The sequence below is a fragment of the Kitasatospora sp. NPDC101157 genome (assembly GCF_044768255.1).
Taxonomy (GTDB): domain Bacteria; phylum Actinomycetota; class Actinomycetes; order Streptomycetales; family Streptomycetaceae; genus Kitasatospora.
The window spans coordinates 57,490-168,143 of the sequence record NZ_JBIWPL010000011.1 but is presented as its reverse complement, the minus strand read 5'-3'; the positions used below and the strand labels follow the sequence as shown (position 1 = coordinate 168,143).

108 protein-coding genes and 3 pseudogenes (1 of these 111 running past the window's edge) are annotated in these 110,654 nt (G+C 71.8%); 49 read left to right on the top strand and 62 right to left on the bottom strand.

What is annotated here, in order from left to right; genetic code table 11:
• The 5 genes from ACIRVF_RS22870 to ACIRVF_RS22850 all read right to left on the bottom strand — a co-directional run.
• On the bottom strand, positions 1 to 540 hold the 5' portion of the coding sequence (locus ACIRVF_RS22870; RefSeq protein WP_402820669.1) for a thioesterase II family protein. It extends 210 nt beyond the left edge of the window; the window shows 540 of its 750 coding nt (coding positions 1-540); its start codon is at positions 538 to 540; the stop codon falls past the left edge of the window.
• 26 nt (positions 541 to 566) lie between these two features.
• Positions 567 to 761, bottom strand: a complete 195-nt coding sequence (locus ACIRVF_RS22865; protein ID WP_402820666.1) for a ferredoxin — start codon at positions 759 to 761, stop codon at positions 567 to 569.
• 125 nt (positions 762 to 886) lie between these two features.
• Positions 887 to 2,065, bottom strand: a complete 1,179-nt coding sequence (locus tag ACIRVF_RS22860) for a cytochrome P450 (RefSeq protein WP_402820663.1) — start codon at positions 2,063 to 2,065, stop codon at positions 887 to 889.
• A gap of 66 nt (positions 2,066 to 2,131) precedes the next feature.
• The gene (locus ACIRVF_RS22855) at positions 2,132 to 3,190 is read right to left on the bottom strand and encodes a DegT/DnrJ/EryC1/StrS family aminotransferase (RefSeq protein WP_402820660.1); all 1,059 of its coding nucleotides are present in this window, start codon (positions 3,188 to 3,190) and stop codon (positions 2,132 to 2,134) included.
• Positions 3,191 to 3,296: 106 nt separating this feature from the next.
• Complete coding sequence (locus ACIRVF_RS22850; RefSeq protein WP_402820657.1) at positions 3,297 to 4,700, bottom strand: glycosyltransferase; 1,404 nt, start codon at positions 4,698 to 4,700, stop codon at positions 3,297 to 3,299.
• Positions 4,701 to 5,629: 929 nt separating this feature from the next.
• Here ACIRVF_RS22850 and ACIRVF_RS22845 point away from each other — a divergent pair.
• Together ACIRVF_RS22845 and ACIRVF_RS22840 are read left to right on the top strand one after the other, a co-directional pair.
• Positions 5,630 to 6,208, top strand: a complete 579-nt coding sequence (locus ACIRVF_RS22845) for a LuxR C-terminal-related transcriptional regulator (protein ID WP_030557713.1) — start codon at positions 5,630 to 5,632, stop codon at positions 6,206 to 6,208.
• Positions 6,209 to 6,436: 228 nt separating this feature from the next.
• Complete coding sequence (locus tag ACIRVF_RS22840; RefSeq protein WP_402820655.1) at positions 6,437 to 7,309, top strand: nucleoside hydrolase; 873 nt, start codon at positions 6,437 to 6,439, stop codon at positions 7,307 to 7,309.
• A gap of 137 nt (positions 7,310 to 7,446) precedes the next feature.
• Here the strand turns inward: ACIRVF_RS22840 and ACIRVF_RS22835 are convergent, their stop codons facing one another.
• From ACIRVF_RS22835 to ACIRVF_RS22825, 3 genes are all read right to left on the bottom strand, one after another.
• Positions 7,447 to 8,946 carry a bifunctional phosphatase PAP2/diacylglycerol kinase family protein gene (locus ACIRVF_RS22835; protein ID WP_402820652.1) on the bottom strand — a complete coding sequence of 500 codons (1,500 nt, stop codon included), beginning with the start codon at positions 8,944 to 8,946 and terminating at the stop codon, positions 7,447 to 7,449.
• 111 nt (positions 8,947 to 9,057) lie between these two features.
• Complete coding sequence (locus ACIRVF_RS22830) at positions 9,058 to 10,158, bottom strand: YihY/virulence factor BrkB family protein (protein ID WP_402820649.1); 1,101 nt, start codon at positions 10,156 to 10,158, stop codon at positions 9,058 to 9,060.
• A 136-nt stretch (positions 10,159 to 10,294) separates the two neighbouring features.
• Positions 10,295 to 10,465: a hydrophobic protein gene (locus ACIRVF_RS22825; protein ID WP_329927064.1), complete on the bottom strand. Its 171-nt coding sequence runs from the start codon at positions 10,463 to 10,465 to the stop codon at positions 10,295 to 10,297.
• A 733-nt stretch (positions 10,466 to 11,198) separates the two neighbouring features.
• Between ACIRVF_RS22825 and ACIRVF_RS22820 the strand changes: the two genes are divergently transcribed.
• On the top strand, positions 11,199 to 12,377 hold the full coding sequence (locus ACIRVF_RS22820) for an AI-2E family transporter (protein WP_402820645.1): 1,179 nt from the start codon (positions 11,199 to 11,201) through the stop codon (positions 12,375 to 12,377).
• A gap of 251 nt (positions 12,378 to 12,628) precedes the next feature.
• Here the strand turns inward: ACIRVF_RS22820 and ACIRVF_RS22815 are convergent, their stop codons facing one another.
• The 24 genes from ACIRVF_RS22815 to ACIRVF_RS22700 all read right to left on the bottom strand — a co-directional run bounded on the left by ACIRVF_RS22815 (position 12,629) and on the right by ACIRVF_RS22700 (position 37,197).
• Positions 12,629 to 13,702: a polyprenyl synthetase family protein gene (locus ACIRVF_RS22815; protein ID WP_402820642.1), complete on the bottom strand. Its 1,074-nt coding sequence runs from the start codon at positions 13,700 to 13,702 to the stop codon at positions 12,629 to 12,631.
• Positions 13,699 to 15,072: a cytochrome P450 gene (locus ACIRVF_RS22810; RefSeq protein WP_402820639.1), complete on the bottom strand. Its 1,374-nt coding sequence runs from the start codon at positions 15,070 to 15,072 to the stop codon at positions 13,699 to 13,701. The genes ACIRVF_RS22815 and ACIRVF_RS22810 overlap by 4 nt, the downstream gene beginning before the upstream one ends.
• An 8-nt stretch (positions 15,073 to 15,080) precedes the next feature.
• The gene (locus ACIRVF_RS22805) at positions 15,081 to 16,145 is read right to left on the bottom strand and encodes a hypothetical protein (protein ID WP_402820636.1); all 1,065 of its coding nucleotides are present in this window, start codon (positions 16,143 to 16,145) and stop codon (positions 15,081 to 15,083) included.
• Positions 16,146 to 16,148: 3 nt separating this feature from the next.
• Positions 16,149 to 16,442, bottom strand: a complete 294-nt coding sequence (locus ACIRVF_RS22800) for a Dabb family protein (protein WP_363428773.1) — start codon at positions 16,440 to 16,442, stop codon at positions 16,149 to 16,151.
• 85 nt (positions 16,443 to 16,527) lie between these two features.
• Complete coding sequence (locus ACIRVF_RS22795) at positions 16,528 to 16,821, bottom strand: chorismate mutase (protein ID WP_402820631.1); 294 nt, start codon at positions 16,819 to 16,821, stop codon at positions 16,528 to 16,530.
• Positions 16,822 to 16,973: 152 nt separating this feature from the next.
• The gene (locus ACIRVF_RS22790) at positions 16,974 to 18,143 is read right to left on the bottom strand and encodes an aminotransferase class I/II-fold pyridoxal phosphate-dependent enzyme (protein ID WP_402820628.1); all 1,170 of its coding nucleotides are present in this window, start codon (positions 18,141 to 18,143) and stop codon (positions 16,974 to 16,976) included.
• Positions 18,133 to 19,374 (bottom strand): MFS transporter, encoded by a 1,242-nt coding sequence (locus ACIRVF_RS22785; RefSeq protein ID WP_402820625.1) that lies wholly within the window; start codon positions 19,372 to 19,374, stop codon positions 18,133 to 18,135. The genes ACIRVF_RS22790 and ACIRVF_RS22785 overlap by 11 nt, the downstream gene beginning before the upstream one ends.
• A gap of 83 nt (positions 19,375 to 19,457) precedes the next feature.
• Complete coding sequence (locus ACIRVF_RS22780) at positions 19,458 to 20,207, bottom strand: SDR family NAD(P)-dependent oxidoreductase (protein WP_402820622.1); 750 nt, start codon at positions 20,205 to 20,207, stop codon at positions 19,458 to 19,460.
• A gap of 14 nt (positions 20,208 to 20,221) precedes the next feature.
• Positions 20,222 to 20,986, bottom strand: a complete 765-nt coding sequence (locus ACIRVF_RS22775) for an SDR family oxidoreductase (protein WP_402820619.1) — start codon at positions 20,984 to 20,986, stop codon at positions 20,222 to 20,224.
• Entirely contained in the window at positions 20,983 to 21,672 is a 690-nt protein-coding gene (locus tag ACIRVF_RS22770) for a cupin domain-containing protein (RefSeq protein ID WP_402820616.1), read from the bottom strand. Before ACIRVF_RS22770 ends, ACIRVF_RS22775 begins: the two co-directional genes overlap by 4 nt.
• Positions 21,653 to 22,288 carry a hypothetical protein gene (locus tag ACIRVF_RS22765; protein ID WP_402820613.1) on the bottom strand — a complete coding sequence of 212 codons (636 nt, stop codon included), beginning with the start codon at positions 22,286 to 22,288 and terminating at the stop codon, positions 21,653 to 21,655. Before ACIRVF_RS22765 ends, ACIRVF_RS22770 begins: the two co-directional genes overlap by 20 nt.
• A 26-nt stretch (positions 22,289 to 22,314) precedes the next feature.
• Positions 22,315 to 23,607, bottom strand: coding sequence for an MFS transporter (locus tag ACIRVF_RS22760; protein ID WP_402820610.1), 1,293 nt, complete (start codon positions 23,605 to 23,607; stop codon positions 22,315 to 22,317).
• Entirely contained in the window at positions 23,600 to 26,158 is a 2,559-nt protein-coding gene (locus ACIRVF_RS22755) for an ATP-grasp domain-containing protein (protein WP_402820607.1), read from the bottom strand. Before ACIRVF_RS22755 ends, ACIRVF_RS22760 begins: the two co-directional genes overlap by 8 nt.
• Positions 26,159 to 26,248: 90 nt before the next feature.
• Positions 26,249 to 27,646, bottom strand: a complete 1,398-nt coding sequence (locus ACIRVF_RS22750) for a hypothetical protein (RefSeq protein WP_402820604.1) — start codon at positions 27,644 to 27,646, stop codon at positions 26,249 to 26,251.
• Positions 27,647 to 27,691: 45 nt separating this feature from the next.
• Positions 27,692 to 28,834 carry a phosphonoacetaldehyde reductase gene (locus ACIRVF_RS22745; RefSeq protein WP_402820601.1) on the bottom strand — a complete coding sequence of 381 codons (1,143 nt, stop codon included), beginning with the start codon at positions 28,832 to 28,834 and terminating at the stop codon, positions 27,692 to 27,694.
• Positions 28,831 to 29,940: a phosphonopyruvate decarboxylase gene (aepY, locus tag ACIRVF_RS22740; protein ID WP_402820598.1), complete on the bottom strand. Its 1,110-nt coding sequence runs from the start codon at positions 29,938 to 29,940 to the stop codon at positions 28,831 to 28,833. The genes ACIRVF_RS22745 and aepY overlap by 4 nt, the downstream gene beginning before the upstream one ends.
• Positions 29,937 to 30,800 (bottom strand): isocitrate lyase/phosphoenolpyruvate mutase family protein, encoded by an 864-nt coding sequence (locus ACIRVF_RS22735; RefSeq protein WP_402820595.1) that lies wholly within the window; start codon positions 30,798 to 30,800, stop codon positions 29,937 to 29,939. The genes aepY and ACIRVF_RS22735 overlap by 4 nt, the downstream gene beginning before the upstream one ends.
• A gap of 39 nt (positions 30,801 to 30,839) precedes the next feature.
• The gene (locus ACIRVF_RS22730; protein ID WP_402820592.1) at positions 30,840 to 31,955 is read right to left on the bottom strand and encodes an SIS domain-containing protein; all 1,116 of its coding nucleotides are present in this window, start codon (positions 31,953 to 31,955) and stop codon (positions 30,840 to 30,842) included.
• Entirely contained in the window at positions 31,952 to 32,395 is a 444-nt protein-coding gene (locus tag ACIRVF_RS22725; RefSeq protein WP_402820589.1) for a GNAT family N-acetyltransferase, read from the bottom strand. The genes ACIRVF_RS22730 and ACIRVF_RS22725 overlap by 4 nt, the downstream gene beginning before the upstream one ends.
• Positions 32,396 to 32,454: 59 nt before the next feature.
• Positions 32,455 to 33,645, bottom strand: a complete 1,191-nt coding sequence (locus ACIRVF_RS22720) for a glycosyltransferase family 4 protein (protein WP_402820586.1) — start codon at positions 33,643 to 33,645, stop codon at positions 32,455 to 32,457.
• Positions 33,646 to 33,684: 39 nt separating this feature from the next.
• Complete coding sequence (locus ACIRVF_RS22715; RefSeq protein WP_402820583.1) at positions 33,685 to 34,380, bottom strand: TauD/TfdA family dioxygenase; 696 nt, start codon at positions 34,378 to 34,380, stop codon at positions 33,685 to 33,687.
• Positions 34,381 to 34,505: 125 nt separating this feature from the next.
• Positions 34,506 to 35,732 (bottom strand): aspartate aminotransferase family protein, encoded by a 1,227-nt coding sequence (locus tag ACIRVF_RS22710; protein ID WP_402820580.1) that lies wholly within the window; start codon positions 35,730 to 35,732, stop codon positions 34,506 to 34,508.
• 914 nt (positions 35,733 to 36,646) lie between these two features.
• The gene (locus ACIRVF_RS22705; protein WP_402820577.1) at positions 36,647 to 37,012 is read right to left on the bottom strand and encodes a hypothetical protein; all 366 of its coding nucleotides are present in this window, start codon (positions 37,010 to 37,012) and stop codon (positions 36,647 to 36,649) included.
• Complete coding sequence (locus ACIRVF_RS22700; protein ID WP_402820727.1) at positions 37,009 to 37,197, bottom strand: DUF6098 family protein; 189 nt, start codon at positions 37,195 to 37,197, stop codon at positions 37,009 to 37,011. Before ACIRVF_RS22700 ends, ACIRVF_RS22705 begins: the two co-directional genes overlap by 4 nt.
• 340 nt (positions 37,198 to 37,537) lie before the next feature.
• On the opposite strand from ACIRVF_RS22700, the gene ACIRVF_RS22695 reads away from it, so the two are divergent.
• The 7 genes from ACIRVF_RS22695 to ACIRVF_RS22665 all read left to right on the top strand — a co-directional run bounded on the left by ACIRVF_RS22695 (position 37,538) and on the right by ACIRVF_RS22665 (position 41,663).
• Complete coding sequence (locus ACIRVF_RS22695) at positions 37,538 to 37,942, top strand: hypothetical protein (protein ID WP_402820574.1); 405 nt, start codon at positions 37,538 to 37,540, stop codon at positions 37,940 to 37,942.
• Positions 37,939 to 38,391, top strand: coding sequence for a protease inhibitor I42 family protein (locus ACIRVF_RS22690; RefSeq protein ID WP_402820571.1), 453 nt, complete (start codon positions 37,939 to 37,941; stop codon positions 38,389 to 38,391). The genes ACIRVF_RS22695 and ACIRVF_RS22690 overlap by 4 nt, the downstream gene beginning before the upstream one ends.
• Positions 38,392 to 38,419: 28 nt before the next feature.
• Positions 38,420 to 38,890 carry a GNAT family N-acetyltransferase gene (locus tag ACIRVF_RS22685; protein ID WP_402820724.1) on the top strand — a complete coding sequence of 157 codons (471 nt, stop codon included), beginning with the start codon at positions 38,420 to 38,422 and terminating at the stop codon, positions 38,888 to 38,890.
• A gap of 142 nt (positions 38,891 to 39,032) precedes the next feature.
• Positions 39,033 to 39,506, top strand: coding sequence for a hypothetical protein (locus tag ACIRVF_RS22680; protein WP_402820568.1), 474 nt, complete (start codon positions 39,033 to 39,035; stop codon positions 39,504 to 39,506).
• 1,034 nt (positions 39,507 to 40,540) lie between these two features.
• On the top strand, positions 40,541 to 40,909 hold the full coding sequence (locus tag ACIRVF_RS22675) for a phage holin family protein (protein WP_402820721.1): 369 nt from the start codon (positions 40,541 to 40,543) through the stop codon (positions 40,907 to 40,909).
• A complete protein-coding gene (locus ACIRVF_RS22670) occupies positions 40,909 to 41,391 on the top strand; it encodes a DUF3618 domain-containing protein (RefSeq protein WP_402820565.1) in 483 nt (160 codons plus the stop codon). Before ACIRVF_RS22675 ends, ACIRVF_RS22670 begins: the two co-directional genes overlap by 1 nt.
• 5 nt (positions 41,392 to 41,396) lie before the next feature.
• The gene (locus ACIRVF_RS22665) at positions 41,397 to 41,663 is read left to right on the top strand and encodes a DUF4235 domain-containing protein (RefSeq protein ID WP_402820562.1); all 267 of its coding nucleotides are present in this window, start codon (positions 41,397 to 41,399) and stop codon (positions 41,661 to 41,663) included.
• A 240-nt stretch (positions 41,664 to 41,903) separates the two neighbouring features.
• Here the strand turns inward: ACIRVF_RS22665 and ACIRVF_RS22660 are convergent, their stop codons facing one another.
• The gene (locus ACIRVF_RS22660; protein WP_402820559.1) at positions 41,904 to 42,188 is read right to left on the bottom strand and encodes a hypothetical protein; all 285 of its coding nucleotides are present in this window, start codon (positions 42,186 to 42,188) and stop codon (positions 41,904 to 41,906) included.
• Positions 42,189 to 42,492: 304 nt separating this feature from the next.
• Here ACIRVF_RS22660 and ACIRVF_RS22655 point away from each other — a divergent pair, with 304 nt between their 5' ends.
• Together ACIRVF_RS22655 and ACIRVF_RS22650 are read left to right on the top strand one after the other, a co-directional pair.
• Positions 42,493 to 42,960, top strand: coding sequence for a hypothetical protein (locus ACIRVF_RS22655; RefSeq protein ID WP_402820556.1), 468 nt, complete (start codon positions 42,493 to 42,495; stop codon positions 42,958 to 42,960).
• 364 nt (positions 42,961 to 43,324) lie between these two features.
• Positions 43,325 to 44,098 carry a type IV toxin-antitoxin system AbiEi family antitoxin domain-containing protein gene (locus ACIRVF_RS22650; protein WP_402820553.1) on the top strand — a complete coding sequence of 258 codons (774 nt, stop codon included), beginning with the start codon at positions 43,325 to 43,327 and terminating at the stop codon, positions 44,096 to 44,098.
• Positions 44,099 to 44,343: 245 nt separating this feature from the next.
• On the opposite strand, the gene ACIRVF_RS22645 is transcribed toward ACIRVF_RS22650, so the two are convergent.
• Positions 44,344 to 44,907: a TetR/AcrR family transcriptional regulator gene (locus ACIRVF_RS22645; protein ID WP_402820550.1), complete on the bottom strand. Its 564-nt coding sequence runs from the start codon at positions 44,905 to 44,907 to the stop codon at positions 44,344 to 44,346.
• 83 nt (positions 44,908 to 44,990) lie between these two features.
• Here ACIRVF_RS22645 and ACIRVF_RS22640 point away from each other — a divergent pair, with 83 nt between their 5' ends.
• Entirely contained in the window at positions 44,991 to 45,875 is an 885-nt protein-coding gene (locus tag ACIRVF_RS22640; RefSeq protein WP_402820547.1) for an NAD(P)H-binding protein, read from the top strand.
• Positions 45,876 to 46,416: 541 nt separating this feature from the next.
• On the opposite strand, the gene ACIRVF_RS22635 is transcribed toward ACIRVF_RS22640, so the two are convergent.
• Both ACIRVF_RS22635 and ACIRVF_RS22630 read right to left on the bottom strand, forming a co-directional pair.
• A complete protein-coding gene (locus ACIRVF_RS22635; RefSeq protein WP_402820544.1) occupies positions 46,417 to 46,794 on the bottom strand; it encodes an STAS domain-containing protein in 378 nt (125 codons plus the stop codon).
• Positions 46,795 to 47,131: 337 nt separating this feature from the next.
• Positions 47,132 to 47,860, bottom strand: coding sequence for a TetR/AcrR family transcriptional regulator (locus ACIRVF_RS22630; protein ID WP_402820541.1), 729 nt, complete (start codon positions 47,858 to 47,860; stop codon positions 47,132 to 47,134).
• Between the two features lie 89 nt (positions 47,861 to 47,949).
• Here ACIRVF_RS22630 and ACIRVF_RS22625 point away from each other — a divergent pair, with 89 nt between their 5' ends.
• From ACIRVF_RS22625 to ACIRVF_RS22610, 4 genes are all read left to right on the top strand, one after another.
• On the top strand, positions 47,950 to 48,810 hold the full coding sequence (locus ACIRVF_RS22625) for an SDR family oxidoreductase (protein WP_402820538.1): 861 nt from the start codon (positions 47,950 to 47,952) through the stop codon (positions 48,808 to 48,810).
• A gap of 1,371 nt (positions 48,811 to 50,181) precedes the next feature.
• The gene (locus tag ACIRVF_RS22620) at positions 50,182 to 50,376 is read left to right on the top strand and encodes a hypothetical protein (protein ID WP_402820535.1); all 195 of its coding nucleotides are present in this window, start codon (positions 50,182 to 50,184) and stop codon (positions 50,374 to 50,376) included.
• Between the two features lie 652 nt (positions 50,377 to 51,028).
• Positions 51,029 to 51,814 carry a hypothetical protein gene (locus tag ACIRVF_RS22615; protein WP_402820532.1) on the top strand — a complete coding sequence of 262 codons (786 nt, stop codon included), beginning with the start codon at positions 51,029 to 51,031 and terminating at the stop codon, positions 51,812 to 51,814.
• Positions 51,815 to 52,144: 330 nt separating this feature from the next.
• Positions 52,145 to 52,804, top strand: a complete 660-nt coding sequence (locus tag ACIRVF_RS22610) for a hypothetical protein (RefSeq protein ID WP_402820529.1) — start codon at positions 52,145 to 52,147, stop codon at positions 52,802 to 52,804.
• Positions 52,805 to 54,025: 1,221 nt separating this feature from the next.
• Here ACIRVF_RS22610 and ACIRVF_RS22605 read toward each other — a convergent pair.
• A complete protein-coding gene (locus tag ACIRVF_RS22605) occupies positions 54,026 to 54,487 on the bottom strand; it encodes a hypothetical protein (protein ID WP_402820526.1) in 462 nt (153 codons plus the stop codon).
• 632 nt (positions 54,488 to 55,119) lie between these two features.
• Complete coding sequence (locus tag ACIRVF_RS22600) at positions 55,120 to 55,956, bottom strand: helix-turn-helix domain-containing protein (RefSeq protein WP_402820524.1); 837 nt, start codon at positions 55,954 to 55,956, stop codon at positions 55,120 to 55,122.
• Between the two features lie 117 nt (positions 55,957 to 56,073).
• On the opposite strand from ACIRVF_RS22600, the gene ACIRVF_RS22595 reads away from it, so the two are divergent.
• Both ACIRVF_RS22595 and ACIRVF_RS22590 read left to right on the top strand, forming a co-directional pair.
• A complete protein-coding gene (locus tag ACIRVF_RS22595; protein ID WP_402820521.1) occupies positions 56,074 to 57,138 on the top strand; it encodes an aldo/keto reductase in 1,065 nt (354 codons plus the stop codon).
• A 306-nt stretch (positions 57,139 to 57,444) separates the two neighbouring features.
• Positions 57,445 to 58,059 carry a hypothetical protein gene (locus ACIRVF_RS22590; protein ID WP_402820518.1) on the top strand — a complete coding sequence of 205 codons (615 nt, stop codon included), beginning with the start codon at positions 57,445 to 57,447 and terminating at the stop codon, positions 58,057 to 58,059.
• A gap of 346 nt (positions 58,060 to 58,405) precedes the next feature.
• On the opposite strand, the gene ACIRVF_RS22585 is transcribed toward ACIRVF_RS22590, so the two are convergent.
• Together ACIRVF_RS22585 and ACIRVF_RS22580 are read right to left on the bottom strand one after the other, a co-directional pair.
• The gene (locus tag ACIRVF_RS22585; protein ID WP_033352399.1) at positions 58,406 to 58,681 is read right to left on the bottom strand and encodes an HU family DNA-binding protein; all 276 of its coding nucleotides are present in this window, start codon (positions 58,679 to 58,681) and stop codon (positions 58,406 to 58,408) included.
• Between the two features lie 564 nt (positions 58,682 to 59,245).
• The gene (locus tag ACIRVF_RS22580; RefSeq protein WP_402820514.1) at positions 59,246 to 59,956 is read right to left on the bottom strand and encodes a TetR/AcrR family transcriptional regulator; all 711 of its coding nucleotides are present in this window, start codon (positions 59,954 to 59,956) and stop codon (positions 59,246 to 59,248) included.
• Positions 59,957 to 60,089: 133 nt separating this feature from the next.
• On the opposite strand from ACIRVF_RS22580, the gene ACIRVF_RS22575 reads away from it, so the two are divergent.
• Positions 60,090 to 60,809 carry a DUF4386 domain-containing protein gene (locus ACIRVF_RS22575; protein WP_402820511.1) on the top strand — a complete coding sequence of 240 codons (720 nt, stop codon included), beginning with the start codon at positions 60,090 to 60,092 and terminating at the stop codon, positions 60,807 to 60,809.
• A gap of 212 nt (positions 60,810 to 61,021) precedes the next feature.
• Here the strand turns inward: ACIRVF_RS22575 and ACIRVF_RS22570 are convergent, their stop codons facing one another.
• Positions 61,022 to 61,579: a hypothetical protein gene (locus tag ACIRVF_RS22570; RefSeq protein ID WP_402820508.1), complete on the bottom strand. Its 558-nt coding sequence runs from the start codon at positions 61,577 to 61,579 to the stop codon at positions 61,022 to 61,024.
• Between the two features lie 165 nt (positions 61,580 to 61,744).
• Between ACIRVF_RS22570 and ACIRVF_RS22565 the strand changes: the two genes are divergently transcribed.
• Complete coding sequence (locus ACIRVF_RS22565; protein WP_402820505.1) at positions 61,745 to 62,080, top strand: hypothetical protein; 336 nt, start codon at positions 61,745 to 61,747, stop codon at positions 62,078 to 62,080.
• A 107-nt stretch (positions 62,081 to 62,187) separates the two neighbouring features.
• Here ACIRVF_RS22565 and ACIRVF_RS22560 read toward each other — a convergent pair whose 3' ends face one another.
• The gene (locus ACIRVF_RS22560) at positions 62,188 to 63,054 is read right to left on the bottom strand and encodes an alpha/beta fold hydrolase (protein ID WP_402820502.1); all 867 of its coding nucleotides are present in this window, start codon (positions 63,052 to 63,054) and stop codon (positions 62,188 to 62,190) included.
• A gap of 6 nt (positions 63,055 to 63,060) precedes the next feature.
• On the opposite strand from ACIRVF_RS22560, the gene ACIRVF_RS22555 reads away from it, so the two are divergent.
• On the top strand, positions 63,061 to 63,327 hold the full coding sequence (locus ACIRVF_RS22555; RefSeq protein WP_402820499.1) for a hypothetical protein: 267 nt from the start codon (positions 63,061 to 63,063) through the stop codon (positions 63,325 to 63,327).
• Positions 63,328 to 63,433: 106 nt separating this feature from the next.
• On the opposite strand, the gene ACIRVF_RS22550 is transcribed toward ACIRVF_RS22555, so the two are convergent.
• Positions 63,434 to 63,880, bottom strand: coding sequence for a tetratricopeptide repeat protein (locus ACIRVF_RS22550; RefSeq protein WP_402820496.1), 447 nt, complete (start codon positions 63,878 to 63,880; stop codon positions 63,434 to 63,436).
• Positions 63,881 to 64,396: 516 nt separating this feature from the next.
• The gene (locus ACIRVF_RS22545; RefSeq protein WP_402820493.1) at positions 64,397 to 65,317 is read right to left on the bottom strand and encodes a LysR family transcriptional regulator; all 921 of its coding nucleotides are present in this window, start codon (positions 65,315 to 65,317) and stop codon (positions 64,397 to 64,399) included.
• 133 nt (positions 65,318 to 65,450) lie between these two features.
• On the opposite strand from ACIRVF_RS22545, the gene ACIRVF_RS22540 reads away from it, so the two are divergent.
• On the top strand, positions 65,451 to 65,813 hold the full coding sequence (locus tag ACIRVF_RS22540) for a carboxymuconolactone decarboxylase family protein (RefSeq protein WP_402820490.1): 363 nt from the start codon (positions 65,451 to 65,453) through the stop codon (positions 65,811 to 65,813).
• Between the two features lie 427 nt (positions 65,814 to 66,240).
• Here the strand turns inward: ACIRVF_RS22540 and ACIRVF_RS22535 are convergent, their stop codons facing one another.
• From ACIRVF_RS22535 to ACIRVF_RS22520, 4 genes are all read right to left on the bottom strand, one after another.
• Entirely contained in the window at positions 66,241 to 67,953 is a 1,713-nt protein-coding gene (locus ACIRVF_RS22535; protein WP_402820487.1) for a glycerol-3-phosphate dehydrogenase/oxidase, read from the bottom strand.
• Between the two features lie 88 nt (positions 67,954 to 68,041).
• A complete protein-coding gene (gene glpK, locus ACIRVF_RS22530; protein WP_402820484.1) occupies positions 68,042 to 69,559 on the bottom strand; it encodes a glycerol kinase GlpK in 1,518 nt (505 codons plus the stop codon).
• Positions 69,560 to 69,640: 81 nt separating this feature from the next.
• Positions 69,641 to 70,537, bottom strand: coding sequence for an MIP/aquaporin family protein (locus ACIRVF_RS22525; RefSeq protein ID WP_402820481.1), 897 nt, complete (start codon positions 70,535 to 70,537; stop codon positions 69,641 to 69,643).
• 202 nt (positions 70,538 to 70,739) lie between these two features.
• Complete coding sequence (locus tag ACIRVF_RS22520) at positions 70,740 to 71,417, bottom strand: helix-turn-helix domain-containing protein (protein ID WP_402820479.1); 678 nt, start codon at positions 71,415 to 71,417, stop codon at positions 70,740 to 70,742.
• A 179-nt stretch (positions 71,418 to 71,596) separates the two neighbouring features.
• Here ACIRVF_RS22520 and ACIRVF_RS22515 point away from each other — a divergent pair, with 179 nt between their 5' ends.
• A complete protein-coding gene (locus ACIRVF_RS22515; RefSeq protein WP_402820476.1) occupies positions 71,597 to 72,586 on the top strand; it encodes an alpha/beta fold hydrolase in 990 nt (329 codons plus the stop codon).
• Positions 72,587 to 72,914: 328 nt separating this feature from the next.
• On the opposite strand, the gene ACIRVF_RS22510 is transcribed toward ACIRVF_RS22515, so the two are convergent.
• Together ACIRVF_RS22510 and ACIRVF_RS22505 are read right to left on the bottom strand one after the other, a co-directional pair.
• Positions 72,915 to 73,622, bottom strand: a complete 708-nt coding sequence (locus tag ACIRVF_RS22510) for a hypothetical protein (RefSeq protein WP_402820474.1) — start codon at positions 73,620 to 73,622, stop codon at positions 72,915 to 72,917.
• A gap of 364 nt (positions 73,623 to 73,986) precedes the next feature.
• Positions 73,987 to 74,385: a nuclear transport factor 2 family protein gene (locus ACIRVF_RS22505; RefSeq protein WP_402820471.1), complete on the bottom strand. Its 399-nt coding sequence runs from the start codon at positions 74,383 to 74,385 to the stop codon at positions 73,987 to 73,989.
• A gap of 230 nt (positions 74,386 to 74,615) precedes the next feature.
• On the opposite strand from ACIRVF_RS22505, the gene ACIRVF_RS22500 reads away from it, so the two are divergent.
• From ACIRVF_RS22500 to tkt, 7 genes and pseudogenes are all read left to right on the top strand, one after another.
• Positions 74,616 to 74,753, top strand: coding sequence for a hypothetical protein (locus tag ACIRVF_RS22500; protein WP_402820468.1), 138 nt, complete (start codon positions 74,616 to 74,618; stop codon positions 74,751 to 74,753).
• 209 nt (positions 74,754 to 74,962) lie between these two features.
• Positions 74,963 to 75,616, top strand: coding sequence for an ankyrin repeat domain-containing protein (locus ACIRVF_RS22495; RefSeq protein ID WP_402820465.1), 654 nt, complete (start codon positions 74,963 to 74,965; stop codon positions 75,614 to 75,616).
• A 139-nt stretch (positions 75,617 to 75,755) separates the two neighbouring features.
• Complete coding sequence (locus ACIRVF_RS22490; RefSeq protein ID WP_402820462.1) at positions 75,756 to 75,917, top strand: hypothetical protein; 162 nt, start codon at positions 75,756 to 75,758, stop codon at positions 75,915 to 75,917.
• A gap of 267 nt (positions 75,918 to 76,184) precedes the next feature.
• The gene (locus ACIRVF_RS22485) at positions 76,185 to 76,811 is read left to right on the top strand and encodes a hypothetical protein (RefSeq protein WP_402820459.1); all 627 of its coding nucleotides are present in this window, start codon (positions 76,185 to 76,187) and stop codon (positions 76,809 to 76,811) included.
• Between the two features lie 568 nt (positions 76,812 to 77,379).
• A complete protein-coding gene (locus ACIRVF_RS22480) occupies positions 77,380 to 77,580 on the top strand; it encodes a DUF1059 domain-containing protein (RefSeq protein ID WP_402820456.1) in 201 nt (66 codons plus the stop codon).
• 745 nt (positions 77,581 to 78,325) lie between these two features.
• Positions 78,326 to 79,441, top strand: a pseudogene (gene tal / locus ACIRVF_RS22475) (transaldolase); the annotation flags it as partial.
• 698 nt (positions 79,442 to 80,139) lie between these two features.
• Positions 80,140 to 82,371, top strand: coding sequence for a transketolase (gene tkt / locus ACIRVF_RS22470; protein WP_402820453.1), 2,232 nt, complete (start codon positions 80,140 to 80,142; stop codon positions 82,369 to 82,371).
• A 345-nt stretch (positions 82,372 to 82,716) separates the two neighbouring features.
• Here tkt and ACIRVF_RS22465 read toward each other — a convergent pair whose 3' ends face one another.
• Both ACIRVF_RS22465 and ACIRVF_RS22460 read right to left on the bottom strand, forming a co-directional pair.
• On the bottom strand, positions 82,717 to 82,926 hold the full coding sequence (locus tag ACIRVF_RS22465) for a tautomerase family protein (RefSeq protein ID WP_402820450.1): 210 nt from the start codon (positions 82,924 to 82,926) through the stop codon (positions 82,717 to 82,719).
• An 86-nt stretch (positions 82,927 to 83,012) separates the two neighbouring features.
• Complete coding sequence (locus ACIRVF_RS22460; RefSeq protein WP_402820447.1) at positions 83,013 to 83,780, bottom strand: SDR family oxidoreductase; 768 nt, start codon at positions 83,778 to 83,780, stop codon at positions 83,013 to 83,015.
• 78 nt (positions 83,781 to 83,858) lie between these two features.
• Between ACIRVF_RS22460 and ACIRVF_RS22455 the strand changes: the two genes are divergently transcribed.
• From ACIRVF_RS22455 to ACIRVF_RS22445, 3 genes are all read left to right on the top strand, one after another.
• Positions 83,859 to 84,728: a helix-turn-helix transcriptional regulator gene (locus ACIRVF_RS22455; protein WP_402820444.1), complete on the top strand. Its 870-nt coding sequence runs from the start codon at positions 83,859 to 83,861 to the stop codon at positions 84,726 to 84,728.
• A 215-nt stretch (positions 84,729 to 84,943) separates the two neighbouring features.
• Complete coding sequence (locus ACIRVF_RS22450) at positions 84,944 to 85,501, top strand: TetR/AcrR family transcriptional regulator (protein WP_402820441.1); 558 nt, start codon at positions 84,944 to 84,946, stop codon at positions 85,499 to 85,501.
• A complete protein-coding gene (locus ACIRVF_RS22445; protein WP_402820438.1) occupies positions 85,498 to 86,391 on the top strand; it encodes an aldo/keto reductase in 894 nt (297 codons plus the stop codon). The genes ACIRVF_RS22450 and ACIRVF_RS22445 overlap by 4 nt, the downstream gene beginning before the upstream one ends.
• A gap of 734 nt (positions 86,392 to 87,125) precedes the next feature.
• On the opposite strand, the gene ACIRVF_RS22440 is transcribed toward ACIRVF_RS22445, so the two are convergent.
• Entirely contained in the window at positions 87,126 to 87,506 is a 381-nt protein-coding gene (locus tag ACIRVF_RS22440) for a winged helix-turn-helix transcriptional regulator (RefSeq protein ID WP_402820435.1), read from the bottom strand.
• A gap of 95 nt (positions 87,507 to 87,601) precedes the next feature.
• On the opposite strand from ACIRVF_RS22440, the gene ACIRVF_RS22435 reads away from it, so the two are divergent.
• Together ACIRVF_RS22435 and ACIRVF_RS22430 are read left to right on the top strand one after the other, a co-directional pair.
• Positions 87,602 to 88,531: an NADP-dependent oxidoreductase gene (locus ACIRVF_RS22435; RefSeq protein ID WP_402820432.1), complete on the top strand. Its 930-nt coding sequence runs from the start codon at positions 87,602 to 87,604 to the stop codon at positions 88,529 to 88,531.
• Positions 88,532 to 88,817: 286 nt separating this feature from the next.
• A complete protein-coding gene (locus tag ACIRVF_RS22430) occupies positions 88,818 to 89,699 on the top strand; it encodes a hypothetical protein (RefSeq protein ID WP_402820429.1) in 882 nt (293 codons plus the stop codon).
• A gap of 188 nt (positions 89,700 to 89,887) precedes the next feature.
• On the opposite strand, the gene ACIRVF_RS22425 is transcribed toward ACIRVF_RS22430, so the two are convergent.
• A complete protein-coding gene (locus ACIRVF_RS22425; protein WP_402820426.1) occupies positions 89,888 to 90,382 on the bottom strand; it encodes a hypothetical protein in 495 nt (164 codons plus the stop codon).
• A gap of 533 nt (positions 90,383 to 90,915) precedes the next feature.
• Between ACIRVF_RS22425 and ACIRVF_RS22420 the strand changes: the two genes are divergently transcribed.
• The 8 genes and pseudogenes from ACIRVF_RS22420 (at position 90,916) to ACIRVF_RS22385 (ending at position 96,974) form a co-directional block, all read left to right on the top strand.
• Positions 90,916 to 91,248 carry a metalloregulator ArsR/SmtB family transcription factor gene (locus ACIRVF_RS22420; protein WP_399867651.1) on the top strand — a complete coding sequence of 111 codons (333 nt, stop codon included), beginning with the start codon at positions 90,916 to 90,918 and terminating at the stop codon, positions 91,246 to 91,248.
• Complete coding sequence (locus tag ACIRVF_RS22415; protein ID WP_402820423.1) at positions 91,245 to 91,991, top strand: DUF2071 domain-containing protein; 747 nt, start codon at positions 91,245 to 91,247, stop codon at positions 91,989 to 91,991. The genes ACIRVF_RS22420 and ACIRVF_RS22415 overlap by 4 nt, the downstream gene beginning before the upstream one ends.
• Before the next feature lie 217 nt (positions 91,992 to 92,208).
• Positions 92,209 to 93,000 (top strand): maleylpyruvate isomerase family mycothiol-dependent enzyme, encoded by a 792-nt coding sequence (locus ACIRVF_RS22410; RefSeq protein ID WP_402820420.1) that lies wholly within the window; start codon positions 92,209 to 92,211, stop codon positions 92,998 to 93,000.
• An 89-nt stretch (positions 93,001 to 93,089) separates the two neighbouring features.
• Positions 93,090 to 93,434: pseudogene (locus ACIRVF_RS22405) on the top strand (Mpo1-like protein); the annotation flags it as partial.
• Positions 93,435 to 93,570: 136 nt separating this feature from the next.
• Positions 93,571 to 93,858 (top strand): hypothetical protein, encoded by a 288-nt coding sequence (locus tag ACIRVF_RS22400; protein WP_402820417.1) that lies wholly within the window; start codon positions 93,571 to 93,573, stop codon positions 93,856 to 93,858.
• Positions 93,859 to 94,406: 548 nt separating this feature from the next.
• Entirely contained in the window at positions 94,407 to 94,745 is a 339-nt protein-coding gene (locus tag ACIRVF_RS22395; protein ID WP_402820718.1) for a thioredoxin family protein, read from the top strand.
• A 208-nt stretch (positions 94,746 to 94,953) separates the two neighbouring features.
• Entirely contained in the window at positions 94,954 to 95,760 is an 807-nt protein-coding gene (locus tag ACIRVF_RS22390) for a hypothetical protein (protein WP_402820414.1), read from the top strand.
• A 476-nt stretch (positions 95,761 to 96,236) separates the two neighbouring features.
• Positions 96,237 to 96,974 carry a VOC family protein gene (locus ACIRVF_RS22385; protein WP_402820412.1) on the top strand — a complete coding sequence of 246 codons (738 nt, stop codon included), beginning with the start codon at positions 96,237 to 96,239 and terminating at the stop codon, positions 96,972 to 96,974.
• A 175-nt stretch (positions 96,975 to 97,149) separates the two neighbouring features.
• Here the strand turns inward: ACIRVF_RS22385 and ACIRVF_RS22380 are convergent, their stop codons facing one another.
• Together ACIRVF_RS22380 and ACIRVF_RS22375 are read right to left on the bottom strand one after the other, a co-directional pair.
• Positions 97,150 to 97,437, bottom strand: a complete 288-nt coding sequence (locus tag ACIRVF_RS22380; RefSeq protein ID WP_402820409.1) for a hypothetical protein — start codon at positions 97,435 to 97,437, stop codon at positions 97,150 to 97,152.
• Positions 97,438 to 97,974: 537 nt separating this feature from the next.
• Positions 97,975 to 98,288, bottom strand: a pseudogene (locus ACIRVF_RS22375) (helix-turn-helix domain-containing protein); the annotation flags it as partial.
• Positions 98,289 to 98,540: 252 nt separating this feature from the next.
• On the opposite strand from ACIRVF_RS22375, the gene ACIRVF_RS22370 reads away from it, so the two are divergent.
• Positions 98,541 to 98,663 carry a hypothetical protein gene (locus ACIRVF_RS22370; RefSeq protein WP_402820407.1) on the top strand — a complete coding sequence of 41 codons (123 nt, stop codon included), beginning with the start codon at positions 98,541 to 98,543 and terminating at the stop codon, positions 98,661 to 98,663.
• Positions 98,664 to 99,064: 401 nt separating this feature from the next.
• The gene (locus ACIRVF_RS22365; protein WP_402820405.1) at positions 99,065 to 99,265 is read left to right on the top strand and encodes a hypothetical protein; all 201 of its coding nucleotides are present in this window, start codon (positions 99,065 to 99,067) and stop codon (positions 99,263 to 99,265) included.
• A gap of 192 nt (positions 99,266 to 99,457) precedes the next feature.
• Here the strand turns inward: ACIRVF_RS22365 and ACIRVF_RS22360 are convergent, their stop codons facing one another.
• Entirely contained in the window at positions 99,458 to 99,898 is a 441-nt protein-coding gene (locus tag ACIRVF_RS22360; protein ID WP_402820402.1) for a hypothetical protein, read from the bottom strand.
• Between the two features lie 296 nt (positions 99,899 to 100,194).
• Between ACIRVF_RS22360 and ACIRVF_RS22355 the strand changes: the two genes are divergently transcribed.
• Complete coding sequence (locus ACIRVF_RS22355; protein ID WP_402820399.1) at positions 100,195 to 100,413, top strand: signal peptidase II; 219 nt, start codon at positions 100,195 to 100,197, stop codon at positions 100,411 to 100,413.
• Positions 100,414 to 101,115: 702 nt separating this feature from the next.
• On the opposite strand, the gene ACIRVF_RS22350 is transcribed toward ACIRVF_RS22355, so the two are convergent.
• A complete protein-coding gene (locus tag ACIRVF_RS22350; protein ID WP_402820396.1) occupies positions 101,116 to 101,508 on the bottom strand; it encodes a hypothetical protein in 393 nt (130 codons plus the stop codon).
• A gap of 170 nt (positions 101,509 to 101,678) precedes the next feature.
• Between ACIRVF_RS22350 and ACIRVF_RS22345 the strand changes: the two genes are divergently transcribed.
• On the top strand, positions 101,679 to 101,909 hold the full coding sequence (locus tag ACIRVF_RS22345) for a Tn3 family transposase (protein ID WP_402820393.1): 231 nt from the start codon (positions 101,679 to 101,681) through the stop codon (positions 101,907 to 101,909).
• 275 nt (positions 101,910 to 102,184) lie between these two features.
• On the opposite strand, the gene ACIRVF_RS22340 is transcribed toward ACIRVF_RS22345, so the two are convergent.
• Positions 102,185 to 103,738 (bottom strand): FAD-dependent monooxygenase, encoded by a 1,554-nt coding sequence (locus tag ACIRVF_RS22340; protein ID WP_402820390.1) that lies wholly within the window; start codon positions 103,736 to 103,738, stop codon positions 102,185 to 102,187.
• Entirely contained in the window at positions 103,735 to 104,349 is a 615-nt protein-coding gene (locus tag ACIRVF_RS22335) for a PadR family transcriptional regulator (protein ID WP_402820388.1), read from the bottom strand. The genes ACIRVF_RS22340 and ACIRVF_RS22335 overlap by 4 nt, the downstream gene beginning before the upstream one ends.
• 212 nt (positions 104,350 to 104,561) lie before the next feature.
• On the opposite strand from ACIRVF_RS22335, the gene ACIRVF_RS22330 reads away from it, so the two are divergent.
• A complete protein-coding gene (locus tag ACIRVF_RS22330) occupies positions 104,562 to 104,942 on the top strand; it encodes a hypothetical protein (RefSeq protein WP_402820386.1) in 381 nt (126 codons plus the stop codon).
• A gap of 312 nt (positions 104,943 to 105,254) precedes the next feature.
• Here the strand turns inward: ACIRVF_RS22330 and ACIRVF_RS22325 are convergent, their stop codons facing one another.
• Together ACIRVF_RS22325 and ACIRVF_RS22320 are read right to left on the bottom strand one after the other, a co-directional pair.
• Entirely contained in the window at positions 105,255 to 105,647 is a 393-nt protein-coding gene (locus ACIRVF_RS22325) for a hypothetical protein (protein WP_402820383.1), read from the bottom strand.
• A 552-nt stretch (positions 105,648 to 106,199) separates the two neighbouring features.
• Positions 106,200 to 109,817: a WD40 repeat domain-containing serine/threonine protein kinase gene (locus tag ACIRVF_RS22320; protein WP_402820381.1), complete on the bottom strand. Its 3,618-nt coding sequence runs from the start codon at positions 109,815 to 109,817 to the stop codon at positions 106,200 to 106,202.
• Positions 109,818 to 110,654: the final 837 nt, after the last annotated feature.

Here is a 110,654-nt window from a genome sequence, read left to right as displayed (position 1 = left end):
GGTGTAGCGTTCGACGGCGCGGTAGTCGGCGCGGATCGCGGGCATCGACATCCGCAGGATCTCCTCGTTCTCCAGGGCCCGGGCGTCGCTGCCGTCGAGCAGCCGGAGTTCGGCCAGGATGCCCGCGTCGTCGCGCTGGTGGACGGTCTCGGTCCGGCTGGTGGAGGGCGCCCGGCGACCGGAGGCGATGATGCCGCGGGGGGCGGGGCCGTCCTTCTGCTCCAGTCGCCAGGCGGTCTCGAAGGCGAGGACGGCGCCCATGCTGTGGCCGAAGTACAGGGTCGGCCGGTCCTCCAGGGTCAGCAGTTCGTCGGTGATCCGGTCGGCCAGGGCGTCGATGGAGTCGAGGCAGGGTTCGGAGCGGCGGTCCTGGCGGCCGGGGTACTGCAGCGCGACCACCTCGGTGTCGGCGGACAGCGCCGCGGACACCGGGTGGTAGTAGCTGGCGGAGCCGCCGGCGTGCGGGAAGCAGACGAGGCGTACCGGCCGGCCGTCCGCCGGATGGAAGCGGCGCAGCCACAGGGTGCTGGGACTGGTCATCGGGTCGGTCCTCTCAAGGGCGCGGATCAGTCCCGGTGGACGGTGATCGCGGCGGACGGGCAGAGCGTGGCGGCCAGGGCGACGGCTTCCGGGTCGGCCGCGGCGGCCCCGGGGTCGTGGACCTCGACCACGCCGTCGTGGTCCTGGTCGAACACCGCGGGGGCGTTCAGCACGCACTGGCCCGCGCCGACGCAGCGGCCGGTGTCGACGGTGATGCGCATGATCGGTTCTCCTGGGACGGGACGGGACGGGGCGGGACGGGGCGGGGCGGGGTCGCGAGCGCGGGTGGTGGCGTGACGGGCGTGCCGGGGGCGGGTCCGTCACGGTCCGGCGGCGGCTGCCGCGGTCACCAGCGGACCGGCAGCGCGTGCAGCCCGCACAGCACGCCGTCGTACTTGTACGGGAGTTCCTCGGCCGGCACCGCCAGGCGCAGGCCCGGGATGCGTTCGAAGAGCCTGCGGTAGGCGATCTCCATCTCGACCCGGACGAGGTTCTGGCCCAGGCACTGGTGGACGCCGTAGCCGAAGGCCACGTGGTGGCGTTCGGTGCGGGCCGGGTCGAAGGCGTGCGGGCAGGCGAAGGCCCGCTCGTCGTGGTTGGCGGCGGCGACCAGGGCCACGATGCCCTCGCCGGCCCGGACCTGCTGGCCGGCGATCTCGACGTCCTCGACGGCGACCCGCAGCGAGACCAGGTCCGCCACCGAGTGGAAGCGCAGGGTCTCCTCGACCACCCGGGGGTCGCCGATCCACTCCGGGTGGGCGAGCAGCGTCACCACGCCGAGCGCGATGTTGTTGGCGGTGGTCTCGTGGCCGGCGATGAGCAGCAGCATCAGCACCCCGGACATCTCCCGGGGGTCGATCGCGCCGGTCGCCAGCAGCCGGCTGATCAGGTCGTCGCCCGGCCACTTCTGCTTGATGGCGACCAGGCGGTTGATGTAGCGCAGCAGTTCGCGCGAGGCGGTGTCGCGCTGCTGGTCGGTGGAGGAGCGGATGGCGACCAGCGTGCGGGTGCGGGACTCGAAGAAGTCCCGGTCCACCGGGGGGACGCCGAGGAGCGCGGAGATCACCAGGGAGGGGACGGGCAGGGCGAAGTCGGCGACCAGGTCGGCCTCGGTGCCCGCCGCCAGCAGGCCGTCGATGCACCGGTCCACGGTCTGCTCGACCGCGGGCCGCAACTCGCGGACCCGGCGGACGGTGAACTCGGGGATCAGCGCCTTGCGGAAGCGGTCGTGCTCGGGCGAGTCCAGGCCGACGAACCAGCCGGGGATCTGCTCCTGGCGGGGCACGCCCATGGTCTGGCTGATGTTGGGGAATCCCGGGTGGTCGGGGTTGGAGCTGATCCGGCGGTCGGTCAGGACGGCCCGGACGTCCTCGTGCCGGGTGACCAGCCAGACCCGGTTGCCGTTGGGCAGGTGGCACACCACCAGGCCGCGCTCCCCGCGGTAGTCCTGGTAGTGGGGCGGTGGAAAGGCCTCGCCGGGCCGGCGCAGCGGGAAGTCGACCACCCGCGGTCCGGTGCTCGTCATGTCGTCGGGTCTCCCTCGGGGGCGGTGCGGATCCGGTGGCCCCGTGCGGGGGCCGGGGCGTACGAATCAGGACGCGCCGTGGAAGGCGCGGACCCGGTCGATGACCCGGTCCTGGTCGGCCGGGGTCAGCGCGGTGTAGGTGGGCAGGTAGAGGCCGTCGGCGGCGAACCGGGTGGCGTTGAGGCCGGGCCAGGCCGGGTCGAGGTAGCCGGGCTGGCGGCTCATCGGCTGGAAGAACAGCCGGGTCTCGATGCCTTCGGCGGCGAGGAACTCGCGCAGCTCGTCGCGGCGTTCGGTCCGCAGGTCGTACATCCACAGCACGTCCCGGGGCGGCATCAGGGTGAGGCCGGGGACGTCCTTGAGGCCTTGGTCGTAGCGGCGCTCGACCTCCCGGCGGGCCGCGAGGATCTCGTCCAGCCGCTCGGTCTGGGCGAGCGCGACGGCGGCCTGCATCGCCGTCATCCGGAAGTTGTAGGCGAGCTTCTTGTGCAGGAAGCTGTGGTCGGTGGTGAACGCCATGGCCCGCAGGTGGGCCAGTTGACCGGCCAGGCGGGGGTCGTCGGTGAGGCAGACGCCGCCCTCCCCGGCCGTGATGATCTTGTTGGCGAACAGCGAGAAACAGGCGATGTCGCCGGTCGGGCGGACGCCGTGGGCCTCGGCGGAATCCTCGACCACCTGCAGGTTGTACTGGTGGGCGAGGTCCATGACCGCGGCCATGTCGCAGCGGCGGCCGTAGACGTGCACCGGCATGATCACCTTGGTGCGCGGGGTGATCCGCTCCTCGATCCGGGCGACGTCGATGTTCAGGTCGTCCGCGCAGTCGACGAAGACCGGGGTGGCGCCGGTGTAGGTGACCGCCCAGGCGGAGGCGATCATGGTGAACTCCGGCACGATCACCTCGTCCCCGGGGCCCACGCCGAGCGCGCGCAGCGCCAGGGTGAGCGCGGCCGTGCCCGAGGAGCAGGCGACGCCGTGGGCGGACCCGTTGTACTCGGCGAAGGCCTCCTCGAAGCGGCGGACGTACGGGCCCTGGGACGAGATCCAGCCGTCGCCGATCGTGCGGGTGACGTACTCCAGTTCCCGCCCGTCGAGGCTGGGGCGGGACACGGGGATGGTGAAGGGCATGGGTCCTCACTCTGGGACGTGACGGGGCGGGCCCCCGACGTCGTTCGCGGGCGGGGGCGGGCCCCCGACGTCGTTCGCGGCCGGGGGCGCCGGGCGGGCGGGGCGGTCAGGCGAGGGCGGGCAGGCCCAGCAGCAGGTCGGCCGCGGCGGCCCGGCCGCCCGCCGTGCGCTGCGCGCTGCCGATGCTCTCGGCCCGGTCCCGGAAGGAGCGGTCGCCGAGCACCCGGGTGAGCTTGTCCACGACGTCGGCGGGGTCGAAGTCGCGCGGCCGGTCCAGGGTCAGGCTGATCCCGAAGTCCCGCCCGCGCACGGCCTGGTCGTAGCAGTCCACCCACAGCGGCCGGACCACCAGCGGCTTCCCGAAGTACACGCCCTCGTGGAAGCCGTTGCCGCCGCCGTGGGTGAAGAACACGTCGACCTTGGGGTGGGCCAGCACGTCCAGCTGGGACGGCAGCCAGCTCTCCACCCGGAGGTTGCCGGGCAGTTCGGCGGTCGGCGGCAGCAGGTGCTGCTGTTCGGCGGGCAGCCGCCACAGCACCTGGTGGCGGCCGTCCAGCCGGCGGGCCACCTCCACCAGGTCCCGCACCTGTGGCGCGGTCAGCCGGGTGATGGTGCCGAAGCCCATGTAGACCACGGAGGACTGGGCGTCCAGCCAGTCCATCACGCCGCTGCCGTCGTCGGCCGGCGAGGACTCCGGCAGGGGCGGCACCATCGCCCCGACCAGCCGTACCTTCGTGGGCAGTTCGAACGGGTAGTCCAGCTCCGGAACGGAGTTGCAGAGCACCAGCTCCGCGCGGTCGATCCGGGTCATCGGGCTGGGCTTGGGCAGGCCCAGCTCCTTGCGCAGCCGGGCGTCCTCGGAGAGCACCTTGCCCATCGCCGGGTTGAGGAAGAGCGCGAGCGTGCGGAGCTTGAAGAGCCGGTTGCGCAGCCGCTGACCGGCGGACATCGGGTAGGGCAGGCCCGAGTGCGGGACGGGGAAGTCCTTCGGCGTGTAGGACGGCCCGAACGGGCTGTGCGAGGTCAGCACGTTGCTCGGCAGGAACGGGACGCTCAGCACGAAGGGGATTCCCCGGGCCAGCGCCAGGTCCACGGCGAAGGAGCTGACGCAGTCGATCACCATCAGGGCCGGGTCGCACTTGTCCACCACGGCGGCGAGCCGGCGGAACTTCTCGGCCTGGAGGTCGGGCCGGTAGGACTGGCGGATCACCGCGCGGTGCGCCTTGAACCGCGATTCCTGGGTCACCTGGCGGTACACGTCGTCGCTCCAGCTGACCGCCGACAGCTCGGAGAACACGTCGCCGAGGGAGGCGAACTCCACCGCCGACCGGTCGGCGAGGGCCGTCACCTCGGCACGCCGTGGTTCGTCCGTGGCGAACCAGAGGTCGGGCACGCCCCGCCGGGCCAGCTCACCGGCCAGCACCAGCAGGGGGTTGAGCAGGCCGCTCTCCGGAAGGCTGACAAACAGGATCGGCCGGCGCGCGGCGCTCGGCCGGGGCGGGGTGCTCATCGGACTCCCTCGGGGCGGGGTGGCGGCTGGATCTGCACCCCACCTTGGTCCCATGTCCGGTTCCGGGAATTCCTTAGTCCTGACCGGGTCCGGCAGGGAGATGGGGTTGATCATCCGCTTCTGTCCGGTTTTGGGCGACGGGAGAGAATCGGAGACTCCGGTGCCCGCTACGAGCAATTCGCCTGACAGGTTCAATGGTTCGAACGCAGATGCGACTGCTGGCTGGATCGCCTCCGTTGCGGACCGGGATCGTTCGGTTACTTGCTCACTTCTTGACGTGTCCCATATATTCTTGCTCAGAACTGGCCGGGTACGCTGATGCCCGGTCAGCCGCTTTTGTGGTTCGCTCTCCGGGGCCGCCTCGGAATATCGGGTCCGTCTGCGCTTCGGAGGTGCAGGAGTACGTGTCGTCCGCATGGGGAATTCCCGTACCAACCGTCGGTCCGGCGTCCGGGGGGACGGTGCCGGGGGGCCGGCGGGCACACTCCGGGAGATCCGGTGGGCGGCGCTCCCCTGTCGTGAAGCCGGTCCGCCGGGACTGACGACACCCCTACCGGGCAGCCCTGAGCTGCGGAGAAACCGACTTCACCGACCATCGGCCGCCCTGTGGAGGGGCGGCGGTCCGTCCCAGCCCGCCCTGTTCCAGGCCGGGGCCCGACCGGCGTCGCGCCTGTCGTGGCCGGCCGGTAATCCGGCCGATTCCTGGATTTCATGCACAGTTCCATGTGCGGATGTGGGTCGCCCGTGCGAAGACCCAGGTAGTTCGAACACTTATCCATCCGCACTTTCACCTCGAAGGGAACGGACTTTCCGTGGTGATTTCCCAGTCTGTCCAGCCGAATTCCGCCCGGACCGTCACGCTTGAGCGGGATCAAGTCGGCGGCGCGGCGGCGCGGCACCAGCAGTCGGCCGGCCAGGCCGGCCTGACCATGGCCCAGCTCGACCGGGCCCTCACCATCCGCCAGGCCAACGAGGCCTTCTTCTGGCAGTTCGGCCGCTCCTCGGCCGACCTCTGCGGCCGGACCTTCAGCGAGCTCGTCCACCCGAGCGTCCAGCAGCCACTGCTGCGCCAGTTCTCCGGGCTGATCGAGGGCCGGCGCGACCGCTTCGCCACCGACGTCATCGCGGTCGGCCCGGGGGACGAGACCTTCACGGTGCCCCTCACCGCCGTCATGGTGCGCGGCGGCCTGCCCGACGAGTCCTCGATCCTGGTCATGATGCCGGACGGTCGTCCGGAGCAGGGCGGGTCCGAGGTGGTGGCGGGCCGGAAGAAGCTGCTGAGCGACGTCGACGCCAGGATCCTGGAGGGCATAGCGGCCGGGATATCCACCGTCCCGCTGGCCGCCCGGCTCTACCTGAGCCGCCAGGGGGTCGAGTACCACGTCACCTGCCTGCTGCGGAAGTTGCGGGTCCCGAACCGCGCCGCCCTGGTCTCCCGGGCGTACTCCATGGGCGTCCTCAAGGTCGGGGTCTGGCCGCCCAAGGTGGTCGAGAGCTTCGTGAAGTAGCCGCGGCCGCCGTCCGCAGGGCGCGTGCCCGCAAGGCCTCGGACCACCTCGGACCACCGGTGGCCCCGGGCCGCTGCCGGACGAAGGGCGGTCGGAGGTGGCGGCTGTGACGGGGAAGGCGCCGGCGGACGAGCAGGGGGCGGCCGGTGTGCCGAGGACCGGTCGAGGCGGGCCGGGTTCGCCGAAATCCCGTTGGTGACGCTGCGTCGGATCGGTACGGTCGCGGGCATGGCGATCCCGATCGTGTTCGACATGGAGACCGGCGACCCCGACGACGTCTTCACCCTGTGTGCCCTCGCGACCCATCCGTGGGCACGCCTGGTCGCCGTCACGGTCATGCCCGGGTCGGACGAGCAGGTCGGCATCGTCAAACACCTCCTCGGGCGCCTCGGGGTGAGCGCGCCGGTCGGCGCGTACCGCCCCGGCGCCGACGCGAGGCCGGTGTCGGGCTTCCACCGTCGATGGCTCGGGAACGTTCCGGCCCGCGAACCCGACGCCGAGGCCTGGCAGTTGCTGCGGGACACCCTCGCCGGCGGGGACGCGACGCTGCTCACGGGGGCGCCGCCGAAGAATCCCGGCATGCTCCTGGAGCGGGAACCGGACGTGCGCATCGCCCGCTGGGTCGCGCAGGGCGGCTTCGCCGGCGACTGCGTCGTCCCGCCCGAACACCGTCTCCCCAAGTTCGAGGGACGCGAGACCTGCCCGACGTTCAACTTCAACGGCGCTCCGGACGCCGCGTCGAGGCTGCTGGAATCGCCCCACGTCGGTGAACGGGTGCTCGTCTCGAAGAACGTCTGCCACGGCGTCGTCTACGACGGTGCGATGCACGCCGCCCTGTCGGCGCGGCGGCTCACACCCGGGATGGCGCTCGTGCGGGCGGGCATGGCGGTCTACCTGGCCAAGCGCCGCGCCGGCAAGGCCTTCCACGACCCGCTCGCGGCGGCCGTGGCGCTCGACGAATCCGTCTGCGCGTTCCGCGAGGTCGAGGTGTACCGCGAGCGCGGCGCCTGGGGTGCGCGTCCGGCGGCCGGCACCCGGACGCGGATCTCGGTCTCGGTCGACCGCGCGCGGTTCCTGGACGTTCTCACGGCCACCGGGTGACGGCCCGCGGTCCGAGTGACCGCACGGAGCCCGCCGCCATCCAGGGGCGAGCCTGCCGGGTGCCCCGGCCGGACGCCGCGCACACCTGCCGGGGGCCGAACGGGGGGCCGCGCCGGGCGGGGCCGCTGTCGGAGCGCTCAGGGGATGGCGGGGCGTTCGGGCCGGTAGACGGTCAGAGCGGAGGTGGTCGTGGACAGGCGCAGCCGATCGGGGGCGGGGAGGGCCTCGCCGTCGACGGCGAGGTGCCGGACCTCGCGGAGGTCGGTGAGGTCGAGCGCGGCCAGGCGGGCCTCGCGGTAGACGCGCGAGGTGGCGAGGGTGCCGGTGAGGAAGGCGAGCAGGAGGCGGGTGCGGGCGAAGGGGTGGCTGCCGTCGACGGCGCGGATGTCGAGCCGGCCGCTGTCCAGTGAGGTGCGGTGGGTGGGGGCGAAGCCGGACGGGTCGTAGGTGCCGTTGCCGGCGAAGAGCATCCAGAGCGTCCGCGGGACGCCGGAGACGGTCAGCCGTACGGGCTCGGCGCCGGCCAGGACCCGGACGAGGGAGACGGCGAGGGCGGGCCACTTGCCCAGGCGCTTCTCCAGGCGTTCGCGGGCCCGGACGAGTTCGGGGTATATCCCGATGCTGAAGGTGTTGAGGAACAGTTGCTGGTCGCCGCGATCGCCGGTGGCCAGTGCGACGTCGACGGCACAGGCGCTGCCGGCCTTGACGGCTTCGGCGGTGGCGCGCAGGGTGTGAGCGCCCAGGTCGACGGCGAAGTGGTTCAGCGTGCCGCCGGGAAAGACCGCCAGCGGCAGGCCTTCCCGGGCGGCGACGGCCGCGGCCAGGTTGACGCTGCCGTCTCCGCCGCAGATGCCCAGCGCCCCGCCCGACGTGACGGCGAGTGCCGCGGCCTGGTCCAGCAGCGCGGCCAGGTCGCCGCTGTCCGCGCACAGCCGGATGTGGGCCTCGGGCAGTTCCCGGCGCAGTTCCTCGACGGACCGCTCCGGGCCGTCGGCCCCGGTGAGGGCTCCGGAGCCCGAGGCGCCGTTGACCACGACGTACAGGCCCGCGCCGGTGGGCAGGGCGGGCGCTTTCACCACGGGAGCGGCCGTGCTGGCCGGGTGGTCACTGCGACGGGGCCACCAGCGCAGGGTGAGCGCGGCGGTCCCCGCTCCCAGAGCGGCCCCGGCCAGGACGTCGCCGGGGTAGTGGACGCCGACGTAGACGCGCGAGGCCATGACCGCGGCGGCCACGGGAGCGGCGACGGCGCCCAGCAGCGGCGATTCGATGGCGAGGGCGGTGGCGAAGGCCGCGGCCGAGGCGGAGTGCCCGGAGGGGAAGGAACTGGTGACGGGCTGCTTGAGCAGCCGCCGTACGACGGGCACCGGGTCGAGAGCGGGGCGGGGCCGGCGGGTGAGGCCCTTGGCGGCGACGTTGGCGAGCAGGGAGGCGAGCATCAGGGAACCGGCTCCGCGCAGGGCGGCGCGCCGGGCGGTCCGGTTGCCGGTGGCGCCCAGCAGCGCCGCGCCGGTCATCCACAGCTTGCCGTGGTCGGCGGCGCGGGTCAGGCGGGACAGCCACGGGTCGCTGCCGCGCAGGCGACGGGAGGCCACCCTGACGAACAGCCGGGCGTCGAGATCGTTCAGGGCTTTCCTCATGTGGAGCGGTCCTTCTGGTCGTGCGGGTGGTGGGTGGCAGGTGGCGGGAGGGGGGATCGCTGGAGTCCGCCCGGCGGTGGGTGAGGGACTGCCGGGTGCGCCCGGGGCACCTCAGGGATCGCTGGGTCCGCCCGGCGGCACGTCGGGAGCGGGCGCCGCCGTGGGGTCCGTCGCCTCGTGCGGCGCGGCGCGGGGGGCCGGCGTTCCTCCGGTAGGGCCGCCGTCACCCCGCTGCGCTCCGGGCGCCGGGAAGCGCACGCGGATTTCCTCGCCCGGTTTGTAGGCGGCGGCGGTGGCGTAGGAGGTGTAGGCCTGCCGGTCCGCGCGGGTCAGCGGGGCGTGATCGGCGAAGGGCGTCGTGATCCCGCGGGGCCACAGCCGGCGGGTGCGCACCGCCGCGCTCTCCGCGCAGACGACGAGGGTGAGCGCGCCGAGGTAGATCCACGCCATCAGGCCGAGCACGATGCCGAACAGCCCGTACGTGGCCGTCGCCCCGCGCAGTTGGTGCCCCACGTAGTAGGTGCCGACCAGCAGCAGTGCCTGCCAGGTCAGCGAAGCCGCCAGGGCTTCGGGCCACAGCAGGCGCACCCGGAGCCGGCTGTTGGTCAGGAGCTTGAACCCGGCCAGCAGCAGGGCGGTGTCGACCGCCACCGACAGCGGTACGGCCGCGAGCGGCACGAACCGGTCGATCCAGGCGGGCCAGCCGTGCGCGGTGGCGGTGAGGGCGGCCAGACCCGCGGAAGCCATGACCGCCGCGGCGAGAACGCCCAGCAGGGCCAGTCCGCGCAGCCGGGCGGTCAGCGCGTTCGGGCGGCTGTGCTGAGGAACGGCCCACACCGTGTTGAAGGCGTTCTGGAGCGCCTGCGCCACTCCCAGCGCGCCGTAGAGACTGCCGGCGATGCCGACCGCGAGCGCGAAGCCGCTGCCCTGGAACGAACGGACGTTGTGCTCGATCTGGTCGCCGATCACCGGGAACTGGCTGAGCGCGGAATGCAGCACCTGCTGCTGCAACTGGGCATCGCCGTGCAGCGCGAATCCCAGCACGGCGAGGAGGAGCAGCAGCATGGGGAAGAGCGACAGGAAGCCGTAGTAGGTGATCAGGGCGGCCATGTAGGTGCCCTGATCGTCGATGAACTTGTACACCACCGCGATCGCGAGACCCGCCCAGCGGTGGCGCCGCTGGTAGTCGTCGAGTCCGTCGAGCACGCTCATGGACCACCTGTTTCGGACGGAGTGCGGGTGCACGGGGAACGTGCACCCGGGGAACGGACACCGGGGAACCGCGAGCCCCGGGCGTCGTCACCGACGCCCGGGGCCGCGGCGTTCCTCCTCGCCGACGGTGGTGACGTCACCACCGGTACCAGCGGCGTCGGCCGCCGGCACCGTCGACGGTGCGGACCACGAAGCCCAGGAGCCACACCGCCAGGACGAACAGCGCCACCCACCACAACACCTTCACTGCGAACCCGAGGCCGAAGAGCACCAGGGCGAGCAGCAGTACCAGCAGAAGAGCACCCATGGGTCCGTCATCTCCTTCGTCTGTCTACGGGGACGCTCCTCTGGTGACCCGATCGGTGAGATGCATGCCTGCGAATCGGTGGCCGAATAGCGGTGGGCGGATGCGGACGGCTGCCGGCCCCCTCGCCCGCCGGCTCCCGCGGCGCCGGGCTCCACCGCCCGAAAGACCACCACCCGTCCTGGCCACGGGCCCCGTTCGAAGGCGGCGCGAGGCGAGCCGCGGTGACCGGCGTACGGGCGTGGGCCTTCAGCACCGGGTGGCGCCTCGCAGCGGGGGCTCGGGTTGCGCTCGCCCTTCGGCAGGGGCGTGCATGACGGCGGCCTGCCCGGGCAGGCGATGGCCGGCGCCGACAGGGCGCGGCGGGCGGCCCGGGAGTTGCCGGCAGCCGGCGGTGCGGGACCCCGTGCAAGGGGCCGTCAGCCGGCTCCGCCGGTCCCCGCCGCTCCCCGCCGGCCCGATCGCAGGCGTGGTGAATCGCGGACGTGGTGAGGGTGGAAGGGCGGCGAGTGCGGTGGAGGGTGCCGTGAGCACCGGGGGTGGAAGGCCGGGCCCGGGCAAGTGGCGGGCGTTGGGCGGCTTCGGGTCGCTTCGGACCGGGCGCCGTTCGTCGGGCCGGCCGACGTTGCGGCCGACGGGCCGGCCGGCGTTGCGGCCGACGGGCCGGCCGGCGTTGCGGCCGAACAGGCCCGGGCTCCAGCGCCGACCCCCGCTCCGTCACCGCGCCCGAACAGCCGTGGGACGGGTCGCACGGCCGGAGCCGGGAGTCCCCGCGGGCCTGCGGGTCTCCGCAGGGTGGGCGTGGCGCCTGCTGGTGCTCGGCGTCGTCGCCTACGCCGCGTTCACCCTGCTGGACCGCTTCAAGCCGGTCGTCATCGCCGTCTTCGTGGGCCTGGTGGTCGCGGCACTGCTACGGCCGGTGGCCGACGGCCTGGGGAAGGTACTGCCCCGGGCGCTCGCCGTGGCGGGAGCCTACCTCCTGGCCCTGTCGGCCGTTGCGGGAGTGCTGACCGGGCTCGGCGTCCTGGTCGCGCATCAGGCTCCGCAGGTGGCAGCGCAGTTCTACACGGGCATCGCCCGGCTGGAGCGCTTCCTGGAGGGAGCCCCGTTCCATGTCCGGCCGGGCGCCCTGACCGGTCTGCAGCACGAGATCGGGTCCTTCGTGGCGACCCACCGGGCCAGCCTGGTGCACAGTGCCGTCGACGGTGCCGCCCAGGTGGTGGAGATCCTCACCATCACGGCCCTGGGGCTGTTCTGCTCGGTGTTCTTCGTCCACTCCGGCGAGCGCATGTGGGCCTTCGTCGGTCACCTGCTGCCGGGGCCGCGGCAGGCGGACTGGGAGCGCGCCGGGCGTGCCGCGTGGCGGGCCCTGTCCGGATACATCCGCGGCATCGTTCTCGTGGCGGCCACCAATGCGGTCCTGGTCGGCATCGCACTGTTCGTGCTGCGCGTGCCGCTCGCGGCGCCGCTGGCGGTGCTGGAGTTCGTGGCCGCGTTCGTCCCGTTCGTCGGCTCGCCCGTGGCCCTCGCGGTGGCCGGCGCCGTCGCACTGGCCGCTCGCGGGCCGGTGATCGCGGTTGTGGTCCTCTCGCTGATCGTCGTGATCGGCCAGCTCGAAGGACATCTGCTCCATCCGATGATCATGAGCTGGGCGGTGCGGCTGCACCCCGTCGTCGTCGCCGTGTCGGTGATCGCCGGCAGCATCGCGCTCGGCATCATCGGTGCCGTCCTCGCGGTGCCCGCCGTCTCCGTCGTCTGGGCCGTCGTCCAGGCGCTCCACCCCGTGGACCCCCGCCGGGCTCCTCGACCGGACCGCGCCGCCGGGTCCGGCACGCCCGACCGGCCGTCACCGGCCCGGCCCGCACGGGGAGAACCCGCCGGGGAGGAAGAGGTGACGGCGGAGCGTGTCGGGTGAGCGCACCGAGCGCACCGAGCGCACCGGCCGTCGTGACGAAGGCCCCGGATTCCTCGCCGTCGACGTACGTCACGCGCGAGCAGCGGCCGTGGCCGGCCTGTCACGTGCGCGACGAGGAGGTGCCGGCGGTCCGTGCCCCCACCTCGTACCGGAACGTCCGCCCCCGGCTTCCCCGTGCGGTGAGGTGCACGGGGAAGCCAGGGGCGGACGTCCAGGCGCCGGAGGTCCGGGCGGCGACGCCGTGACGAGCATCAGGAGGGCGTCGACAGTTCCTCGCGGGGCCGGGCGATGACGGTGGCGAGGGCGGCCAGGTGCTCGCGCCAGGGCGATGTGAGGTTCGCGGTGGCCACGGCCGCGTGGGCCTCCGCGAGCAGGCGGTCGATCCGGGCTTCCACCAGGTCGCGGGCGCCGCTGCTCTCCAGCCGGGCGACCAGTGCCTCCACCTGCCCGACGCGGGCCAGGTCACGGATGCGCTCGTCCTGCTGCACCGCGATCGACAGCAGCAGGGTCATCTTCGGCCGGCGCAGGTCCTGTTGGCCCGGTTTCCCGCTGAGCGAGCGGTCGCCGAAGACGTCGATCAGGTCGTCCCGCAGCTGGAAGGCCTCGCCGAGCGCTTCGCCGTAGACCTGGAACGGCCGGTGCAGGTCCGCGCGGCCCGCCAGCGCCGCGCCCAGCCGGAGCGGGCGCAGCACGGTGTATCGTCCGCTCTTCAACACCGCCACTTTGGAGGCGAGTTGTACGTCGGGGCGGAGTTCGGTCGCGGCCGAGACGTCGAGCATCTGACCGGCCACCAGTTCGGTGCGCAGGTCGTACCACTCCTGCCGGACCGCGGCGGGCAGGTCCGCCATCAGGTGGTCGGCGTACACCCACGCCAGGTCGCCGGCGAGGATGGCGACGGACTCGCCGTAGCGGTCCGGGTCCCCCTGCCAGCGCATCGCCCGGTGGATCGAGGAGTGCTGGGTCCGGACCGTCGGCAGGCCACGGCGCTCGTCCGCCTCGTCCATGACGTCGTCGTGGATCAGTGCCGACGCGTGCAGCAGTTCCAGCGCGGTCGCGGCCCGGACCGCGTACTCGCCGTCCTCGGGCCGGCCGCCGCCGGCGAGGAAACCGGCGAGGCAGAACACCGGGCGCAGCCGCTTGCCGCCCGCTGCCACCAGGTCCGCCACCGCCTGGACGGGGACGGCGGCTCGGCGGTCGACCTCCGACCAGCGGGCGAGCTGATCGGCCAGGAGGTCGCCGAGCGCGCTCTCGACCCGGCCGGTCAGCAGCCGCAGGTCCTCGGCGGGGACTTCGTCCGGCCGCGGTCCGGCCAGTGGTCGGCTCATCGGTCACCGCCCCGGTCAGGTGCCGGTTGCCGTTCCCGGAGGACCATGCGGGGCTCCTTGGGCCTGAGCGTGGATGCGGCGGCCGGTTCCAGCGCGTTCGCGGTGACCGGGCGGAACTCCCACCGGGTCAGCAGTGTGGCCAGGATGACCATGACTTCGACATGGGCGAACGACTCGCCGATGCACTTCCGCACGCCCGTGCCGAACGGGATGTAGGCCTCCCGCGGAACGGGGTGTGGCGGGGCCGGCGACCACCGGTCGGGGTCGAAGGCGCCGGGGTCGGGGAAGGACGCCGGGTCCCGGTGCAGCCCGTAGGGGCTGAAGAAGACGTCCGCCCCGGCCGGGATCACGTGGTCGCCGAGCTGCACCCGGGCGACCGCGCGCCGGGTCAGCAGCCAGCCGACCGGATACATCCGCAGGGTCTCCTGAACGACCCGGCCGAGGTACTCCAGCCGCGGGAGGTCCTGGTAGGTGGCGGCGCGTCCGGCCAGCACCTCGTCCACCTCCGAGCGCACCCTTCGTTCGACGTCGGGGTGCCGGCTGAGGACGATCAGCGCCCAGTGCAGGACGGTGGCGGAGGTCTCGGTGCCGGCGACCATCATCGAGCGGATCTCGTCGTGGATCTGCCGGTCGTCCATGGCGGCGCCGGTCTCCGGATCACGGGCGAACATGAACCGGGAGAGCAGGTCGCCGTGATCGGTTCCGTCCTCCCGGTAGGAGCGGATCAGACCGTCCACGAGGCCGAACAGTCGTCGCAGCGCGTCCCGTTCCCTGCGGTTGACCGGCAGCGGGAGCTTGTGCACGAACCCGATCGGGACGAAGGCGCGTCGTGCGACTCCGGCGATCAGCTCCGGCAGCGACCGCCGGATGTCCTCGGCCCGCTCCGGGCTGAGCCCCCGGAAGAGCGTGCCGGCCAGGATGTCCATGGTCAGGTCGTGCAGTTCCCGCGAGAGGTCGACCGTCAGGCCGTTCCGCCAGCTGTCCCGTCGCTGGGCGGCCAGCCGTGAGACGGCCTCGGCGTAGCGGGCCACCTCCGCGTGGTGGAAGGCCGGCTGGGCCAGCCTCCGTTGTCTTCGGTGCAGGGCGCCGTTCGACGCGGCGAGCCCGTTGCCGAGGAGCGTGCCGGACTGCCGGAACAGCGGTCCGCCCTTCTCGAACTGCCGTTGCTTCCCGACCAGGACCTCCCTGACCAGCAGCGGGTCGTTCACCATGTAGGCCGACCGCGTGCCGAGCCGGAAGACGACGATCCGGCCCTGCCCCCGGAGCTCTTCGACGAACTCCAGCGGTCGCCGGACCAGATCGAGGCTGTGTCCGATCAGCGGCCAGCCCCCGGTCATCCGGGGGACGGTCGCACCTGCCTGCTGCGACATGCTCCTGCTCATCTCCCTCGTCCGCCGGGTACGGCGGGTACGGCGGGCTGCGCGAACGCCAGGTACGGCGGCCGGGTGGCTTCGGCGGCGGCCGTCACCGGCGCGGGAGCGGTGTACCGGGCCGTGGCCCGGCTCCAGTCGTAGGTCACCCGCATCTGGTGCGTCATCGTGGTGACGTGGGCCTCGGCTGCCGCCCTTTCGGCCGGTGTCAGTCCGAGCGCGGCCCACAGCCGGGGCAGGCCGGCCCGGACGGCCAGGAACCGCTCCGACCTCTCGTGCACCCAGCCGCGGATCCGCTCGATCGCGTCGTCCCGGCTCAGACCCTCGCGCCGCTCCAGCACGAGGACCAGGTTGTGGGTGTCCCCCCGCGCCTCCTCGTGTTCCACGGAGTGCACGTCGTTGCAGCACGCCAGGATCTCGATCTCCAGCGCGAGGAGTTCCCGTACGGCCTCACTGGAGAGGACCGCTTCGGGGACCTCGCGGTGGTCCGACCGTTCGGCGGCGTCCAGGTAGACGTACATCGCCATGGTCTCCTGGCGGAGTCGGAAGTACTCGGTCACCGTGGGGATCCGGCGGGCTCGGCGGGCGTCCGCCTCGGCCAGGAAGGAGAGCAGGAAGCGCCGCCAGTTCCGACCGGCGCGGAGGCGCCAGCGGTCGGACATCGGTTCCGCCATGCGTGCCCACAGGTCCGCGGTGGCGGAGACCAGCGGGTTCCCCGGGTGTGCCGCGGTGGCTCCCGCGGCGCCCGTCGTGACCCGGGCCAACTCGGTGACCGCGGCCATCGCTCGGGCCGGGTCGTCACCGACCGGGCCGTCGAAGAAGTCGTCGCAGACCGCGGTCCACGTGATCAGGTCCGTCATCACGTCGAGGTCGGCGCCGCGCGCGTCCGGGCTGAAGCCGGTGGCCACGTCGGCCAGCCGCATGCTCAGGAAGTAGCGGACCGATTCGTCCGTCGGCTTGAGCAGGCCGTGCTCGCGGGCCCAGTCCACGGTCCGCAGCCGGGCGCGTTCGACCTCGGACGGGCGGGTGACGGGTGCCTGGAAGGGGAGATGGAAATCGACCCGTGTCGGCATGGGTCATTCCTCGACGTCGGCGATGACCCAGTCGCTGATCTCGCGCCACTGGCGGATCGCGTCCTGGTGGAACGGGTGGACGAGGTAGCGCTCGACGGCCTCCATGTCGTCCAGCAGCCCTTCGACGAGGAAGTCGTAGGCGATCTCCCGGGGGGAGACGTTGCGCCCCCAGCGCCACTCCCGGAGGTCGGGCACCTCCTTGCCCACCAGCGAGGCGGTGTGCTCCGCCGCCCCGGCGCGAGGGTCGTTCCAGTCGATTCCCGGCTTGAACTTGAACAGCACTACGTGACGTATCACAGCGGATCTCCTGAGGTGGTCGGGGGACGGTTGGTCCGGAGGAAGGAGGGGGCGGGCGGGGAAGGAAGGAGCGGGGAGCGGGGAGCTACGCCGTCGCCCGGGGCCCCGCCGGGCCGACCGGGCCGGCGCCGCGGCACAGTTCGAAGACGCTCATCGCGATCTGCGTGCCCGACGCGCCGAGCTCGTCCCGGTAGCGGGCCAGGATGTCCATCTCGCGCCCGAACACGGTGCGCGGACCCCCGGCGCCGATGCGGCGCTCCTGGATGCCGCGGGATATCAGGGCCCGCTGGGCGAGCAGTTCGATGATGCGGGTGTCGAGCTCGTCGATCTTCAGGCGGTCTGCCGCGATCTGGGCTTCGACGTCGATCTCTACGGTCATGGTCGTGTTCGAACCTTCTGTTTTCGGCATGGACGGACCCCGGCCCCGCCGGCCCGGGGCAACGACGGCCCGGGGTCGGCGGCGGATCAGGGAAGAACGGTGGACGAAGGGGCCGGAAGCGGCGCTACGGCTGCGGCGCTACGGCTGCGGCGCTACGGCTGCGGCACGCGGGCGTCGGTCAGTCGGGCGACGGCCTCCCGGAGGCGCTCCTCCGGTGCCAGCAGGCTGACCCGGACGAATCCCTCGCCGTGCGCCCCGAACCAGCGGCCGGGTGCCACCGCCACCTTGCTGCGCTCCAGCAGCTCCTCGGCGAAGGCGACGGAGTCGCCGCCGGGAACCGGGAGCCAGGCGAAGATCGAGCGCGGGACGTCGATGTCCCATCCCGCCTGCCGCACCCCGTCCACGAAGAGGTCGCGCCGGCGCTCGTAGATCGAGGTGAGCTCCCTGACGCAGTCCTGCGGACCGGTCAGAGCGGTGATCGCCGCCCGCTGGATGAACGGTGGGAGCGAAACGTAGTAGTGCTCCTGGAGCAGGTTGATCGCGGCGATGACCTCCGGGTTGCCGACGACGGCACCGATCCGCCAGCCGGCCATGTTGAACATCTTCGACAGCGAGATGAACTCGACGCCCACGTCCTTGGCGCCGTCCGCCTGCAGGAAGGAGACCGGGACCTCTCCGTCGAAACCCAGGGCCCCGTACGCGAAGTCGGAGGCCACGACCACCCGGTGCTCGGCCGCGAACCGGACGGTGTCCTGGTAGAACTCCAGCGGCGCCGTCGCCGAGACCGGGTTGTTGGGGTAGTTCAGGAACATCAGCCTGGCACGCTCGCACACGTCCGGGCCGAGCGCGGAGTAGTCGGGCAGATAGCCGTTGCTCCGCAGGAGCGGGAGCGGGTGCATGTGCGCCTTGGCGAGGACGACCCCCGCCCAGTAGTCGGGGAACGCCGGGTCCGGCATCAGGCAGACGTCCCCCGGGTTCAGCAGGCACTGGCTGATCTCCACCAGGCCGGCCTTCGCGCCGAACAGGATCGCGACCTCGGATCCGGGGTCCAGCTCGACCCGGTAGTGGGCCGCGTACCACCGGGCGACGGCGTCCTTGAGTTCCAGCAGACCGGAGAACGACGGGTACCGGTGGTTGGCCGGGTCGAGCGCCTGACTGCGCAAGGACTCGACGATGTGCGGCGGAGTGGGCAGATCGGGGTTGCCCTGGCACAGGTTGACGACGTCCTCCCCGGCCGCCACCAACTGGTCGATCCGGCCGATGGTGGTCGCGAAGGAGCTCCTCGGCAGTTCCAGGAGCCGTCGGGCGATCTCAATCCTCATGCGCGGTGACCTCCACCGGACTCGTCTGCTGCTGGGGAGCCCCGTCGCCGACCGGCAGCACTTCACCCGTGCGCCGGTAGACCCACACGACGAGGAGGAACGCGACGAGGGTGATCGCGGAACATGCCAGACCCACGGCTCCGAAGCCGTGCGCCGTGAACAGCGGGCCCAGCGCGGCCGCTCCCAGGGCCACCCCGAGGTTGGTCGCGAGACTGTAGAAGGCGAGGATCGTCCCGCGGTTGTGCTCCGAGCACTCGCTCAGGAGCGTGCTCAGCAGTGTGACGACCAGGCTCTGCATGGCGCCCCACAGGAAGAGGCAGACGACCAGCGGCACCGTCAGGTGGAACATCCGCGGGAGGACCGTCAGCGTGGGGACCAGCCCCGCCAGCAGGACGAGCAGCACCCGCTCCTTGCCGAACCTGTCCGCCCACCTCCCGGTGACGAAGCTGGTCGAGAAGCCGAGCCCGTAGAGGAGGATCATGACCCCCGTCAGCGGGCTGCCGGAACCGAAGCGGTACTGCAGGGCGCTGCCGACGAAGGTGTACATCCCGTAGAAGCCCAGCATGTTGAGGAACGTGGCCAGCACGTACAGGGACACCTTCGGGAGCCGGAAGACACCCACCACCGATCGGCTCGGGCCCTGCTGCGCCCGCTCCGAGCGCGCCGGTCGCGGGCTTTCCCCCGCCTCGGAACGACTGGACCGGCCGTCCAGGAGCAGCAGGCCGGCCACCACGGCGCCGAGTACGGCGAGCAGCCCGAAGGCCGCCCGCCAACCCGACCACTGTCCGACGAAGGACCCCATCGGCACGCCCACGACGAGCGAGAACGACCAGCTCGACACGATGATGCCCATCGCCTTGGCGCGGTGCTCGTAGCGGACGCGGTCACCGACGAAGGCGTACGCCGTCGGCACGAAGGCGCCCGTGGCCAGCCCGGCCAGCGCCCGGCCCGCGAAGAACACCTCCAGCGCCCCCGCGAAGGCGCACAGGACGGTCCCCACCAGGAAGGTCGCCATTCCGACCGTCAGGGCCAGGCGCCGTGACACCCTGTCCCCGAGCGGGGCGAACAGCAAGGCGCCCGCCGCGGTGGCGATGCCGTAGATGCTCACCGACAGTGCCGTCACCGACACCGACGTGTCGAACGACCGGGCCACGTCCACGAGTAGTGGCGAGACCACCAGTTCTTCCGAACCGACGGCGAAGATCCCCGCCATCAGCGTGAGTACCGTCAAGAGCGGGAACCCGGTCCCGCCCGCCCTGCTGCCCACGTGCTCCCGCACCCCGGCCCACCTTTCCCCTTGCTGGCTTCTGCCGCCTAGACGGCCGTGTATCCACCGTCGACGGTGAGCGCGGCACCGGTCACGAACGACGACTTGTCCGAGGCGAGGAACAGGATCGCGTTGGCGACGTCCTCCGGCGTGCCGAGACGGCCGATCGGATTCAGCTTCGCCTTCTGCTCCTTGACCGCCGCGTCATGGCCGATCGACGTGTCCGTCATCGGGGTGTCGATGATGCTGGGGCAGACGCAGTTCGCCCGGATGTTGTACTTCGCGTAGTCGACCGCGAGGGACTTGGTCAGCATCATCACTCCCCCCTTGGTCGCGTTGTACGCGGCGATGCCCGGCCACGCCACCAGCCCGCTCACCGAGCAGACGTTGACGATCGCGCCGCTCGAAGCGCCGATCATCTCGCGGAGTGCGTACTTCGAGCACAGGAACATGCTCTTCAGGTTGGTGTCGACCAGCCTGTCCCACTCGCCTTCGGTCATCTCGTGGACGGGGGTCGAGATCTCGATGCCGGCGTTGTTGACCAGCACGTCGACCCGGCCGAACGTCTCCACCGCGGCGGCCACCAGGCGTTCGCAGTCCGCCTCGACCGTGACGTCGGTCCGGACGAAGAGCGCTTCGTGCCCGTCGTTCTTCAGCTCGGCGACGAAGTCGGCGCCGCTCGTCCCGTCGATGTCCGCGACGACCACCTTGGCGGCCTGTCGGGCGAACTCGCCCGCCGTCCGCCGCCCGATGCCGGACGCGGCACCGGTGACCACGACCACCTTGTCCTGGAACACGAGCCCTTCTCCCTTCACACGCATGTCAATTGCCCGCCGTCCACCGATATCTGCTGTCCCGTCAGGTAGGACGCCTCCTCGGATGCGAGGAAGCCGACCAGGGCGGCGACCTCCTCGGGCCGCCCGGGACGCTCCATCGCCACCGACCGCATCAGGAGGTCCGCCGCCGCCTGTGGCGAGATCTCGCCGGCCTCGCTGAGGTGGCGGACGGCCTGGTCGTAGCGGTCGGTCCGGATGACCCCGGGGTGGACGCAGTTCACCGTCACGTTGTGCCTGGCGTACTGGTCCGCCAGGTACTTGCTCGCGTTCGCGACCGCCGCGTTGACCAGGCCGGAGAAGAACAGTCCGGCGGCGGGCTCCCGGCCGGCGTTGCCGACGATGTTGACGATCCGGCCGAAGCCGTTCCTCACCATCACCGGGGCGACCGCCTTGATCAGGTCCAGGTACGGCACCAGCTTCTGGTCCATCGCCGTGTGGACGTCCTCGACCCGCACGCCGTCGAAGGAGCCCGGCACCGGCCCGGGGGCGTTGTTGACCAGCACGTCGATCCGGCCGAAGCGGCGTTCGACCTCGCCGACCAGCTCCTCGCGGAAGGACCGCGAGGTGACGTCGCCCGGGACGACGCAGGTCCGTCCGCCGTCCGCCTCCTTCGCCACCGCCTCCAGGCCCTCCCGGTCACGCGAGCTGAGGACCGTGACGTAGCCCTTGGCCGCCAGGTGCAGCGCGGTCGCGCGACCGATGCCGCGACTGGCGCCCAGGACGATCGAGGTACGGGTCACTCCGCGTCCAGCTGGGGAACCCGGTGGTAGCGCGGCGGAATGAAGATGTTCAGCGAACGCGCCTCGCCCTCGTTGCGGTTCGCCGCTCCGTGCCCCTCCTGGCCGGCGCAGAAGTAGGTGCTGCCGAACACCAGCTCGTAGCTGGTCTCCTCGACGGTCATCTCGTACCGGCCGTCCAGGCACACGCCGATCTGCTCGTGGCTGTGCTTGTGGTAGGGCATCTCACCGCCGGCCGGGATGTTGGCGATCATCAGCTCCACCCAGTCGGCGAGGAAGAACGTGACGTCCATCCCGACGAACTTGCGCGACTCGATCGGCTCCAGGAAGTACCCGGCCGGCGCGTTGTACGCCTCCCCGGGCTTGTTCCGCTTGATGACGAGCGCGATGGTCTCCTCGGCGGAGGTGTTCACGGACTTGCTCTCGACGTTCGGAGGCGCGACGTACGCGTCGCCCTCCGCCTTCATCACCTTCGTCACCTCGCCGACCGTCACGGTGAGTTCGCCGCGGACGACCATCCCGACCCGGGCCCCCTCGGGGGAACCGCCCGCCAGGACGGCACCGGGCGGGATGAAGGAGACCTCCACCACCGTGTCGTCGCGCCGGTAGGACTCCGTGCGGATGCCGTTGTCGTGCAGTGCCATGTCGGCGGCCGGGAAGTAGAGACGTTCACGCGCTTGCGAGTTCATTGAGATCCTTCCTCTTCGAGAAGACGGTCCACGTCATTGGGATCCGTGAGAACCGGTAGACGAACTTGAGGTTGTGCTGCTGCGCCGCCTGCTCGTTCGTGATGGCGATGTTGTACTTCCCCTGGGCGACGTGCCCGGCGGCCTTGCTGGTGGAGGTCACCGTCTCGTGCTTCACGGGCCGGTCGAAGTGGTAGCGCAACAGCGGCACGGGTGCCGGATGGGTCACCACGGTGTCGGTGTAGAGCATCTCTTCGTCGTAGGCGAAGTCCTGACGGATGGCCAGTCCGTACTCGGGGGTGCTCCCGCGCAGCACGGCGGCCGGCTCCAGCTTCGGGTTCATGTAGAACGCATTGATGTTGGCGTAGGCATGGGCCACCAGCACGAGGTCGAGACGGCCTGCCGCCAGCCCTTCCATGCACTCTTCGTAGGTCTCTTCGAGCACGATGTGGAAGCGCCCGGGATTCCCGTCGAAGCAGCGCGACAGCAGTTCGGCGATGTACTCGCTGCTGGTCCCCACCGGTCCCAGCGTTCCGAGCTTCGCCGGACGGGAGGAGTCGGCCGAGAGACGTGCCAGGAGTGCCTGGTGCTCCGCGCCGGGGATCTGAAGGATCTCCATGTCCGCCTTTCCAATGATCCAATGGATTAAATGTCCACGTCAAGTGATTCGCGGGTCGGAACGCTGCTCCGCGCGGCGACCGCGCCCACGCAGAGCAGACCCATCAGCAGGACCCACCCGCGGGGGCCCGCCGGCAGGATCACGGCCGTCATCAGGGCCGGTCCGAGCACCTGTTGGGTGCTCTGACCGACCTGGAACAGGGCCAGGTAGCGGCCCCGTTGGGACTCGGTCGACATGAGGTACGAGAGCTCGTACCCCGAGACCGCGTGCAGGTTCTCGCCGAGCGTGAGGAGGACCACCCCCAGGGCGGCGAGGCAGGCGCCCGCCGCGACCGGCAGCGCGTCGGCCCCCATCAGCGCGAGGCAGGCCAGCACCAGCGGGACGACGGCGAGGCCGATCACCCGCCGCGCCCGGGCCGCCCCCACCGCCAGCTTCGCGAAGGGCACCTGGAGCGCGACCGTCGCCACGGTGTTGATGCCCAGCAGGACGGGGACCAGGCTGGGCGGCGCGTCGTGGCGGGTCGCGACCCAGGCCGGGATCAGCACCAGCAGGACCGAGTCGTGCAGCGCCAGCAGGGCGTTCCCGGCCGTCAGCGCGAGGTACCGGCGGTCCCGCAGCGGGCTTTGAGCCGGGCTTTGAGCCGGGCTTTGAGCCGGGCCGGGCACGCCGGGGTCCGGCTTCCCGGCGGACGGCCCGGCCGGGCGGGGGCCCGCTCCCGTCTCCGCCGCCGCGCCCGAGCTGCGCAGGGCGCGACGCGCGCTCTCCGCCACGACCAGGAACGACGCCGCGTTGAACAGGAAGAGCGCGAGGACGCCCGCCCGCCCCGGAAGGGCCAGCACCGCGCCCGCCAGCACCAGGCCCGCGGACATGCCCGCGTTCCGGATCGTGTTGATGGACGCGAGCGCCCGGGTGCGCTGGTCGGGCGCCTCCACCAGGCCCACGACGGCCTGTTGCAGGGGCGAGCAGGCGCGGTCCGCCGCGGTCACCAGACCCGCCAGCAGCAGGTAGCTGAGGAAGTCCCCGACGAAGACGAAGCTCGCGTAGCCGACCGCCCGCACCACCAGCAGCACCAGGTACAGGCGCGGCACGCCGAACCGGTCCGCCAGCCGTCCGACCGGCAACGGGCTGAGGATGCCGCAGACCGCGGCCAGGGAGAGGGCGAGCCCCACCTCGGCCGGCGCCAGTCCGACCTGGCCGACGAAGTACAGCGTGGCGCTCGCCAGGAACGCCCCGCTGCCGACCGCGCTGACGCCGATGCCGCCGGCCAGGACTCGCCCGGCACGGGTGGCGGGCAGCAGGGACTGCAGGCGTTCACGCATCCTGGCCGGGCTCCACGGTCACGGAGTCGGCGAACCACCGCGCGAGACCGGTGAGCCGTCGCTCGACCTCGCCCTCGTCCGCGCCGACGACCACGGCCGTCCCCGCCCCGCTGTCCGAGGCGCGTGACGGGTCCGCCATGGTCTGCCCGGCCTGGACCGCGATCTCCGCGAGGATCACGCCGTCCCTGGCCAGGACCTCGTCCTGACCGGGCAGCGAGGTGAGCCGGCCGCCCGGGACCGCCAGGTAGACGTGTCCGTAACTGTCCGAGGACGGCACGGCGTCGGCCACCGCGCTTCGCAGACCCAGCGTGGCGCGGGCCCACTCGTCGTGCAGGTCGACACCGAACTTCTCCCGGATGACCAGGTACGCCTTGCCGCCGCTCACCCGGCCGCCGCACTCGCTGAACACCAGCCGGTCCGGCTGGCGGAAGGCCTCCAGGTGGAACACGCCCTCCCGGTGACCGAGTGCGCCCAGGGCGTCCCGGCAGAGGGCCCGCGCCTGGGCGTAGAGCTCGTCGTGTTCCTTCGGATCCAGCGCGACGGCGCCGACGAAGGCGCCGGAACGGACCTGGATGGCGTTCTGCAGGTACCGCGACACCGAGAGGAACACCACCTCGCCGCCGCGGACCACGCCGTCCAGCAGGAGCTCGTTCCCGGTCACGAACTCCTCGACGAGCCACGGCCCGCCGATGCCCTCCTCCTTCAGCTGCCGGACGGCCCGGTCGACCGACTCCGCCGAGTCGAGCACGAAGGTGTGCCGGGTCGCCGCTCCCGCCAAGGGCTTGACCACGGCGGGCAGTTCCGCCACGCCGGGCAGATCGCCGATGTCACCGATCACCCGGCACCGCGCGACGGGTATCCCGGCCCGTCGGACCGTCTCCTTCTGCACCGCCTTGTCGCGCAGCCGCACCGCCGTCTCCGGGGCCATCCAGTTCGCGCCCCCGCCGGCCACGGCCGCCGTCACCAGCGTGAACTCGTGCTGGCTGCAGACGAGGTCGTAGTCCTGGGGGCCGCGGTCGATGCGGGCCAGGCCCGCGAGCACGTCCTCGACGCTGCGCGGATCGGGCACCTCGACGGAACGGTACGCGTCGTCCGGCACGCCGTCCGAGCGGTTCTCGCCGGGGCGGTGAACACACGTCACGTCGGCGCCGTGCGCGTGCAGGGCGACGATCGCCCTGGGCCGCCAGCCGACCAGGAGCACCCGCCTGGGCGGGATCCGCTCGGACCCGCCGTCGCCCGCGGGCCGGATGGGACTCATGGGGGACGGAATCCTCTCTTCGCGCAGGACGGCGGTGTCCGCCAGGGGATCAGCGGTGACCACAGCGGCCCGGAACCAGTCGGCCAGTGACCGCAGTCGTGCCTCGGCCTCGGTCGCGTCCGAGCCCCGGACCACGGCCCGTGCGGCCCGCAGGGAGGTGGCCGCAGTGGACCCCGGTGCCACATCGCCCACCCGGATGTCGACCTCGGCCGTCACCACACCGGGCTGCGCCAGCAGGTCGGCCTCGCCCGGGGCGTGCTCGATCCGGCCGGCGGGCGCCGTGAGGTGGATCCACCCGTGGCTGCCGGCGGACCCGCTGCCCGGCGACCGCTCCGGTCCGAGGGCCGACGGCAGGCGCAGCACGCTGCGCGCCCACTCGTCGTGCAGGTCGATGCCGAACTGCCGCTGGAGCGCCGTGGCGATCTTGCCGCCGCCGACCCGCCCCGCGCACTCGCTGAACACCAGGCCGCCGTCGGCCTGGTGGAACATCTCCAGGTGGAACACGCCGTCGCGGTGGCCCAGGGCGCCCATCGCCCGGGTGACCAGATCCCCGGTCCGTTCGTAGAGCTCCGAGTGGTGTGCCGGGTCCAGCGTGAACGATCCCACGAGGGCGCCGTCATGGAAGTCGATCAGGTTGTTCAGGTACCGGGAGACGCCGAATCCGAGAACCCGACCGTCGCGCACGACACCGTCCACGTGCAGCTCCGTGCCGGGCACGAACCGCTCCACCAGCCAGAGTCCGTCGGCGGAGCCCTTGAGCACCGCGCGGATCCGGGCGAGGTCGGCCGCCGTTTCGACGCGGTGCGTGTCCATGGTCCCGGCGCCGGCGAGCGGCTTGATCACGCAGGGCAGGTCGTCCCCGGACGCAGCCACCCCGGCGAGACCCTCCACCACCCGGCACGCCGTCACGGGCAGACCCGCCTCCTGGATCCGCTGCTTCTGCACGAACTTGTCGCGCAGGGCCAGGGCCGCCTCCAGCGGCAGGGCCGCACGTCCCGCCGTCTCCCCGAGGGCGCTCGCCGCGACGAGTTCGAACTCGCCCGCGGTGCAGACCACGTCGAAGGACGCCGGGGAAAGGCCTTCGCGGGCGAGCCCCGACAGGACGCTCTCCAGGTCCGTCGGATTCGCGACCGGGACGACCCGCGAAGCGCCCGGATGTGCGCGGGCCGCGGCGAGGTCGCCGGGTGCCACGGCACAGGTGAGCTCGGCTCCGTGGCCGTGGAGTGCGGTCACGGCCGCATCCGGCTTCCAGCCGATGATCAGCACCCGCAGGGGGTGGGAGGTGTTACGCATGAGAGGCCCTTGGTGGTGGCGGTGGTGGCGGTGGTGGCTGGGTGGGGGAGTGGACGAGGGCGTTCGGACGGCACCGGGGCGCGGTCCGGGTCACTGCGGAGCGTGCGAGCCGCCCGCCTCGTACCACTGACGGTCTTCGTTGAGGTAGCGGCTCAGGCCTCCCGGGTACATGGCGCCCAGCGCGGCGCGCGCCTCGGCCGTGACACGGCCGCCGATGCGCAGCGCGAGGACGCGTCCCCGACCCTCCTCCGGCTCCTGCTGGGCGTACGTGGTCTCGACGAACGGCATCACGTACGCCGAGTCGCCCGGCTCCAGCACCGTCTCGAAGGACTTGCCGCCGTACTGCCACGCCATCCGCACGGCACCGGTGCCCACGTTGTAGAGGTACTGGTGCTGGTAGGTGCGCAGCGGAGCCGGGTCGGTGACGCCGCACGGTGTGAGCTCCAGCGCGCGCGAGTGCGGGTGCAGCCGGCTGCCGGCGAGCTCCCGGATCCGGTACGACGGCTGGTCAGGGGACGGGTAGCACCACTGCCGCGACTCGGACACCGGACGGTGGGAGACACCGTCCCGGGTGTCGGCCAGGACGGGCAGCAGGTCCCGCGGTGAGACGCGCAGGGCCGCGGCCATCGCGTCGGTCTCCTGGTGGTCGGGCACGTCGAGCCCGTCCAGGAGCTCCTGGACCCGGGCCTCCGCGAGGCCGGCCTCGGCGGCGAGCTGCTCCGCCGGGAACGCCGCCGCGGAGAGGGCGGCCCGCAGCACCGCGGCGTGCGCGGTGCGCGGATCCGTGGCGTCGACGGCGAACTGCTCCGCCGACTCGGGGCCGAGGGCGGCCAGTTCGTGCTGGGCGTCGCCCATCAGCTCGCCGCCGTAGGTGAGGGCGAGGATGTACGCGTCCTGGTCGGCGTCGCGCGAGGTGAACGTGTGCGGCGAGAACGGCAGGCCCCAGATCGAGTCCCCGGTGTTCATCCGCAGCACGTGGTCCTCGCCCGCCCACCGGTAGTAGTAGTTGACCGGGCCGACGAAGTACGTGAACTGGTAGAGCAGATGGCCGTTGTTCCAGTGCACGTTCGGGTTGCGCGGGTCGTCGTCGTCCACCACCGAGAGCATCTTGATCCACTCCGGCCGGAACGACGCCAGGCGGGACATGGCGGTGTCCCGGTACTCGTAGTAGTCGATGCCGCCCCGCTGGAAGGTCCGCGAGGAGGCGACGGAGTCCGCCACCCGGTGGATCCGGACGCCGTCGGGGCAGTCGTTCCGGACGGGGACGAGGTCGCGCTCGTTCATCGGCCAGACCGCGGCGGCGCGGCGACCGAGCTCCATGGGGAAGTCGCGGCGGCCGGCCGCGTACTCCAGGTACTCCTCCACGGACAGCCCGAGGTCGCCGGCCGCCGCCTCGGTGTTGCGCTTCAGGTCGTTGGCCGCGCTGCGCAGCAGTGCACCGCTGCGGACTCGGAAGCCCTCTTCGTCGACGGGCCGATCGGTGGCCACGCGGATCTCCTCTCTCGTCGGGTCTGGGGTGCTGGGGGCGCCCCCCTACAGCAGTCGCGCCAAGGCCTCCCGAACCGTGCCCGGTTCGAGGTCGACCGGATTGTTGCGGGCGCGGGCACCGGCGCCGATGCCGGCCCGGACCAGCCCGTCCAGGTCGGTCTCCGTCACGCCGTAGTCGCGCAGGCGGGACGACCACCCGTGCCGTTGGAGCAGGCCGGAGAAGACCTCGGCGCCGGAGGCCAGGTCCGTTCCGAGCAGCCGGGCCAGCACGGGGAACGGCGACCGCGGGTCGTCCGGGGCGTCGGCCCGCTCCAGGTTGTGGTCGAAGAGCCAGCACAGGTTGAGCAGGCAGGCGACGCCGTGCGGTACGCCGTGCCGGATGGTCAGCTCGTAGGCGAAGGCGTGGGCGGCGGTGGTGCGCGTGATGTCGATGGCCTGTCCCGCCAGCAGTGCGCCCCGGGACAGGAGCTCGCGGGTGTCGGCGGAGGGCCTGCGCAGGTCCTCGGAGACCGCTGGAAGCAGCAACTCCAGCGCCCGCAGGGCCGGTTCGCGCGAGGCGTCCGTCGACCGGCGGCTCCAGAACGACTCGATCGCGTGGCTCAGCGCGTCGAAGGCGCAGCTGGTGGTGACCACCGGCGGACAGGACTCGGTCAGCTCGGGGTCGACGATCGCCGCCGTCGCCCGGACCGACGCGTGGTCCAAGGAGTGCTTGCGGCCGTCGGCGTAGACCGTGGCGAAGGCGGTGGCCTCGCTGCCGCTGCCCGCGGTCGTCGGGACCAGGACCAGCGGCGGCGGGAGCACGGCCGTCGGGTCGGCCTCGCCGCGCAGCGCCGACAGCGCGCCGTCGCGGTCCGCCGGCAGCAGCCGTACCGCCTTGGCGACGTCCATCGCGCTGCCGCCGCCGATGCCGAGGACGAGGTCGGGCTGCCAGTTCTCGCGCAGCCGGCAGCCGGTGAGCACGTCCTCGATCCGCGGGTTCGGGGTGAAGGCGGAGAAGGGCAGCCACTGGGTGTCTTCGAGCAGGGTGTGCACCCCGACCGCGTGCAGTGCCCTCGGTGTCGCGACCACGAGGACGCGGCGGGCCCGGTGACCGTCGAGCAGGCCGCCCAGCCGGCCGACGGCTCCCCGGCCCACGTGCAGCTCGGTGGGGCGCCGGGCGTCGACGACCGGCTGCGCGGCTGCCGTCATCGGGACGTGCCGTTCATCGACCCCGCGAATCGCGTGAAGATCTCGGGCGCGCTGACCGCGGAGGTCGCCCGCGGCGGCGCGGCGCCGCGGTTGGGGGCCACCGCGGCCACGACGAAGTGCGGGCCCGGGCGTTCCAGCGCGCTCGCCAGCGCCGCCTCGGTCTCCTCGACGGACCGGCAGGTGCTCGCCGTGGCGTAGCCGCAGGCCAGCGCGAGCGCCGCGAAGTCGGTGGTGGCCGAGGTGGTGAGCTGGCAGCCCGTCGACTCGTACGTGCGGTTGTCGAAGACGAGGTGGATCAGGTTGTCGGGAGCCGCGGCGCCCACGGCCGACATCGAGCCCAGGTGCATCAGCGCGGCGCCGTCCCCGTCCAGCACGAGCACCGGCTTCCGCTCCGGCTGGTGCAGCGCGACGCCGAGTCCGAACGACAGCGCGTGGCCCATCGAACCCTGCATGTAGAAGTGGGTGTCGGCGTCGCCGGCCGCGAACAGGTCGCGTGAGGTGTAGCCGGTGGTCGCGATCACGGGAAGGCCCGCGAACCTCGGCACGATCCGGCGCAGCACCTCGCTCCTGGTGGGCAGGGCCTCGTCGACCGCCGCCGGCTCGCCGGGCTCGGTGCCGATCGAGCCGCGCTGCACCAGTACGAAGGCGCTGCGGCCCTGCTCGACGACGTCGAGCGACTTCGCCAGGATCTCCTTCAGACCGGTCGTCCCGGGTGTCAGCACCTGGTGGGCGACCCCGAGGGTGTCCAGGATCGGCATGGTGGTCTCGCCCATGACGGCGTGCTGGGGCTCGTCCCCGGCCGGGTCCGGCCAGCCGCGCAGGCTCATGAAGACCAGGGTCGGCACCCGGTAGGTCATGTTCAGCGAGGTCAGCGGGTTGATCTGGTTGCCGAGGCCCGAGTTCTGGGACAGCACGGCCGTGCCCACGCCGGCGGCCGAGGCTCCGGCGGCCAGGGCCAGCGCCGAGCCCTCGTTGGGGGCCGCGAAGTAGCGGCCTTCCCGGGTCAGCCGGCTGATCGGCCCGGAGAAGAACGAGCAGGGCACTCCGGTGACGAAGTCGATGCCGTGGTCGCGGAGTTCGTCGCAGAAGGTCTGTGCGGATATCACGCCTCGATCGCCGTCCACTCGTCCAGTCGCTGGAGCGCGAAGATCTCCTTGACCGACACCACGTCGTCCTCGATCGGCCGCGAGCTGTCGCTGCGCTGGATGGCGTTGAAGGTGTCGCGCAGCGCGGTGACGGTGGCCCGCATGCCCTGGTTCGCGTAGATCACGACGGAGACGCCGGCCGCCGCGGCGTCCGTCGCCGTCCAGTCCGGGTAGGTCGTCGGAACGATCACCACGGGCACCCGTCCGTCCCAGCGGTCGAGGAATTCCAGCACCTGCCAGTTGGTCGGCTGCTTCGAGTGCACCAGGACGGCGTCCGCCCCGGCCTCGGCGTAGGCGGTGCACCGCGTCACCGCCTCGTCGACCCCGAGACCGCTGATCAGCGCCTCGGTGCGGGCGATCACGAAGAACTCCTCGGTGCTCTGGGCGCCCTTCGCGGCCTCCAGCTTGCGGACGAAGTCCGGAATGCTCAACAGGTCCTGGCTCACCTCCGCGAAGCTGTTCATCTTCGGGTAGAGCTTGTCCTCCATGCAGACCGCGGTGATCCCCGCGGCCTCGTACTCGTGGACCATGTGCACCACGTTCAGGGTGTTGCCGTAGCCCGTGTCGCAGTCCGCCACGACGGGGATCCCGATCGCGCTCTGCATGTGCGCGGCGGCCTGCAGGTACTCGGTCATGCTGAGCAGGCTCGCGTCGGGCAGGCAGCGTGCCGCGGAGACCTCAAGGCTGGAGGACCAGACGGCCTGGAAGCCGGCCTCCTCCGCGAGCTTGGCGCCGAGCGCGTCATGGGCGCCGGCGACGCGGACCAGTGGGTTCTCGGCGAGTACCGAGCGGAACGAAGGATGGCTGAGACGCTTGATCACTTGCGTGTCTCTTTCTGAGCGGTGTCGTGGGGGGGAATGTCAGCCGATCAGCTGGTTGAGCCGGGAGATCAGCGCGATCTCCGACGGGTCGACGCCGGACAGGGCCGCGGTGTAGACGCTGACGAAGTCGGCGAGCAGCACGAGGGAGAGCAGCCGCTGGGTCCGCGTCTCGCCCCGGGCGGAGATCCAGCGGGTCGGTGCCCCGGTCCCGGCGATGAGTTCGGCGGTGAGTTCCATGCGGCGTACGGCGCGCGGGTGCTGGTCCACCCGGTCCTCCAGGAAGAGGGCCGACCAGCGGGCCGGCTCGTCCAGGTGGTCCCACACGCACAGTTCGTGGTGGTCGGCCTCCAGTACTTCGGAGGAGAAGGCCAGGTGTTTGCCGGTCTCGTTGAGCTGGGTCTTCCAGCGGTGGGCGACCGCTGCGGTCGGGCCGCTGCCGTAGGCCACCACGGCCGTGCCGTGGAGGTCGCGGGCGAGCGACTTGGCCAGCGAGTCCGCGGGGGACTCCGGCCCCCACTCCCGCACCAGCTCGTCGAGGAAGTCGGCGGCCTCCGCGACCTCGCCCCTGAGGTCCGGACCGGCGCCCGCCGCTGCCGCGCAGCGAAGCGCCGTGACGATCGAGTACGAGGTCACCGCCCGCGGCTGGAAGCCGGCCGGGACCCGTACGAGCGGCAGCCCCTGTCGGCCGGCGAACTCGGCCAGGCGTCCGCCGCTGGTCAGACCGACCACGGCGGCCCCGGCGGCATGGGCCGCCGTCAGGTACTCCAGGGTGATGTCGGTGTTGCCCGAGTAACTCGGGCAGAAGACGAACGTCCCGGGGTCCACCCAGGGCTGCGGCCGGTAGCCGCGCACCGTCTGGATCGGCCTTCGTGCGCGCGGGCCGATGATCGCGGCGGTCACGTCCCCGGCCAGCCCGGAGCCGCCGACGCCGCAGACCACCAGTCCGCCGGGGAACTCGCCCCGGGGCAGCTCGACCTCGTCGAGGAGATCCAGCGCGTCGCGCAGGTGGGCGGGCTGGGCGAGGACGTCGTCGATCATCAGGCGGGGGTCGGCGCGCTCGACGGCGGGCCGGGCCAGTGGGTCCGTCGTCCGGGTGCCGCCGCGCTCCTCCGGTGCGGCGGCGGCTGCGGCTGCGGGTGCGGAGCGGCCGGTCACGAGCCGTTCCCGGATCGCGGGTCGGTGTCCTTCACGAACCGGTGGGTCTGCGGGTCGTGAAGGAACCCGGCGCCCTCCCAGAGCCGTCGCGCCTCGGCCGAGCCGTCGACCGGGGCGCTGACCCTCACCGCGCCGAACTGCCGCAGCCACTCCACACCGGCGGCGATGAGTGCCTGTCCGACCTCCTCGCGCCGCTGCGACCGGGGGTGCACCACCACGCGGTGGACGGTTCCGCGCCACCCGTCCCAGGCCGGCAGCGCACTGCCCACCAGGGTGTCACCGTCGAAGGCCACGAACACGGTGGCGTACGGGTGGTCGAGGACGGTGGCCAGGCTCTCCGCGTTGTCGGTGCCGCTCTCGCGGTGTGCGGCCGCCCGCCACAGCTCGACGATGCCTGTGAGGTCTCCGGCGTCCGCCGTGCGGACAGTGACGCCGTGCATGTTCTGTCTCCGTTCTTGATCCAAGGGCTCCGCGGGCGTCTTCGCCGGCCGGACGGGCCCTAACGGCCCGGCTGGGCCGCCCGGCGGTACACGTCCAGCAGCCGGGCGGCGATGGCCTGCCACCCCTTGGCCGCGACGCGCTCCGGACCGTTCGGCCCGCGGGTGCCCTTCCAGTCGTCCCGGACCGCCTGCCGGACGAACGCCGCGATGGCCCGGGTGTCACCGACGGGGTACACGGCACCCGCCGTGTCGGCGACGATGTCCGTCACCCCGCACCGGTCGCTGGTCAGCACGGGCGTGCCGCACGCGAGCGCTTCGATCGCCGTCATCGGATAGGGGTCGTTCTCGCTCGGCAGTACCAGGAGGTCGATGGCGTTGAGGAGTTCGGCGACCTTGGCCGGGTCGGCGAGGTGCCCCGCGAACACCGCCTCCGACAGGCCGAGGCGCTGCGCCGCCTCCACCGCCTGGGGCAGGCCGGGCCCGTCCCCGACCACGAGCAGCTGCGGGCGTTCCACCGCGGGGAGCGCGGCCACCGCGGCCAGCACGTCCGGCACCCGCTTGTACTCGACGATCCGCCCCACGTACGCGACACAGGGACGGTTCCCCGACAGGCCGAACGACTCCAGGACCGCCGCGCGGTCGACCGCCGAAGGGCGGAACACCTCCGGATCGAACCCGGGGGACACGATGTGGACGCGTCCCCCGTCGATCCCGGCCGCCTCGCTCATCAGGGCGCCGATGCCCGGCGTGATGGCCACGAGCTCGCGCGCCGCCTTCAGCCCCGCCCGCTGGTAGGCCTCGAAGGCCGTGCCGGAACGCCGGAAGAACTCGCTCCCGTGCGAGACCACGACATAGGGCAGCGACGGGATTCCCGCCGCGGCACAGGCGATCAGGAACGCGTGGTTGACGTGCAGGACGTCGGGCCTGAACTCCCGCGCGAGCTCGGTCAACGCGCCGGACCACACGTCGAGGTAGACGGCGACGGAGTCGGCGTCCAGATCCTCGTAGAGCGCGGCGCTGTCGCGGTGACCGCTGAAGCTGGGGAAGTCGAACGGAAGGTTCCACCGTCCGGGCCGTCCGGGGGTCCCGATGACCTCGTGCCGGAACGGATGGATCTCGGTGCTGCTCCCGGCCGGGCACAGGGTCGCCACTTCGTGGCCCTGGGCCAGCAGGAGTTCCGCGATCTTCTGGATGTAGATCCCGCTCCCTGAACCGTCGAGCGGGGTGTGGCTGGCGAGCAGGATGCGCATCGGGCTCCTCGGTGGGTGCTCTGCCGGATGGCACGCCATTCAGGCGACCATGATCCGGGACATCTCCCGATCACCGGTGTAGGACGTGCGACCGTGGAACCAGGTCCGGTTGTCGAGGATGTAGCCCTGACCGACCTGGAGGGTGAACCGGGTCGCGACGGATTCGAGCGCCGTCCGGAAGGCCGGCAGGTTGCGGGCCACGTCCCAGGAGAAGTGGACGAACGGGTCGAACCGCAGCCGCACGTCGGTGACTTCACCGTTCTCCACGCGGATGATCGGGCCGACGTACTCGTAGGGGCCGGTCCGGAAGATCGCCGCCTGCGACGAGGTGACCGCCGCGAGGGTCGCCGGGTCGTGTTCCTCCAGGTGGCGCACCACGTCCTCGCCGCGGTGGAGAACCGTCTCCCCGCCCTCCCCGGTCGCCTGCTTGCACCACAGGAACAGGTAGCGCGGCGGCTCCTCGATCGCCGGCCGGTCGGTGTGGGCCAGCAGTTCGCCGCTGGTCAGCCCGACGTCCGTCTTGCCGTCGGTGAGCCGGATCGGCGTGATGCCGCGGGCGTCGCTGTCCCGGTGCAGCATGACCTCACCGACCGTCTGCGCGGCCCGGAGCAGGGTCTCCTCGTCGGCACAGGAGAAGGTCAGCAGACCGCCGGCCTCCTTGATCCGCTCTTCGAGGCCGGAGGTGGGGAGTTCCCCTGCGAAACAGGGCAGTTGTTCGGTGGTCGATGGAAACATGTGTCGATCCCTTGCGTTTCAAGGTCGTCAGGCGCGGGCGCCGGGCAGGTGAAGACGGCATCCGGGAAAGGTGTGCCGAAGTGCGCGCAAGCGCGCGGAAAGAGCTCCACCGCCCGGCGGCGCGCTCAGCGGCAGTGGGCGCGGAAGAGCTGTTCGAGCCGGTCGCAGATCAGGTCCGCCTCCGCGAGCGTGAGGACGAGCGGAGGCTTGATCTTCAGGACGTTGCCCTTTCCGGAGCGGGACGGCCGGATGATGAGGCCGTGCTCCATCGCCTTTTCCGCGAGCAGATTGGCGAGTTCGACGTTCGGCGACCTGTCCGTCCCGACGATCTCGATGCCGATCATGAGGCCCACCCCGCGCACGTCTCCGATGACCGGGAAGGCGGTCTGCAGGAGCGCCAGGCGCTCCATGATCCGAGCGCCGGTCGCCCGCACGTTGGCCAGGAACGCCTCGTCGTCGATGACGTCGAGGGTCGCCAGCGCGGCGGCGGAGGCCATCAGGTTGGTGCCGTAGGTGAAGGAGTGTTCCGTCGCCGCCAGTCCGGTCATCGGCTCGCTCGCCAGAATGGCGGCGACCGCGGCGCCCGAACCGCCGAGGCCCTTGCCCAGGGTCATCGCATCGGGTTCCACACCGAAATGCTCGGCGGCGAACATCCGGCCGGTGCGGCCGATTCCGGTCTGGATTTCATCCAGGATCAGCATGATGCCGTGTTCGTCGCACAGACTGCGCAACTGCTGGAAATAACCGGGCGGCGGAACGATGTTTCCGCCGTTCCCGGAGATCGCCTCGACGAGGATGGCGGCCACATTGCCGCTGCTGGCGTACTCCAGGAAGTCGTTGATGCGATCGACGCACATCATCCGGCAGGAGCCGGGCTCCTGGGCGTAAAAGCAGCGGAAGCAGTACGGATCCGGTACCTGCAAACTGCCGGGGACCAGCATCGGAAAGGGTTGCTTGCGAAACGCGTTGCCGGAAAGGCTCAGCATCCACATGGTCTGTCCGACGTGCGCGCGGAACGTCGTGACGACATCGCGCTTACCGGTCGCGTGCTGCGCCATCTTGATGGCGCCCTCATTGGCGGTGGACCCGCTCGAAACGTTCAGATGGGCCTTGGTGATTCTGGACGGAGCCAGGTCGACCAGTCGTCGCGCGAGTTTGTTGACCGGGTCGGTCTGGAAGCGTGCCGCCGTGTCGATCAGCTGGTCTGCCTGGTCTTTTATCGCCTGCACCACGGCCGGGTGCTGGTAGCCGAGACTCATGTTGAAGGTACCGGCACCGCAGTCGAGATAGGCGCGGCCGTCCTGGTCGTACAGGTACACACCCTCGCCGCGGACCATGCGCTGGTCGGTCACGGGGTTGTAGACGGCACTTGGATCGCTTGATTGCATGAGGGTCCCGTTTCTCTGTGGGAAAGGCCATGTGACGGCCCGCGTTCCCAACGTTCTTTCGCACGGTCGCCGGTGATGCGACAGATCCGTGGTGGAAGATGAGAATGAAATCCCGCAGCCGTCACATCCTGTTCACAGGTGGCACGATGAACAGTGCTGACGGGCGACCAACGCCTCTGCCCAGGCGCTCGTCGATGATGCGGGTGACGTGGATCAGCCCCGGAGGACAGGGGCGAGAACTTCTGAGGAGCAGGAAATCTTAGACAAATCTCAGGTTCGTCACGGTGCTTCCGTTCTGGTCCAACGGCGCTCTTGATCGTTGCGATCATCATAAGTCAGTCGATCATGCATCCGTCAAGGTGCCAATGTTTCCGTGGCGTTACTTGCGGTCCACCTCTCGGCCGCCCTGCGGAGGCGCCGCCGACGAGCCGCAACTGATCAATCCGCCAACGAACGAGCGCTGCACTTCGGGCCTGCGGCTCGGGGAAACGGGAAATGGTCCAGACAACACAGCAGGTGGCGATTCGGGCAAAAGGGAACGGTCGAACGGTCGACCGCCGCCTGCCGACGGACCCGCGGCTGCCGGACTGCGCCGGGCGGCGCAGGGGGGAGGACACCCGACTCCTGCGCGCCGGACCCCCCGGTGCCTGCTCCGCCCCACCGCCTCGCCCGGGGCAGCGTGCTCTGCCTCCGGATCATCTGATCCTCGGTCACATGCGGCTGGAGTGGGGCGCCGTACGGCCCCCGGGGGCACGGTCCTCTGAGCTCGGCCAACGCCCCGGAGCCCGTTCCCGGGTGCGGATTCGTCCTGCGCACGGGGGGATTGACGGCCCGTCGGGCGGCTCCTCCTGGAGGGGGCCGAGCAGAGCTCCGGTGCCCTACCCGGAGAGACTCTCCCATGAACGAACACGCACCGCGGCGCCACCGTCGGGGACGGTGAGGCGCCGCCGCCCCCGCACGGGGTGGCGGCCGCCGCGGTCACGGCCGGCCGAGCTGTCGGTCAGCGTGGTGGCGTCGCCCGGGCTCCGGTTGTCGGCGAGGTCGCGCAGCAGACGGCGCATGATCTTCACGGAGCGCGTCTTCGGCAGCTCCGGCACCACGAGGACCTCGCCGGGCCGGGCGATCGGGCCGATCTCATGGGTGACACGAGCGCCCAGCTCGTCCGCGACGGACGCGCCGCTCCCGCCGGCGTCGCCGCCGGCGGGCAGGATGACGAATGCGACGATGTCCTGATCGGTCGTCATGTCGGTGGCGCGGCGCAGGCGTCGGGGTCGATGCGGGCGAGGGGGCGGGCGTCGGTGAGCAGCGGTCGGTCGTCCGGTCCGCGGCCGGTCTCCGTGCCGGTGAGGATCCAGGGACGGTCGCCGGGGGCCTTGTCGCGCCGCAGGTGGCAGTAGTCGTACAGGCGGCGGGCGATTGACAGGCGCAGCGGGCGGTCCTGCTACCGGTCCTCGGCGGCGATGGGGGTGAGGGACGGCCCCGGCAGGGGGACGCCGGTCAGGTCGTCGAGGCTGCGGCTGCCGTCGGTGAGGTCGGCGACGGGGTCGCCGGACAGCGTACGTGCAGCCGGTCGGGGTGGGTGCGCAGCAGGTCGGCGAGGCCGTCGAGGGTGGTGACGTCGGGGTGGGGGAAGAGCGTCGTGGTCGTGGGTCCGCCCGGAGCGGGGGCCGGCCCGCCCCCCGGGGGAGGCGGGCCGGCCGGTGGGTGGCGGGGAGTGGTCAGTCGGTCCTACGTTGTTGGCATGGGTTGGACGGGAGCCGGCGCCCCACATGAGCACTTCCCCCCGACCGACTCCGCAGTCGATGAGCGACGCCCGCCTGGCCGAGCTGGACGTCGAGGTCCTGCTGCGCTTCGGCCTGCCCGCCGCGGGGCCCCACCGCTCGACGCTGTTCGGCGACGGCGCGGTGGCCGCCGCGATCACCGTCGACCGGCTCGGCGTCATGCCGCGCGCCCTGGTCTTCCTGGGCGACGTGGTCCGCTCCGGCGGCACCCGCTTCGCGGCCGGCCTGCCCGAGCCGCTGCCCGGTCCGGCGGCGGCGGTGGCGCGCGGCTGGCTGGAGGCGGCCGCGACGGTCGTCGGGGATGCCACCGGGGACCTTCTGGTCGCCCGCTGGCTCGACGCGGTCGCCGCCGTGCTCGCCCTGCGGGTCACCCACCGGGAGGCGACCGCGTGAACCGGCGTCGGATCCTGGTCGCGGCGCTCGCGCTGCTGGCCGTCGCGGGCGTGGTGGGGGCGGTGGTGGTCCACCGGATGACCACCGGCAAGCTCGACCACGGCACGGTGTTCACCGCGGACTCCGGTGAACTGGCTGTCAGGCCGGGTGAGTTGTTCTCCGTCGAGGTCAGCGCCCACCGGGTGACCGGCCAGGTCTGGAGCGTGGCCGACCCGGCTCCCGACCCGGCCGCGGTCCAGGCCGTGGGCGACGAGTACGTCAAGAACTTCGGTCTCAAGGACCTGATCGGAGCCACCGGTTCGGCCGGCTCCGGCGGCCGTTACTACTTCGTCTTCCGGGCCGGCCCCCAGCCCGGCCGGGCCACCATCACCCTGCGCAACGCCCACCACAGCAGCGCCGCGGGTGGCTCGGACCAGGGCGAGCGGCACTACACCGTCGAGGTGCACTGAACACCCATTTGCTTGGGAAATCCAAGTGATGGCGTTATGCTGCCATGCCGTGATCACTCACAGGGAAGACGGATACGAACTCTCCGTGGACCCGGACCGCCTCGATGTCGGTCTGATCCACCACTGGCTCTCGACCGATGCGTTCTGGGCGCTGGGCCGCAGCCGGGAGACGGTCGAGCGATCGGTGCGCGCTTCACTGAACTTCGCCGTCTACGAGACGGCCGGTGGCGCTCAGGTCGCCTGCGCCCGTGTCGTCACGGACCGGGCGACGTTCGCCTGGCTGTGCGATGTCTACGTGGCGCCGGCACACCGCGGCAAGGGCCTCGGCACCTGGATGGCCGGCGCCGTTCGCGACCACCTCGCCCCTTACGGACTCCAACGGGTCCTGCTCTCCACACTCGACGCGCACCACGTCTACGCGAAGGTCGGTTTCGAACCGTTCCCGAACCCCGAACGCCTGATGATCCTCAACCCCGCGGCCGAGCCTGTCCCCGGCTGACCGGTCTTTGAACTGTATTGGTCAATGCGGATGTTCGGAGCGCGTGCCGCCCGGGAAGGGAACGGGTCGTCCAACCTCGGATACACCGTCAGAACAGTCCCAAGAGTCACATCGGATCACCGTACGAGACCGGAGGAACGTTTTGTCCAGCCTCTCGAAGCGCCCGCGGTTACGCCGCACGATCGCCCTGGCCGCCGCGGGCGTCTCACTCGCCGCCGGGATGACCTTCCTCGGTGCCGGGGCCGCCCACGCCGACGCCCAGCTCTGCGGGACCGTCAACCAGGGCGGCGCGGACGGCTCGCCCTGGAACCTGTGGAAGCTCACGCCCTGCATCGTCCGGGCCAATGACGGCGGGTTCTACACCACGACCTACCTGACCGGCGGCAGCACCGACGTACGGGTCTACAGCGGCGTCTACGACTCCTGCAACGGCGTCACGTACGGCGTGAACGGCGACTCGAACGCCAACCACTTCTACCCGGGCCAGTCCGGCTGGTTCACCACCGGCGAGGTCTACGGACTGCACTGCTCGAACGGCCTGTGGGCCATCTCGCGGGTGTTCAGCAACGGCAACGGCTCGCCCTGGGCCTGGTCGAACGGGATGGGCGCGTCGTAGCGGCGCGGGCTCGGTCCGACGGGCCCGGCACCGAGGAGCGCGGACCGCGCTCCTCGGTGCACCCGTCGGAACAGTCCCCCCGCGACGCCGAACCGGCGGGCCACCCACGACGACAACGCCCGCAGCGGCAGGCCGCGTGACCGTGCGCCGCTTCGTCGGGAGCCCCCGGTTCCCTCGCCCACTCCTCCAGTATCAGCTGGGCCGGCGGATCGCCCAGGACGTCCTCCTCCCCACTCCCCGGGCGGCCGGGCCGGGGGCCGGCTCGTCCGCGTAGTACGCGAAGGTCGAGATCGATCCGGCCCGGGGCGACATCGACACCGCTGCTCAGGTGCCGTGCCCACAGCGCGGCCTTCCGGGCGCGGAGCTCCTCGGTGCGGCTGCGGGACAGAGCGGCACCGAAGCTGTTGCCGGCCCGAGGTCCCTGACCCGTACGGACGCGTCGTCGCCGCCGGTGACCGCGTACGTGCGCCCACCCACTCGGCGACCGCCACGGCCCGCACCCCGTAGGTGCGGCCGCGGACGCACGGGCCCGTCGCCAGGTCCCGGACCCGCACCTGCCGGTCCCGGCCTGCGTGACGGCGTGCGGGCGGCCGGAAGGGATCACCGACCAGGCGCCTCGGCCACCACGACGGCAGGCCGCGAGCCGACCCGCGCGCAACGCCGGACCGCCCGGGTGTCGGGCACCCGCGCCATGCCCTCTCCGGTCGCGGGCCGTCGCACGTCGGGCAGCGCCCCCGCCGCGGCGACCTGCTGCGCACCCGCACGGGTGCCGTCACGCCGGCCCGGCCGGCGACCGCGGCTTGCCACGGCTTCCGGCATCGCCGTCGGCCGCGGAACATACCGGACATACGCCGGCCTGAACTCGCCCGGTCGGGGTACTCGCGCCCTTGACGGGGTCGGGCGAGTGACGCGGTCCGATCCACGCGGTCCGATCCGGTAGAGATCCACAGGGACGGGAGGTGAGCCCCGTGTCGAGCACGCGGCAGCAGGATGCCGGGTCCGCGCCGAGCGTGGACCGTGGGGGCCAGGAGCCGGTGGGAGAGCTGGTGCAGCTGGCCTCGCAGCAGCTGGTCGAGCTGGTGCGGGCCGAACTGCACCTGGCGCAGGCCGAGATGAAGGAGAAGGGCAAGCGTTACGGCAAGGGCGGAGGCCTGTTCGGCGGCGCCGGCGTGGTCGGCTTCCTGATGGCGCAGGCGCTGGTCGCCACCGTGATCGCCGCACTGGCGGTGGCGCTGCCGGTGTGGGCGGCCGGGCTGATCGTCGCAGCGGTGCTGGGTGCGGTCGCCGCGGTGATGGCCATGAGTGGAAGGAAACAGGTCGACCGGGCCGGGGCGCCCGCTCCCGAGCTCGCCGTCGAGAACGTGAAGGCCGACATGGCCGAGATCAAGGAGAGGGCACACTGATGACCCAGCCACCGCACGACGAACCCATCGCCTCCAGCACGGAGGAACTGCGCGAACAGGCCGAGCGGACCCGGGCCGAGCTCGGGAAGACGGTCGAGGCGCTGTCAGCCAGGACGGATGTCAGGGCGCGCGCCCACGAGAAGGCAGCCGAGGTCAAGGAGCAGGCCGCCGCGAAGGCCGGCGAGCTGAAGGAACAGGCCTCCCTCAAGGGCGGGGAACTGAAGGCGAAGGCCGCCGACCTGGCCCACCAGGCGCAGGACCGGTTGCCCGATCCGGTCAGGGACAGGGCCGCCCAGGTCGCGGAGCAGGCCCGGGCCGTGGCCTCCGAGGTCGGTGGGCTGTGGGAGGAGAAGGCGCCCGAGCCGGTGCGGGAGAAGACCGCCCGGGGGGCGCGGCTGGCGTGGGACCACCGCACGACGCTGGTGGCGGCAGCGGGGCTGGCCCTCGTGGTGTGGCTGGCGTGCCGACGCCGGAAGGGGTGAGCCGGGTGAAGGCATCGAAGGTCGTCTACAAGCCGGTCGGCCTTGCGCTCGGCGCCGTCAGCGGCCTGGTCGCGGGAGCGCTGTTCCAGCAGGCGTGGAAGGCGCTCGGTCACGACGAGGACGCCCCGGGCCCCACCGACGAAGACCGTTCCTGGCGGGAGGTGCTGCTCGCGGCCACGCTCCAGGGCGCGATCTTCGCCGGGGTCAAGGCGGCCGTCGACCGCGCCGGCGCCACCGCCGTCCGCCGCTTGACCGGAACCTGGCCCGGCTGACGCGGATGCGGAGGCGGAAGGACGAGCTGTTCGGGCGCCCCGGGACCCTGAGGGCCCGGGCGCCGGTCAGCGCGCCGCGCCGCACCGGCCCCGTCATGACGCACGGGCACCCTCCGCTGCGGTCAGGACCCGGTGATGGCGGGGGCCGGTGGCGGATCGGCCGGGAGCGTCACGCGCGAATGTTCGCGGTGACGCTCGTCCGGGTGCTGTCGTGCTGGTACTGCGCGCCGATGTTCGTCATCATGTTGCTGACCTGAACATGGCGTTGCCGGCCGGGTTCTGGCAGTCGGCGGTCGTCTTGCTGCCCAGCCGGGAGGCGTTCTGCCCGGCGGTCCGCAACGCGTCGGGGTGCACCACGAGTTGCTGCCCGCTCGCCCCGGCGGGCGCCGTCGCGCTTCCGCCGGTGGTGATCGGGGCCGGCGTGCCGGCGAGGTCCGGGAACTGCTTCAGCGCCTCGGGCGTGAGGTTCCCGGAGCTGTCGTACATCCACGGGTTCAGCTCGCGGTTGAGATCCCGGTCGGCCATGGTCTCGCTCTCCCCCTGCCGGACACCGGGGTCGTCCGAGAGAACCCGTCACCGATGCCCGTCCTGTGGACACGGGACGACACCTGGCCCGACGGCACAGCCACAGCCCCTGGGACGTAAGGGAATTCCGGAGGTTCGGGTGCGACTCCCGACGCCGGCCGCCGGCCCCGTCCCTTCTCCTCCCGCCGCTCGTCCGAGCACTTCCGCCGTCCCGCCGAGAACCCGGGCGAAGGCTCCGGTGCGGCACTACGATCAATTTCGTGTGCCGACACCGGTACGACATATGAACACAGCAGGGGGGACCATGACGAAGCGGGCGAAGACGCGGACGCTCACCGCAGCGGCCGGAATGCTGGGGGTGACGCTGGCGTTCGCCGGGGCGGCATCGGCGCAGGCGGCCGACCGGGCACCGGCCTCGGACGAGCCCTTCGGTCATCCGGGGACCGGCCAGATCCTGCCGCCGGCCCCGGATGAGGACACCATGTTCTCGATCCCCGACTGGGTCGGGAACGGCAGCGCGGTGACGTCGGCGGCGATCGAGACGCTGCCGATCGCGGTCACCGTCGGTTGTCAGGGCGGAGGTTCGGTGCAGGTGCACATCGGCCGTCCGGCGCCGGCCGACTTCACGGTGGAGTGCCCGGTGGACTCCGTCGGCGTCGGATCGGTGGACATCCCCGCTCACCCCGGCCGGGACTTCCAGTTCACCGTCCACACCTCGGACCCGTCGATCCACTGGGGCATCAACGCCCTCCAGGTCCGCCCCGCCCACTGATCCGGGCACCGGTCCCGGCTCAGCCCCGGCTCAGCCCCGGACGCTCCGGGGCCGGTGGAGGCCGCGCCCAACGCGCCCGGTCGGGTGGGCAGTTCGCGGTCGGCGGTGACCACTGCGCGGGCCCGCGCCGGATCCTCGGCGCGGGCCTCGTGGACCGCTTCCCGCGGGTGCGCGCGTCGGTGCCGCACTGCCGGCTCGTCCGCACCCGGCACCGGGGCAGCGGCCCCGACCGGTTCGCCGCCGAAGAAGTGGCCGGTCCGGCGCAGTCGGCTGTCCGGCGGGGTTCTTGTTGGCAGACGCGGGAACGGGGTAGAGATCGCACAGTCCCTGCGACAGATCGCACGGGCGGAGGAGACGAGGAACCGTGGCAGAAGACCGTTTCAGTGACACCATCGCCCAGCTGGAGGCGGAACTTCCCGGCATCGAGGCGCGGCGGCGGCGCCTGGAGGACGAGCTGACCGCCGCCGTGGCGCGGGAGAACGCCGTACGCGGCGCCATCCAGAGCCTGCAGGCCCTGGCCGGACTGCCGGCCTCGCAGGACACCGCACCGGTGGGCAGTGTCCGGGCGGAGGCGGATGCCATCGTCGGGGACCAGCTGCAGCAGATCGCGGCCGAAGTCGGGCCGGCGCCGGACCGGGACGGGGAGCAGGCCGAGCAGACCACCACGGGCACGGACACGGCCACGAGGACGGCGAAGAAGGCCACCGCCAAGAAGGCGGCCACCGCGAAGAAGGCGGCCCCCACCAAGAAGGCGGCGCCCGCGAAGAAGGCGGCCACCGCGAAGAAGGCCACGGCGAAGAAGGCCACCGACGGCGCGCGGCGGCGCACCCCGGCGAAGAAGACGGCCGCAGCCACGGGCACCGAGGCGGTGCGGACCGGCGCCGCACCGGCCACCGAGAGGAGCGAGAAGGCTGCGCCCGCGCCCGGGCGGCGAACGACGGGTTCCAGCGCCGAAGACGTGCTGGCCGTGCTGGCCGACGCCGAGGGACCGCTGCGCGCCCGGGAAGTGACCGCCCGGCTGGGGGTCGAGGAGTCGGCGGACAAGGTGAACGCGGTGCGCACCGCGCTGGAGCGCCTGGCCAAGGCCGGCCGGGCGCAGCGCCCGGGCCGTGGCCTGTACGCGAAGCTGGACGGCTGACCCGCGGGCCCAGCCCTGCCGACGGCCGGTTCGGGAATCCGGGATACCGGGAGGCCGCCACCTGTGGGTGGCGGCCTCCGGTGTCCTCTCGGGGGCTCGGCAGCCCGGGGTCCGGGAGCAAGGGGCGGCCCCGTAGCTGTCGGGGACCCCGCGCAACCGGTCCGCTCAGGCTTCGGCCCGTCGGACCGACACCACCCCGGGCATCACCTTCAAGGGTGGAATTCCTTCGACACCGCTCTGAGGGGTCAGGGATCGTGGCGGCGTATGCCGTCCAGGAAAAGTGCCACGTGCCTGCGCCAGTCGCCGGTTCCCGTCATGTTGGCCATGGCGCCACGGGTGATGAGGACGAAGTCGCCGGCGTCGAAGTCGGCACGCAGGCGACCGGCGTCCACGGCGCGCCGCACGATGCGTTCGATGATCGCCGAGAACTCCGTCTTCTCGGCGGCGATGTCGCGCCAGCGCGGTTCCTCCGGGCCGAGGAGTGCGACACGGAACGCGGCGTCGGCCTCGACCGCTTCCAGGTAGCCGTAGAGCAGTGTCTCGAACGCCGTCCAGGGATCCCCGGTCGCGTCGGCGGCGCGGGCGAGGGCGGTCATCGCCTCGAACCGGCGGCCGATGATGGCCGCGAGCAGCGCCTGCTTGTCGACGAAGTGCCGGTACAGGGTGCCGACGCCCAAGCCGGCCAGCTCGGCGATCTCGTCCATCTGTACGGCGTCGCCCCGTTGGGCGAAGAGCGCGCCGGCGGCGTCGAGGACGGCCTCGCGGTTACGCCGGGCGTCGGCGCGCAGCGGACGTTCGGGTGCGGTCATGGTCATCCCACTGTAGTTGACGATGCGCGAAGGCCGGATCTACATTCGGAACCGGAGTTCAGGTTCAGGTTACGGAGGAATCGATGATCGTCGTCACCACCCCGACCGGACAGATCGGCAGCCGGCTGGTCCGCCGGCTGCTCGACCAGGACCGGGAAGTGCGGGTCATCGTCAGGGACGCCTCGCGCTTGGACGACTCGGTCCGTGAGCGGGTCGAGACCGTCGTCGGCTCCCACGACGATCCGGCCGTGCTCGACCGGGCACTGCCCGGGGCCGAAGCCCTGTTCTGGCTCGTCCCGCCGAACCCGCAGGCACCGAGCGCTCAGGCGCACTACGTCCACTTCGCACGAGTGGCCGCCGCCGCCGTCGCCCGTCACGGCGTCGGCCACGTCGTCGGGGTCTCCAGCGCCGGCCACGGCTGGCCGGTCCCGGCCGGCGTCCTGTCGGCGGCCTTCGCGATGGACGCCGAACTGAGCGCGTCCGGCGCGGCGTACCGGGCGCTGTCCATGCCCTTCTACATGGAGAACCTCCTGCGACAGCTCGACGCCATCCGCGGGCAGGGCGTCTTCTCGCTGACCTGCGCCGGCGACCGGCCGCTGGCATCGATCGCCACGCGGGACATCGCCGACACCGCGGCCGGCCTCCTCGCCCAACCGTCCTGGACCGGCCAGGAGAACCTTCCGGTGTTCGGCCCCGACCGGCTGACCCCCGACGACATGGCCGAAGTGATCAGCCAGGAACTCGGGCGCCCGGTCGCCTACCGCCGCATGGGCATCGACGACTACGCCGCGCTGCTGCGTTCCCAGGGCGCCGGCGACCAGGCCGTCAAGGACCTGACCGAGGCTTTCGCCGCGCAGGACCACGGCATCTACGACGCGGACTGGGCGACAGCCGAGCCCACACCGACGGACTTCCGGACCTGGTGCAGGGACGTCCTCAAGCCGGCCGCGGACGCCCACACCCCATGACCCGACCATGACCCGGACCAGCGCTGTGCCATGCACCGCGCCCACGGCCGGTCACGAGCGCGACACCGGGCCGGTCACTGTGGACGGCGACGGGGGCTCCCCGAACGCGTCCCGTTCCGTGCTGCACGGCGTCCAGGTGCTCGCCCGGGTGTCGAGGTCGAACAGGTGGAGCGGCAGCCCGCTACGAGCTGCCGCTCCTACTCCGGCGTATCCACACCGAGATCGGCGATGGTGGGTTCGGCCCGAAGAGCGGCCTCGCCTCGCTGACGCCACGCCGCATCCCGAAGGGGCACCGGCCGGACCGGCCGTGCGTTCACCTCGCCTCTCACCCGATACCCGGAGTGGGGGCCGCCGGCATCATGGCTCCTCTCGACCGGTGGCGGTTGCAGCATGTGGTCGCATCTCTCGTGGATGGCGGTCGACAACCCGGTCCTGCTCCGGGACGCCTCCGGCCGGCAACCCGACCGGGGAGAGGACCCTCACGACGGCTTGTAGGCGTTCCGTCTCGCGTTGCCAGGACCGCCTTGCTGCCGGGGGGTGGTCACGCGCGTCCTTCCGCGAGGTCGGCCTCGTCGGCGCAGGGCAGGGGCCGGGCGGGCAGGATGTCGAAGACGGTGTCGGTGTCGGTGATGTCCAGCAGGCGGGCCATCTGGAAGCCGGGCGCGGCCAGGCGGAAGGCGATACCGGCCCCGACGGCGGCGAGGCGGGCGCGCAGGAGTTCGTTGAGGCCGGAGGAGGAGCAGAAGCCCAGGGCGGAGCAGTCGATCACCAGCGTCCGCGGCAGGGGCGGGTCGGTCAGGGCCCCGTCGAGGGCTGCGGCGAGGACGGGGGCGGTGTCGAGGTCGGCCTGCCCGGCCAGCGCGAGGACACGGGTGCCCGCAGGTGCCGGGCAGCGGCGGGTGGTCAGCGTGGTCGGCATGTCCGTGCTCCTTCCGGCATCGGCATCGCCGTGGCGGTGGTTCTGCATCGACCGCGGCCCTTCGAGTGTCCTCCCGCAGCCCGGAAAGCGAAACGCTTCCGGCCGGGCACCCCGGGAGCGAACCCGTCGGCGCCGACGCGCTACCGGGCACTCCACCCCTGCCTCCGGGCAGGAACCAGCGGGCGGCGGAGACCTGATCAAGGTCGGAAGCGCGTTATGAGCAAAGGGGAGCCAACCGGAGCCGTGTGGTCGCCCACTGGCTCATCTCGTGGACGCCGCTTCATCGCACGATCTCTCCTCGGAAGGTTCAACCTGTACGAGGGCGCCTGGCGCGCGATCAGGCATGCGGCGCGCCACCGTCCGCCGCCAGGCGCGTGAGCCACTCACGCAGCAGGCGCTGCTCGGCGTCGCTCAGGACATCGGCGTCGTCGGGGAGGGCGGCGCACAGCGCGCGGGCCGCTGCGGCGGGACCGGACTCCGCGGCGGGGACCGCCGGCTCGGCGCGGGTGACGGCCGCGACCATGGACTCGCGCAGGACGGTCAACAGCGCCGGATTTCGGCGGTCCGCGGGGGTGGAATGCCAGGTGAGGACCGCTCCCTGGCCGGTTGCCCGGATGATCTGGGAAGCCAGCTCCTCGTCGACCCGCAGCCACCCCCCGGCCGCCAGCCGACGCACCCGACCATGGAGGATCTCCAGGCCCGCGCGGTGTGCTACGTCCGATCCCCGGCCGGTGGCCCGGTTCATCACCGCGAACAAATGGGGGCGGGAGACCCCGAACTCGACCACCATGTCCCAGCCGCGGCGCAGCTCCTCCACCGGGTCCTGCGGGTCCGGGTCGAGCTGCGCGCGCTTTCTCTCCAGGAACTGCGCGTAGCCGTGCTCGGCGACGGCTTCGAGAAGCCCGTCCTTGTCGCCGAAGAGGCGGTAGATCGCCGGCGGCTGCATTCCGGCTGCGGCGGCGACCGCGCGGGTGCTCACCGCGTCAGGGCCGCCGGTCTCCAACAGCTCGACGGCCGCCTCGACGATGCGGCGCCGAGGGCTGTCAGTGGAGTCTCGCATAGCCATGAACCGATGATACCGAAGATGTGGTTCCACCGGAATTTCCAGTGTTACCGTTGGAGTGATTCCACTGGAACCAGTGTCGGGAGTGCCCAATGATCATCGTGACCGGAGCCACCGGGAAGCTCGGCCGCCGCACCGTCGAGCGCCTCCTGGAGCGCGTCCCCGCCGACCGGGTCGGCGTCAGCGTCCGCGATCCCCGCAAGGCCCAGGACCTCGCCGACCGCGGCGTCCGCGTCCGGCAGGGCAGCTTCGACGACCCCGCCTCGCTCGTACGCTCCTTCGAGGGTGCCGAGCAGCTGCTCCTCGTCTCCCTCGACCGCACGGGCCAGGAGTGCGTCGCCGGTCACCGCACCGCCATCGACGCCGCCGTGCGGGCCGGCGCCGGACGGATCCTCTACACCAGCCAGATGGGCGCCGCCCACGACGCCCGGTTCCAGGCATGCCGCGACCACGCCCAGACCGAGGACCTGCTGCGCGCCACCGGCCTGCCCTGGACCGCGCTGCGCAACGGCTTCTACGCCTCCAGCGCCCTGCAGTTCCTGGAGTCCGCCCGCCACACCGGCGACATCGCCCTCCCCGCCGACGGCCCCGTCGCCTGGACCGGCCACGACGACCTCGCCGAGGCCACCGCGGTGATCCTCGCCGAGGAGGCCCGCTTCGAGGGGCCCACCCCGCCGCTCACCGGCCCGGCCGCGCTCGACTTCGACACCGTCGCCGAGATCGCGTCCCGGACCACCGGACGGCCCTTCACCCGCACCGTCATCCCCGACGACGCCTTCCGCGAGCAGGTACTGGCGCACGGCGCCCCGGCCCCGATCGCCGACCTCATGCTGAGCATCTTCGCCGCGGCGCGGAATGGCGAGTTCACCGCTGTCGACTCGACGCTGGCCGAACTGATCGGGCGAGAGCCCGCCACCTTCCGCACCCACCTGGAGCGTGCCTGGGCCGAATAGATCCAGTGGGGCGCGCAGACGGCCCCGGCCTGACTCGCCGCCCACAGAGGCTCGTCCTCTGTCGCCCGAGGACGTCGATCACCAGATCGGCGGCCTCGGGCACAAACCCGGGCTCCCCGTCGATCTCGAACGATCCCAGAGGATTCCCCTGCCCCACCCCCGGCCCCGGCTGGCCACCCAGGGCAGACGGCTCCTCGTCGACGGGGTCCGCGCCGGCAGGCCCATCGCCCACGCCGCCGAAGGAGATTCCGGAAGCAGATTGGTCACGAGCACGCAGCAGAAGATCCCGTTCTGACCCGAAGTCTGCAGCGGGTTCGCGGCAAGTGCTCCAGTGAGAGTTCTCCAGTGCCCTGGTCAGCGGCCTGGGGGCGGCGAGTGCAGCGAGGTTGAGGCGTGGGTGGGGCGGTTTTGACGTGGCGGTCCCGCCCACGGGTGGCCCGCGCCGCATGTAGTGACAGCGGCCAGGACAACCGACCTGCCGCCGTGGTGATCGGCCCGCCGCCCAGCTGGCCGACGGACGGCAGGAGGTGGGGCGGAGGCGCTGCCATCGAGGGAGCGATCGGTGCTCGTGGACGCCGGGGTGGGTGTCTCGAACACGGTGGGCCGTGCGGCCGGTACGCGATGGAGCGGCCGATGCTGAACTCGGCGGGCGCGTAGGCGGTTCACGACGGATGCCCGAGGACAGCACGCACGGGAACACCGTACGGATGACGCAGGCAGGCGCAACTGCAGAAGCGGGACAAAAGCCTCGTTTCACCAGAACAAGTCTGTTCATCTGATTTCGGATGAGTATCTATACGGATAGAGCTTGGCCGATCACCGAAATAGGTTTCCTGCTGACAGAAGGTTGTCGGGAGGGGAAAGCAGTGGGCGATCTCAAGGTCGATCCGGGTGAGATCTACATCTCCGCATACGGCCCGCCTTCCCCGTGATCAACCGAGCCGGACCGACCACGGCCGGCCCGGCTGTTCCGGTTGTTCACCCCAGTCTTGGCCGCAAGGGATTTCACTGTGTCGTTCCCCTTTCCACGACTCGCCGCGCGCCGCGTCGGAGCCCGACGCCTCGGCGCTGTCGCGATAGCTCTCTGCCTCCCCCTGATCCTCGGAGGATGCATGTCCACGCCCGGTCCCAACGATCCCCTCCCCGTCAAGGCCCGGCAGGACGCCCAGGACTGGGCCCAACACATGACCGAATACATGGCGCAGACCGCCGGAGTCACCCTCACCCCCCGGCAGCGCGGAACCGTTCTTCAACGTCTGCGTCGGCAAGCACGACGAGGTCGCCAAGGACGGCCGGTACAAGCTGTCGTACGCGGTCTACAGCTCCGCCCCGCTCGAACAGCACCCGGAGGCCGTCCGCAAGGTCCGCGCGATGCTCGAACAGCAGGGCTTCAAAGTCGACGGCTACCGGGAGACCACCAACGGCAAGGTTGACACAGTCCTCGACGCCACCCAAGCGTCGAGCCGATACCTCGTCAGCGTCGGGACCACAACCGGAGGACTGCTCCTCTTCCAGGTCAACACCCCCTGCCTGATGCCCCCCACCACAACAGAGACTCCTCACTGACACCGTCCAGCACAGGTTCGGCCGCGGTGGCTGGGGCGCCCTCGACCGCGCGCCGGCCAATCCGGACGGCGACGGGCTGCTGCGCGCAGAGCAGGCCGTCGCCAGGCAAGCCTGCGAGGAGCGGGCGGCCGCGGAACGCCGCGGTGCCCGGGAAGGCAGAACAGCGATGGAAAGGGGTGCCCACGCTCGGGTTGCCCCTTCGCCGTTTCCGCCCGCCGCTTTCAGCTCCCGTCCATGCACCCGCCCGTCGGCCCTGCGCGCCGAGCGGGTGCCACACCGGCGCGGCCGGGCCGCGCCGGACCCGGTCCTCGATTCGGGTGGCGCCGCAGCCGTCGCCCGCCGGGAGCAGGCCATCCTCAACCGGCGCGAACCCGAGGCCCGTTTCGCCGGTAGTCGTCGTAGCCGGCGACGTAGCCGCCCAACGAGCGGCCCACCCGTTCCTCACCAGCGCTCCCGCAACCAGGCCCTGGGCACCTCATCGCGACATGGACACCAGCAGTTTCCTGCCACCTGATCTCGACTGTGGGGAAGTGGTGGGAGTTGCTGCGCGGGCATACGGTGATTCCGTTGCTGGCGGGCGGTCCCGCCGGGGCCGGGTCCGCGGGTGAGAAACCCTGTAGGTCAGAACGGGTGGATGTGCCAGGATCCTCCCGTGAGGACTTGGGATGAGCTGTCTGTCACCGAGCAGGTGCTGGTACGCCGCGCTGTCGCCGACACCAGCCCGCGCGGCAGCGCGCAGCACGTCACGGCCGTGCTGCGCTGGGCGGCCGCGCCCGAGGTGCCGAGGCGGCGCAACGCGTCGGCCGAGGAGCAGTCGCAGCGGGTACCGGAGCTGGCGGCGGCGACGCTCCGGCTGGTTGCGGACGGCTGGCTGACGTTGCGTCGAGCGCGCAGCACCGCGTTCGTCCAGGAGGACGGCCCGGAGGTGACGGGCGCGGAGCTGGAACAGCTGGTTGTCGACACGGCGACGTGGGTGTGGCCGTCGGACGACCGGTCCGGTGGGCCGGCGCTCTCCCTGCGGGCGACCGACGAAGGGCGCCGCCGCTGGGAGGCCCGGGCGTACGACCCGGAGGCCCAGCCCACCATCCGGCACGTGGACCTGACGGAGGACGAGGAGCGGGTCTGGGTGTGTGCCATGGAGGCGAGCGGCTGGCTGACCGGACCGTTCGGGATCCTCGCCGATCTGCCGTCCGGTCTGGAGGGTGAGGAACTGCGGGCGTACGTGGCGGCGGACCTCGCCCCGCTGGTCCGGCTCGTCCGCGAGGGAGCGATCGAGGTGCTGCACGTCGCTGAGCCCGCCGCCGAGGGCACCGTCGTCCCGCTGGAGGACCTGCTGGACGCCTTCGGTGACCGGGAGTTGCGCTGCGACGACCGCGACGACTGGGGTGTCGGATTCACCTGCATCCTGACCCAGTCGCTGGCGAACGCGCTCCGCTAGTTGCTCTGACCGGGAAGGTTTGCCGGTTGATGGACGTGGCTGTGGGATGTGCCGGGACGTCCGTCCATGTGGCGGCCGAGCCCGCCCGTACCTGATCGACGACCCGGCAGGACAGGAGCTGCAGCAGCTCGTGCGTCCGGGAACCACCTCCCTGAACGCCCGGAGTCCGTGGGTTGAGCTGACGCACCCAATAGGATGCGGCGTTCCATTCCACCGCAATCAAGCAAGAGGGGGCGCGGGATGCTACTGACGTGCCGCAAGTGTCGGCAGCGTGACGTTGCTTTTGACGGGATCAAAGGGCTGTGTCCGGTCTGCCAGCAGGAGAGCGACTTGTCGAAGCCGCCTCAGCGCCGCGGACGCAACGACAAGGCGGCGTTGCTGATCCAGTCCAAGGTGAGTCCCGGGCGGGTTTCGATGACGGGCCCGCTGCTCACGGTACTCGTTGCGGCCGTGGTGGCCATCGGCAGCGAGGCCGTGCGGTGCTCCGCCGAGCGGACGCGGGCCCACCAATGGGCCTTGGCCGCCGCCGGCGACGGCTATGACCGGGAGACCTGGCACAGCACAGTCCAAACGATCAACACCACGGGCATGTTGCGCTTCGTAGGCTTCATGGCACTTCTGTACGCCTACCAACGGTGGGTGCGTACCGGCTACGCGAACGCGATGTCACGCACCGACATCGGGCTGGGATGGGCCAGGGCCCTGCCGGGTGGCCGCGGAGTCGTCTGGACCTACGGCGCGTGGTTCATGTCGCTCTTCGCCGCGCTCTTCGTCTCATTCGTGACCAACTCCAACCTCAGAACGCCCGGCGACTACGAGACCGCGGCGAACGTCGACGCCATCTACAGCCTGGTGCGAATAGCCCTGGCCGTCCTACTGAGTGTCTTCGTCGTGCAGTTGACCCTGGGGCTGAACAAGCTGCTCGCCACGCCGCAGACGACGGAGGTGGCCGACCGGCCCGCCGAACTGCAGACCATCGGCGAGAAGTAACGCGCCACGCCTGGCCCCAGCGCCGGCGCCGCGCAGACGCACCCCCCTCAGCAACCGCCAATCCGGCAAACCTCATCGGTCACAGCACCAGCGTCCTGAACCAGAGGCCCGGCAGCAGTTCGGACGGGACACCGAAGTCGCGCGGTCCACGTCACTTGGCAATCGGTCAGGGTCAGCTGTCGGAGGACACCTCGCGGCTCCCGGGAAGCGCTGTGCCGCGGCGCGTCGTCCCGCGCCCGGTCCGGTCGAGGTGGTGCGTGAGCTCGGGCAACTGACGTGGCCGGCCGGGCAGCCGGGTGGGTGGAAGAGCCGGCCGCCCGTACCGGCAGCCGGCGCCTGGGCGATCCCCACCGCGGCTACGGTTGGCACCCCTACGGCCGCGCACCAGCTCGGCCGCTTCGCCCCGCCACGACACGGGTTTCGCCCCCCATGGAACTCCCCGCCGCAGGTCAGAGCAGCTACGCTGCCCGTGGCGCCTGCCGGACCCGAGACGCACACTTCTGGGCCATCACCGGCGGGCGCCGCCAGGTCGTCGTCCGTCCGGCCCCGGTGCTTCCTGGGAGACCGGAACCGCTCAGGGACCAGGATGCCTCGTTCGCGGCACCGTGGTTGTGGCGACTGGCGCTCCGCACGGTCGACTTGAGCGGGTTCCCCGGTCCCGAGGCCTTCGAACCGGGAGGGGACCGAGGTCGGGCTTCGCGGGCGGCCGGAACCTCGACGGCGTTCCGACCTGCTGGAACGGTCGAAGGTCGGCCGAGGGCAATCGGCAGGCGTGGGAGAGCGTGGCGGCCAGGGTGGGCAGCTCGCACTCCGGCTCGCCGAGTACCGAGGCGGGCAGCGCCGCCGCGAGCGCGCAGACCGCGGTCCGTGCGATCTGCTCGCCCATCGACAGGTCGGGGGGAGTTCCTCGGCGTGCGGGTTGCCCGTGACGATGTCGGCGCTGAGGCCGTACGCCAGCTCCTCGTCCAGCTGCCCTTTGCCACCGGGGACGATCTCCCGGCCGCAGTCCCGCTCGACGGCGTCGGCGGCCCGCTCCACCACGACGCGGTGCCGCTCCTCCGGCTGTCGCTCGTCCGAGCGCCCACGGCGAGGATGTGGCGGCCGCCGTCAGTCGGCTGGGGTCGCAGCCGAAGGTGACCTCCTTCGCACCGCGCCGCTGTCGCGAGGCGTGGCCGAGCCCGGGTCGTCACCGGCTCCCGGGCTCGGCCGCCGCGGCGCGTGTCAGCAGTTCACCGGCAGTTCCAGGGTGACCGGGACCGGACCTCGATAGGCCCCCGACACCGCGAAGGAGGCGTGCACGACCGAGCCGCACGGCACCGTGGTAGCGATGCCGTCCACCCGCACGGTGCTGACCGTGAACACGGTGCGCCCGGACACCGCGCCGAGCGATCCCCCACCGGCGGTCTCCGCCGACAGCCCGGTGATCAGTTCCTGCGGTGCCGGCGGCCACGGCGTCCCCGGCGAGGGCGGGCCCGCCAGCCCGATCTGGCCGTACACCACGACGTGGTCGCCGGTCACCTCCGCGCACACCTTGGTGGACAGCCCGGCCTGCAGGCCGGACCAGCCGCAGGTGGTTGTGGTGGCGGCAGGGGCCTGCGGCGCGTCAGCGATCGCCGGAACGGGGGTGACAAGGAGCGCGGCGGCACCGGTCGCGGCGGCCGCGATACGCGAGACGGGGTTCATGGGCTTCTTCCTTCGAGAGCTGGGGACGTTCGGAAACCTTCACGATGTGGCACATGTGATATTTCATTCGCGCCACGACAAGAACTTTGACAGACGTTTCGAAGGGCGAATGCCAGTTCTGCCTTGGAACTATGGTTCTGACCGAAATCAAGCCTTCGATGACGCATTCCCGTGTGGGTGGGCGAACCCCCGTCGCACCCCTGGCATCGCCTCGTTGAACCCGGGATGAACCGCCTCCGCGCCGCCGGGACCGATCCGCCGCCCTTCTTCCGCCTCCCGTACCGGCCAACCAGCGGACGAAGGGATCAGCGCGTCCCGCCGCGCGGCCCGGCTGGCCCACCCGGCCGCCCGCCGGCGCCCGAGCAGCGCGGTGAGTTCGTCTTCGGTGGGCCGCCATCGCCGTCCCGGCGCTGTCGGGGCTGCCGTCCTGGCGTCGGGGCGCGGGTGCGGTGTGGGTGGCCGTCAGGCCGCCGTACGGGAGGTGGTGTGTCCGGCTCGTACAGGCCGTCCGGGGCAGTCGCGCCTGGCTGTCGCCTGTCCTGTCGTGTGGGGTGCTGTCGCGGCCCGAAGCCGGGACGGTGACCGAAGCCGGGACGGTGACCGAAGTCGGGGACAACGCCGCTCTGTGAAAGTCACCGCGCGCACAGCCGGTCCAGGGACGCGCGGCTCTCCTCGTCCGCGGCACGGTAGACCAGCAGGCGCAGTTCCGGGTCCTGGAGCGGCAGCAGGATCTCGAAGTCGACGGTGATCGCACCGGCGACCGGATGCCGCAGTACCTTCCGGCCGCGTCCGTTGACGCCGACCTCCCGCTCCGACCACAAGCGGGCGAAGTCCTCGTCCTGCGCCGCGAATTCGGCGATGAGGCCGGACAGTCCACGGTCCTCCGGGTGCGCGGCCCAGGCCGCGCGCAGATGGGCGATCCCGTCCCGCAGCACCTGCTCCCGGTCGGCGTAGAAGTCGCGCATCTCCGGGTGCAGCAGGCACAGCCACATCGCGTTGCGCCGTGGCGGCGGAACGGCCTCGAAGCCCGGTAGCAGCCGCGCCATTTCGGGGTTCCAGGCGAGGATGTCATAACGGTGGTCCAGCAGCATGGCCGGCAGTGGCGACAGGTCACCGACCAGGCGGGCCAGCGAGGGCGCCACACCGGCGGCCGGCCCGCCGGTGGTGCCGGGACGGCGGCGTCCGGCCAGGTCGAACAGGTAGTCGCGTTCGCCCGGGTCCAGGCACAGGGCGCGGGCCAGCGCCGCCAGCACCTCTGCCGAGGGCCGCAGCCCGCGGCCCTGCTCCAGCCGGACCACGTAGTCGGTGCTGACCCCGGCCAGTTCGGCGACCTCCTCCCGGCGCAGCCCCGGCGTCCGCCGGGCCCGCCGGTGCGCCGGCAGGCCCAGCCGGTCGGGGTCGAGGCCTTCGCGCCTGCTCCGCAGGAAGGCGGCCAACTCCTGGGCGGCGTCCATGGTTCGGGTCGTCATGACCGGTCCAACCACCAGGGTGGGACGGGTCTTCCCAGGAAACGCCGTCCCTTACCCCCGGGCCGCCGCTGCCACAGACTCGGTTCCGGCAACGGATCACGAGCACAGGAGGACCTGATGGCACTGACCCTCGACGCCTACCGGCTGCTGGGCCGCTCGGGACTGCGGGTCTCACCGCTGGCCCTGGGAACGGCGACCTTCGGCACCGAGTGGGGCTGGGGCGCCGAACGGGCCGAGGCCCGCAAGCTGTTCGACCGCTACGTCGGGCTCGGCGGCAACCTCCTCGACACCGCCGACACCTACACCGACGGCAGCTCCGAGCGCCTGCTGGGCGAGTTCGCCCGCGAGGAGCGCGAACGCCTGGTGCTGGCGACCAAGTACTCGACGCTGCGCCGTCCCGGCGACCCCAACTCCGGGGGCGGTCACCGCAAGGCCCTGTTCGGCTCGGTGGAGGGGAGCCTGCAGCGGCTGGCCACCGACTACATCGACCTGCTCTACCTGCACGTCTGGGACGTCCGGACGCCGGTCGAGGAGGTCCTGCGCGGCCTGGACGACCTGGTGCGGCAGGGCAAGGTGCTGTACGTGGCGATCTCCAACACCCCGGCCTGGCAGGTGTCCCGGATGCAGGCGATCGCCGACCTGCGCGGCTGGTCTCCGCTGGTCGCGCTGCAGGTCGAGTACAGCCTGATCGAACGCACCGCGGAGCGCGACCTGATCCCGATGGCCCGGGAACTGGGCCTGGGTGTGGTCCCCTACTCCCCGCTGGGCGGCGGGGTGCTCAGCGGCAAGTACGGCCGGCAGGACGTGGGCGCGACGGGCGCCGGCCCCGACGGGAGCACCCGCCGCAGCCTCAACCTCGCCCTGGGCACGCTCACCGAACGCAACCTGGCCGTGGCCGGGGTGGTCCGGGAGGTCGCCGCCGAGCTCGGCCGCACCCCGGCCCAGGTCGCGCTGGCCTGGACCCTGCGCAACCCGGGCGTGGCGACCACGCTGATCGGGGCCCGCACTCCCGCCCAGCTGGAGGAGAACCTGGGCGCCCTGGAGGTCGAGTTCACGGCCGCTCAGCTGGCCCGCCTGGACGAGGCGAGCGCGGTCGAACTCGGCCAGCCGCACGACCTGCTGGAGAGCGACCACATCCGCCGGGTGACCACGGGCGGCCTGCGGATCGAGACCCGTCGCTGACGGTCGGCCGTCAGCGACGGTAGCCGGGATCTGCTCGCCCGGGTGAGGCGGCGGGCGCAGCCAGGGGCAGGGACGGAGTTCTCGCGCGGGGTGGGGCCGGTTCCTCCCGTCAAGGGCGGGATTGCGGGCATCCGACGCGCAGTTCCGGACAACATGGTGATGTGTCCATGCCGTGAACGAATCGGCCGCGCCGGCCCCGCTAGGGTCGCGGCAGCTCCACGATCCGGCACCGTACGGCCGTCGTGCGGTGCCGCCCGGACCTGCCGATGGGACTGGTGTGACGTGATCAGAAGACATCACCGACTGTTGGACCGTTCGTCCTGGCCGGCCCTCCGGGGCCGGCTCGCCTCCGTGGCGGGGGTGGTCGCGCTGCTGGCGGCCGTCCTCACCGGCACCGCGGCGGGCACGGCGAGCGCCGCGCCCGCCGCACCACCCGCTGCCGCCGTCTCCTCCGCCCCGTCCGCCCAACTGGCCGGCACCGGCTGGATCTGCCGGGGGACGCCCGTGCCGCCCGGCTACGTCATCACCGTGTACGACGCCAACCGCTGCAACGGAGCCGGCGGCTCCTACGTGCAGCCCCCGCAGGACCCCCTGTGGATCTGCGCCAGCTCGCCGATCCCGGCCGGCTACGTGCTCACCGACCACAACCCCAGCAGCAACCCCTGTCTCGGCGACGCCTGGCTCATGCGACTGGTCACGGACGGCGTCTGGACCTGCGCGGGCTCGCCGATCCCGGCCGGGTACGTCATGACCGGCCACTACAGCACCGGCTGCCGCGGCATCGGCTCCTGGTTCCAGCAGCTGGCTGCGCCCGGGCTGTCGATCTGCCCCGGCAACGCGGTCCCGGCCGGCTACCACCTGGGCGCCTACAACAGGGCGGGCTGCGCGGGCCTGGGCTCCTGGGTCCTGCTCCGCAACTGACCCGGATCGGGGGCGCCGCGCCGGGCCGCCCGGATTCCGGGTGCGGCACGGGCGGCGTCCGGGTGCACGGGGCGCACTGGGCGCAGTTCGACGGCTGCCAGGTCGGGGTACGGGCGACGGACGACGGGCCGCGGGGTCGGGCCGCACGCGGGCGTTCCGCTCGGCTCTGGTTGCCGGACGCGACCGGCGGGGTGAGCACGGCCTGGACCGAGACCGGCGCCGCCGCCGCCACTTCCGCCCACCACCGCCCATGGGCGGGTTCTGCCTGTCCCGCCTCGATCCTGCGCAGTACGGGAATCCGCCGACCGCGGCCCGGGAGCTTCAGGCCCCCGGGCCGCGGCTGCGGCTACTTCACGGCTTCCTTGAGCTTGGAGCCGGCCGTGGCCTTGACGCTGTAGCCGGCCGGGATCTCGATCGGCTCCCCGGTCTGCGGGTTGCGGGCCTTACGGGCAGCGCGGTGGGTGCGCTCCAGGGTCAGGAAGCCGGGGATCAGCAGCTTTTCGTCGCCCTTGAAGACGATCTCCCCGGCGATCTCCGCGAACGCCGAGAGGACGGCGTCGGCGTCCTTCTTGGGAAGGCCTGCCCGCTCGGAGATGGCTGCCACGAGTTCGGTGCGGTTCATCGTGCCTGCTTTCGATCACGGTACTGGTCCCACCGCATGCTGCCAGATGCGCAGGGCCGGTCGGTCAGCAAGACGATGCGGCGCGCCGTGCCGTCGAAGAGGACATCGGCGCTCGACGACCGGAGAACGGTCCCCGGCCGCCGGGTGTACGAACCGCCCAGTGGGCGGCAAAGGCGGATGCCATACGCGAGGACCGACCTGGCACCGGCTGGGGTGTGCCGGCGGCATCGGACCGGGAACACGCCACTCCCGACGGGCCACGCCCGTGCCCGGCGAACGCCCTCCTGTCGGTGGCTCGTCCTGGAGCCACCCACCCAGGACCCCCGGCCTTTCGACGACATCGCGGACGTACTGGCAGGTCGATCCCCACGCCGGCGACTTGCCGCCGCCCGTGCTGCTGATCGGCGTCCCGAGACCGTCACAAGGCTGTCGGGAGCGCCGGGTGTCCGGAGGGGGCGGCAGTCGACCGCGCTCCGGGCGACCTCCGTGAGCATGCGTCAGGGCCGGTGCTGCCCGTCCATGCGGACCTGTGCCCCGGTCCGGCCGGAAGGTACTGCCGGCGCGTCAGGACCGCCCGGCGGACGTCCATCTCTGCCGGTGGAGTCGTTCGAAGCCGTCCAGCATGAGGTCCAGGGCGAACTCGAACTCGAACTGGTCGTCACAGCCCTGGCCCACGACCGATTCGCTGTCGTGCGGCCGGGCCAGCACGATCTCGACGATGTGCGGGTACCGGGCGGCCATCTCGCCGAGCAGGGCCGCCTGCGCCTGCGGGTCGGCCTCGGCCGGAGCCGGGCCCGGCGAGGCCGGGAACAGCTCCTGGGTGAACCCCCAGACGCGGCTTCCCAGGGCGTGCATCGCGTGGTGGGTGAGGTCGGCGGACAGCCCCCCGGCCCGGAACATGCCGATGACCGAGTTCAGGTAGTCGAGTACGCCGGGGGTCGGGCTGGTTCGGGACTCGATGACGCGCGAGGCCCAGAGGTGGCGCAGCAGCGCTCGTCGTGCCGAGAGGATGCGACGGCGGATCGCGCACTTCCAGTCCGTGTCTCCGGCCGGGGGCTCGATCTCGCCGACGATGACATCCACCATGCCGTCGAGGAGCTGCTCCTTGTTGGCCACGTGCTTGTAGAGCGCCATCGGCACGACGTCCAGCTCGTGCGCCAGGCTGCGCATGCTCAACGCCTCGATGCCGGCGTGGTCGGCGAGTGCGACGGCGGCACGCAGCACACGGTCCCGGTTGAGGGGTGTCCGGCGTACCGCGTCCGTCTGCTGGGCCATGTGCTGACCACCTCCGTTCGACCGGTCGTCGCCGATCCGTCCTTGACAGGTGTACGCGGTACACCCTACCGTGGCGCGCATAGGTGTACGGTGTACACCTATGCGCGCGATCCACCTCATCCAAGGAGTCCCGGTGGCCTCACCAAGGAAGCTCGCGACAGCGGCGGGCGTGTGCTATCTCGTCACCCACGTCACCTCGATCGGCGGGCTCATCCTGTACGGCCCGGTGCTGCACAACGCCGACTACATCGCCGGTCGCGGTGCGGACACCCGGGTGCTCCTGGGTGCCCTGTTCGAGGTGGTCCTCGCCATCGCGATCGTCGGCACCGCGTTCACGCTGTTCCCCGTCGCCCGGCGGCACAGCGAAGGCCTCGCCGTCGGTTACGTCGGCCTTCGCACCCTGGAGGCCGCCGTCATCACCGTCGGCATTGTCAGCCTCCTGGCAGTCGTGACGCTGCGTCAGAGTCCGCCGCAGGGCGCCGATCCGTCCTCACTCCTCGTCACCGGCAGAGCGCTGGTCGCCGTCCATGACTGGACATTCCTGCTCGGGCCCAACTTCGTCTGCGGAGCCAACACGGTGGTGATGGCCTGTCTGATGTACCGCTCGCAGCTCGTGCCGCGCTTCATCGCCGTGCTGGGGCTGATCGGCGGCCCGCTGATCTTCGCTTCCGCGATAGCCGAGTTGTTCGGCCTCTACCAGCAGGTCTCGGGGGTGGGGTCGCTCACCGCGATCCCGGTGTTCGCCTGGGAGCTGACCTTGGCCATCTGGCTCATCGCCCGGGGATTCAAACCTTCCGCCGGCGCGATGGACGCCACCACCACCCCCTCGCCGGCAGCCAGTGAACACCGCTGACGGTACGACCCGAAGGCTGCCGGCGACCCGCTCAGCGCGCCGTCGCCCCGTGGGACGGGTAGTCCGTGTAGCCGACCTGTCCGCCACCGTGGAACGCGGCCGAGGCGGCCTCGGCGAGTCCTACTCGGGTGGCCGTCACCGAAGCCGAGCACCTGCCGTGCCGCTGACCACCCGAGTCGGAGCTGGGGACCGCGAGTCGAGGTGACGCGATGTCATGGCTTCCCGCCGAGCCCGAGCTTCTGCACCCCGAACGGGGAGAAGACCATGTGGGCGGCCCAGCCGTGGTGGATGAGGGCGATCTGGGAAGGCACTGGCGTCACCGGATAGACGGCCTTGCCCCGTGACCAGTTCGCGAGCAGGCCCTCGGTGGTGTCGACGGCGGAGACGACCATCGTCACCTGAAGCTTCCCGTCGCCCCATGTGTTCCACAGGGCCCACCCCTCGGGCCGGGCCTCGACCCCGAGGCGGGCGCACGCCTCCTCGTAGGTCTCCTCCATGCCGTCCGGCATCGCCCCGGGACGCAGAATCACCACGCCCGCGAGCTTCAGCTCGGGGCGGTCCGCCTCGTCGTCGAGGCAGCCGTCCCCTGGAAAGTGGTAGTGGCGAAGCCCCCGGGCCAGTGCGTTCACCGCCCGCTGCAAGCGCGTCGCGTCGTCTGCTTCGGGCAGGTACGAGAGCCAGCCTTCGGCCGAGGCGGCGCCCGCGACCACGCTGGCGAGCCGTTCTGTCTCTCGCAGGTGGTCGAGTTCGGAGAGTTCAGGTCGCATCACGGCGGCCAGTCTTGCAGCGGCGCACGGTTGAGGCATCCCGGTTTCCGCGCGCTCGGGCATGGGACCGGGCCCTCGCCGGGCGGCCCTGTCAGGGGCCGACCCGAGAGGGCCCGGGACCGCCGGACTTCCGAGGCACGCGGTTGCCGCCAGCTGTGCCATCCCCTGGTGTGGCCTCCGGCCGCTGCCCTCGGGCGGCGGTGGATCGACGGCGGCACCCGTTCCACCGGCAACCTCCAACTGGCCACCGGCCACCGGCGGGTTCTGGCCGTCTCGCCCGTGCCCACCGCCGTCGGGCCGCATCCCCGTGCCCAGCAGCAGGCGACCGAGCTGCGCGCCGCCGGCGCGCACGTCACCCTGATCACCCCGGATGCCGGCGCCCGCCGTGCGATGGGACGCAACCTGACCGCCAACGCCCGGCGTCCGGCCGCCGCCCGGGCCGGACACCGGCAGGGCACGGACCTCGCCGCCTCGCTCGCCCGCGCCTGGCCCTCCAGCGCCTGAACCGCGACGTGATCCTCGGGGAGGTCCGCTGCGACTCGGCAGCGGCTGCTCAGATGACGTGCCCTTGCGCGAGTTGCGGCGGCGTGTGGTGAGTTCATGATGGGCCGTCAGGTGTGATGGGCGGGTCGTGTCGGCTTCCCGGGTCCGTTGTGGGCAGGCTCTCGGCGTCCGGGTGGGTCGAGGAAGTCCGAGAGCAGGCGGTGCAGGACCTCCGGCCGTTCCAGGTGGACGTCGTGCGCGGTGCCCGGGACGCTCGCGGCTTGGGTGTCGGGGCGCCGGGCGAGCATCTCGTCGACTTCCCGCGCGGGGACGAAGCTGGACTGACCCAGGACGACCAGCGTCGGACAGACCACCTGTTCCCAGTCGTGCCAGAAGGAGCGCCGGGCGTTCTCGGCCAGCGAGGCGACCATCACGTCCCGGTCGAAGCGCGGCCACCACCGTGCGTCGCGTTCCTCCAGTCCGGCGGCCCAGCCCTCGCCGACCCGGCCGCCGCCGAGGAACTCGACCGCCGCCTCCCGGGTGGGGAAGGGCAGCGGCCAGGAGTCGAGCCAGTTGCCGACCTCCTCGGCGACGGCCGGGTTCGGCCCGCCGGGTCCGGCTTCGATGAGGGCGAGGGCGCGGACGTGCTCGGGGTGCGCCGCCGCTGCGAGCATGGCGGTGTGCCCGCCCAGCGACTGGCCGGCCAGCACGGCCGGCCCGAGGTCGAGCTGCTCCAGCACGGCGAGGACGTCGGCGACGTACGCCGCGCGGGAGAGGTCCTTCGGTGCGCGGTCGCTGCCGCCGTGGCCGCGCTGGTCGACGGCGACCACCCGGTAACGGTCGCTCAGGGACCGCGCCAGCGCGTCCCATTCGCCCGCATGGCCGGCCAGGCCGTGCAGCAGGACCACGGACGGCCCGGGGCCGCCCCAGTCGCGGCAGGAGAGGCGCACTCCGTCCCGCAGCACGGTGCGCTCGACCCATGGGGTGGCGCCCATCGGCTGGTGGCGGGCCGGCTTCCCGGGCCCGGTGCCGACCGCCTCTTCCACACCTATCGGACCCGGCTCCGGCTCACCCGGAAGCGCGGCGTCGCGACACTCGGCCTCACCGGGACCGTCGAGATCCTCGAACAAGCCGGAGACCGAGCCTTGCGCATCGGCATGATCAAGACCGCGGACCGAGCCTGGACGTTCATGCTCTTCCTTGACGCCGCAGCCACGACGGTGCTGGCCTGCGCCCGCGGCGGACGCGTCCAGCTTGAGGACGACTGACAGCAGGGCGCGTGTTCAGCGGGGTAGAGGCCGAATCCCAGGCGTCCCTCATGGTTGCCGCCGGGCGGCCCGCGCCGGCCCCCGGCGACTCGCCAACGGTGGTTCGTCAGGAGCCTGCGTTGCTGGAGTGGTTCAGGTCCGCACGGGCCCGCAGGAAGTTGAGATACTTGGGGTCGTCCTCTTCGAAGATTTCGGGTCCGCCACCCATGTAGGCCCTGATCAGCTCATCCGCAGCTCGGTCGTGGTCGCCCAGCTCGAAGGCGGTCTGGCCGAGTCGAAGGTGGATGTAGGGATTGCCGAGTCCGTCAGGGCACTGAACGGCGTTGTGGAAGCACTTGTAGGCCTTGTCGTGAACACCGCGCCGGAAGTGCACGTCTCCGATCGCGACGTAGATCCAGGTCGAGGCCGCCCAGTCACGGGGATCGCCCGGCAGCAGCTGGAGGGCTTCGATGTAGCGCAGCTTTGCCTCGCCGAACTCTCCCACTCCGGCCAGGGCATCACCCTCCTGACACAGGTCGGTGATCTCGGCAAGGACCTCATCGGGCAGTTGCATGGCCGTCCCTGTCATGGCTCGGGGCTTCGCGCAATTGGACTCCCGCGAAGCCTAGGTGATGCCGGCCGGCCGGTTTCGTTGAGGCCTTGGTGAGAGGGGAAGAAGGCACAGGTTCATCGTGCTCGACCGATCAGGCATGCGGTGGGCAGAAGGCTCGCACTCGGAACGTACTGAACTGGCTTCTTCGGATCTGACCACTCCGGACCAAGTCGTCGCGCCGTGCGCGAGTTTCTCCTGCCACATCTGCGGGACCTCGTTGACCGGATCCCCTCGCCGCTGCACACGCCGTGCGCAATGCTGGTTCGGCTGGCTCGATGAAGCCGGCCTCGATGTGGCCTACCGGGCCGTTCGACCGGATGACCGCTCTCGTGGGCCGGCTGGCAAGGACGGAGCGTGACCTCGGTTACCTCATGATCACCGCTGTCGTCCGCGACCGGACCGGCCGACGTAGCGGGCCGTGTCCGTCCGCCCCGCGGCCTCGGCGGCGCCCGCGCCCTGCCGGACGGAGGGCCGGCCCTACGGGGCCGGCCGCACCCGGGGCCCGTCCGGAACGGTCCTCGCACCGACCGCCTCGACGAAGGCGAGGACCGCGGGGTCGGGGACCTCTGACGGCCAGGCGAGCACGACTCGGCTCGGCGGGTAGTCGGTCAGCGGGACGAAGGCGACGCCCTCGGTTCGGTGGCGGTGGGTCGCACCCGCGGGGAGGATGCCGACGGCACCCTGCCACACGACGGCATGCAGGCACTCCGGCACCGTGCGGACGACGAGCCCCGAGCCGGTGCCCGCGGACCGCTCCACCGCCTCGCCGCTGTCGGCCTCGCCGAGCCAGTACCGCCGCCAGACGGCGTCGGCGTCCTCGGGCAGGCGGATCCACGGTCGGCCCAGCAGGTCGCCGACCCGCAGATGGGGCCGCCGTGCCACGGGGTCGTCCGCGGGAACCGCTGCGACCAGCGGCTCGGTCCCCAGCAGCCGGACCGCGAGGCCCGTGGTGTCGAACGGGAGCCGAGTCAGGGCGACGTCGACCCGACCGGACCGCAGCCCCGCCGTCGGGTCGCTGATATCCGCCTCGCACAGCCGTACTTGCGCGTCGGGACGGGTACGGCGGAAGGCTGCGGCCGCGCGGGGGCCGAATTCGAGACCGGCTCCGGCGACGGTGCCCACCACGATGGTGCGCCGCCGGCCCGTCTCCCGTACCCGTTCCCGCGCCCGCTCCGCCGCGTCGAGCAACTCCCGTGCCTCGCCCAGCAGAACCGAACCGGCCTCGGTGAGCCGTACGCCCTGCGCGGACCGTTGGAACAGCTGACAGCCGAGCTCGTTCTCCAGCTCACGAATGCGCTGACTGAGCGGGGGCTGCGACATGTGCAGCCGCGCAGCCGCGCGACCGAAGTGCAACTCCTCGGCCACGGCGACGAAATACCGCAGGCGGCGAAGATCCATGCCGTGCACCATATCGAGAAGGTCCGAGGACTACCGAAACGGTCTTGGACGCCCTTGCGGGTGCGCTGGTGAGCTGTTCCCGGGCGATCGAACGGTTCTCGCCCGATTCCTGCTCACCAACGGAGGCACTCGCATGCACCAGCACAGCCACGGCTACGCCGAGCCGTCCGACCTGCAACGCGCCCGGCAGGTCGGACGGCTCGCTCCCGAGGAGTTCGCCGCCTGGCAGTCCTTCCAGGAGGTCGTCGACCGCGGAAGCGGCTCCGTGCCACGCAAGTACCGTGAACTCGTGGCGATCGCCGTGGCACTGACCACCCAGTGCTCGTACTGCCTAGACGTGCACACCGCCCAGGCGCGCCGACACGGCGTGACCGCCGAGGAACTCGCGGAGGTCATCTTCGTTGCCGGAGCGGTGCGTGCCGGCGGGGCGCTGGCTCATGGCCTGCAGGCGATGAAGCTCTACGACGGACACTCGGTCACGTCGTCACCCTCGTAGGCCGTGCCACGCACCGCCTCCGGCCGGCGGACCCGCCCGATCACCGGACCGTGCGCTTCTTGAGCTGTTGCTGGGCCTCGTAACCGGGGGCGCCGACGTTGAGCCCGCCGCGGACGAACGTCCGGGCCGTCTGCTGGTCTCCTTTGATGATCTCCACGACGCCTTTGACGAGGCGGGTCCTGGAAGTGGAGTGGACGTGCCCGGAGTGCGCCTTGGCGAGTGGGCGGGGGGGGGGGGGGGGGGCGGCCGGAGTTGGACCCCCCCCCCCCCCCCCGACGCGACGGGGGGGGGGGGCGGGGGGGGGCGGCGGGGGCGGGCGGGGGGGGGGGGGGGGGGGGGGGGGGGGGCGCCCCCCGCGCCGCCCCCCCCCCCCCCCCCACGCCCGTTGCTCCTCGTGGTGGGCCCTGGCAGGCCGGCTGCCGGGTGTTCAGCTCAGCGGCACGATCTCCGGGGCGCCGAGCCGTACCGCGTCCGCCGTCAGGTCGTCCGGCTGGTGCTGCGCCTCGCGCTCGGCCTCGACCCGCTTGAGGTAGTGGTCGACCTCGCGCTCGATCTGCTCGGGGCCCCAGCCGAGCGGGCCGGCCATCAGCTCGGCGACCGTGCGCGCCGAGTTCACGCCGCGGTCCCAGGTCTCGATCGAGATCCGGGTGCGCCGGGCGAGCACGTCGTCCAGGTGCCGGGCGCCCTCGTGGGTGACCGCGTAGACGGCCTCGACCCGCAGGTAGTCGTCGGCGCTCGGCAGCGGCTCGCCGAGCGAGCGGTCCTCGGCGATCATCGCGAGCAGCTCGTACAGGAGCGAGCCGTACCGGTGCAGCAGGTGCTCGACCCGGGCGACGTGCAGGCCGGACTGCTCGGCGAGGGTGTGCCGGGCGTTCCAGATCGCGTGGTAGCCGTCGGCGCCGATCAGGGGGACGTCCTGCGTGACGCACGGCGGGACCTTCTCGTCCAGATTGCGCACCGCCTCGTCCACCGCGTCCTTGGCCATCACCCGGTACGTCGTGTACTTCCCGCCCGCGACCACGACCAGACCGGGGACGGGGTGCGCGACCAGGTGCTCGCGGGAGAGCTTGCTGGTCTCGGCGGCCTCGCCGGCCAGCAGCGGCCGCAGCCCCGCGTAGACGCCCTCGACGTCCTCCGGCGTGAGCGGGGTCACCAGCACCTTGTTGACGTGTTCCAGCAGGTAGCTGATGTCACTGGCGCTGACGGCCGGGTGGGCCTTGTCCAGGTCCCATGCGGTGTCGGTGGTGCCGACGATCCAGTGCCGTCCCCACGGGATGACGAAGAGCACGCTCTTCTCGGTGCGCAGGATCAGCCCGGTGCGGGAGTTGATCCGGTCGCGCGGCACCAGCAGGTGGACGCCCTTGGAGGCCCGGACGTGGAACTGGCCGCGGGTGCCGGCCAAGCTCTGTGTGTCGTCGGTCCACACGCCGGTGGAGTTGATCACCTGCTTCGCCCGGACCTCGAACTCCTGCCCGCTCTCCAGGTCCCGGACCACCACGCCGACGACCCGCTCGCCCTGCCGCAGGAAGCTGGTGACTTGACTGCGGTTGGCCACGTGCGCGCCGTAGGAGGCCGCCGTACGCACGATGTTGGCGGTGTGCCGGGCGTCGTCCACCTGCGCGTCCCAGTACTGGACGGCGCCGACCAGCGCGTCCGCGCGCAGCGCCGGCGCCTCGCGCAGCGCCTGCCGCTTGAGCAAGTGCCGGTGGTGCGGCAGACCGCGCGCGGTGCCGGAGGTGATCCCCATCGTGTCGTAGAGCAGCACGCCGGCGCCGACGTACGGTCGCTCCCAGATCCGGTGGGTCAGCGGGTAGAGGAACGGCACCGGGTGGACCAGGTGCGGGGCGAGCCGATGGATCAGCAGGCCGCGCTCCTTGAGGGCTTCCGCGACCAGGCGGAAGTCGAGCATCTCCAGGTAGCGCAAGCCGCCGTGGATCAGCTTGCTGGAGCGGCTGGAGGTGCCGGCCGCCCAGTCGCGGGCCTCCACGAGTCCGACACTCAGGCCCCGGGTGACCGCGTCGAGGGCCGAGCCCGCGCCCACCACACCACCCCCGAGCACCAGCACGTCGAGCTCGCGCTCGGCCATCCGGGTGAGCGCCTCGGCCCGGGCCTGCGGGGAGAGCGGCGCTGACTTCACCATGAGTTGGCCCGTTCTTTCTCTCGTCGGGGTGCCACTTACGCTCGTTGAGGTACTGCTTGACGTGCTACTCGGCGTGCCACTCGGCGTACTACTTGACGTCGACCCAGTCGAGGGTGCGCTGCACGGCCTTCTGCCACCCCGCGTACCCCTCGGCGCGCCGCTCTTCGCTCCACGAGGGCTCCCAGCGCTTCGACTCCTGCCAGTGCAAGCGCAGTTCGTCCTCGTCCCGCCAGAAGCCGGTAGCCAGGCCGGCTGCGTACGCGGCGCCGAGCGCAGTGGTCTCGGCGACCACCGGACGGCTGACCGGGACGCCGAGCACGTCGGCCTGGGTCTGCATGCACAGGTCGTTGGCGGTCACCCCGCCGTCCACCTTGAGCACGTCGAGGTGGACGCCGGAGTCCTGCTCCATCGCCTCGACCACGTCCCTGCTCTGGTAGCAGATGGCCTCCAGCGTGGCCCGGGCCAGGTGCCCGTTGGTGTGATACCGGGCCAGGCCGACGATCGCGCCGCGGGCGTCCGAGCGCCAGTAGGGCGCGAAGAGCCCGGAGAAGGCGGGCACGAAGTAGACGCCCTCGCTGCCGTCGACCGTGTGGGCGAGCCGCTCGACCTCCGGCGCACTGTCGATGATCTTCAGCTGGTCCCGCAGCCACTGGACGGCTGAGCCGGTAACCGCGATCGAACCCTCCAGCGCGTACACCGCCGGGCTGTCGCCGAACTGGTAGGCCACCGTACTGAGCAGGCCGTGCCGTGAACGGACCAGCGTGGTACCGGTGTTGAGCACCAGGAAGTTGCCGGTGCCGTAGGTGTTCTTCGCCTCGCCGGGTGCGAAGCAGACCTGCCCGACGGTCGCCGCGTGCTGGTCACCGAGCACCCCCGTGATCGGTACGGCTGTGCGCAGCGGCCCCGAGGCGCGGGCCGTGCCGTACGCCCCGGCGTGCGAGGACGGGCGGATCACCGGCAGCATCGCGCGCGGGATGCCGAACAGCGCCAGCAGTTCGTCGTCCCAGTCCAGCGTCTCCAGGTTCATCAGCATGGTGCGGCTGGCGTTGGTCACGTCGGTCGCGTGGATCCCGCCTTCCGGGCCGCCGGTGAGGTTCCACAGCACCCAGCAGTCAGTGGTGCCGAAGATCGCGTGTCCCTTGTCCGCGTCCGCCCGGACGCCCTCGACGTTGTCCAGGATCCACTTGATCTTGCCGCCGGAGAAGTACGTGGCCGGCGGCAGCCCGGCCTTGCGGCGGATCACCTCACCGTGTCCGTCGCGCTCCAGCGCGGCCGCGATCGAGTCGGTGCGGGTGTCCTGCCAGACGATCGCGTTGTAGTACGGTCGGCCGGTGCGCCGGTCCCAGACGACCGTCGTCTCACGCTGGTTGGTGATCCCGATCGCCACCAGGTCGGCCGGCGACAGGTTGCCCTGCCGGAGGGCGTTGTGCATCACCGAGCTGGTCCGCTCCCAGATCTCCACCGGGTCGTGCTCCACCCAACCGGGGCGGGGCAGGATCTGGGTGTGCTCCAACTGCTGCATCGCCATCTCGTTGCCGGCGTGGTCGAAGATCATGAATCGCGAGCTCGTGGTCCCCTGGTCCACCGCTCCGACGAACTCTGGCATGGCTGCCGCCTCTGCTTCTGTGCTTCCGCTTCCGCGTGCGCCGGGTGGGGCTGGTGATGCCGGCCGGCACGAAGCCGACTTTCAGCCTGTCGGCTCGATCGGCTTGATCGGTTCGATCGGTTCGATCGGCTCGATCGGCTCGATCGGGGCCCGGCCGGGCCCCTCGGGCCCCTCGACCCCGAGATGGGGAGTGATCAGGTAGCGGTACGCGACACCGCCGACCAGACAGCCGATCAGCGGGCCGACGATCGGTACCCAGAAGTACAGATGGCCGTACTGGTCCCGCCAGGCATGCGAGTATCCGGTGAGATAACTGGCCAGGCGCGGCCCGAAGTCGCGGGCCGGGTTGATCGCGTAGCCCGCGTCGGTGCCCCAGGCCATGCCGATTCCCACCACGATGAGGCCGACGATGAACGGGCCCAGGTTGGCTTCCGGTGGCGTGTTCAGCACGTCGGTCACCGCGAGCACCAGGAAGACCAGGATGGCGGTGCCGATGACCTGGTCGCGCAGCGCACCCCAGTCGCTGACCGGAGCCGTGCCGTTGCCCGGGAGGGTGGAGAAGACGCCCTGGGTCTTGAGGGTGTGACCGGGATCGACCTGGTTCAGCACCTCGGTGTAGTTCCAGCGCACCAGCAGCGCCGCGACGAACGCCCCGGCGGTCTGTGCCAGCGCGTACGGCAGCACCTTGCGCCACTCGAATCCCTTGAAGACGGCGAGCGCGACGGTGACCGCCGGATTGAGGTGGGCTCCGCTGATCCGAGCGGCCGTGTAGATGCCGAAGGTGACACCGAGGCCCCAGGCCCAGGCGATGCTGTCGTGGTTGCCGATGCCGCCGGCGACCACCTGAGCCACCACGGCGACGCCGAAGAGGATCAGGATCATCGTTCCGGTGAACTCCGCGCAGAGTTCACCGAGCAGTCTTCGGCTGGGACTGCGGGTGGCCCTGCTCGCGCGCGTGTTTCCCGTGTTCTCCGTCATGGAATCCGATTCCCGTCAACCGGGTCATCCCTAAAGGCTTACGCGACCCAGCCTCCGCGAGAACCGGCACGGTGGCCTGCGGAGACGGCCGTTCGAGCCACAGACGCTCGGCCTCGCAGGGGTTGCTCGGCGCCGGTCCCGGTGCACCCCGACCTCGCCGGCGGCAGCTCTGGGCGGGGGAGGAGGTCGAGCGGGCCGGCCGCTACGCGCCGCCGGACGAGCGCGGTGAGCCCGTGGTGTCCCACCCGGCCGGCGCCTTCCGGGCGGGCCGCTCAACTCCGCTTTCCGGAAGGGGAACACGGCGACGTGATCCGGATGCTCCGGGGTGCGGTCGGAGGCGCTCTCCCTGCGGCCCGAACATGATCAGGTATTCGACCGGTCCGCCAGGTCCGGCGTTCGCGACTCCATGGGCGGTACGGGTGTCGAACTCGGCCACCTCCCCGGCGCTCAGGACGAGGTCCTGCTCGCCCAGCGCCAGCCACAGCCGCCCGTACAGGACGCACAGCCATTCGTACCCGTCGTGGGAGACCTGCCGTGGCCGGGCCGGCGGCGCATCGACGGCGGGCAGGACGTGCTTGTGGGCGTGCAGGCCCCCCACGTACCGGGTCAACGGAAGCACCACCTTGTCGCCGCCGGGACGCTGCGGTATCCCGGTGCGCGGTCCGGCCGCGGCGGCGGGTGCGGCGACGGGTGCGGTGCCGGCCAGCTCGTCCAGGGAGGTGCCGTACGCCTTCGCGAGCCGCAGCAGCACCTCCAGGGTCGGCTTGCGCCGACCGGTCTCGATCCGCGACAGCGTGCTCGGCGAGATGCCAGTCGTGCGACTGACACCGGTGAGCGTGGCGCCGCGCTGCTCGCGCGCGGTCCGCAGCCGAGGGCCCATGGCCGCCAGTGTGTCGGCCGTGCCGTCGTCCGTCACCGTCGCCCCACTCTCTCCAGCCGTGCCGCGTCCACCGACCTGTCCTGCCAGTTTGCCAGGACGGCAAGGGTTCTGGCGCCGGGCGGCCGCCCCGCCGCAAGATCGGTGGGCAACCGCGGCCGCCCGTGAACCGAGGAGAAGCCATGCACCAGCCCGCGCCGTCCGCCGACCTGCGCCACCGCACCATCGAGGCACCCGCCGGGCGCCTGCACCTGGTCGAGCAGGGCACCGGACCGCTGGTCCTGCTCGTCCACGGCTTCCCCGAGTCCTGGTACTCCTGGCGCCGCCAGCTCCCGGCCCTCGCGACGGCGGGGTACCGGGCCGTGGCGCTCGACGTGCGCGGCTACGGCCGCTCCTCCAAGCCGGCCGCGACGGACGCCTACCGGATGCTCGACCTGGTGGAGGACAACGTCGCCCTGGTGCGCGCCCTGGGCGAGGAGAGGGCGGTGATCGTCGGGCACGACTGGGGCTCCAGCATCGCCGCGGCCTCCGCCCTCCTCCACCCGGAGGTCTTCCGCGCCGTCGGACTGCTGAGCGTCCCCTACGCGCCGCCCGGCGGTCCCCGCCCCAGCGACGTCTTCGCGCAGATGGGCGGCGACCAGGAGTTCTACGTCTCGTACTTCCAGGAACCCGGCCGGGCCGAAGCGGAGATGGAGCCCGACCTGCGGGGCTGGCTCGCGGGTTTCTACGCAGCCATGTCCGCCGACACCATGCCCACCCAGGGCGAGCCCGACCCCCACTTCGTGGCCCGCGCCGGCGGCCGGCTGCGCGACCGTTTCCCCGACGGCAAGCTGCCCGCGTGGCTGACCGAGGACGACCTCGACATGTACGCCGGGGAGTTCGAGCGTACCGGCATGACCGGGGCCCTCAACCGCTACCGCAACATGGACCGCGACTGGGAGGACCTCGCGCCGTACGGCGGCGCCCCGATCACGCAGCCGTCCCTGTTCATCGGCGGCGCCCTGGACGCCTCCACGACCTGGATGGCCGACGCGATCGACGCGTACCCGGCTACCCTCCCCGGGCTGTCCTCCGCCCACATCCTGGACGGCTGCGGACACTGGATCCAGCAGGAGCGCCCCGAGGAGGTCAACCGCCTCCTGACCTCCTGGCTCGCCTCCCTCCAGGGCTGAACCGCGGGCGCGCCCGCCGAGCCCGGACGCAGGAGAACCCCAGCCGGCACACCCGAAGGCAGCGTCCGAACCTCACGCCCGCTCAGCGCCGCGCGTCCCCCGGCGGGAGCAGGACGGCGGACCCTCCAGCCGCCTCCGTCCCCTCCTGCCGGTAAGGGCGCGGACGAGCCCCGGCCGCAGGATCAGGGCGGAGGTGCCGATCAGGGGTGCGTGACCGAACACCGCCCACCGGCCGTACGACGTCGACAAGCTGGTTCTGCCCAACCGTGGCTGGACTGCGAGGAGCGGTACGTCACCTCCGGGCCGGGCTTCGCGGTCCCAGCGGTGGTCAGTTCGTCTTCCACGCGAGCGGCGTGCCGTCCTTGTCGATCCACAGCAGGTACGTCAGCGGCTTGTCGCTCGGCGCCAGATAGATCGCGCACTCGTGCTCACTCTGGCCCTTGACGAAGTCCTTGCCGCCGTGGGGGACGTCGCTCTCACACTTCGGGAAGCTGCTGAGCAGGTCGACCTTGCGTGCCTGGACGGTGTCGCTGACCATCGCCCGCAACTGCCGGTTGAAGTAGGGCTCGTAGATCCCGTTGCCGCCAGTGTGGGTGTAGGTGACGTTCACGTAGTACGGCGTCCTCCCGGCCGTGTCCTCCGGCTTGAGGAACCTGGCCAGGTCGCCGATGTCGCCCTTGACCACACTCGTCGGACCGATGCTGACCGAGATGTCGCCCTTCTCGTGGTCGGGGTAGGTCCCCTGGGCCTTCGTGCCGACCGCCAGCGCCCCCGGGAAGCGGCCGCCGACGGGGGCACTCGGACTCGGCGAAGCCTCGGCAGGGGTGGAGGCGGAAGCCGTCACAGACGGCGCACTCGTGCCGCTCCCGTCCGGCCGGCCGCCGAAGCCGGCGCCGGAGGTGGCGCCGGAGCCGGCCGCCGGGCTCGCGCCGGCCGAGCCACCCCCGCCCTCTTGATCCGGCCCGCAGGCCGTCAGCGTCAAGGCGAGCGCCGCAGTCATCGGCACGGCTGCACGCAACAGAAGGTCGGTTCGCATGGATAGGTCCCCGGGGATCGAGTGAGTCGGTGTGAGGGCGGGCGCAGCGGGTGGGCGTGCTGGTCATCGGACCCGCGCGGGGCCGACGCAACCAGCGTTCCGGGGCACGGAGCGCCCGACAGCGTGAGGCGTCACACCGCCACCCGGAGCGACCAGCCCATGCTCCGGCAGTCACGACCGAACCGGCCTGAGTACGAGTACTCAGATCGACCCGACGTACTACTCGATCCGTGATCGCGGCAGGGACAGGCGGCCCGCGAAGACGTGGATGTCCGTGCCGATCACGACGTAGGCGAACTCCGGGCCGAATTCTGGGTGGTGACCGGCAAGCCGTGACCTCGCGGAGGCCGTGCCCCGAGCCGGGTCACATCACGGCGTCGGTCTGCAGGGGGCCCGCAGTGACACGGAGCGTCCGGATGCGCACCGGCTCTTCCTGGTCGAGGTAGAAGATGTGCATGAAGGGGGCGCGCACCACCCGCTCCGGTTCGCTCTTCTTGGCCATGACCGCCTCACCGCGCAGCAGACGGACCCCGTCGCCCGCGGTCCAGAACTCCAGGACCTCATGGCTGATGACCAGTGGCGCGTCGATCTTGACGAAGAACTCCTTGATGGCCTCGACGCCGTGGATGTGCGCGGTGCCGAAGTACATGTCGGTGTTGTCGGTCAGTGGCGCGAAGCCCTTGTCGAACTCCAGGGTGTCGATGGCGTCCATGAACTGCAGGACCCAGCCGGGGACGGTTGTCGCTTGTGCGGTGTCTGCCATGGTGCGGACTTCCTGATCGGACTGCGGCGCACGGCCCTTGCCAACCGTGCCTTCCCCACTCCCGGCGATCTGAACGCCGCCGTCCGGCGGGGACGTGCCTGTGCTGTGGGGGCGTCGAAGGCCCCGGCGAGTTCAAGCGTCACAAGCCCGTGCAGGGAAGGTCTGCACTCCACCGAACCGAGTACAGATGGCTGTGTCCGCGTTCCCGTCGCTGGTACGCCACGGCCAGTGTGGAGTGGAACGGCCTCGACGACAACAACGACCGGGCCGCAGCCGTCATCACCGCTGTCCTCCAGGACAAGCCGGCGCCCCCGCCGAACCACCCGACCCGCGACGAGATCCCCGCCTTCCGCCACGACCACAGATGAAGACCTTTCAGCCTCTCGCGGGCATGTGAGCCTTGCTGTGCCAGTGGCCGCTGTACGGCAGCTCGGAGGCGGTGTGCTTCCTGCCGGCCGAGCACCGCCGTCGTGACGACGTCTGGCGGACGTGACGGCCCGCCCACCGTCGCCGCCCCCGGCGACACCGGCTCCGGCCCCGGGCTAGCATGGCGCGCCGGCGGAGTGAGGGGGAGCGGATGGTCGACTGGGACGGCGTGGCGGAGCGGGGCGTCTACAAGGACGTCCACCAGGCCGAGCGGGACCAGCTGTCCGATGCGGCGCACAGGGGCGACTGGCCGGCCGTGCTGGCCGCCGTCGCGAAGTCGCCCGGCTTGGCCAACACCCGTCGTGTCGGCGGCCGGAGCGGCTGGGCGCCGCTGCACCAGGCTGCCTGGCACAACGCCCCGGCCGAGGTCGTCCGGCAGCTGTTGGACGCCGGCGCCTGGCGCACCCTGCGCTCGACGGACGGGGAGCGCCCCGCCGACGTCGCCGTCCGGCTCGGCCGCGACGCCCTGCTGCCGCTGCTGGAACCGGCGCCCCTGCACCAGGTGCCGGAGCCCGACCTGCGGGCGATGGAGCACTTCCTGCACGCGCTGATCCGGGTCCGCACCGAGTACTACGGCGTCAAGAGGGCGCTGGTCCTCCCACAGGTCTGCGTCCTGACCGAACTGCCCGACCCCGAGCTGTGGTTCGGTGTGCCCGGCATGTACGGCGGCTTCGGCATCCGCCTGGAGGAAGCCGCGGCCGCGCCCCGCCTCAGGGTGACCAGCCACTGTCGGGTGGTCGGCTATTCAGGCCACACCCACCACATCACCCCGGACGGCTGCGTGCTGGTCGACTCCGGCTGGTAGCCGAACAGGCGTTCCGCCCCGTGCGCTCACCGGTGCGGCACTTGCGCTGTCACCCGAGTGGCTGGGTGGGCGCACTTCACTGCGGGGGCTACTCGCCGGGGCTGTCGCCGGAACGACATATCTCGGTGAGACTGTCGTCGTGGCAGTGGCGACCGATGTCGGATACGGGCCGGTGCTGCTCACACTCCTCTCCGCCCCTGTGGTCGGCGTCGTGGCAGCGGTGCACAGCGGTGAGATCCTGGGACGCACACACTCGCAGAACGTCAGCATGCCGACGCAGCATCCGCGTGAGCGCCAGTAGGAAGCGTCGGCGGCGGAGTACAGATCTACTGGCCCGACGCACAGTTGGCCCTGGGGCAAGGTGATCACAGTGATCGCCTGCAGAAGCTGAGCCAGAAGCCGAATATTCTGCCCAGGACACGAGGGGAACGGGCCTGCCGGACGGCTGCCTCGACGCGGCCTTCGCCCCACCGGCGCTGTGACGCCGACAGCCGTCGAGTTCCCGGCTGACATCACTCCGTCGCCCCGTCAGCGGGCCGCTCCCACGGACCGGGCGGACACTCGACGTGTGCCTGACGACCTGCTGACCGCCGAGGAGTACGCCCTCGTTGACGCCGTCACGGCCCTGGCCACCACAACCGGCTGCCCGGCAGCGCGCGTCGTGCTCGCCCAAGGACGCCTGTTCACTCCCACACCCTGGCCGCGCTCCGGCGCCCCGCGCCGCGGCGCACCCGGACGCTGCCACCGCAACGCACTTCGCGTCGCCCGGCTCCTGCCGGGCGCCTACGTCGAGGGGTACGCGCTCACCGCCGAGGGGGCGGTGCGGGCGCACGCGTGGTGCGCGAGCGCCGACGGCACCGTGCTGGATCCCGCGTGGCCCGACGGGGAGGCTCGGGCCTACCTGGGGGTGCCCATGGCCACGGAGTTCGTCCTCGCCGTCCAGCAGCGCACCCTCACGAAGACGAGGTTCCGCGGGGTTCTCGACGAGGGCGTGCAGGCCCGTGACGCCGGGCGCGTCTTCCAGGCCGGCGTGCCGCTCCACGGCAGGCTCGATGTCGGCCGGCCACTGGCTTCGTTCACGAGATCGGGCTCCGGCTCAACTTCTGTGGACCGGGACCGGCGTCGCAGGGCGTGCGCTGGACGAGCTCACAGGTCGGCTGCGGTGCCGACGAGATTCGAACCCGCGGACAGATAGGGGCAGGCCCGCCCCGTCTCCGTCAGTCGCCGTGAGCGGGACCTCGCCCACGTCGATCGCAATGGGCCGCTCTGCCACGGCACCGCAGCCTGCGAGAATGCGCGCCATCCCGCTCCGGCTCACGGTAGAGGAGCGCCCTCTTTGCGGCGAGCCCTTATCCAGTGCCGGCAACCGTTGCCGTAGGTCCACGGAAGTCGTGCCAGGGCCGCGATCTCGTGAGCAAAGCCGTGCCTTCGATGTTCTTCGGCAGTGGTTCGTGGTCGAGGGCTTCGCAGACGGCACGGGCCCGGAGTGGGCCGGTGGCCCCGTTGAAGACGGCGAGGATGAGGGGGTAGGCCGGGAGCTCTTCTCCACGAGCCAGGTCGTGCGGGCGGTGCGCGGCAGACCGACGCCTCCTTGCGGCCGACGAGCCCTCCCGCCGGCTGATGCCCCGCTTCCCGTTCCCGACTCCCGCAGGCCCGGCTACGCCGGTGAGGGACGTCGCAGCCCCGCGGTCGTACCGGAATTCCCGTAGGGGCGGGCCGACCCCGCCCGGCGGATACTTGAGATATCCCCGAAGGAGGTCACGATGGGACAGGAACGCAAGGTCATCGACTGCCGCGACTTCCCCAGTGAGTCCGGCTGCTCTCTGGCGATCTCCGGCACCGAGGACGAGGTGGTCCGGGCCGCCGCCGAACACGCCGCCTCCGTCCACGGCGAGGCGGACACCCCACAGCTGCGCGACCAGCTTCGCGCGGCGCTGAAGGACGAGGTCCCGACGCACACCTGACCCGACGCACACCCGACCCTCACGGCGGCGGGCCGCCGGTTCCCCTGCTCAGATCGGTGGCCGCTCGGGATGGGTGCGACAGCGGATGTGCCGTAGCACCTCGGGCAGTTCCACAGCAAACGTCTGTTCAGACGTGGATTCGTCCGATGGCCGTTCGTCCGTCGTGTGGTACCCGACATCGGGGTATCAGCGCGACGACTCCGGCGCCGACAACGTCAGAGTGACCCCTCGGGTACGAGCGCGTGCGGGACGCCACCGCGGCGGGCGGCGCGATTCCGCAGGGGCACGGGGACGCGGTCGGATCCGGCGCGCAGGACGGCTCCTTCGCCATGGGGCGCGGTATCGCCACGTCGCGGCTGGAAGGGACCCAGGGCGCCGAGCGGTGCATGAGGTGGGTCGACGGGGGTAGCCGGAGGTCGCGGGCGGAGCCGGCGGCGCGCGGGGTCACCCCCCGGACTTCCGCGCGCCGCCTCTTCCCTCGTCCGTCGTGGCCACGGACCTGCTGTGGCTGCTCGCCGCCGGCGCGGCCCGCTTCGCCGCAGCCGGGGCCAGCCGGGGCCCTGGGCGGCGTACGCCGACCTCTGGGGCCGGTACAGCCGGGTCGAGCAGGGAGTGAGGAGGGCGAATGGGGAGACACGCGAGATAGCGGGTGCCGTTGCCACGAGTCCGGTCACCGGGCGGGGAGCATCTGCAGGACGTAGGGCTTTCCGGCCTTGGCGGCACCGCTTCACCTGGAGGTTCTCGCATGTCTGTTTCCGCTTCGTCCGATCCCCTCGCCGACCTGTCCGCCGCAGGAGTGTCGGTGTGGCTGGACGACCTGTCCCGCGAGCTGCTGGCCGGCGGGGAACTCAAGAAGCTGATCGCCGGCAAGCACGTGGTCGGGGTCACCACGAATCCCACCATCTTCGCCTCGGCGCTGTCGAAGGGCGATCGGTACAACGACCAGCTGGCGCGCCTCGCCGCGCAAGGAGCGGAGGTCGATGACGCGGTCTTCGCGCTGACCACCGACGACGTGCGCGAGGGCTGCCGGGCGTTCCGGGAGGTCTACCGGAGCAGCGGCGGGGTGGACGGGCGGGTCTCGATCGAGGTCGATCCGCGGCTGGCCCGCGACGCCGGTGCCACGAGCGCGCAGGCGGTCAAGCTGTGGGAGACGGTGGCCGAACCGAACCTGTTCGTGAAGATCCCGGCGACGAGCGAGGGACTGGCCGCGATCACCGCCACCATCGCCCGGGGGATCAGCGTCAACGTCACGCTGATCTTCTCCCTGGACCGGTACCGGCAGGTGATGGACGCCTACCAGACCGGTCTGGAGCAGGCGCTGGAGGCGGGGCTCGACCTGTCGGGCATCCACTCGGTCGCCTCCTTCTTCGTCTCGCGCGTCGACACCGAGGTCGATCGCCGCCTCGACGCCCTGGACAGCCCGCAGGCCCGGGCGCTCAGGGGCAAGGCCGCGGTCGCCAACGCACGGCTGGCGTACCGGGCGTACGAGCAGGTGGTGGCCGAGGCGCGCTGGCAGCGCCTGGCCGCGGCCGGGGCGAACGTCCAGCGCCCGTTGTGGGCGTCCACCGGAGTCAAGAATCCGGACTACCCGGACACGATGTACGTCCAGGAGCTGGTCATCGCCGGTACGGTCAACACCATGCCCGGCGCCACGCTGGCCGCTTTCGCCGACCACGGCACCGTGCCCGCCCGCGCACTGACGGCCGAGGACTACGCTGCCGCCGAGGCCCACCTGGCGTCGCTGGAGGAGGCCGGTGTCGACTTCGCGGACGTGACCGACGTCCTTGAGCGTGAGGGGCTGGAGAAGTTCGAGGTCAGCTGGGCGGAGCTCGGGGCCTCAGTGGGCAAGGAGATGCGCTCCGCCACCGGGTCCACGGACAGTGGTCCGAACGATGCCGGTCTGCTGGCGATCTACCTCAACGACCACTACGCCGGAGCGACCGGTGGCCTGGAGCTCTTCCAGCGCGCCGCCGGGGCCAGGAAGGACGAGGAAGAGAAAGCGGTCCTGACGGACCTGGCCCGCCAGGTGGAGGAGGACCGGGATGCGCTGGCGCGGATCATGGCCGACCTCGACGTGTCCGTCGACCGCACCAGGGTCGCCCTGGGCTGGATCGCGGAGAAGGCCGGGCGCCTGAAGACCAACGGTCACCTCTTCTCCCGCTCCCCGCTCAGCGACGTCCTGGAAGCGGAGGCCATGCTCCTGGGCGTCCTGGGCAAGGCATCCGGCTGGCGCACCCTGCGCGTCCTGGCCGACACCGACCGGCGCCTGGACGCCTCCCAGCTGGACACCCTGCTGGAACGCGCCGAGCACCAGAGCACGGCCCTGGAAGAGCTGCGGGTCGCGGCAGCCACCCGCGCGCTCACCCCCCGGACCGCGCCCAGCAGCTGATCGCCCCCGTGACGGTCCCGCACCTGCGCCACGGCCAGGGGGACCGTCGCACCGCGGGATGACGCCCCGCGCGCGGACGGCAGCGGACAAGAAATCCCTGAGCGGACAAGAAATCCCTGATACGGGCGCTGCTGCTCGGCGCCCACCGGCTTGACGAAGGAGCAACGGCAATGGCGAACGAACAGACCGGCAGCACAGCACGAGGCGACGGGTCCTTGGCGCGCCCGGTGGCGGAACGGGCCGGCTGGGACGAGGTGGACGTGCGGGCGGTGGACACCGTGCGGCTGCTGGCGGCCGACGCGGTGCAGAAGGTCGGCAACGGCCACCCGGGCACCGCGATGAGCCTGGCCCCGCTGGCACACCTGTTGTTCCACAACGTCATGCGGCACGACCCGGCCGATGACCAGTGGCTGGGGCGGGACCGGTTCGTACTGTCCTGCGGTCACTCCAGCCTCACCCTGTACATCCAGCTCTACCTGGCCGGCTACGGCCTGGAGCTGTCGGACCTGAAGGCCTACCGGACCTGGGGTTCGGCCACCCCCGGCCACCCCGAGCACCGCCACACCCCCGGTGTGGAGATCACCACCGGGCCGCTGGGCCAGGGCATGGCCAGCGCGGTCGGCATGGCGCTGGCCGCCCGCCGCGAACGCGGCCTGCTGGACCCGGACGCGGAGCCGGGCACCAGCCCCTTCGACCACCACGTGTACGTCATCGCCTCCGACGGCGACCTGATGGAGGGCGTCACCGCCGAGGCCGCCTCGCTGGCCGGGCACCAGGAACTCGGCGACCTCATCGTCTTCTACGACTCCAACCACATCTCGATCGAGGACGACACCGACGTCTCCTTCAGCGAGGACGTGGCCGCCCGCTTCGCCGCCTACGGCTGGCACGTCCAGACCGTCGACTGGACGGCGACCGGCAGCTACGTCGAGGACGTCGACGCCCTGCTCGCCGCGACCGAGGCGGCCCGGGAGGAGACCGGCCGCCCCTCGCTGATCGTGCTGCGCACCCTGATCGGCTGGCCGGCCCCGACCAAGCAGAACACCGGTAAGGCCCACGGCTCCGCGCTGGGCGAAGACGAGGTCGCCGCCACGAAGAAGCTGCTGGGCTTCGACCCGGAGGCGCACTTCACCGTCGAGGACGAGGTGCTGGCCCGCACCCGGCAGGCGGTCGAGCGCGGCCGGCAGGCGCACGCCGCCTGGGACGAGACGTTCGCGGCCTGGCAGAAGGCCAACCCCGAGCGCGCCGAACTGCTGGACCGGCTGCAAAGGCAGGAACTGCCCGACGGCTGGACCGACGCCCTTCCGGTCTTTCCTGCCGACGCCAAGGGCATGGCCACCCGCGCCGCGTCCGGCAAGGTCCTCACCGCGCTCGCGCCGGTGCTGCCGGAGCTGTGGGGCGGCTCGGCCGACCTCGCCTCCAGCAACAACACCACCATGGACGGCGAGCCGTCCTTCATCCCCGCCGACCGCCAGACCAAGGACTGGAGGGGCGGCCCCTACGGGCGGACCCTGCACTTCGGCATCCGCGAGCACGCCATGGCCGCCATCCTCAACGGCATCGCCCTGCAGAGCCTGACCCGCCCCTACGGCGGCACCTTCCTCACCTTCTCCGACTACATGCGCCCCGCTGTCCGCCTGGCCGCCCTGATGCAGCTGCCCGCCATCTACGTCTGGACCCACGACTCCATCGGCCTCGGCGAGGACGGGCCCACCCACCAGCCTGTCGAACACCTGGCGGCGCTGCGCGCCATCCCCGGCCTCGACGTCGTCCGGCCCGCCGACGCCAACGAGACCACCGCCTGCTGGCGCACCATCCTGGAGCACGGCGACCGCCCCGCCGGGCTGATCCTGTCCCGGCAGAACCTGCCGGTCCTGGACCGCGACAGCGGCCGGTACGCCCCCGCCGGCGGAGCGGCCCGCGGCGGATACGTCCTGGCCGACCCAGCGGATGACACGACACCGGACGTCATCCTGATCGCGACCGGCTCCGAGGTCCAGATCGCCCTGGACGCCCGCGACCTGCTGGCCGCGGACGGACTCGCGGTGCGGGTGGTGTCGATGCCGTGCCGGGAGTGGTTCGCCGCCCAGCCGACGGACTACCAGGACGAGGTCCTACCGCCGGCCGTGCGCGCCCGGGTCAGCGTCGAGGCCGCCGTCGGGCAGAGCTGGCGCGAAGTCGTCGGCGACGCCGGGCGCGTCGTCAGCCTGGAACACTACGGCGCCTCCGCCGACTACCAGCGCCTGTACGCCGAGTTCGGCATCACCCCGCAGGCGGTCGCCGCGGCCGCCCGCGACAGCATCCACGACACCCGGCGGGCGCCCCGCCCCGGCGGCCACCAGCAAAGCGCCACACCCACCAGCGGCGGCACCGGCGACCGCCCCCAGCCCTCCGCCTCATGAGGTTCCACGGGGGAGTGAACGACTGGCGGAAGCGGGGCCGGTAGGTCCGGCCGCCGGTGCCCATGCGGTCCCGGATGCTGTCCTGCCGGGTGGCGAGCACCTCCGCGTACCGGCTGGCCCGGATGCGGTCCTGGACGGGGTTCTGGGCGCTGTCCTTCAGCGCGGTGGTCGGCCCGGGCGCGCCGCCGGTCCTGCCACCCGGCCAGGCGGACACGGCGTGGCCCGGCGCCGCCGACGGCGAGCGGAGCCAGGCGGCGGCATCCGGAAAGTCGGCATCCGGAAAGAAGCAGCGGTGGCGGACCAACAGGAGCTCCGGGCCGGCCCCGCATGCCCGCACGGTCGCCGTCAGGCGTCGCCGTTGAGCACGGCGGCGGTCAGGACGTGGCCGGCGACACCCCAGCCGCCGTCGACGACCTCGTCGACGAGGACGACCGTGGTGGCACGGGCCCGCTCCCCGTAGATCTCCGCGAACAGCTCGGTGGTGCGCTCGACGATCTTCTTCTTGTCCTCGGCGGTGACGGTGCCGGCGGGAACCTTGAAGTTGGCGAAAGGCATGGGGTCGTACTCCTTCGAGTGGGTTTCTTCGGTGGGATCGGAAGTCCGGGTGTGCGGGCCGATGGGCTCGGCCGCGGGGCGGGCGGTCAGACCATGCCGCCGTTGGCCCGCAGGATCTGGCCGTTGAGCCAGTGCCCCTCCGGGCCGGTGAGGAACGCGACCACCTCGGCGATGTCCTCGGGGGTGCCGAGGCGCTCCAGCGGGGAGCTCCTGGCGAGTCGGTCGATCTGCTCGGGGGTCTTGCCGTCGAGGAACAGGTCCGTCGCGGTGGGCCCGGGGGCGATGGTGTTCACGGTGACGTCCCGTCCGCGCAGTTCGCGGGCGAGAATCAGCGTGATCGCCTCGACGGCCCCCTTGCTCGCCGCGTAGGCGCCGTAGGCGGGGAACTGCGTCCCGACCACGGAGGTCGAGAACCCCACGAAGGAACCGCCCGGCCGCAGCCGCCGGGCCGCCTGCTGGGCGACGGCGAAGGCCCCGCGGATGTTGGTGCGGTGCACGGCGTCGAGCACGGCGAGGTCGAGGTCGGCGATCGGCGACAGGGCGAGCCGGCCGGCGGAGTTCACCACGACGTCCACGCCGCCGAACTCCCGCTCCGCGCGGTCGAACAGGGCCGCCACGGCGGCCTCGTCCGCCACGTCCGCCCGCACGCCGACCGCGCGCCCGCCGTCCGCGACGATCGCCGCCACCGTCTGCTGGGCGGCGCCCTCGTCGGTGGCGTAGTTCACGATGACGTCCAGGCCGTCGCGGGCGAGCCTGCGGGCGACCGAGCGGCCGATGCCGCGCGATCCTCCGGTGACGACGGCGACCCGCGCGGCCGTCGGTGGAGGGGTCGGAGTGCCGTGGTTCGTCGTCATGGCGTCCACGATGCGCGGCTCCGACCACCGGAACCAGGGGACGCCATCCCCTGGGTCGGCGGCCCGGCCGCGCACAGAATGGGGGGCATGACTGCTACGAGACACCGCGAGCTGGGAGCCTTCCTGCGCTCACGACGCGAGCGCATCCGTCCGGCCGACGTGGGTCTCCCGGCCGGGGCCCGGCGCCGGGTGCCCGGACTGCGCCGCGAGGAGGTCGCCCAGCTGGCCGGGGCGTCCGTGGACTACTACAACGAGCTCGAACGGGGAGCCGGGTCCCAGCCGTCCGAGCAGATGGTCGCCTCGCTGGCCCGGGCCCTGCGCCTGAGTGCCGACGAACGCGACTACCTGTTCCGCCTGGCGGACCGCCCGGTGCCCGTCCAGGGCGGTCCGGCCTCGCACGTGCACCCTGGCATGCTCGACCTCCTCGACCGGCTGGCCTCGACACCGGCGCAGGTCATCACCGACCTGCACGTCACGCTCGTGCAGAACCCGGTCGCGGTGGCCCTGCTCGGCGACCATTCCGGCTACCGAGGACCTCGGGCCAGCTTCGTCCACCGGTGGTTCACCGAACCCGACGCCCGGCAGCTCTATCCCGAATCCGATCACGAAGCCCAGTCCCGGGCCTTCGTCGCGGATCTGCGGGCCGCTGCCGCCCGCCGGGACGCGAAGGACACCGAGGCAGCCTCGATGATCCGCTCACTGCTCGGCACCTCCGCCGAGTTCGCCGCGCTCTGGGCCGACCACGACGTCGCGTTCCGGCGGGACGACCGCAAGCGCCTGATCCACCCCACGCTCGGCCTGATCGAGGTCAACTGCCTCAGCCTCTTCAGCGAGGACGGCCTGCAGCGCCTGCTGTGGTTCACCCCCGCGCCCGGGACCGACAGCTCCGGCCTGCTCGACCTGCTCGCGGTCGTCGGCACGCAGAACGTCGTCGAGCCGGCGCCCTGACGGAGCATCGACCCGGGCAGGCGACGTGGAAGGTCGGCTCCTGACCCCGGCGGCCCGAACTCGGAGAGCACCAGGGATCGCCGCTCCCCGGCGTGCGGGCACACCCCGACCGCCTGGCGCGACATGGTCGCGATGGCCGCAATCCCCGTATACAGAACAGCTATTCTGCTAGGGTCTGCTGTAAGCAGAGCAGATGTTCTTTTTGTGGAGGTGCGGTGCCTCGGCTCACCGACGCGCGCAAGGAACTCCGGCGCACCCAGATCACCGAGGCCGCCGTGCGCTGCTTCAGCCGCAACGGCCTGGAACGAACCTCGATCGCCGACATCACCGCCGAGTCCGGCCTCTCGACCGGCTCGATCTACGCGCACTACCGCAACAAGGCCGACCTGGTCCGCGCCGCCGCCCGTGAGATGCTCGCCAAACGCGCCGGCGCCATCGGCGAGTACGCCGCGGCCGACGCCCCACCCGACCCCGACGAACTGCTCTCCCGCCTGATCGCCGCGATCGACCCCGCCGGGGCCCGGGTCGGCGTGCAGACCTGGGGGGAGGCGACCACCGACCCGGCCATCCGCGCCATCGTCGTCGACGCGACCGACCGGATGCGCGCGATGCTGCACGACTGCGTCACGGCGTGGCTCGTCAAGGTCGAGCACCAGGAGCCGGTCCGGGCCCGGGAGCACGCCGCCCCGATCGCCCACCGGATCATGGCGCTCTACCAGGCCGAACTGCTCTACACCGCCCTGCGAACACCGACCGAGGAGACAGCGTCATGACCACCGCGACCGCTTCGATCGCCGCCCGCACCGTCTTCCGGATCGGCTACGGCGCACTGCAGCTCGACCGCCTGCACGACCGCCGCGACGAGGCCGTCGCCCTGCTGCGCCGCGCGGTCGAGCTGGGCGTCGACCACGTGGACACCGCCGAGTTCTACGGCTTCGGATTCGCCAACAACGTGATCCGCGAGGCACTGCGCCCCGAGGACGACGTCCTGGTCGTCACGAAGGTGGGGGCCGACCCCAACCCCGGCGGGCAGCTGCCGCTGCGTCTGGCACAGCGTCCCGAGCAGCTGCGCGCCAGCGTCGAGGACAACCTGCGCAGCCTGGGCGTCGACCGGCTCGCGGTCGTCAACCTGCGCCGTCTGGACACCGGCCCGGGGCTGCGTCCCGAGGGCGACCAGATCGTCGACCTCGACGACCAGCTCGCCGTGATGACCGCCCTGCGCGACGAGGGCAAGATCGGCGCGATCGGCCTGAGCAGCGTCACCCTCGACGGCCTGCGCCGCGCCCTGCCCGCCGGAATCGTCTGCGTCCAGAACGCCTACAGCCTCGTCGCCCGCGACGACGAGGCCCTGCTGCGGCTGTGCGCGGACGAGGGCATCGCCTGGGTACCGTTCTTCCCGCTCGGCGGGGCCTTCCCCGGCCTGCCCAAAGCGACCGACGAGCCGGTGGTCCACGCCGTGGCCGCGTCCATGGGCATCACCCCCGCCCAGGTCGGCCTCGCCTGGCTGCTGCACCACGCCCCGCACGTGCTGCTCATCCCCGGAACCGCCGACCCCGCCCACCTGGAGGCCAACATCGCGGTCAGCGAGATCACCTTCGACGCCGCGACCCTCGCCACCCTCGACAACATCCAGTCCCGCTCCAACGAAGTCCCCATCGGCTGAGCGGAACCGACGCGGCCCAGGCAGCGACCACGCCCCTCGCCGACCACCTTGACCAACCGTCAGGGGGTGTGATGGCCGGGGAGGCGGCGGTGGCCTTCCCGGGTTGGCGGTGATCGCGCCGTCGAACCAGATCGCGCCGTCCGGGCGGTGGATGGTCAGCTGAGTGCCGGTCATGACGCGGACCAGCCGGGTCGCGGACCAGCCGGGTCGCGGGCCGGCCGGGTCGCGGGCCGGCCGGATTGCGGGCCGGCCGGGTTGAACGCGAAGAAGTACGGCTGACATGGCGTCCGCGATGCGGGGCAGGAGCAGCTCGGCGCTCGCCCGCTCGGAGGGCCGGCCTTGTGCTCGACGACCCTGGAGGTGTGGATGGCCGTGTCCATGATGCTGCTGCTGGTCCCGCTCGCGCTCGCGATGGTCCTCGCCGCGACCGCTCCCTCGTCTGCCCACCACTGTCGACGCCGGCGGCCTGCCACGGGCCGGCCCGGGAAGGACGTCCACCGGCCGCGGCATGCCCGGGCCCGCCGCTGAACACGCGGCCGCCGTGCGGCAGGACCGCCCGGCCCCGGCGGTGCCTGCCGTAGGTTGGCCGGGCGTCGTACCTGCCGGGCCCTGTGGAGGAGTGGGCCGCCCCCGGCGAGGACCGGCCGGGCAGGCTTCGAGAGCCTGCCGGACGTGCGCGGCCGGGCCGATACCGAGTAGCGGCCGAGGGGATGCCCGGTGCCCTGGCGGGTGCCTCAGCCGCTGTGGGTGACCGGCTCGGGACCGGCGTCGAGCGCATCGAGCACTGCGTCGCCGTTCGCCCTCGCCCACTCGGTCAGCACGTGGATCGGATCGATCAGTGTCTGCCCGAGCGGGGTGAGTTGGTACTCGACGCGGGGCGGCGCCTCGGTGTAGGCGTGGCGGCGGACAAGTCCGTGCGCTTCGAGCCGTCGGAGCGTCTGGGTGAGCATCTTGCGGGAGATGCCGCCGATCAGCTCGACCAGTTCGCCGTGGCGCACCGGGCCCTTGCTGAGGCCGTAGAGCACGACCACCGTCCACTTGTCGGCGATGAGTTCGACCGCCAGACGCGCCGGACAGTCGGCGAGAAAGGAATCCCCGGGACCGAAACCGCTCATGGCACCGAAGGTACCTGCACCGAAGGTACCTGCTGGTTCCTGTCAGATTCATAGCCTGGCTTCTCTGCTCCCCTCCGAACGAAGCCAGGAGAGTCATGCGAGTCATCACCCAGGAGAGGCTCGGCGGTCCCGAGGTGCTCACCGTCGTGGACGCGCCCGAGCCCCAGCCCCTTCCGACCGAGGTCCTCGTCCGTGTCAAGGCGATCGGGCTGAATCCGTTGGAGGCGCGCCTGCGCGCCGGCGAGTTCCCGCTGATCGGCCGGCCGCCGTTCGTCCTCGGCTGGGACATCAGCGGCGTGGTCGAGGCGGCACCGGGGACGTGGCGGTTGAGGCCCGGCGACGAGGTCTTCGGGATGCCGCTGTTCCCGCGGGCGGCGAGCGCGTACGCCGAGGTCGTGTCGGCGCCGGCGTTGCACCTGGCACGCAAGCCGGCGTCGCTCTCGCACGTCGAGGCGGCGGCGCTGCCGGTCGTCGGGCTGACGGCGTGGCAGGGGCTCGTCGACCTCGGCGGCGTGCGGGAGGGCGACCGCGTCCTGGTCCACGGCGGTGGTGGCGGGGTCGGCCACGTCGCGATCCAGATCGCGAAAGCGCTCGGCGCGCACGTGATCGCGACCGCCAGCGGAGGCAAGCGGAAGTTCGTCGAGGGGTTCGGCGCCGACGAGGTGATCGACTACACGGCGGTCGACTTCACCGAGGCCGTCCGCGGCATCGACGTCGTGCTCGACACGATCGGCGGCGACACCGTCGAGCGGTCGCTCGAAGTGCTCCGGCCGGGCGGTCACTTGGTGACGGCGGTCGCTGAGGAGGATGCGGAGCTCATCGCCAGGTACGAGGCGGCCGGCATGCGCTTCAGCGGCATCGCGGTCGACCCCGATCCGGTCGCCCTGCGCGGTCTCGTCGAACTCGTCGAACAGGGCAGGCTTCGGGTCCATGTGCAGGAGACCTTCCCGTTCGAGCGCGTCGCCGACGCGCACCGGATGCTGGATGGCGGTCACCTCCAGGGCAAGCTCGTCCTCACCGTCTGATCCCGTCGTGGGGCCTCGCGCGAGCAAGGCCCCAACAGGACCCGGCCGTCATGGACGGTGCTGCCATGGCGGCGGCGCCGGGAGGAGGCAGGGCCGAGGTAGCGATGGGGCCCAGCGAGAAGCCGGCGCGACCCGGTTCGGGGGCGGGCCCGGCGCCGGGGCAACACGGACTGCCGGAGCGGGCACTCACCCTGCCCCACCCACTGTCCGCTCGCCCCTTCCCGGTGTCCGTTCGCGCACCGACCCTTGGACTGACGTCCAGCCACCTCCAGGGAGACGCCCGGTCATGCGCGCCCACGACGAACGCTCGGACCACACCCGACCCGGTCACCGGAACGGCACCCGGCACTCGGCCTCGGCCGCCTCAGCCGCCCGGACCGGTCTGCTGGCTCTGCAACGCAGCATCGGCAACGCCGCCGTAGGCGCCGCGCTGGGGCGCGAGCGGCCCGCCCGGGGCGTGACTGTCCAGCGGGCTCGACGCCCCGCGGGCGAACGTCTGGAGACGTATGTCGGGGCCATGGAGGAGGGCACGCGCTCGGCGGGCAAGGCGAGGCGGTCACCGGCACTCACCGCGTTCGGGCGGGCGATTCCGGCGAACCTGGTCGACCTGGAGGAGGAGAGCGCCAATTACACGCCGGATCCCGACAATCCGCAGGGCAACGTCCCGAAGGCCGGCGGGCGCTTCGAGAACCTCTACGGCCAGGACGAGGAGGGCAGCCTGGCCGTCATGATGGAGAACTACCGCAACCCCGAGGAGGAGTACACGGCGAGCGAGGCCTTCATCCACCAGTGGTCCCGAGCCGTGGCGATGTTCAACGCGAACGCCTTCGGCAAGGCGATGCTCAAGGTACCGACGAAACCCGAGGACGTGCCGGACCGTCTGCCGGACAGCATCTTCCGACAGAACGTCTCCGGCCCCGCCGCCAAGAAGACCCTCGGCGACCTGTTCCCCGAAGGGGCGGACACCGTGACCTTCCAGGAGAACGACCCCACCTACGAGAAGGTCCTCGCCACCGTCAACGGCAAGTCCACCAGGAACATGGTCAGCACGTTCAACGAGATCAAGGGACTGCCCGACGCCCGGAAGTTCCGTATCTCGGGCGGCGCCGTCACGAAGGTGCAGGGCAACTTCCAGTTGCGGTTCGACGTGACCGACCGGACAGCGTGACGCACCCCGAGCAGGGCAGCGGGCCGACCCCGGCTGAGGCATCAGCGCCGGGCCGCCTCGGCGTGCTTCGAAGAAGCCTGCGGTCCGGTGCGGTGAAGCCGGCCGCGGGCGTGTTCGAGACCTGACCTGTGGCCTTTTGCCGGGCCGGTGTCACCGGCTCCCGGTCGAGGACGCGGTACCGAACCTGCTCAGCCGAAGCCGACCTCGGTGAAGCAGCAACCTCCGCGCTCGGCGGCGGAGAGGACCTGGACCGGCGTGAGCCGCGGGGCACGGCGGAAGTACTGGCGGAAGCCCGCTGCACGGAACTTCAGGTCGAATGCATGGCCTTGGATGTGCCATTGCGGCCAGTCCTGCTTGCCGTCGTCCGGAGCCAGCTGGTGTACCTCGTCGATCTCCAGCTCCGGGTGCATGCCTTGGAAACCGAGGTCGCCCTCAAGGTCCCAGACCTCCTCGAAGACGAGCGTCGCAGGGGCGATCCAGAAGGAGAAGTTCTTGGCCGGCTTGACCGGGGGGACCCAGCGGACGATGTAGTCGAGGTCGAGCAGGAGCCGCGGCAGGATGTCATCCGTCTGCTGCACGTACAGGCCGTGGACGGTGGCGTCGTGCCAGCCCATCTCCTCGAAGTCGGCGTCGCTCCAGACGCTCTTCGCAAGACCGGATTCCTGGTGGCTGCTGCTGTTCATGCCCGCATCCAACCAGACCGTGAATCTTCAGCTGTCACTGGTCGGCGGTGCGGCTCGCTGCCGAGCGCGGACCAGGCCGTGAAGTCGGTCGGCCCCGGGCGGGTCGGCGGACCATGGTGCCGATCACCGTCCAGCGGATCATGTTCTCGGAGCGGGCCGGGCTGGTCCAGCAGTCTCGGGCGGGGCAGCGGTGGGCATTGATTCCACGGGAACGTGCGCTCGATCGCCCACCGCTCGGGCCGGACGGGCAATCCGCGCCGGCCGGGGTCCTTGCGGACACTGTCCAGCTCGCGGCCGAGGATCTGCGCGCTCCAGTCGACCGGACGGCCGGCGAAGCCCTGGTCGGCCCAGAACTTCTGGATCCGTGGGTGGTCGACTGTGTGCTCCCTCTGGCGAGCGGGTGGTCGAGTCGGCCGGCTGAGCCGAAGCGGGGATCGCCACTGCTGAACCGAGCACGGTCATGGGAGCCAGGCCGAGGGGCGGGGGCGCGGGAACAGTTGTTAGATACTTAGCCAAGATGCTAAACAGGAGGTATGACAGAAGCTCAGGACGAGGCGGGAGCTTTCCGTGCTCTCGCCGATCCGACGAGGCGTCAGATCCTTGAGGACCTCAGAGGCGGTGAACTCGCGGCCGGCGAGATCGCCGCCAGGTTCGCGATCAGCGCGCCCTCCATCTCGCGACATCTCGGCGTGCTCAAGGGAGCCGGACTGGTCACCGAGCGTCGGGAAGGCAACCGGATCTTCTACGCGTTGGCCGAGGACCGCCTGGCCACGTGCATCGGTCGGTTCCTCAGTGCCGTCTGCCCCGAGCAGATCGTGCTTCGCCACACCAAATGGCGCCCCGGGGCGCAGAGCGAGGGGTCATGAGGCAGCCGAGACTGGCCAGCGTCGTCGAACGACGGCTACTGGTCAACTACCGAGTCGCCCCGGATGCCGCGGCACGCCTGCTCCCCGGGTCACTGCGCCCGCAACTGGTGCACGGCCACGCGGTCGCGGGCATCTGCCTGCTGCGCCTGGGAAGTGTCCGGCCCACCTGGGCGCCCAAGGCGTTCGGCCTGCGGAGCGAGAACGCGGCGCATCGGATCGCCGTCGAATGGGACGGACCGGACGGCGTCGAGACCGGCGTCTACATCCCCCGGCGCGACACTGCCTCGCGACTCAACGCCTGGGCCGGAGGCCACATCTTCCCCGGTGAACACGGCCGCGCCGACTTCGCGGTGCACGAGACGCCTGGTCAGATGCGGGTCGCACTGGCGACACGGGACGGCGGTACCCGAGTGGATGTCACCGTCGAGCTGTCCGACGAGCTGCGAGGCAGCGAGCTCTTCGCCGATCTCGCCGAGGCTTCCCGCTTCTTCCGGGGTGGGACGAAGGGCTTCTCGGCCACCAGCTCCGGCCGTCACCTGGACGGCATGGAACTGCGGACCAACGTCTGGCACGTGGAAGCCGGCCGGGTGCGCTCCGCCGCGTCGTCCTTCTTCGACGACCCGGACCGCTTCCCGTCGGGTAGTGCGACCCTGGACTGCGCTCTGGTCATGCGCGACATCCCCGCCCACTGGCGGCCACTCCCGGCCATGGCATCCGAGGGAGGTGCTCAACTCGCCCACTGAAGTGCTCCATCACACCGAAGCAGTGGGAACGGCAGGCGCATGATGTCCCTCAGCTCCCGCATGGCCTTCGCGCCGTTCTCGAAGCACTGCTGGTGCTCCGGCCCGGGTCGGAGCGGCCCGCGGCCGCGCCGCCGGCTCCGGTTCGGACGGCGGCGGAGGCAGGCGGCGGCCGGGAAATTCGCTTTCGGCCGCCGGAGTGCGGTGATAGACAGTCGTAGTGCAGAAGAATCTTGAACTCCCTGACGTGCTGCGACTGATCGACGAGCGGGCGACGGCCTTCCGGGCCGCGATCGCCGCCGCGCCCAGCCTGGACGTGCAGGTGCCGACTTGTCCCGAGTGGACGCTGTTCGACCTGGCGCAGCACGTGGGCTCGGGCCGCCCGTTCTGGGCCGCCGTCGTCGAGGCCGGTCCGGCCGACGCCCCGCCGGCCGAGGCCTTGGCGGCGCGCGCCGAGGCGCAGGCGCCCCGGGAGCGCGAGGCGTTGCTGGCCTGGCTGGCCGCGTCGACGCAGGAGCTGCTGGACACCCTGCGGGCGGCCGGCCCGGACGCCGAGTGCTGGACGTGGTGGGGCGCCTCGCAGTCGCCGCGGACCAGCGGTGCCGTCGCCCGGCACCAGCTTCAGGAGATCGCGATGCACACCTATGACGCCCAGCTCACCGTGGGCGCCGCGCAGCCGCTGCCGGCGGAGGTGGCGCTGGACGGCGTCGAGGACTTCCTGTTCACCTGCTGCGCGTGGTCGGGCGTCTGGCCGCACGAGCCGGCCGTCGTCGACTACCACGCCACCGAGGGCCGCTCCTGGCGCTTCACGGTCGAGGCGGACGGCGCCCGCGCCGTCCGCCTCCCGGCTGCCGGCGAGGGTGAGGCCCAGGTCCCGGCCGACGCCTCCGCCCGGGGCACGGCCGGTGAGCTGGTCCTGTGGTTCTACGGACGCACCCCGATGGACTCAGTGAAGATCGACGGCGACCGGGGCATCTTCGAGCGGCTCTTCGCCTGGGACCCGAACGCGTAAGGCGTGGTCGACGGCGCGGCGCCCGGTCGCGTCGTCGGCTCTCCGACCGTGCCCTGGGCAGAGCGCCGGCGTCGCGTTACCGTCCTGGCATGGTTGAGAGCAGGCGTTTCGCGTCCTTCGAGGAGTTCTGGCCCTACTACGTGGCGATGCACTCCAAGGCCGCCACCAGGTGGGTGCACCTGGTGGGCACCCTCACCGGGCTCGCGGTGGGCGCCCATGGCCTGGCGCGCGGCCGGAAGCGCCGGCTGGTGGCCCTTCCGCTGATCGGGTACGGCACGGCCTGGCCGGCACACTTCCTCATCGAGGGGAACAACCCGGCCACCTTCGGGCACCCGGGCTGGTCCCTGCGCGGGGACGCGCGGATGATCGGCATGATGCTCTCAGGCCGCGACGCCGAACTGGGCGCGATCGCCCGCGCGTGGCTCGCGGAGCACGGCGGACCGGCCGAAGCCACTCACGCGGATCGCCGCACGGGGCCTCTCGGTCGGCAGACAGCCACCAGCGGCTCTGGTCGGTCCGCCAGCCGGTCACTACCCTGAGTGCTCTTTCGATGATCACCAGGACGGTTCAGTGAACAGGCTCCCAGTGCAGAACGGTGGCGCGGACCTCGTCCGCCTCTTCATCGAACCGTACGGCGAGGACTTCTGGCTCAAGCCCGGTGACGAGTTCACCGTTGTGCCTGCCCACGACGCGTCGGATCCCCAGTTCACGGTCGTCGCTGCAAACGACCGCTTGGTCGTGTGGATCTTCGAAGGTGGCGATCCCGAGAAGATAGTCGTCGACTACACCGTCATCGACAGCACCGGAACCGAGCTGGAGTGCGGCCACCAGTGGCCCGCCCGCCAGGAGCGGGCCTGACGCCCTTCCCCAGCGGGTCTCGAACGTCGGGCAGGGTCGGCAGCCCGGTCGACGCGCTGCGACGGGCTCCCCGAGGGGCTCGGGCTTACTGCCGCGTGCGCGTCGGTGAGCACTGCTGGGGCGCTCAGCGCGGTGGCGGCGAGCACGGTGCGGCCGGGCATGACGGGTCCTCCCGGAAGGCGTGATGGAGCTACCAGGTCAAACGACTCCATCGCTGCCGAGCGCCGTCGACTCGAAGCCGTTCACCCGGATGATGTTCGGGGTGCCGGCAGTGGCGGGTCCGGGGCTTGCTGGGCGACCTGCTGTCCACACGCCCGAAGCCGCAGGGTGGCCGGGGGGCATCACGACGGGAGGGAGTCCTGTCCGTATGCGAACGCTGGGTGCGTTTGGGACTCTGGAAAGAGAGTCCCGAGCGTCTCACCACTGGCATGAACCAGAGAGCTGCGGTCATGATCGAAGCCGTCATCGGGCGCATCGCCCTTGTTACCACGGTCTTCGCCGTGCCACTTGTGCCGGCGCCGCAAGGAACTGCTGCACCGGTTGTCCTCGTGAAAAGCCCCGGGGCAATACAGGCCGTCACCGACTCCAGCTTCGAACAGGACGTGATCAAGAGCAACAAGCCTGTGGTGGTGGAGTTCTGGGCCGCCTGGTGCGGACCGTGCCGGCAATCGGAAGCCAATCTGAGCGCCATCGCGGCGGCACATGGAGACAAGGTTGAAGTCGTCAGACTGGATATCGATCGGAGCCAGGCCACTCCCGCGAGATACGGAGTGACAGCGCTTCCCGTGTTGGACGTGTTCAAGGACGGGAAGGTCGTGAAGACCATCACCGGCGCCGAGCCGAAGGCTGCTCTCGAACACGACCTGGCCCCGTTCGTCGGTCAGTGAGCCTTTTCAGGTACGGCGGGGCGGTTGAATTGCAGCCCTGCGGTTGGACACCGATCCTCTACCGGTCCGTCCGCCTTCGCTGAGGCCGCGTCCGGCAGACCGGCAGATCGTTGTTCGGCGGGCTCACGGGGCCAGAGGAACAGGGGGCCGGTCCGCGTGCAATGCTGTCCCCCGACACGGCGGCCTCGTGGACACCGAGGAGGGGTGGATGGCCAGTGTGAGGGTGACGGTCTGCCTGCCTGCCGAGGCCGCGGTCGACATCCAGGGGGCGCTCGACGAGGCCCTCGCCCCCTTTTACCTCGATACGGACGACAACCCGGTCGACCGCGGCATGTGGGACTCGCGCCGGATCGTCGGAGGTAGCGACGGCACCGGCTTCGCCGTCGTCTCCGGACACGAGAACGACCCGAGGCTCGTCCACGACGACCCCGGTTACGACGGCACGCCCCGCCTCAGCGTCGCCGGAGTCTGCGCCGGAGGACCGCGCGCCCTGCTCGATTTCTCACAACCGCTCGCCGCATCCGAGCGCGCGGCCGCAGCCTCCTGGGACCTGTGGCACCGCCTGACCGCCGTCCACCCTCCCGCCGTACCGCTCGCGGACTTCGTGGACCGCTGGCGGAACGACCCCGATGCCTTCCCGGACGACCGCCGGGGCGACAACATGTTCGCCGCCTACCGCAACCAGCCGCTCATCCGGGCGTTCCTCGACCACCCCCACAGCCTCCACCGGGGCAACCTGAGCTTCCCCAACCCGGCGGAACACCCCGTCATCACCCACGACGGCGACCGCGACGCCTACATCCGCCGGCTCACCTGGCCGTACCCGCCGTGCACGGACGTGCTCACCCCCGACGGCTGGTGGCTGGAGGGTGGCAGCAACGCCGTGCACGCCACCTGCGACCCGAGCCAGTGCCCCCACGAACGGCCGGGGCCCACCGTGTGGCCGGGCAGTGAGGCGTACCTCGCCTCACTGCCCGGCGACACGATCCTGGTCCGGCTGCGCGGGCACGTCTGACTTCGTTTCGGCGCTGTCGAGACCGGCGAACGATCCGCGCGAGCCCGCACCATCGCCGCCGGCCTCCGCCACGCCTCCGCCACGCCTCCTACGAGCCCGTCACCCGCCCGCTCGACCTCCCGGGCACTGCCTGACCGGCGAACTCGCGAGATCACCGGACTTTGCAACATCCCTGCCTCGGCAGCGCCTGGTGAGTGCCGGCGGAGCCGATGGCGCCGGCCAGGGCGGTGATCGGGGGTGGACGGCCAGAGCCGGCCGCCCCCGTGGCCGCCTCGGCGTCCGCCTCGCTGCCGGCCGGGACCCGCCGCCGCCCTCGCGGCTGTCCTGTCCGGGCGCGGTGACCTGCGGGGTGGGGGCTGTGAGCCTGCGGGGGTTGTGTTGTGGGGGTGCTGATTCTCCTGGCGGCGGGGGTGGACCCGTCTCATCGAAGTTTGACCGCGTACTTCTGGCTCCGCGCCGGTCCTAGGATTTGCGGCATGGCAACAAGACTCGTGCAGATCAATATGAAGGCCCACGACGACTCCGTGCTCGGCCGGTTCTGGGCGGAGGCACTCGGCTGGGGTGTCGACAGCGAGGGACCCGGCGTGACGAACCTCGAACCCGTGGGCTTCGACTACCCCGACCCCGCGGCCGTCTGCATCGACATCATCGCCCGCCCCGAACCCAAGACGGTGAAGAACCGGGTGCACATCGACCTGGCCACCACCTCGGCCGCCCACCAGGCGGAGTTGGTCGCGCATCTGAAGGACCTCGGTGCGACCCTCACTGATGTGGGCCAGGGTGATGTCCCCTGGACGGTCATGGCCGACCCGGAGGGCAACGAGTTCTGTGTGCTGGAACGCCGCCCCATCTACCGGGACACCGGGCCGATCGCCGCGGTGGTGGTTGACTGCGCCGACCCGCGCGCGATGGCCCGGTTCTGGGGCGAGGCGACGGACTGGACCGTGCACGAGGTCGCCGACGAGCACGCCTCCCTGCGCTCCGCCCAAGGCGTCGGCCCCTACCTGGAGTTCGTGCGCACCCCCGACATCAAGAGCGGGTGGAACCGCGTCCACCTCGACGTTGCGCCCTACCTCGGTGACGACCCGGCGGGAGAGGAATCCCGGCTGCGCGCCCTGGGCGCCACCGACCCTGGCATCGACCAGTCCTCGATCTCGTGGAAGGTTCTGGTCGACCCGGAGGGCAACGAGTTCTGCCTCCTCAGCCCTCGCTGAGCCCGGGAAACGGCCCCGGCCGGCTCGGCACCGTCCGGCCAAGGTCTGGAGGGTGACGACTTCCCCCGACGACGTAGTCCGGTCCCGCTGCGGGTGAAGAATGCGACCGCGGAGCTGCTGCTCCTGGACCCCGCGCCGTGCAGCCCTGCTGGCGGGCACCACGAACTCGCCTCGTTTACTGGTGGTACTTCTCGGCGATGGTCTGGGCGATGCCCAGCGAGGAGTCCAAGGTGACGCGGACGGTGACGGCGCCGGTCTTCGCGGCCGTCTCCAACTGGTCGGTGGTGCAGCTCGTGGTGCCGTAGCCCTGGCTGTCCTTGGTCACGGTGCTGCCGTCGGGGGAGCAGATCGCGGCTGCGCCGAGGACCTTGGTGGTGCTGTTGAACATGAACGCCTGATCGGCGCCGCCGTTGTCGGGCTTGACCATCAGCTTGCCGGGCGCGAGGTAGCTCAACTTGCCCACGAGCGTCCGCTGGTGGCCCGCGTCGGACCCGCCGCTCCCTCCGGAGGTCGAGGGGGAACTCTGACCGCTCGGCACGGACGCGGTGGCGGTGGGCCGGCCGCCGGAGTGCGTGGAACTCGCGGAACTCGTGGCAACCGGCACGCTGGTGGCGGAGGGGGTGTCCGATGAGGTCGCGTCTTCGGGTCCGCACGCTGTCAGGGCCAAGCCCGCGACGACGAGCACCGCAGCCGACAGTCCCCAACGAGCATTCTTGATAGGCATGTTGTCCCTCTTTCACTCGCGCCGTTGTCCCACCGGAATGGTGGCGGTGCGGACGGCCCCGCCCCTTCCCGGGGCGGCCTCCCCGCTGACACTGCGATCCTCACACGGGCCGTCCGCACACGTCAGCGCCTGTTACAGGCTCGTGGCGCAACCCCGCACGCGTCATAACAATTGACACAAGAGCATCGCCGTTGAGCCGATCCACACCGGTCATGGTGGCCCGTCGGCACCGACCGCATCGCCAGGGCGGCGGCCGGTGCGGGCCTTCAGAGCTGGAGCGGGGGTGTCCGCGACGGCGGACAGGACGCGTTGCTTGCTGATTCGCGTGCACGTCCTCGGCCGTCCGCCCTTGTACTTCGGGTAGAGGGAGTCGAAGCCGTCGGCGTTGAAGTTGTGGATCACGTCGCGGACCCGGTCCGCGCTGGTGGACGTCGCCTCGGCGATCTTTGCCACGGGCATGCGCTGGGCGGACAGCAGCACCATCCGGGCTCGTCGCCAGGTCACCACCGACCAGTGCCCCGGCGGACGATCCGCAGCAGCCGTCGGCCCCAGTCGTCATCGCTCTCACGGACCTGCACCCGTTCCGCCACATGATCATCCTGACGGCCCGCTACCGCCCGGCACAGCAACCGGCGATACGACACGACGGGGCACACCTTGCCTGAATGCGGCACCAGAACCTTGGCTCTGGCCCTTCCCGGTCCCTCCCTCGTCCCCGGATGACCGGTCGGGTGTCCCTAGCCGCAGGTCAGCGCCTGGGACGAGCAGAGACGTCCCCTGTCAACGTCCCAGCGGCCAAACGGGCGCGGGCCTGGTGCAGAATCCTCGCTGTCGGCTCCGGGGTGGACCCGACGGATCACCGGGCGAGCCGGGCGACAGCGGTCGTCCAGCGCGGGGAGAGCCTGGCCCAGGACGGCTTCGTCGGCCCCGAGACCTGGCCCGCGCTGCGCTTCGTCGCCTGGTGATCCCACCTCAGGTCTCGGCGGCCCAAGAGCTGGGCCGCCGGTGGGGCACCTCCGGCCGGCCGAAATCTGCGGGAGTCCACCCGGATTGCCGTGCACGACAGCCGTTCCGGTGATTAGACCACTCGGTCGTGGCCAGGACTGGTGACGGCCCCGCTCCTGAGGCGGTGCGATCGCGAGGACCACACCACCTCAGGGACAGCCGACGGCGGCTGTGCGAAGCGCGAAGCTCCCGATGCGCGGCCAGCTGAGCCCCGGCGGCCATCGGATCAGATGCGGGCCGAGCACGACGAACTCGCGGTAACCGAACGGCTCTGGCAGCGGCCGGTGTCTGCCCGGGGGCCGAACGTCCTCCGTCGACCCCGGCTCTCCGGAGGCGGGGTTGCCCGCGCTACCGTGCTGACATGGAGCCGAAGCCGGGGCCTGACGGCCCGCTGTCTGATGTCGAGATCACGCAGTTCGTCAGTCTGCTGCGCCGATACTGCTCTCACGAGCTTGACCAGTGGGAGAACGTCAAGACCCAGACGCCTTATGGTCCGGTCTATGTGATGTTCACCAGGGCACTTCCGCCCGAGTGGCCCGCGGAGGCTTTCCGCGACTTCTAGGCGTGCCACAGCCGTGCCATGGTGGGCGGGGAGTCACGGGGAATCGCAGTGCCGGGCGGGAGACTTCCGAGGGATGGCCAGCTCGGGAAAGCCGCAGGTCAGGGCAGTTGGCCGACACCCGTTCTCCTCGCGCCGTGCGGCCGTCGGCCTTTGCCCGGTCGCGCGGCGGCGGGTGGCTCCAGGCTACGAGGTTCACGGGGCGGGGCGCAGGTCGTCCTGGTCCTTGAGAGCGGTGACCTGTTCGCCGTCGGCGGCGTAGGAGACCACGCCGCTCCACCGGCCGTCCCTGCCGCGCCGCCACTCGGTGAGCAGGCCGGGCAGCCACCGGCCGTCCTCATGGACCAGGCAGGGTTTGGCGGTGCGGGACGGCCGGTAGGCGGGGAAGCAGGGAATGCAGGCGCCGCGGCCCTGGGCCATGGCGTCGGCGAGTGCGGTACGGGTGGGCTGGTGAACGCCGCGGGCGAAGCGTGCGGCGCGGGCCTGGCCCTCGGCGAGGGCTTCGCAGGCGACAGTCCGGTGGAAGACGGAGCCGCCGCGGGTGGTCCAGACGGTGGCGGTAAGCCCGTGCGGCACTGGTTTGCAGTGCCCGCACTGGCCGACTATGAGTCCGTGGTCGCAGCGATCGTCGGTCATTCCGGCATCGTGCCCCGGCACCGGCGGACGGTCAATGACGGACCGTCGGTCAATAGTCCGCGAAGAGACCCCGACGCGGCTGTTGGCAAGCGCACACTGGCTCTGACCGTTCTGATGGCGGCGGCCGTTCTCACCTACGGCTTCGATCTCGGCAGCAAGCTCGTGGCTGTCTCGCGGTTGGAAGGCCACGAGCCCGTTGCCATTGCGGGCCACGTGCTTACGCTGCGAGTGTTCCGCAACTCGGGCGCGGCTTTCAGCAGCGGTCAGGCCTTCACCGTTGGTTCACCGCGATTGCGGTGGCGGTTGTCGTGGTCGTCGCGTGTGCCGCGCGCAGGCTTCAGAGCTTTCCCTGGGCTGTCGCCCTGGGCCTGCTGCTCGGGGGCGTCGGCAATCTGACTGACCGGATCTTCCGAGCGCCCACGGTCTTTCGCGGGCACGTCGTCGACTTCATCTTCGTCGAGCACTTCGCGGTGTTCAACCTCGCGGATTCGGGCATTGTCTGCGGCGGTGCCTGATGGTCCTCATGACGATCCGGGGCATCTCTCTGAACGGCTTGGCCCCGCTGGATCGGCAGGCCCGGAACATTGCGTTGCCGCGGTGAGATCCTCCGGAACCGAGAGCTCGACCGCCGCGCGTACCCGGACACTGCGGACCGTGCTCCGCTCCTGACCTACAGTCACCATCCGGGGTGCAGGTCGCAGGAGTCAGCGAGCGGATGGCTGACAAACGATCTGCTCTTCGCGGAATGCCGCCGGCGACAGTGTGAGTATCCCCTCCGCTGCGGGCGGCGGGCAGCAGGCCACCGCTGTCAGTGGCGATGTGACGCTTGCCGCCCTTGAGCTCCAGGTCTCGGACAGGGCCCTCGTCAACGCTTTTGCTGGTCTTCAGCGAGAGCCGTACCCATCTCCTCACCGCGCCGTTCCGGGGCACCAGTGCCATCTGAGTCCCGGGTGTGCTGTGTGCCGCCGAGGACTGGGGCCTGCGGCGCCACTCACCACGCCGGGCCGCCAGGCGGACCCGCCACCGGCCGGCCGGCGGTGGGCCCGGCCGGGGCGGTGGAGTAGGCCGGGCGTACCGCCGATCCCGCCGTTCCGGCCAGGCGGCCCCGGGCGTGGTCCGGCGCTGCCGACGGCGAGCGGAGCCAGGCATCGGCATCCGGAAGAGCGGGAAGCAGCGGTGACGGACCAACAGGAGTTCGGCCGGCGGTACCGACGGTGTCAGTACGAGTTGCTACAGGCGCCGACGCGGGTGACGGCGTCGTACAGGCACACCTCGGTCAGGTGCCCCGGCGGATCCCAGTGGAAGCCGGTCTCCTTGGCCTGGTTCCTCACCCAATACGGGTTGCTCACCGGGTGCCAGGTGCTGCCGCCGTCGTCGGAGCGGGCCAGTTCCATACGGCAGTAGTCACCCCACGACTGCACCAGACCCTGCGTCTCGTAGCTGGAGCCGGAGCCCCGCTCGTTCATCCACGCCTTGCAGCTGCCGACGATGACGTCGGAGCCGTGGATGTACCCGCTGGTGCTCTGAGCGCTGGCCTGCGCCGGACCGGCGCTCAGTGCGAGCGTGGCGGCGACACCCACCACTGCGGCTATCGCACGAATCCTGTTCACGGCTTTTCTCCCCTCGGCCGCCCAGTGCGGCCCTGCCTTGGGTGGTGTCTGTCCCTGCGCGAGTGCCGGCCCGCCGTGTCTGGTGCGACGGGCCGGCCTGTCCGCGCTCTCCAGCGTGCCGCGAACGTGGTCGGGGTACGTCAACCCCTGGTTTGACTTCGGGTAAACCTGTGCGGTACGCCATCGACGGCTTCGGCGGCCTGGCCCTCCGGTCGGACGAGGGCTACCGGCGCAAGATCGCCCGACAGCTGAACAAGGGCGAGCCCCTCCACTCCCTTCGCCACCAGCTCCGCTACGCCCGCGAGGGCAAGGTCACCCGGCGCCAGTCCGACCAGCAGAACGAGCAGGCGAGGTGCCTGACTGTCGTAGCGAACTCCGTGATCTGCTGGCGCACCGAGTAGATGGGCCTGGCCGTGGGCGAACTGCGCGCCGCCGGCCGCGCGGTGGACGCCGAGGCGCTGGCCACGTCTCCCCGGTTTGCACTCGGCGGTGAACCTCGGCGGTGAACCTCGGCGGTGAACTACGACGGCTCGATCACCGTCGACTACGACCGACCGCGAACTCGCCCAGCTCGACGAGAGGGGCCACCGCCCGCTGCGGACGGTGGCCAGCGACGAGCCCGGAGCCGGGATGTAGCAGCGACCGGCCTCGGGACGCGTACCGTGGGCTCACCCGCTCAACGGTGGCCAGTCCTCGGGGTACCGTCAACGAGTGCCGCCGGGCGCCCGAACCAGCGTGCGAGGGTCTCCCGCAGCTCCTCCGCGGCTGCGCCTACCGGTGTCGACGGGGCGCCGATCCACGCTGCGTGCCCGTCCGGGCGGACGAGGATCGCGGGGGCGTGCTCCAGGGCGTGCGGGTGGGTACGGGCGGTGGTGACCCGGTCCGCCCATGGGCGGGCGGCGGCGGAGAGGGCGTGCGAGCCCGCCGCGGCGCCCAGCAGCAGTGCGCCGCCGGGCGACCGGGTCAGCAGCGCCGCAAGGTTGTCCTCGCCGTCCTGACCCAGCGGGATGTCCGGCACCATCCGTCCTGCCCACGGGTGTGCGGGGTCTCCGGAGGCGGGGTAGCGGGTGCCGACAGCGGTGATCGTCTCGGCCAACGGCCCGGCGGTGTCCGCGGACTCGGCCAGCTCGGCGAGCAGATCGCGGAGGGGTGCCAGGCGGTCGTCGTCCCCCCTCGCCTGGGCGAGCACCGCCTGCGCGCGGGTGTTGCGGAGTAGGCGTTTGCCGGCCGCGTGGCGTTCGTCGTGGTAGGTGTCGAGCAGCGTGTCCGGCGCCTGCCCGCGCGCCACCAGGGCGAGCTTCCAGCCCAGGTTGACGGCGTCGTCGATCGCCGCGTTGACGCCGATGGCGCCGGTCGGGGGGTGGATGTGCGCGGCGTCCCCGGCGAGTAGTACCCGGCCCGTCCGGAACTGCTCGGCGAGCCGCGCCGCGTCGCCGAACCGGGTCAGCCACAGCGCCTCGGCGATCTCGGCCCGGTGTCCCAGCGCGGCATCGATCGCGCGTTGGAAGGAATCGAGCGGCACCAGCTCGTGCGGGTCCGTGGGCGGCGTGGGGTCGGCGGTGATGAGACGGACGTAGCCGGGGCGCGGGATCGCGAACACCGAGCGGCCGCCGGGCCCGGTGTTGGGGCCGAACGAGACGGCCGACGGGTCGGTGAGGACCACGTCCCCGAGCAGGGTGAACTTGCGTGCCGGTGTCCCGGGGAAGCCGATCCCGGCCGCCTTGCGCACCGTGCTGCGGCCCCCGTCGCAGCCGACCAGCCATCGGCAGCGCACCGTTGACGGGCCGTCCACGCCGTCCACCTCGACCGTCACGCCGTCACCGTCCTGCCGCAGCCCGGTGAGGCGCCGGCCGCGGACGAGGCGCGCGCCCAACCCCACGGCCCACTCGGCGAGCAGCTCCTCCACGCGGGTCTGGGGGATGCCGAGGGCGTAGGGGTGTTTCGTGCGCATGGCGGCGAGGTCGAGGCGGGACGCACCGACGAACATCGTCGTCGGCACGGTCGGTCCCTCGGCGAGGAAGCGGGCGGCAAGGCCCCGGCGGTCGAGCAGCTCCAGGCTCCGGGCGTTGAGGTTGAACCCGCGACAGAAGCCCGGCGGTTCGGGCTCCCGCTCCAGGACCAGCGCCCGCACCCCCGCGCGCCCCAACTCCCCGCCGAGCGCCAGCCCGGCCGGCCCGGCTCCGGCTATCAGGACGTCGACGACCTCGTCCTTCGACGCGCTGTCACTCATCGTCCGCCCCCTTCCGGCCACGTCAGCGTCCCGCGCTCGACCTCGTCGGCGGTGCGTTCCACCCAGGCCAGCTCGGCCTGTGCCATGGCGGCGGCGTACTCGGCCTCGATGAGGAACAGGCGCGGCGCGTTGTGCTCCTCGCGGGCCGCGCGGTAGCCCTCGGCGTCCTGCGCGATCCGCTCCCGCAGCGCGGCGGCCCGCTCGCGCAACGCCCCCGCCGCGCGGACGGGGCCCAGCGCGCCGAGGTATCCGACGGCGGAGAGGAACCGTGGGTACTCGGGTGAGGGCTCCCGGATCAGCTCGTCGAGCCAGTCGGTGAAGCCGTCCCGCCCGGCGGGGGTGTGGCGGTAGACGGTGCGGGCCGGGCGGTTGCCGACCTGCTCGGTGCCGTCCGCCTCGATCCACCCGTCCCGCGTGAGCGCGCGGACGGTGTCGTAGAGCGATCCGGTCGTCAGCTTGAACGTGCGATCCATGCCGCGCTCGCGGAGCGCGCCGGCCATGGCGTGGGGGTGCATCGGCTGCTCCAGCAGCAACCCGAGGACAGCAAGGGCGAGGGCGTTGGCAGGGCGTTTCGGAGCCTTCTGGACGGCGGGGGGTTCACGGGTGGGCATGGAACTCCGGTGCTTCGACACGGCGAACTACTTGGTATCGATTACTCGGATCCGAGCATATGGCGCAAGGATACTGGGTGCAAGGGCGTGAGCCTTTGGAGCAGGCGCGGCGACGGGCAGTGGCGTTCGCGCACGCCGCCAGGACGATGTGTCGTGTGCCGAAAGCTGGACAGGCTCCCAGCAGAGGCAGCCGCACGTGAAGGAGGACGGCGATGACTTCCAAGGAGACTGCTGGGCACAAACCCATGGACGAGGGTCAGGCCAGCCGTTTCAGCGGTGAGCAGCACGGCTGGTCCGGCGACATCGACGCCGAGGAGCAGCGGCCCAACGACAGCGCGCATCGTTCGTTCCATCCCGAGAAGTACGCGCCGGACCCCGGTCCGGGGCGCGAGCACTCCAAGGAGGAAGAGCAGGGGGTGCCCGGGCAGACCGTGGAGAGCGAAGGCCCGCGTGGCGAGGAGCAGGGCCCCTCGGAACACCGGCGGGACCACGGAACCAAGGGCCCGTCCGGCCGTCCGGCCGGCAGCTATTCCCAGAAGGCCCGCACGGGCGTCGACCCGCAGGAGCCCGACCAGCCCGAAACCGGCAGTTGACCGGACATGCCCGCGAAGGGACCCGTGGCCATGGGCTGATCCACCGCTGCCGGTCTCAGGGGTACGAGGTCGCTCGGAAGGACCGGTTCACCTGAGTCCGAATGGGGCTGGGGCGGCGCCTGCGCAGGTCCGAAGGGCGGTCTGTTCGGGTAGGGGACGGCCGCCGGTTGGGCGTCCAGCATGCGGATGAGCTGCTGGTCAGGGCGTTGGGCTTCCCCTCCAGGGTGGCCGGGGGGAGTCCTGCTCGTCGGGGTCCGGGCTGCCGGTCGGGGCGGGCCCCGGTCGTGCCAGGGCCCGCCCCGGGGCGGGATATCAGGAGCCGGCGGCGTCTTCGATGTCGGAGATGAGTTTGGTGCTCAGGTCGCTCTGGATCGCGAGTCGGGTGTGGCCGGCGTCGGGGCCGGTGCCCCAGGTGAGGGTGACGGTGGTGAACAGGTGCCCGGCGCCGGAATCGTGGTAGCGCACCTCCCAGGCGGTGGGGACGTCCTGGGCGCGCAGAACGCCGTCCGCGTGGTTGGCCTCCTCCCACGCGGCCAGGCGCTGGCGCAGGTCCTCGGTGAGGTAGTGGGCACGGAGCTCCCCGCCGAGGTCGTCGGTCCCGTCGTCGACGGCGTCGATGTACGCGCCGTAGAAGTCGGCGACCCGGTCCACGGCGGAGTCAGGGCTCCCGCTGCGCACCGCGGCGCCGGTCTGGGTGGTGGTCATGGACGTCTCCTCGATCGAGATCTGGATGGAAAGGCCCGCGCCGGATGGTTGGCGGACATACCGGCTAACGACTTCCGTCTCGCCCGGTGTCGGGGCCGGCCTTGCGCTGGTGGCGGGGCTCGGTGGTCGGGTGGCTCGCGCGTCCCACGTGCTGGGGTGCGCGTGGTGTTCGTCGTCGCCGGCTGTGCGGGTCGCTTGGGTCGCCGCTCCCGGGTCGTGGTCGTCGGTCGGGAGCCGGCTGTCCCGCGCCGACCTCGGCGTCGCCGTCGGTGTGCGCCGTGCCGCCGGTCGGGTCCCGCCGTCGTTGTGCCGCGTGGCCCGTGCGGGGTGTCGCAGCCCTGTCTCAGCCGTATCCCAGCCCTGCCCAATGGCGTTCGACCGCTTCGGGCGCGGCGGGCAGGGAGCGGATTGCCGACCCACTGGCGAGTGCCCTTCGCCAGGACGGCCGGCCCCCGCAGCGGGGCGGGGCGGCCCGGCCTCCCGCGGGCCGCCCGCCCGGGCATCGCGCCGCGCGATCCGCGAGTGTGAGCACCAAGGCCTCGGAGAAGGACGTTACCGGCCGTCCTCAGCCCGGAGCTCCCAGTCCAGCTCCCACTGCCGCAGGATCCCGGTGCCGTCAGCCGTCAGGACGACGTTCGTGTCGGGCGTCACCCCGAAGGCCCCGACGTCTTTCTGGTGCCCGCTCAGGGTCCGCAGGCAGCGCCCGGTGGCGAGTTCCCACAGACGGACCCCGCCCTCGGCGACCGAGGCCAGGGCGTACCGCCCGTCAGCGCTGAACGTCAGCTCGCGGCAGTGCCGGGAGTCCGCTTCGAAGGTCCGCACCCGGTCGCCCGTCGCGGTGTCCCAGAGGTGGAGACGCGCCAGGATCGATTCGTGGCCGCGCGCGTGCGGGGCGGCCGGATCGCGGTACGCCTCCCAGGAGAGCGCGCGGGTGCCGTCGGGGCTCAGCGTCGCGGAGGCAAAGGTCAGCGATGGCGTTTCGAAGGCTTGGACGCAGCGGCCCGAGGGCAAGTCCCATAGCCGGATCACCTTCTCGTCGCCGCAGGTGAGAGCCGTGCGCCCGTCCGTGGTGAGGGAGACGGAGGTGATCATCCGTTCGGGGACCGTGATCCGCTGGAGTTCCCGGTATTCGGTCAGGTCCCACAGGGACAACGTCCCGGGCAGTCGTTCGGAGACGAAGGCGAACCGGTCGTCCGGGCTGAACGCGACCTTGAGGTGGCCCCGGAGACGCAGGGTGCCCAAGCACTCGCCGGTCTCCACCGACCAGGTCTGGAGCGTGCCGTCCCCGGCGTGGCCCTGGCTGATGACCTGCTGCCGGTCCTGGGTGAACCGCATCTGGGCGACGGACCAGTGCCCGGTCTCGATGACGCGTCGGCGCCGCCCCTCGCCGAGGTCCCAGAGCTGGATCTGCCCGTCGAATCCGGCGCAGCCGCCCAGGCGCGCGTCGGGGGTCAGTGCCACGGTCAGAATCCTGGCCGGCTTCCTGGCCTCCACGGGCACCGTCCGGAGCGTCCGGGCGGCCCAGGCGCCACGGACACCGGTGCGCACGGCCCGGGTGCCCAGCGAGCGCAGCGCGGTGAGGATCTCCGGCGCGCGTTCGGCACCGGGCAGGGCGCGGGCCAGGTCGAGCCGATCGAGGGCCTCTCCCACCCGGCCCCGCGCCGCCGCCACTTGGGCCTGCGCGACCAGTGCCTGCAACTTCTCCTCGGTGTCCAGGAGTTCTGCGTGCCGTCGGGGACGGCTCACCTGCGTGGGCGCGAGGAAGCCGCCGGGACGGCGCCACAGCCGTACCGCGTCGTCGTAGCCGACGGAGTAGCAGTGCCCGTCGGCAGTGAAGCCGACCCCGCACACTCTGTCCCGGTGGCCCCGGAAGGTGCGCAGCAGTCGGCCGGAGGTCAGGTCCCAGTACTGGAGCTGCCCCTGGAAGCCACCGACGAGCAGCACCCGCCTGTCCGCGCTCAGCGTCGCGCAGGTGACGTCGATGCCCGGTTCCAGCCGCAGGGCCTGCACGCAGCGGCCCTCCCGCAGGTCCCAGATCTGCGGGCACCCGTCTTCCAGCACCACGGCCACGTCCCCGGCGGGGCCGAACCAGACGTTCGAGATCCCGGCCGGTTCCTCGACCCGCCAGAGGCACTCCCCGGTGTCCACCCGCCACAGCTGCAGCACGGACGGCGCGCCCTTGGCAGCGGACAGCAGCAGCCGTCCGTCCCCGTCGAGCGCGACCACGTCGGTGTGCTCGGCCGCGTCCAGCGTTCCCAGGTGCCGACCGCCCGGCAGGTCCCAGAGCTGGATCCGGCCGTCGGGCTCGGACCAGGCCGCCACACCGCCGTCGGCGTTCACGCACACGGGCGAACTCGCGCTCTGGTAGAGGGAGCTGTCGGGATGGGGCAGGTGGACCACGGGCACCATCTCGCCCGCGGCCTCTGCCGCTGCGTCCTCCCGACGACGGCGTTCCCGCTGTGCCGGGCCCCTGCCCTCGCGCCAGGGGGTGATCCCGATGCTGCGGACCGTCCGGCCGTCGGCGAGGTCCCACAGCCGTACCGTCCGGTCCCAGCTCGCCGTGACGGCATACCGTCCGTCCGCGCTCATCGCCGCCGACCGGACCAAGTCGGTGTGCCCGTCGAGCGCCCTGAGCCGCTGTCCCGCGCGGACATCCCACAGCGCCAGGTTGTGCTCGCCGTCGCAGGTGAGGGCCAACCCGAGGTCCGGGGTGACGTCGATCGTGCAGCTCGGCGTGATCCAGTCCGGGAAGGACGTGCGCCACGGCACCTGCCACCGCGTCACGCACCGGGCGTCGGCGGCCGCCCCGGAGCTGAGCGCGGCGCGGGTGCGCCGCACCTCGGGCTCGTCGCGGGCGTCCTCGGGCATGCCGCGCAGCACCCGGTCGGCGGCCTCCAGCTCGCCGCGCTCCAGCTGGATCAGTGCGGTCAGATGGTCGGCCTCCCACGAGTCGGGCAGATCCTGACGCACCGCCGCGAGCTGGGCCAGCAGGCCCTCGTCGCTCAGCGAACCGTCGCGCCAGCGCAGCAGCCCGGAGTTGTAGACGGCTTGCGGATGCCGGGCGTCGAGCATCAGCGCCTCGGTGAGCGCCTCCTCCGCCGCCTCCCGCCGTCCCAGGTCGAGCAGGGACAGAGCGCGGTTGTTGAGCTCGTCGGCCCGCAGGTCCGCCAGGACGGGCGCGCGGCGCGGGTAGCGGCGGCCCGTGACCTCCTCGTGGATCCCGGCCAGCTGGTCGGCGACCTCGGCCATCGAGCCCGGACGGGCAGCCGGGTCGTCGTCCAGGCAGCGTCCGAGCAGCTCCGCAACCTGGCGGGGCATCGGCGGACGTCCGTCCCCGCTCCGCTGCTCCGATTCGTACGCCCGCAGGGCGGCCCGGGCAGCGACTCCGGCCACCCAGGTGACCCCGCCGTTGAACATCTCAAGCACCGAGACGGCGAAACTGAAGACATCGCTTCGCCGCCCCACCCGCCGCCCCAGCGCCTGCTCCGGTGAGGCGTAGGCCGGAGTCAGCCCGCCGTTGGTGACAAGGACAGACAGCTGGTCGGCGGCCGTCGGGCCGCTGCGCCACAATTCGTGGGCCTGGGCCTGGGCCTGGGCCTGGGCCTGCTTGGCCCGGGCGAGCCCGAAGTCGGTGACTTTCGCCACCACGTCCAGCCCGCCCGCGCCATTGCTCACGGGATCGAGCAGGACGTTGGCCGGCTTGACGTCCTGGTGCACCAGGCCCCGCGTGTGGGCGTGCTCCAGACCCCAGGCCACCTGAACCGAGAAGTCCAGGATGCGGGCCACGGAGCGCACTTCTCCGCCCTCGTAGAGCCGCCCGTCATGGATCCAGTCGGAGAGGCTGCCGCCGGTGACGTACTCGGCGAAGACCCGGGGCAGACCGTCCACCATCCGGACGTAGTGGCAGCTGCAGACGTGCGGGTGCAGCCCCAGCGAGACCCAGTGCTCGGCCTCCGCCACGAACCGCTCGCGCGCCCGGTCGTCACGCAGCAGCTCCGGGCGCGGGCTCTTGACCGCGAGATCGATGCCCCAGGCGCGGTGCCGCACCCGGTGGACCAGCCCCATACCGCCCTGCTGGTGCACCTTCAGCACTTCGTACCGGCCCTCGATGACGTCGCCGACCCGCCACAACGGCGCCCGCACAGCGGCCTGCCCGCCAGAATCCTGCACCTACGTCTCCCCGGCCCTCTGCCCGCGCGCTCCACGCAGGACCCGCCCAGACATCGACGTGGGGCCGACCGCGCCGGTTCCCCGTGAAGCTGCGGGAGTTCGACCCGCGCGGTCGCATGGCAGCGCAGGCACGCCGTCGCCGCCAGGTCCCACCTCCAGCACGGCCACCTCGACCCCACCGACCCGCGGAGCCAGCGCCGGGCTGCCAGGTTGGGACGCCGGACGGTCCCCTCATCCACGGCCCGTCCGGAGTCACCGCGCGGGACGGGTTTCCGCTTGGTGGTCCACTTCCGATGCGCCCGGCGGTGCGCTGGTGGAGGTAGCGGGCTTGGGCGGGGCAGGGTGCCGGCATCGCGGACGGATCTGCCGAGGGCCAGGGCTGCTGCGGCATACTCGGCCTGTGCGCACAGGTGGACTTCCTCAGCTTGCCCTCCGGTGTGTCATTTGGATCGCAGCTGTTCTCACCGCTCCGTTGCTTCTCGTTGCCGGCGGACCGGCATATGACGGCTTCGTGCGCAATCTGAACCGTGAGGACGGACCAGGCCTTCTTTCCAAGGAGAGGGGCTGGGTTCACCCGGGGTACTGGGTGATCACGAATCGCCTCGTGCGCATGCTGACGTGGCCGACACGTCGAGGCGGCCTCTTCAGGCCCTGGTAGCTCCAGGCCTGGCCGGGCGGACGTCCCGTGTCCGCCTCGGCGTCCGCCTCACCGCTGTCCGGGTCCCCGCCGTCGTCCTGGTCGGCTGTCCTGTCCGGGCGCGTGCCTGCGAAGGGTGGGGCTGTGAGCCTGTGGGCCCCCTTGTCCTGGCGTGCCCCGCTTGACCGGTCCGAACAGAG

What these genes read in the sequence shown, in the direction of transcription:
- ACIRVF_RS22865 (WP_402820666.1), bottom strand. Translation starts at nt 761, where the DNA reads ATGCGCATCACCGTCGACACCGGCCGCTGCGTCGGCGCGGGCCAGTGC.
- ACIRVF_RS22860 (WP_402820663.1), bottom strand. Translation starts at nt 2,065, where the DNA reads ATGACGAGCACCGGACCGCGGGTGGTCGACTTCCCGCTGCGCCGGCCC.
- ACIRVF_RS22855 (WP_402820660.1), bottom strand. Translation starts at nt 3,190, where the DNA reads ATGCCCTTCACCATCCCCGTGTCCCGCCCCAGCCTCGACGGGCGGGAA.
- ACIRVF_RS22850 (WP_402820657.1), bottom strand. Translation starts at nt 4,700, where the DNA reads ATGAGCACCCCGCCCCGGCCGAGCGCCGCGCGCCGGCCGATCCTGTTT.
- ACIRVF_RS22845 (WP_030557713.1), top strand. Translation starts at nt 5,630, where the DNA reads ATGGCCCAGCTCGACCGGGCCCTCACCATCCGCCAGGCCAACGAGGCC.
- ACIRVF_RS22840 (WP_402820655.1), top strand. Translation starts at nt 6,437, where the DNA reads ATGGCGATCCCGATCGTGTTCGACATGGAGACCGGCGACCCCGACGAC.
- ACIRVF_RS22835 (WP_402820652.1), bottom strand. Translation starts at nt 8,946, where the DNA reads ATGAGGAAAGCCCTGAACGATCTCGACGCCCGGCTGTTCGTCAGGGTG.
- ACIRVF_RS22830 (WP_402820649.1), bottom strand. Translation starts at nt 10,158, where the DNA reads ATGAGCGTGCTCGACGGACTCGACGACTACCAGCGGCGCCACCGCTGG.
- ACIRVF_RS22825 (WP_329927064.1), bottom strand. Translation starts at nt 10,465, where the DNA reads ATGGGTGCTCTTCTGCTGGTACTGCTGCTCGCCCTGGTGCTCTTCGGC.
- ACIRVF_RS22815 (WP_402820642.1), bottom strand. Translation starts at nt 13,702, where the DNA reads ATGAGCCGACCACTGGCCGGACCGCGGCCGGACGAAGTCCCCGCCGAG.
- ACIRVF_RS22810 (WP_402820639.1), bottom strand. Translation starts at nt 15,072, where the DNA reads ATGTCGCAGCAGGCAGGTGCGACCGTCCCCCGGATGACCGGGGGCTGG.
- ACIRVF_RS22805 (WP_402820636.1), bottom strand. Translation starts at nt 16,145, where the DNA reads ATGCCGACACGGGTCGATTTCCATCTCCCCTTCCAGGCACCCGTCACC.
- ACIRVF_RS22795 (WP_402820631.1), bottom strand. Translation starts at nt 16,821, where the DNA reads ATGACCGTAGAGATCGACGTCGAAGCCCAGATCGCGGCAGACCGCCTG.
- ACIRVF_RS22790 (WP_402820628.1), bottom strand. Translation starts at nt 18,143, where the DNA reads ATGAGGATTGAGATCGCCCGACGGCTCCTGGAACTGCCGAGGAGCTCC.
- ACIRVF_RS22770 (WP_402820616.1), bottom strand. Translation starts at nt 21,672, where the DNA reads ATGAACTCGCAAGCGCGTGAACGTCTCTACTTCCCGGCCGCCGACATG.
- ACIRVF_RS22765 (WP_402820613.1), bottom strand. Translation starts at nt 22,288, where the DNA reads ATGGAGATCCTTCAGATCCCCGGCGCGGAGCACCAGGCACTCCTGGCA.
- ACIRVF_RS22760 (WP_402820610.1), bottom strand. Translation starts at nt 23,607, where the DNA reads ATGCGTGAACGCCTGCAGTCCCTGCTGCCCGCCACCCGTGCCGGGCGA.
- ACIRVF_RS22755 (WP_402820607.1), bottom strand. Translation starts at nt 26,158, where the DNA reads ATGCGTAACACCTCCCACCCCCTGCGGGTGCTGATCATCGGCTGGAAG.
- ACIRVF_RS22745 (WP_402820601.1), bottom strand. Translation starts at nt 28,834, where the DNA reads ATGACGGCAGCCGCGCAGCCGGTCGTCGACGCCCGGCGCCCCACCGAG.
- ACIRVF_RS22725 (WP_402820589.1), bottom strand. Translation starts at nt 32,395, where the DNA reads ATGCACGGCGTCACTGTCCGCACGGCGGACGCCGGAGACCTCACAGGC.
- ACIRVF_RS22720 (WP_402820586.1), bottom strand. Translation starts at nt 33,645, where the DNA reads ATGCGCATCCTGCTCGCCAGCCACACCCCGCTCGACGGTTCAGGGAGC.
- ACIRVF_RS22715 (WP_402820583.1), bottom strand. Translation starts at nt 34,380, where the DNA reads ATGTTTCCATCGACCACCGAACAACTGCCCTGTTTCGCAGGGGAACTC.
- ACIRVF_RS22705 (WP_402820577.1), bottom strand. Translation starts at nt 37,012, where the DNA reads ATGACGACCGATCAGGACATCGTCGCATTCGTCATCCTGCCCGCCGGC.
- ACIRVF_RS22695 (WP_402820574.1), top strand. Translation starts at nt 37,538, where the DNA reads ATGAGCACTTCCCCCCGACCGACTCCGCAGTCGATGAGCGACGCCCGC.
- ACIRVF_RS22685 (WP_402820724.1), top strand. Translation starts at nt 38,420, where the DNA reads ATGGCGTTATGCTGCCATGCCGTGATCACTCACAGGGAAGACGGATAC.
- ACIRVF_RS22670 (WP_402820565.1), top strand. Translation starts at nt 40,909, where the DNA reads ATGACCCAGCCACCGCACGACGAACCCATCGCCTCCAGCACGGAGGAA.
- ACIRVF_RS22660 (WP_402820559.1), bottom strand. Translation starts at nt 42,188, where the DNA reads ATGGCCGACCGGGATCTCAACCGCGAGCTGAACCCGTGGATGTACGAC.
- ACIRVF_RS22655 (WP_402820556.1), top strand. Translation starts at nt 42,493, where the DNA reads ATGACGAAGCGGGCGAAGACGCGGACGCTCACCGCAGCGGCCGGAATG.
- ACIRVF_RS22645 (WP_402820550.1), bottom strand. Translation starts at nt 44,907, where the DNA reads ATGACCGCACCCGAACGTCCGCTGCGCGCCGACGCCCGGCGTAACCGC.
- ACIRVF_RS22640 (WP_402820547.1), top strand. Translation starts at nt 44,991, where the DNA reads ATGATCGTCGTCACCACCCCGACCGGACAGATCGGCAGCCGGCTGGTC.
- ACIRVF_RS22635 (WP_402820544.1), bottom strand. Translation starts at nt 46,794, where the DNA reads ATGCCGACCACGCTGACCACCCGCCGCTGCCCGGCACCTGCGGGCACC.
- ACIRVF_RS22630 (WP_402820541.1), bottom strand. Translation starts at nt 47,860, where the DNA reads ATGGCTATGCGAGACTCCACTGACAGCCCTCGGCGCCGCATCGTCGAG.
- ACIRVF_RS22625 (WP_402820538.1), top strand. Translation starts at nt 47,950, where the DNA reads ATGATCATCGTGACCGGAGCCACCGGGAAGCTCGGCCGCCGCACCGTC.
- ACIRVF_RS22620 (WP_402820535.1), top strand. Translation starts at nt 50,182, where the DNA reads ATGCTCGAACAGCAGGGCTTCAAAGTCGACGGCTACCGGGAGACCACC.
- ACIRVF_RS22605 (WP_402820526.1), bottom strand. Translation starts at nt 54,487, where the DNA reads ATGAACCCCGTCTCGCGTATCGCGGCCGCCGCGACCGGTGCCGCCGCG.
- ACIRVF_RS22600 (WP_402820524.1), bottom strand. Translation starts at nt 55,956, where the DNA reads ATGACGACCCGAACCATGGACGCCGCCCAGGAGTTGGCCGCCTTCCTG.
- ACIRVF_RS22595 (WP_402820521.1), top strand. Translation starts at nt 56,074, where the DNA reads ATGGCACTGACCCTCGACGCCTACCGGCTGCTGGGCCGCTCGGGACTG.
- ACIRVF_RS22585 (WP_033352399.1), bottom strand. Translation starts at nt 58,681, where the DNA reads ATGAACCGCACCGAACTCGTGGCAGCCATCTCCGAGCGGGCAGGCCTT.
- ACIRVF_RS22580 (WP_402820514.1), bottom strand. Translation starts at nt 59,956, where the DNA reads ATGGCCCAGCAGACGGACGCGGTACGCCGGACACCCCTCAACCGGGAC.
- ACIRVF_RS22560 (WP_402820502.1), bottom strand. Translation starts at nt 63,054, where the DNA reads ATGGGCGCCACCCCATGGGTCGAGCGCACCGTGCTGCGGGACGGAGTG.
- ACIRVF_RS22550 (WP_402820496.1), bottom strand. Translation starts at nt 63,880, where the DNA reads ATGCAACTGCCCGATGAGGTCCTTGCCGAGATCACCGACCTGTGTCAG.
- ACIRVF_RS22545 (WP_402820493.1), bottom strand. Translation starts at nt 65,317, where the DNA reads ATGGATCTTCGCCGCCTGCGGTATTTCGTCGCCGTGGCCGAGGAGTTG.
- ACIRVF_RS22540 (WP_402820490.1), top strand. Translation starts at nt 65,451, where the DNA reads ATGCACCAGCACAGCCACGGCTACGCCGAGCCGTCCGACCTGCAACGC.
- ACIRVF_RS22535 (WP_402820487.1), bottom strand. Translation starts at nt 67,953, where the DNA reads ATGGTGAAGTCAGCGCCGCTCTCCCCGCAGGCCCGGGCCGAGGCGCTC.
- glpK (WP_402820484.1), bottom strand. Translation starts at nt 69,559, where the DNA reads ATGCCAGAGTTCGTCGGAGCGGTGGACCAGGGGACCACGAGCTCGCGA.
- ACIRVF_RS22525 (WP_402820481.1), bottom strand. Translation starts at nt 70,537, where the DNA reads ATGACGGAGAACACGGGAAACACGCGCGCGAGCAGGGCCACCCGCAGT.
- ACIRVF_RS22520 (WP_402820479.1), bottom strand. Translation starts at nt 71,417, where the DNA reads ATGGGCCCTCGGCTGCGGACCGCGCGCGAGCAGCGCGGCGCCACGCTC.
- ACIRVF_RS22515 (WP_402820476.1), top strand. Translation starts at nt 71,597, where the DNA reads ATGCACCAGCCCGCGCCGTCCGCCGACCTGCGCCACCGCACCATCGAG.
- ACIRVF_RS22510 (WP_402820474.1), bottom strand. Translation starts at nt 73,622, where the DNA reads ATGCGAACCGACCTTCTGTTGCGTGCAGCCGTGCCGATGACTGCGGCG.
- ACIRVF_RS22505 (WP_402820471.1), bottom strand. Translation starts at nt 74,385, where the DNA reads ATGGCAGACACCGCACAAGCGACAACCGTCCCCGGCTGGGTCCTGCAG.
- ACIRVF_RS22495 (WP_402820465.1), top strand. Translation starts at nt 74,963, where the DNA reads ATGGTCGACTGGGACGGCGTGGCGGAGCGGGGCGTCTACAAGGACGTC.
- ACIRVF_RS22480 (WP_402820456.1), top strand. Translation starts at nt 77,380, where the DNA reads ATGGGACAGGAACGCAAGGTCATCGACTGCCGCGACTTCCCCAGTGAG.
- tkt (WP_402820453.1), top strand. Translation starts at nt 80,140, where the DNA reads ATGGCGAACGAACAGACCGGCAGCACAGCACGAGGCGACGGGTCCTTG.
- ACIRVF_RS22465 (WP_402820450.1), bottom strand. Translation starts at nt 82,926, where the DNA reads ATGCCTTTCGCCAACTTCAAGGTTCCCGCCGGCACCGTCACCGCCGAG.
- ACIRVF_RS22460 (WP_402820447.1), bottom strand. Translation starts at nt 83,780, where the DNA reads ATGACGACGAACCACGGCACTCCGACCCCTCCACCGACGGCCGCGCGG.
- ACIRVF_RS22455 (WP_402820444.1), top strand. Translation starts at nt 83,859, where the DNA reads ATGGGGGGCATGACTGCTACGAGACACCGCGAGCTGGGAGCCTTCCTG.
- ACIRVF_RS22445 (WP_402820438.1), top strand. Translation starts at nt 85,498, where the DNA reads ATGACCACCGCGACCGCTTCGATCGCCGCCCGCACCGTCTTCCGGATC.
- ACIRVF_RS22440 (WP_402820435.1), bottom strand. Translation starts at nt 87,506, where the DNA reads ATGAGCGGTTTCGGTCCCGGGGATTCCTTTCTCGCCGACTGTCCGGCG.
- ACIRVF_RS22435 (WP_402820432.1), top strand. Translation starts at nt 87,602, where the DNA reads ATGCGAGTCATCACCCAGGAGAGGCTCGGCGGTCCCGAGGTGCTCACC.
- ACIRVF_RS22430 (WP_402820429.1), top strand. Translation starts at nt 88,818, where the DNA reads ATGCGCGCCCACGACGAACGCTCGGACCACACCCGACCCGGTCACCGG.
- ACIRVF_RS22425 (WP_402820426.1), bottom strand. Translation starts at nt 90,382, where the DNA reads ATGAACAGCAGCAGCCACCAGGAATCCGGTCTTGCGAAGAGCGTCTGG.
- ACIRVF_RS22420 (WP_399867651.1), top strand. Translation starts at nt 90,916, where the DNA reads ATGACAGAAGCTCAGGACGAGGCGGGAGCTTTCCGTGCTCTCGCCGAT.
- ACIRVF_RS22415 (WP_402820423.1), top strand. Translation starts at nt 91,245, where the DNA reads ATGAGGCAGCCGAGACTGGCCAGCGTCGTCGAACGACGGCTACTGGTC.
- ACIRVF_RS22390 (WP_402820414.1), top strand. Translation starts at nt 94,954, where the DNA reads ATGGCCAGTGTGAGGGTGACGGTCTGCCTGCCTGCCGAGGCCGCGGTC.
- ACIRVF_RS22385 (WP_402820412.1), top strand. Translation starts at nt 96,237, where the DNA reads ATGGCAACAAGACTCGTGCAGATCAATATGAAGGCCCACGACGACTCC.
- ACIRVF_RS22365 (WP_402820405.1), top strand. Translation starts at nt 99,065, where the DNA reads ATGGAGCCGAAGCCGGGGCCTGACGGCCCGCTGTCTGATGTCGAGATC.
- ACIRVF_RS22360 (WP_402820402.1), bottom strand. Translation starts at nt 99,898, where the DNA reads ATGACCGACGATCGCTGCGACCACGGACTCATAGTCGGCCAGTGCGGG.
- ACIRVF_RS22340 (WP_402820390.1), bottom strand. Translation starts at nt 103,738, where the DNA reads ATGAGTGACAGCGCGTCGAAGGACGAGGTCGTCGACGTCCTGATAGCC.
- ACIRVF_RS22335 (WP_402820388.1), bottom strand. Translation starts at nt 104,349, where the DNA reads ATGCCCACCCGTGAACCCCCCGCCGTCCAGAAGGCTCCGAAACGCCCT.
- ACIRVF_RS22330 (WP_402820386.1), top strand. Translation starts at nt 104,562, where the DNA reads ATGACTTCCAAGGAGACTGCTGGGCACAAACCCATGGACGAGGGTCAG.
- ACIRVF_RS22325 (WP_402820383.1), bottom strand. Translation starts at nt 105,647, where the DNA reads ATGACCACCACCCAGACCGGCGCCGCGGTGCGCAGCGGGAGCCCTGAC.